This is a genomic window from Bacillus sp. FSL W8-0770 (genome assembly GCF_038008705.1).
Taxonomy (GTDB): domain Bacteria; phylum Bacillota; class Bacilli; order Bacillales; family Bacillaceae_G; genus Bacillus_A; species Bacillus_A cereus.
The window spans coordinates 3,712,637-3,827,979 of the sequence record NZ_JBBOZR010000001.1 but is presented as its reverse complement, the minus strand read 5'-3'; the positions used below and the strand labels follow the sequence as shown (position 1 = coordinate 3,827,979).

The following is a 115,343-nucleotide window of genomic DNA, read 5'->3' as shown; positions in this document are numbered from 1 at the left end:
ATTCAATACCGCTACAACCAGTATTGTGGATTGACGGATCGAAAAAGGAAAACGAATTTCCTCAAGTAGCCGTTACATTACAAATTGGTAGTATGTATACAGAACAGTTTTCGTATGAATTGACCTACGATGTAAACGACATACTTATTATGCGAGTTGAAGTGGAAAATAAAGGAGTAGAAATGATTTCGAGAGTTGTTGTAAGTCATATGATTCGAGATTACTTTGCTTATATTCCTAATTCTTTAAAAGTTGATAAGGGGATAAGTGAGTTTTTATTCCAGCTTGTTAGATGGCGAATTGATGATTTGTTACCGAATGAGAAGGTGGAACTACGTTGTAAAATAAAAGCTAATAAAGATAAAGCTCTTAAACAAACATTCTTTCAGGCTACATATACATTTCAAGATAAAGAGATATCATATGGCCCACTGCAAACAAATGAAGTTGTTGTGCGTCAATGATAAAAAGGAACCTGTACAAAAGGTTCCTTTTTTAGTGAAGGTTGTGTTTTTTGAGTATTTTTTTTTGCTCCATTCCTTTTTTTCCTACATAGTTATTTTTGTAGCCAAAGTATAGAATAAATAAAAATGAAACAACATTAACAATAGCGTCGATTTGATCGTTTGTAATAAAGTGTATGCCGAAAGAGGTAAATAATAATTTTAATGATAATAGAAAACCAGCTAGTAAACGCATAGCATCTGATAGATTCTCTTTTTGTAGCATATAGATTACTCCTTTCTATAAAAGTTATATTATATATATATGAAATAGAGTAGAAAAGGTATACAAGCTTAAGCAGAAATGTACATTGCATATGTACATTTTTTATTTTGTAGAAAAACATTATTGATATAGAAACATATATTGGTATAAAAGGGGGAAAAGTATGAAACATAAAGGGAAAATTAGTGGATTATTGCTTGGCAATACTGTGGCAGTTACAGAATGGATTGCACTTCAGGATGTAATTGCAAAACTGGATTCACGATCATTTTATACCGTCTTTATTATTTATATATTGCAAATGATACTAAGTTATTATTTTGGACATTGGTACGATAAAAGAGCGAACGAGCGTATGGGTATGGAAGTAGGAGGAATGGCAAGCAATGATTTTGTTGTTGATTTTTTTGGGAAAGTAGCTGCTTTATCTGAAAGAGATTCTCGTAATATTACAGTGTACATTCTTTCTGTAAAAGAATGGGAAGGATTAAAAGACACGTTGCAAGAAAAAAAGTTGGGAGTGTTAGTACAAAAATTAGAGAGTACCATTGTAAAGACAATTCGGAAGGGCGATGTTGTTACAAAGTGGGATGAAAATAAGTACGTTATTGTAGCAATTGATAATGGTCATGAAACATCAACAATAACAAAACGATTAATGAAAAATATTGAAAGTGAAATAGAAGGTGATTTACTCAGTGTCACTCTTTTATTTGGAGCAGCTAGCTATCCAGTAGAAGGAAAAACGTTTGAAGAACTGTTGAGAAAGTCGCAAAATCAATTGTACCAGTATAGAAATTTGCAAGAAAATGAGTGAAGCTTTGATTTGAAGATATATGATAGGAAGATGTTTTATTTGTAACATTTTTTTGACTTTTATTACAAAAAAACGCCACGTTTGTAATAAAAGTCTTTAAAAATATATGAAATAAGCATATAATTATGATGGTAGTGTCAATGCAATTTGCACAGTGTGTTTTATTTTAAAAGTGTAGAGGAAAGCAAGCTCTACACTTTTCCTTTTTAGGAAATGAAAAGAATATTTGTAAGTTGTTGCGAGATATCGATTGTACTGTGTAAAATGAACAAAGAGATTAATTGATAGAAAGCTGGAAAGGGAATGATAGACGTGAGAGCGGAGCGATCACCTTTTATCAGGTGAACTATTATAGTCTTATTAAGACTGAGGTGAAATTCCGTGGACATTAAAGTAATACATAGTGTGAACAGGCCTTAAAAAACACGAAGTAGTATACTTAAAGATGGATATGGAATTGCTAAATAATTCAAAAAGAATACTGTAATATCAAGTAATAATTTGTACAAACAATATTAATGATCTTCGTAAAAAAGATGCGAGTGTATAGAACAATTACATATTTTATAACTTTTGTATATTACACGATGGTCGTTTATAAGTAGGAGGAAGAGATGTTGAAATATAGTAAATTAGCAATTGTAACTGCATTATCAATGATTTTATTAGCCGGTTGTTTCGGTCCGAAACCAGAAGAAGAATTATATGTAGCGTTTGAAAACGCTGCTAAACAAGAAAAAACAATGTTTGAAGATGCAAAAAAACTTGAGACTTTAGAGAAAGAAGGACAAGAATTATATAACCAGATTGTTCAAGAAGGAAAAGATAATAATCAAACTGTTAAAGAAAAACTGAATCAAGCAGTGAAAAATACAACTGAACGAGAAAAAGTGCTTGCAAAAGAAAAAGAAGTTTTAAATAAAGCGCAAGAAGAAGTGAAGTCAGCTGAGAAGTATGTGAAGAAAATTGAAGATAAGAAATTGAAAGATCAAGCTGATAAAGTGAAAAGCACGTATGAGAAACGACACGATTCATTTAATAAAATGTATGACAGCTATGACAAATCTTTAAAACAAGAAAAAGAGTTATATACAATGTTACAAGATAAAGGTACTAAATTAAAAGATATTAGTGAAAAAGTAAAAGTAGTAAATCAATCTTATAAGGATATTGAGTCAGAAAAAGATAAATTTAATGAATTCACAAAGTCTTATAATACAGAAAAAGTAGCTTTTTATAAACAAGCAAATATTAAAATTAAAGAAGAGAAAAAATAAAACAGTTTGGCCTACACTTGGCCAAACTGTTTTATTTTTTTGTATAAGTACGACTATACCATGGAACAGGTTCACTTAATTTTTTTTCTTGTTTTAATGCTTCAGGACCAATATAATCTTGAATTGTTTTTTTTGCCACTGTTAAAGATAAGGTTGTTTTCGGATTTCGATAGGAGGATTCAAGATGACCAAGATGCGGTAGAATTCGAAAATCTTCTTTCGTAGGAGGGATGTGGAAAAAATAATCGCCTAAACGTATAAGGACATCAGATTGTTGTTGGCTAAAACGTGGGTTTCTAGAAAAATGTAATCCTTCTTTAATTGCTTTTTTTTCAGCAATCAAACGTTCTAAAGCTGTCTTTTTTAACCAGTATAAATATTTAGGATTAGTAGCTGCTTTAGCATGACGATTCACAACGAAAATAGATTGAGCTAGTCGATTAATAGAATGTTGGTTTTGTAATTGAGATTGTGGTTGTGAAGGTTTCATATTGAATCTCCTTTCAATTTTTCATTATTATACCATAAATAAAATAGGTATTTATTATACGCAAAAAGTGATTGTATATATTTTCAATATTAAAGCAATATTGTTACAAAAAACAACTATTTTGTATAATAGTAATAGAATATGTTTTTGAAATTTGATAATGAAAGAGTGAGAAGTTTGAAAGAAATATTAAAACAACAGTATGCCATTATAGATATTGGATCTAATACAATGCGTTTAGTTATTTATGAAAAGCAAAATGGAGGTTTTTATAAAGAGATTGAAAATACGAAAGTTGTTGCTAGGTTAAGGAATTACTTAATTGATGGTGTGTTGAATGAAGAGGGAATAGAAGTATTATTACAGACATTATTTCAATTTCAAGAAAGTACAAGATTCCATCAGTTGCATCATGTACTTTGTGTTGCAACAGCAACAATTAGACAGTCGGAGAATCAAGAGGAAATTAAAAAGCTTGTTGAAGGACAAACGGACTTTACTCTTAGAGTATTATCAGAGTATGAGGAAGCGCGTTACGGATACTTGGCGGTTATGAATTCTACATCGTTTTCAGAAGGAATAACGGTAGATATCGGCGGGGGAAGTACAGAAGTTACATACTTTAGAAATAGAGAGATTTTAGAGTACCATAGTTTTCCATTTGGGGCACTTTCTTTAAAGCAACAATTTATTAAAGGGGATATTCCTACTAAAGATGAGTTAGAGGGAATGCAACAGTATTTAGAGTTTCAATTTCGAACGTTACCATGGTTAATCAATAAGAAATTGCCTCTTATTGCAATTGGTGGTAGTGCTAGGAACTTAGTGAAAATCCATCAAAATTTAATATGCTATCCTATAGCAGGATTACATTTATACAAGATGAAAGAAGAAGATATTGAAAGTGTAAAAGATGAATTGGAAAAATTGTCGTACATAGAACTTCAGAAATTGGAAGGATTGGCAAAAGATCGAGCAGATACGATTATTCCAGCGGTTGAAGTATTTCATACACTTGTTAATGTTATAGAGGCACCGGCATTTGTATTAAGTAGAAAAGGGTTAAGAGAAGGTGTTTTCTATGAAGAGTTGACAAAAGATTTGGGGATTTCATATTATCCGAACGTAGTTGAAGAAAGTCTGCATTTACTATCACATGAATACGAAATGGACATGGAATTTGTTATTCAGCTTATTAAACATGGAAGACTAATTTGCAAACAACTTGAGGAAATAGGGCTTATTTCTATGTCAGTAAAAGACTGGGAAGTGTTCCATCAAGCAGCGAAAGTATTTAATATAGGCAAATATATAGACGAAGAAGCAAGTCGTTTACATACGTTTTATTTATTAGCGAATAAGACAATTGATGGCATGATGCATAAAGATCGAGTAAGGCTAGCGCTTATTGCATCGTATAAATCAAAAATGTTATTTAAACAACATTTATCTCCATTTGAAGGTTGGTTTGATAAAAGCGAACAAAAAAAAATCCGCCTGTTAGGAGCTGTTTTACAATTTTCAGCTACTTTAAATGTAAGGCAACGATCGCTTATTGATACCATATCTATAACAGAAAACGAAGAAGGATTAACATTTAAAGCTTTATGTGAAAAATCGGCATTAGCGGAAAAAGTGCAGGCTGAAAAACAAAAAAAACAGTTAGAAAGAGTATTAAAAACGAATATTAACTTGTTATTTGAACTAAAACATTAGGTTGTACGGATGTCTTTACAAAAAATTTACACTTTATAATATTGTAATTTGCTAAAATAAAAGTAACTAAATTATAGTGAAAAAGTTTCAAGGGGAAGTGTGAAGAGAATGGAATTATTGAAGGGGAATGCAGTAAATTTAAATGATACAGCTTATTACAATAATCGAGAGTTAAGTTGGTTAGCATTTAATGAACGTGTCTTACAAGAAGCGCAAGATGCAAATAATCCACTTTTGGAAAGATTGAAATTTATTAGTATTTTTAGTTCGAATTTAGATGAATTTTTTATGGTACGTGTAGCGGGATTAAAGGATCAAGTGAGTGCTGGATTTAATCAGCCAGAAAATAAAGCTGGCTTAACACCAAAAAAGCAATTAAATAAAATTGCGATAAAAGCCCATGCACTAATGACAGTACAATATGATACATTTAAAAATTATGTATTACCAGCGCTTGAGTTAGAGGGAATTGAACGTTTAACATTCAATGATTTGACGAAAGAGCAGCGAGAATTTATAGAAGAGTATTTTGATGAGCAAATTTTTCCAGTGTTAACTCCTGTAGCTATTGATGCATATCGCCCATTTCCAATGTTATTAAACAAAAGTTTGAATTTGGCTACTCTTTTATATGATGAGAAGCAAGCGGAAGAAGAAAACAGGACGAGGTTAGGAATTGTGCAAGTTCCTTCATTACTTGAGCGCTTCATAATTTTACCGAGCGAAGGGCAAAAGCATAAATTTATTTTATTAGAAGACGTAATTAGTAGCTTTACTCATAAATTATTTACGGGATATACAGTATCATCTGTTACTCGTTTCCGTATTACACGCAATGCAGATTTAACGATTCATGAAGAAGGTGCGAGAGATTTATTAAAGGTAATTGAAAAAGAATTAAAAAAGCGTAAGTGGGGGGCTGCTGTTCGTTTAGAAGTTGGGAAAGAACACATTGATGAAAGAGTACTAGCGTTATTATATGAGGTTCTGGAAGTAAAAGATGAAGATGTATATATAATGGATGGTCCATTAGATTTAACATGTTTGTTTTCTTTATATAAAAAACTAGCTCCTTTATATGAACATCTTGTATATCCGGCTCTTATTCCGCAACCACCTCAAGATTTAGGTGATGAAGAAGATGTATTTGAAAAAGCAATTGAGCATGATATTTTATTACATCATCCTTTTGAATCATTTCAGCCGGTAGTTGATTTTGTCCGTGATGCGGCGGACGATCCGAATGTACTTGCGATTAAACAAACGTTATATCGTGTAAGTGGTGATTCACCGATTATTCAGGCGTTAAAGATAGCGGCTGAAAAGGGAAAACAAGTGACAGTATTAGTTGAATTAAAGGCAAGATTTGATGAAGAAAACAATGTTCATTGGGCTAAAGAATTGGAACAGGCAGGCTGTCATGTTATTTACGGTGTAAGTCACTTGAAAACACATAGTAAAATTACATTAGTTGTAAGAAGAAAAAACGGAAAAATCGAAAGGTTCGTACATCTCGGAACTGGAAACTATAATGATGCAACAGCGAAGTTATATACTGATTTTGGATATATTACATCAAGAAAAGACTTTGGGGTTGATGCAACCAATTTCTTTAATTATTTAAGTGGTTATACAACAAAGCCACATTTTCATCATTTATCGGTTGCTCCATTTGATATAAGAGAGCAATTTATAGATTTAATAGATGAAGAAATCCGTTATCATAGGCAATATGGAAATGGATATATTATCGCTAAGATGAATTCATTAACAGATAAACCATTAATTAAAAAAATGTACGAAGCATCACAAGCTGGAGTAAAGGTAGAGCTCATTGTTCGAGGGACATGTTGTTTAAGACCTGGCATTCCAAATGTAAGTGAAAATATTCGTGTAGTTAGTGTTGTTGGAAGATACTTAGAGCATAGCCGTATTTATTATTTCCATCATAATGGGGAGGAGAAAATATATTTATCTTCAGCTGATTTGATGACGCGAAATATGGAGAAGCGAGTGGAAATATCTTTCCCGATATTAGATATTGAAATGAAGGCACGAATTAAGGCGATTTTACAGCTTACATTAGCTGATAATGTGAAAACACGTGAACAAAATAAAGATGGTGATTACTATTATGTTATTAATAGTAGTACAGAAGAAATTGATAGCCAAGTGAAGTTGTTTAAGATGGCATATCAAAATACAGACGCTGAATAATGAAAAAAGTAAAAACCTCTTATGTCAATAAGAGGTTTTTACTTTTTTCTACTCATATGCTCCAAAAATGGAAGGATGAGTAGAAACAATAGTTTTATTATAAGCGTGTAATGAGATGGCTCGTTGAGAGAATAATATTTGAAAGAATCGTTATTTTAACTTAGTAATAGTATGGTTGCTGACATGGTCCACCGTAACAAGGATAAGGTGCTGGCGGCGGGAAAGGTGGTGGATAAGGTGGATAAAATGGTCGAGGGCCGAAAGCTAATGCTCCGCCGAGCAATCCACCAGCAATTCCAGCTAGAAAGGGAACGCCAAAAAACGGGAAGAAGCGTGAGTCGCCTACTGGACCAATAGGTGCTGAACGGACTGGAATTGGTTGATAATATGGATACATGAACATACCTCCTTTATTGGACTCACTTTTATCATATGGTAAACAAAACGTGGATGAGCGCGTACAAGAAAGGATATGTAAGAAAATAGGCGAATTATTACGAATGTTGGAGTGTGAAAATTGTGATTTCAGGTTTTGACATAAAACGAAATGGGACACGTGTTCTTCCCAGGCCTCGATTGACATAGAGAGTTAAATCCTGAATTGTATAGAAGCCTTCAATATAGTCTTTGGCGAGTGAAGGTGTAATAATAGCTCCTAAAAAAGGAATTTGTACTTGTCCGCCGTGACTATGACCAGAAAGTTGCAAGTTGATTGGATATCTAGAAACTTTGGGCGCGATATCTGGTTCGTGAACAAGAACAATGTTATAAGTACTTTGCCGTGCATGCTCTAATGTTTTCTCTATTTTTGGTTTGCCTAATAGTATATCATCGAGACCGAAAATAGAAATTTCACTATTATCCATTAAGCGAATTCTTTTTTCACTATTGAGCAATAGCTCAAATCCTGATTCACGCATGATGTGCTCATAGTATTCAGTTCCATATCCACCGTGATCATGGTTACCATAAATAGCGAATTTACCAAAGGGGGCTTGTATATTTTTTAAAATGGATGCAACGAAAGGAGTGTCAGTATACGTTTGATAATTATCAATGAGATCTCCGGTAAAAAGGACAATATCTGGATTTACAGCATTAATTTTAGAAACAACTTTAGATAAATGTTGAAGCGAGAAATAGTATCCGAGATGTAAATCGCTGAATTGAAGAATTTTCATACCATGAAAACTTTTTGGGATGAGTTGTGATTTTAATGTGTGCTGTGTAAAAGAAATGAAATGGGGCTCTATATATTTAGCATAGTAGTATCCGATGCTACTGGTTATAAATGAATAGAGACAAGTGCGCATACCAATTTTCAAAAAATTTCTTCTTGTAATGTGCTTCATAAAAATATGAGTATACCTCAATGTTTTCATTCCATTTATAGGCTACTCAAATCTCCTTTCAGTTTATTTAAAATATACTTTACATAATAAAAAGTAGTATAGATTACGAAAAAAAATGAATAAAAAGAAAGTTCTTTACGCTAAAATATCAGAAAAGTTTAAAAATATAAAGATTTCTATTAAATAAAGTGATAAAATGAATGTGTATTCATTTTTTGGAGGGGATGTATGTGAAAGAAAAGGTAGTTATTATAACAGGTGGATCGAGTGGAATGGGAAAAGGAATGGCGACTCGTTTTGCAAAAGAAGGGGCACGAGTTGTTATTACAGGACGTACAAAGGAAAAACTAGAGGAAACAAAGTTGGAAATTGAACAATTTCCAGGGCAAGTATTACCTGTACAAATGGATGTAAGAAATACGGATGACATTCAGAAAATGATTGAACAGATTGATGAGAAGTTTGGTAGAATTGATGTTTTAATAAATAATGCAGCTGGAAACTTTATTTGTCCAGCAGAAGATTTATCTGTGAATGGCTGGAATTCAGTCATTAATATTGTATTAAACGGTACGTTTTACTGTAGTCATGCTGTCGGAAAATATTGGATTGAAAAAGGTATAAAAGGGAATATCATTAACATGGTAGCAACATATGCATGGGATGCTGGTCCAGGAGTTATTCATTCGGCTGCAGCGAAGGCAGGAGTATTAGCGATGACGAAGACGCTCGCTGTTGAGTGGGGACGTAAATATGGAATACGAGTTAACGCTATCGCGCCAGGACCAATTGAACGTACGGGCGGTGCTGATAAATTATGGATTTCAGAAGAAATGGCTAAACGTACGATACAAAGTGTTCCGCTTGGAAGGCTGGGTACGCCAGAAGAAATCGCTGGTCTAGCTTATTATTTATGTTCAGATGAAGCTGCGTACATAAATGGAACTTGCATGACAATGGATGGAGGACAACATTTACATCAATATCCATTTTAAAAGGGATAAAAAAATGAATATTTGATTCATTTTTTTATGGCTAAATGTGACGGAATTGTGACATATGAAAGAAAAGTGTTTACAAGAGGTCATATATACGTTATATTTAAGACCTCTTTTTTCTTCATAGTAGAATTGCTAATTCCCCTTAGCATTTTACCCCTCTAATCCCTTCAGGAAAACTGAAGGGATTTTTTATTATTTTTCCGTAAATATCATGTTATAATTTTTGAAAAGTAAAGGGAGGGAAGCACGTTGATAGATGCATTAGATGTAATGAGTAACTTGGATAAAGTCCTTCCTTATTATCAAGCTATTTTTAGTGCTGATGAGCATACTGTAATTGGATACGAAGTAGTAGGACGTATTCAAACAGAAGAGGGCATACAAAGTTTAGCTTCTTTCTTTCACGATGATTCGATTCCAAGTGAATTTCAACTGGAAGCGGATAATATTATAGTAGAAAAAGCTTTAAATCGTTATTTAGAAAGCGATCAAAAATTATTATTATTTATACATCGGAATGCTAATGTATTAATGAATGATGATGATGAAAGCCTGCTTCAACTTTTATTGAGGTATGAAGAACAAGGTTTAAATTTAAAACAAATTGTTTTAGAGATTACAGAGCATGAATGTAAAGAAGATATAGAGCAATTTAATCATTTGCTTATGTATTATCGTACATATGGTATTCAAATTTCGATTAATAAAGTCGGAACGGGCACAAGTAATTTAGAGCGTATTAGCGTGTTAGCACCTGATATTTTAAAAGTAGATTTAACGAACTTAAGGCAAACAGCACTTTTACAATCTTATCAAGATATTTTATATTCTTTATCATTACTTGCTAGAAGAATTGGTGCAACTTTGTTATATGAAGAAATAGATGCTTTTTATCAACTGCAATATGCTTGGAAGAACGGCGGAAGATATTATCAAGGTAATTATTTGAAAGAATGTTTACCTGATTTTATTGAAACGAATGTTTTGAAAGAGCGACTAGGTAATGAATGTCATCAGTTTATTCAGCATGAAAAGAAGAAGTTACAAAAAATTTATAATTTAACAGAGATGTTACGCGATCGCATTGGCGATGTTTTATCAAAACAAAAAAAGAATGAAGATATAAATGATTGGTTATTACAATTTAGTCAAAGTGTATCACAGTGTAGTTTTCGTATATTTATTTGTAATGAAGATGGTTTCCAACAATCAGGAAATGTTATGAAAAAAGATGGAGAATGGATTGTGATGCCGGATTATTATATGAAGAACTGGAGTTGGCGCCCGTATTTTCTCGAGAATATCATGAAAATGCGTTTTGAGAATAAGGCGAGGCTTTCAGATTTATATGCAGATATTGAAACGGGAGAAATGGTACGAACATTTTCTTTCCCGATTGATGATGACAACTTTTTATTTATAGATTTATCTTATGAATATTTATATGAAGAAGATGTTTTATTTTAATGCACGAAGAGATTCGTGCATTTTTTGTTTGTTTTTATCATAAATTGGTAATAGTGAAAATGGTGATGAAAATGCTGTCTATCGTTGTAAAGATTTTACGAACGAAATCTGTCCTTTCTTTGCATAATCATTGTTACAATGAATACTACAAAGACAAGTTCTTTTAAAAGGAAGGTGAAAAAATGAGGAAATATGGAATATGGCTTGTTCTATTTGTATGTGTTGCCTTTCTAGTTGGTTATAGTGTTACGACTGTTTTAGGAAAAGAGGAAGTGGAAGTCGATCGGAAAGAAGTATTTACAACGATACAAAAAGGCTATGAAACCCAGTTTTCAATTCGTGGGAAGCATTTGCCGATGAATAAGATGATAGAGACGTTATCACCGTATTTTACAGATAATTTCCTTCAAGTATTTACAGATGAAAATAGCAGAAGTGATAAACAAAGTGGTGAATATTTACTTCCGGCAAAAGAAGCACCGTTTTCTTTTAATTCAGAAACAAAAATGTCGTATGATGAAGAACATAAAAATTTATATGTATATGAGCGGACAAAAAGTGGACAGTATCAAATTGTAACATTGAAAAGGGATCAAGATAAATGGAAGCTAGCAGGATATCATGAAAGTCAGGAACTTTTAACTGAAATAAAAAGGTTGCAACAATTATAAAGTGAAACTTTTAATCAGTGGGAGGGATTACTCTTCCATCTAACTTCTTTGCTGTAGCTAAATTTGGGGTAGGAGTTTTACTACCTACAAATAGCGGGATAAGGATAGGAATAGGTATTTACCTATTCCTATTCTATATTGAGTAGTTGTTGTAACTTTTCAATTTGAAACCCTGCAACTACTTCACCATCAATTACGACTGTTGGAGTTGAATAAGAATCATAGTCGTATAAAAGACGATTGCGAGCAGCAGCGTCTTTTTTTACGTCAAATTCTTCATATGCAACGTTATTATGCTTCAAAAATTCTTTCACAATAACACAGGGCGGACAATCGGGTTGTGTATAAACCTCAATTTTTTTCATTGTTATTCCTCCTTTTTTCTGTTTTTTATTATATTCTTCCAGTATAAAAACCGCAATAAAGAAGGGGAAATATGTTCTTTCTGTTTTTTCCTTCGCATTTCGACAAATTTTTAGTTGAGTTTCTGGCCAATAACCTTTATCCTAGAGTGTGGAACATTTTTTCTGTTATGACGGATAGAATGAGTATAGCTGTAAAACCTATTGGTAGGAAGATCAGAGAAAGGAGAGATTTCATGTCTCTACTCCAAGGAATTTTAACTCGACTTGTTAGTCTACAAGAACAAGCTGAAAGCGGTGAAGTAGCACAACGCTATTTTGAAGTGAACGGTGAGCGCAAATGTAGCGTGAAATTTTTCGATAAAAGTGAAATGTATGAGTTAGAAGTGTATCAACAAGGTGAAAAACCTCAAGTGTATCAATTCGATAATATCGACATGGTTGCAATTGAGATTTACGATATCATTTCTTGATACATATAAAAAAGGTACTGCCATGTGGCAGTACCTTTTTTAGTTCTATTACTTTCTAGTGGAATGTATAGAAGTTTTTTATTTTTCCTACAATGGTATTAAAATGAAATTTTAATCCGTGCAAGTTTGCTTATCCATGTGGAAAATGAGTCCCGTCAACCGGGTGAATATGTGAAGCTAAACTTCTCACAATCGCTGGGTTCTGCAAATAGCGGGAGAAATATAACTAGGAGGTTATCGTATGGAACGTTTACCAGTTGTGATTTGTCCTAATTGTCAAAGTTCTGCTGAGATTATTCATGTATTAACGGCTCAATCTAATCAAAATGTAATTTATACGTGCCAAGTTTGTCACTTTGTAATTCGAAATATTGAAACGAATAAAGGATAGGAAGTTATAATTTTAGTTTTTGTCCCATACAATGAGAATACGAAAAGTCTGTCTAATTGAAAGGACGTGACTCTGTGGACGGTGCACATAAATTTTACAATGTTTCAGAGAGACATTTAAATTTTGATATGGTCTTTAACCGTATTTGTAGTTTCATTGAAAAGGATCCGCGAAATTTATATCGATTATCCATTGGGACAGACTCACAAGCGCATCAAAAGGATACGAGGTTTATTACAGCAATCCATATTCATCGTGTTGGAAAAGGTGCCTGGGGCTGTTTACACCATAGATCAGTAAAAGATAAGCCGGCAACCTTACGTGAGAAAATATATTTAGAAACGCAGTTTAGTCAAGAAATCGCATGTCTATTTACGCCTACTCATATACAAACAATATGGGAGTTATTGCATCCTTATGCTCAAGATGGGGCTGGATTCATAATGGAAATTCATTTAGACATTGGGAATGATGGTTTAACAAAAGAATTTATTTTAGATATGACAGAAAAAATTCGAGCGATGGGATTAACTGCAAAAATTAAGCCAGATGCTTATGCGGCGTTTAGCTATGCAAATCGATATACGAAATGATTTTTTTGTATGTATACGATTGCTACATATCTTTTAATAAAAACTGAATATTACATCTATTAAATAGGTTGAATTTTTTATATAATAAGAGTAACGATGCGAGTGTAAGGAGAGGGGTATATGCAAAGGGAAGTTGTTTTAACGAAGGAAGAAGAAAGTTTACTACTAGATATTTTATTTCAGCAAAATTACGCAAGTGAAATTTTAGCTGTGGAACTTACAGATATTGAGAATGGTTTGAAACAGACAGATGTGATGCAATATAAAAAAATCACAAGGTTATTTTACAGATTAAAAAATAAAGGGTATTAAGCGCTACCGGAATGGTAGTCTTTTTTTTGTGCTGTATGCTAAAATAGCTGTGTGATTGTATTTTTATTGAAATAAATTTAGGACAAAATAATAATATGAAAACGCTGTCATAAAATGTGAATAGAGTTGTGAACATAAGCAGGAAAAAGGGAAAATGGGGGATGTAATATGATTAGTATTCCGAAAGACGAATTTCAACAAATTCTTGTGAAGGATTTAATGATTTCATCGGAAAAAGTAGCTCATGTCCAAATTGGAAATAGTTTAGAACATGCTTTACTCGTTCTTGTGAAATCTGGATATTCGGCGATACCTGTCTTAGATCCAATGTATAAACTACATGGTTTGATTAGTACTGCCATGATATTAGATGGTATGTTAGGATTAGAACGTATTGAGTTTGAAAGACTCGATGATATGAAAGTAGAGCAGGTGATGAAAGAAGATATACCTGTTCTTAAATTAGACGATTCATTTGCAAAAGCTTTAGAAATGACAATTGATCATCCTTTTATTTGCGCTGTTAATGAAGAAGGCTATTTTGAGGGGATTTTAACACGTCGGGCTATTTTAAAATTGTTGAATAAGAAAGTAAGGCAACATAATCGATAACGTAAGAAAAGTGACTTCATAGAAACGAAGAAGTCACTTTTTTTTCGTGCATATCACTTGTGTATGTATTATATTTAAAAAGACATAAAACATAAGGAAAGTTTGCACTGGACAATTGTATTTTCTGAATGAAAGCATTCGGGTAAATTAAGGATGAAAAGCTTATTGAAATAAGGTGTATGGAAGCTAAGGAAAGAGGGAGAAAGTTGCAAATTGATGATTTTCAAATGATGGTTGTGTTAGCTCAGGAATCAAATATGAGAAAAGCGGCGGAACGTTTATTTGTTTCCCAACCTGCGCTGAGTCAACGATTACAATCTATGGAGAAACAATGGGGAATGAAGTTTTTTATTCGCTCACAAAAAGGATTGACAATTACACCTGAAGGGGAAAAAGTTGCAAATTATGCTAAAGAAATGTTGCAAAGGGAAGAAGATATAAAAAGTGAGCTAGCTGTTTTCAGAACGGAAACTCATGGAACGTTAAAAATAGCTGTTGCATCAGTTATTGGTCAATATTGGCTCCCTCCTGTTTTGAAAAAGTTTGTGCATAAATATCCTTCTGTCAAGATATCGCTGTTTACTGGATGGAGTAGTGAAGTGCAAAAGCAGTTTTATGAAGGAGACGTTCATGTTGCTATACTGAGGGGAACACAAGAATATAAAGGTCAGAAGCAACAATTATTTGAAGATGAACTGTATTTAGTTGATAAAGAAATAAAAGATATTTCGATGTTAAAAGAAACAAATAGGCCGTTCATTCAATTTAAAAGTGATTCGACTTATTATGGACAAATACAAAATTGGTGGTATGGTTTATTTTCTAATCCGCCTAAGCGAACGATTGTAGTTGACCAAATTGAAACATGTAAACAACTTGTTTTAAATGGTATAGGTTATGCCCTTTTACCTTCTACTGTTTTAAAGGAAGTACAGGAAAATATGTATAAAACACCTGTTCAACTGACGAGAGAAACATGGTTGTTAACAAGTGACTCGGCAAGGCAGTTGAAGCAAGTACAAGCATTTTTAGAAATTATAGAAGAAATTCAAAGGGAAAAATAAGATTATTATCTTGCTACTCGCTCTTTCGTTTGGTAGAGTAACATTATAAATGGATTTAGGAGGCAACAAGAATGAAAATGATGGACGCTAACGAAATTATTTCGTTTATTCAAAAAAGTGAAAAGAAAACTCCTGTAAAGGTATACATAAAAGGGGATTTAAAAGAAGTAACATTCCCTGAAACAGTACAAGCATTTGTGAATAAAAAGTCAGGTGTATTATTCGGAGAATGGTCTGAAATTAAGACAATTCTTGATGAGAATAATAAGCACATCGTTGACTACGTTGTAGAAAACGATCGTCGTAATTCTGCAATCCCGATGCTTGATTTAAAAGGTATTAAAGCTCGCATCGAGCCAGGTGCTATTATTCGTGACCATGTTGAAATTGGTGACAACGCTGTAATTATGATGAATGCAACAATTAACATTGGTGCTGTAATTGGTGAAGGTTCTATGATCGACATGAACGCAGTACTTGGTGGACGTGCAACAGTCGGTAAAAACTGTCACGTAGGTGCAGGTGCTGTACTTGCAGGTGTTATTGAGCCACCTTCTGCAAAACCAGTTATCGTTGAAGATGATGTAGTAATCGGTGCAAACGTGGTTGTTTTAGAGGGTGTTACAGTAGGGAAAGGTGCAGTCGTAGCAGCAGGAGCTGTTGTAACAGAAGATGTGCCTCCATACACAGTTGTTGCAGGTACTCCAGCACGTGTAATTAAAGAAATTGATGAGAAGACAAAAGCAAAAACAGAAATTAAACAAGAGCTTCGTCAATTAAACCCAGAGAAATAAAAAGTAAAAAAAGCGTAAGAGCGTAAATGGGCTCTTACGCTTTTTATAGATAGAGGTGCAAAAATGACAGTAAGCAAATTTATCCAAATTCGTAGAGATTTACATAGAATTCCAGAAATCGGATTTAAGGAATGGAAAACACAACAGTATATTTTAGATTATATAGGAACACTTTCTCATGAATTTGTGGAAGTGAAGACATGGAAAACGGGTGTAATCGTTAAAGTAAATGGAAAAAATCCCGAAAAAATAATAGGTTATCGTGCAGATATAGACGGTTTACCAATTACAGAGGAAACTGGATACGAGTTTGCTTCTATTCATGAAGGAATGATGCATGCATGTGGCCATGATGTACATACAACAATCGGTTTAGGCCTTCTAACGAAAGCTGTGAGCGAAAGAATAGATGATGACCTTGTATTTCTATTCCAGCCAGCAGAAGAAGGACCAGGCGGTGCTCTTCCTATGTTAGAAAGTGAAGAGTTAAAAGAATGGAAACCAAATATAATTCTTGGTCTTCATATTGCACCAGAATACGCTGTGGGGACAATTGCAACGAAAGAAGGACTGTTATTTGCCAATACTTCAGAATTATATATTGATTTAAAAGGGAAAGGTGGCCATGCTGCCTATCCGCATACTGCAAATGACATGATTGTTGCAGCGAGTCACCTTGTTACACAGCTTCAATCCGTTATTAGTCGCAATGTAAATCCTCTTGATAGTGCAGTAATTACAATCGGGAAAATTACAGGTGGTACGGTTCAAAATATTATTGCAGAAAAATCTCGTTTAGAAGGAACGATTCGAACATTATCAGTGGAATCAATGAAGCGTGTGAAAAGCAGAATTGAGTCAATTGTTGCAGGTATCGAAGCTTCTTTCCAGTGTGAGGCGATTATAGATTACGGAGCAATGTATCATCAAGTATATAACCATGAAGAGTTAACGAGAGAGTTTATGGAATTTGTACATAAACAAACTGATATGAATGTTATTACATGTACTGAGGCAATGACGGGTGAAGATTTTGGTTATATGCTTCGAGAAATCCCTGGATTTATGTTTTGGCTTGGAGTAAATTCAGAATATGGTTTACATCATGCAAAATTAAAACCAGACGAAGAAGTGATTGAAAAGGCAATCACATTTTTAAGCCAATATGTAAAGTGGAAAGGGAATAGAAAATAAAACTTCCGCTCTCTTGAAGGTTCCAAAAAACTTTTTGTTCTGAGGTGTAAGTAACGCTCGTATAGATTGATTTTAGACATTTACATACAAATGGAAGAATTAAAGTTAATTGTACTGTTTTAATAATGAGCAGGGGGTTTAGCCACTGCTCATTATTAATTATTTGACTAACTTATATATGTTTACTTTTAGTATGAAAAGTGTGTAAAATCAATGTGAAACATAGAAAAAAGGGTGGGGAATTACGTGCAAATTAGCAGTGCGATTTTATGTTTCGTCTTATATGCGTATGTTATTATTGCGGCGGTTTATTTTGGGATAAGTTTTTATGCCTATCGTCTAGTAGATAATAATGAATATGACGAAACATACAAATGGGTGAAGAGATATTTATCACCTGTACTAGAAATTATGAATGGGTTTGTGCTCTTTTTATTTATTGGATTAATTGCTTTCTCAACGAGTTTAGTAGGGAATAAAACTACGTTATTTGTATTGGGTATCATTATTTTTATGTTGTTAGGAATAAGGATTGGTAATACGGTCTTTTGGAATGAAAGAAAAGTAGATGGTTGGACGGGAATGTTAATTCCGTGCATGTTAGCTGCAATCGTGACAAATATAGAGCATGAATATTATCAATTACATTTTTGGCTTATTATCGTTTTAACAATTCTTTCTGTTTTGTATATAAGCACAGTAGTACTAACATATATTGCACATGAAAAAGGAGATGTTAAAGGCACTCGTTTCTTTAGAGGACGGGCATTATTTTGGAGTGTGCCGACGATGGCAGTTATCGCGCTTATTGCGATATTAGTAAATGGATATCAATTTTCTAATTGGCAACTATTTTTAGAAAATTGGTGGATCTTTATCTTTTCGTTTATTGCTTTTTTAGGTGCAACGCATTATTTATTCCATCAACATCATTACATATGGGCGTTGTTATTTGCATTCACACAGCTTCTATTTGCCTTTTTTGGTCAAGAAACATTATTATTCGTTTTTGAAACATTTAGTTCTTTTGGAAATATATTTGTATTTGCTATGCTACTTGTTGGTATCGCTTTTTACTTGCAACAATATTTTTATATACAAAAACAAAAATAAGAGCTAATCATAGTTTTTGTGACGCATATAAAGTGTGTTACACTGAAAATAAATAGTACTTGAAGTTATTGGAGGAATTCTTGTGGGTGAGAAAGAAAAAGAATTTGCTGTCATTGGACTTGGTCGCTTTGGTGGAAGTATTTGCCGAGAACTAGCTCAATTAGGTATGGAAGTAATGGCAATCGATTCAGATGAGGATAAAATTAATGAATTTGCAAATATAGCTTCGCATGCTGTAATTGCAGATTCAACAGATGAGATGGTATTAAAAAGCCTTGGTATTCGAAATTTTGATCACGTAGTCGTTGCTATTGGAGATAATTTAAATTCAAGTATTTTAACGACTTTGATTTTGAAAGAGTTGGGTGTAAAAAATATTACTGTAAAAGCTCAAAATGATTATCATGAAAAAGTGTTAAGTAAAATAGGTGCAGATCATATTGTGCATCCAGAACGTGATATGGGAAAAAGGATTGCTAATAATATTGCATCAAGCAATGTGCTAGACTACCTTGAGCTTTCAGATGAGCATAGTATTGTAGAGATTATTGCGAATAAAAAAATTGATGGGCACTCTTTAATTGAATTAGATATTCGTGCGAAGTTTGGATTGAATATTGTAGCAATTAAACGAGGCAAAGAAGTTATTGTATCCCCTCGAGCTACGGAGAATATTCAAGCAGGAGATATATTAATTGTCATTGGTCATGACGATGAAGTGGATCGATTTAAACACTTTTTAAGATAAGAGAAAAGGACAATGCCTTCATGGCATTGTCCTTTTTCTTATATTTCCATAATGATTGGTAAAATCATTGGACGACGTTTCGTTTTCTCATATAGGAATGGGGCTAATGTGTCTGTAATTTCATTTTTAATTTCAGACCATTGTGTTGTTTTACGCTCCATTACTTTTTCTAAATGAGTTGTAATTAATGTTTGTGCATCATTGATTAAATCGCTGCTTTCACGCATGTAAACGAAACCGCGTGAGATGATATCAGGTCCTGCTGCAACTTTAAATTCTTTCATATCAATGCTTACAACTACAATTACAAGTCCTTCTTCAGAAAGGATACGACGATCGCGTAATACGATATTGCCAATATCTCCAATACCGTTTCCATCAATGTAGACCGAACCAGATGGGATTTTTCCAGCTACGCTAGCTTCATCCGAACGTAAAGCAAGAACATCGCCATTATCCATAATGAAGCAATTTTCTTCAGGGATGCCACAATCATTTGCTATGTTCATGTGCATACGCTGCATACGATATTCACCATGAATTGGCATGAAGTACTTCGGTTTAATTAGACGTAACATTAACTTTTGTTCTTCTTGTCCACCGTGTCCACTTGTATGGATATTTGAAAGTTTCCCGTGAATTACATCAGCGCCAGCGCGGTACAACATGTTAATTGTACGACTTACGCTAATTGTATTTCCTGGAATTGGTGAAGAAGAGAAAACAACTGTATCTCCAGGAATAATTTGAATTTGGCGGTGTGTACCATTTGCAATACGTGAAAGTGCTGCCATCGGTTCACCTTGACTACCTGTACATAAAATAACAACTTTATTAGCTGGTAAGCGGTTTAGTTGAGATGCATCTATGAATGTATCTTTCGGGCAACGAATATAACCAAGGTTTTGTCCAATTTCAATCGCTGCTTCCATACTTCGACCAAACACAGCTACTTTACGGTTGTTTTCAACAGCAGCTTCAACAACTTGTTGTAAGCGGTGGATATTTGATGCAAAGGTTGCGAATATAATCCGTCCTTCTACTTTACGGAAAATGTCTTGAATGCTATCACCAACGCGACGCTCAGACATAGTAAAGTTTGGAACTTCACTGTTCGTACTATCAGATAATAGACATAGTACGCCATCTTTACCGATTTCAGCCATTTTTGTTAAATCAGCTGGTTCACCAACTGGTGTGAAGTCAAATTTGAAGTCACCTGTATGAACAACTTGACCTTGAGGTGTTTTCACAACAACGCCGTACGAATCTGGAATACTGTGAGTTGTACGGAAGAAGGATACAGACGTTTTTTTGAATTTAATAACGTCATCTTCTTGAATCTCGTAAAGTTTTGCTTTACGAAGTAAGCCGTGTTCTTCTAATTTGTTTTTGATGAGTGCAATTGCTAATTTTCCGCCGTAAATCGGAATGTTCACTTGACGTAATAGGTAAGGGATTCCGCCGATATGATCTTCGTGACCATGTGTAATGAATAACCCTTTAATTTTATCTTCGTTTCGCACAAAATAAGTGTAGTCTGGTATTACATAATCGATCCCGAGAAGTTCGTCCTCTGGAAATTTAATTCCAGCATCAATTATAATAATTTCATCTTGAAATTGAACAGCGTATGTATTTTTACCGATTTCACCAAGCCCACCGAGAGCAAATACAGCAACTTGGTCGTTTTTTAGAAATTTCATATCGCTATACGATTTCCGCTAATGTTAAATCAGCGTTTTCTTTTTCATATTCAAGATGAGCGCCAGTAACAGACTGAACAAACTCGATATTATATGCGAACTTATTTAACTTTGTACGAACATCCTTTTCAGACGTAGCCTCTAAATATAAAACTTTTGTATTTTCACGTACTGGAACCTCAGTTAATTTTTCTTGATAAAATACTTTAAAAATCATTTGGAAAACCTCTCCTTGTCTATGTTTTGCATTATCTGTTACTTATTATAAAGCAAACAGTCACGATTTTCATGTTTTTTCGAATGAGAATGAAGAAAAAGCCCGAAATGGGCACAATTTAAGCGATTGTCTTTTTACGGACTAGACCGTTTAAATAACGCTTGAGCTTTTTCTTCAGCTTCTTCAGCATGATTACTCCTTCCTTTCCTTATTTTAAACATGCCTATTACTAGTGAAAACTCTATCTCTGATATAAGAGATAGGACAAAAGTGAAGGGTGAATCTTGTCCTTTCCCATACAGTGAAAGTTATTCTATAGTAACGATCAGTAGCCGTTAGTTATAGGTATAGTATGAGGAAGAATGGAAAAGAAAATTCATCCGAACAAGTATCCACATGTTTTACTAATATATATATGCAAAGTTTACAAATAAGGTCAGAAAGGGAACGCTTTCTTCACAGATGTTTAATATGTTATACTTTTTTTTAGAATTTGAAAAGTGATATTCAAAATAGGAATATAGAGTCCCAGAAAGGATTTTGACAAATGAATGATAAAATTGTCTTTTTTGATATTGATGGAACATTATTAGATCATGATAAAAAAATTCCGCAATCTACACGAGATGCAGTAAAACAGTTACAAGAAAAAGGTGTACATGTAGCAATTGCGACAGGGCGCGCGCCATTTATGTTCGAAGATATTCGCAGGGAACTTGATATACATAATTATGTTAGTTTTAATGGACAATATGTTGTCTTTGAAGATGAGGTAATATTTAATAATCCGTTACATCCAGATGCTTTACATAGGTTTACTCAGTTTGCAAAACAAGAAGGATATCCACTTGTATATCTTGACCATCAAGATATGAGAGCATCAGTGGAATATCATGATTATGTGAAAGAAGGCTTTGGAAGCTTAAACTTTGAGCATCCAGCATATGAGCCTAATTTTTATGAGGAACGTAATATTTATCAAACACTACTTTTTTGTGAAGTAAATGAAGAAGAAAAGTTTATTAATCATTATCCAGATTTTCATTTTATTCGTTGGCATGCATATTCAATGGATATCATTCCGAATGGTGGTTCTAAGGCAAAAGGAATTGAGAAATACATTGAAAAGTTAGGTTTTAATCGTGATCAAGTGTATGCATTTGGAGATGGCTTAAATGATTTAGAAATGATCGAAGCCGTTGGCACAGGTATTGTGATGGGAAATGGCCATGAAGACTTGAAAAAACTTGCAAATCATGTGACAAAGGATGTTAATGAAGACGGTATATATCATGGACTAAAGTGGGCTGGATTGCTATAAGTGAATATGGAACCCATTTCATAATAAAAAGGCGGAAGATTAACTTCCGCCTTTTTATTATTATCGCTCTAGAGGTTTGGAATCATCAGGAGCGGCAAAAGGATTTTCTTTATTGATATGGTCATAGAACATAACGCCATTTAAATGATCAATCTCGTGTTGGAATACGATTGCTGGTAAACCTTTTAAACGCAATTTTATTTCTTCTCCGTTAATAGAAGTTGCTTTTACTGTAATTCTTGTATAACGAGGAACATAACCAGGTACTTCGCGGTCTACAGATAGACAGCCTTCACCACCCTGTAAATATGTACGTTCAACAGAATGGCTAATGATTTTTGGATTGAATAATGCATGGCTATATAATGTACCATCCGCATCGGTTACATGAACTGCAATCATTTTTTTTGAAACACCGATTTGCGGAGCCGCTAATCCGATTCCAGGGCGTAAACTATATTTTTCAGCCATTTCAGGATCTTGGCTATTTATTACGAATTCAATCATTTCTTTTAAGGTAGTTGTATCTTCTTCGCTTGCCGGTAATGACACCTCTTCTGCAACGTTGCGCAAAATAGGATTTCCTTCGCGAATAACATCTTTCATTGTAAGCATATGTAATCTCTCCTTTCCTCTTTAGTCTACCAAAGGAGATGGAAAAAGTCATCGGCAAGAAAGGGAAGGCATTTTGGAAATTGTTCTATTATAGAGTAGTTATGTATGTGATAAACAGAAAAAGACGGCAAAGCCGTCTTTTTCTTTCCATAGTTGTTTCGTTTTACATTAGCGAATGCAAGCAGCACCAACGATAATTAAAAGAATAAACAACACAACGATTAAGGCGAAGCCGCGTCCAGACCCGCCACAAGAACCGCCATAACCGTAGGAAGGATATGAACAAGTTGGATAGCAATATGAGTATCCGTACATGAGATGACCTCCTTTATTATTTCCCGCTAATACTGCGGTTACTATAATGTATGGAAGAGAGGGTAGAAATGTATAGGTATTTACCTAAAAAAGGAAGAGTAGTTTGTATATTTTTGTTACGAAGAGAGAAAAACTAAAGAGAATTAAATCGTTTACATATTATTCTAAGAGAAAAAATAAGTGAAAAAGGGAATAATATAACAGTAGGTCAATGCTTACTAATACAGATGTAAAAAATAAAAACACGTTTGTGTAGTAGAAACCTGCATATTATTTATAAAAAAACGTATTCAAAGTAATTGACATCGTAATTAGAATAGTTGTAAACTAAAAAACGTGATCAAGATTGTATTAATATGTTTCTGAAAAAACATTAGTACAGATTGTTAGGTACACAAAATTATTCTCAACCGACATACAAACATGTTGGTTTACATCGTTGCGCTTTTTAAACTGGAAAATAGCCAGTGAAAGCGTTTCAGAATATGGTTCAAGAGAGGAAGAGGTGAACGGAATGGGTACTAAAACAAAAAAGACCCTATTTAATGTTGATGAGCAAATGAAAGCTATCGCAGCTCAATTTGAAACATTACAAATTTTAAATGAAAACGGTGAAGTTGTGAATGAAGCAGCTATGCCTGAATTATCTGATGATCAATTAAAAGAATTAATGCGTCGTATGGTGTATACTCGCGTATTAGATCAACGTTCTATTTCTTTAAACCGTCAAGGACGTTTAGGTTTCTACGCACCTACAGCTGGACAAGAAGCTTCTCAATTAGCAAGTCATTTCGCACTTGAAGCAGAAGACTTCATCTTACCAGGATACCGTGATGTACCACAATTAGTATGGCACGGATTACCATTATACCAAGCATTCCTATTCTCTCGTGGACACTTCATGGGTAACCAAATGCCTGAGAATGTAAATGCATTAGCTCCACAAATCATTATCGGTGCGCAAATCATCCAAACTGCTGGTGTTGCGTTAGGTATGAAACTACGTGGTAAAAAATCTGTTGCAATTACTTACACTGGTGACGGTGGTGCTTCACAAGGTGACTTCTACGAAGGTATGAACTTTGCAGGTGCATTCAAAGCTCCAGCAATCTTCGTTGTTCAAAACAACCGTTATGCAATCTCTACTCCAGTAGAAAAGCAATCTGCAGCTAAAACTGTAGCACAAAAAGCAGTAGCAGCAGGTATTTACGGAATTCAAGTAGACGGTATGGATCCATTAGCTGTATACGCAGCAACTGCTTTTGCTCGTGAGCGCGCAGTAAATGGCGAAGGCCCTACTTTAATCGAGACTTTAACATTCCGTTACGGTCCACATACAATGGCTGGTGATGACCCAACTCGTTACCGTACAAAAGATATCGAAAACGAATGGGAACAAAAAGACCCAATCGTACGCTTCCGTAAGTTCTTAGAAGCTAAAGGCCTATGGTCTCAAGAAGTTGAAGAGACAGTAATCGAAGAAGCAAAAGAAGATATCAAACAAGCAATTGCTAAGGCTGACCAAGCTCCAAAACAAAAAGTAACTGATTTAATGGAAATCATGTACGAAAAAATGCCTTACAACTTAGCTGAACAATATGAAATCTACAAAGAAAAGGAGTCGAAGTAAGCCATGGCTCAAATGACAATGATTCAAGCAATCACTGATGCTTTACGCGTTGAAATGAAAAATGACCCTAACGTACTTGTATTTGGTGAAGACGTTGGTGTAAACGGCGGTGTATTCCGTGCTACTGAAGGTTTACAAGCTGAATTTGGTGAAGATCGTGTAATGGATACTCCACTTGCAGAGTCTGGTATTGGTGGACTTGCAGTTGGTCTTGCACTTGAAGGATTCCGTCCAGTTCCAGAAATCCAATTCTTCGGTTTCGTTTATGAAGTAATGGATTCAATTTCTGGTCAATTAGCTCGTATGCGTTACCGTTCTGGTGGACGTTGGACTGCTCCAGTAACAGTTCGTTCTCCATTCGGTGGTGGTGTTCATACTCCTGAACTACATGCTGATAGCTTAGAAGGATTAGTGGCTCAACAACCGGGTCTAAAAGTTGTTATTCCATCTACTCCATACGATGCTAAAGGTCTTTTAATCTCTGCGATTCGTGACAACGATCCAGTTATCTACTTAGAGCATATGAAATTGTACCGTTCATTCCGTCAAGAGGTACCAGAAGGTGATTACACAATTGATTTAGGTAAAGCTGATATCAAACGTGAAGGTACAGATGTATCTGTTATCGCTTACGGTGCTATGGTTCACGCTGCATTAAAAGCTGCTGAAGAACTTGAAAAAGAAGGTATCTCTTTAGAGGTTGTTGACTTACGTACAGTTCAACCATTAGATATCGAAACAATCATCGCTTCTGTTGAAAAAACAGGTCGCGTAGTTGTAGTTCAAGAAGCTCAAAAACAAGCTGGTATTGCAGCTAACGTTGTAGCGGAAATTAACGACCGTGCAATCTTAAACTTAGAAGCTCCAGTTGTACGTGTTGCAGCTGCTGATACAGTATTCCCATTCTCTCAAGCAGAGAGCGTATGGTTACCAAACCACAAAGATATTGTTGAAGCTGTAAACAAAGTAATGAACTTCTAATTTTTAGCTTTTCATGTGCAAAAGAAATCAGCACATGCTGGTTTCTTTTGTACATATTCCATAATAATGAAATGAATCAGGGGGCTGAATTCCGTGGCATTTGAATTTAAACTACCAGATATCGGTGAAGGTATCCACGAAGGTGAAATCGTAAAATGGTTTATTAAACCAGGCGATGAAGTAAACGAAGACGATGTACTTCTTGAAGTACAAAATGATAAAGCAGTAGTAGAAATCCCTTCTCCTGTTAAAGGTAAAGTACTTGAAGTACTTGTAGAAGAAGGAACAGTTGCAATCGTAGGAGATACATTAATTAAATTTGATGCTCCTGGATACGAAAACCTTAAATTTAAAGGTGACGATCATGATGAAGCTCCAAAAGCTGAAGAAGCAGCAGTAGAAGCTCCAGCAGCGGAAGCTACTCCAGCAGCAACTGCAGAAGTAGTAAATGAGCGCGTAATTGCTATGCCATCTGTTCGTAAATACGCTCGTGAAAAAGGTGTAGACATTCATAAAGTAGCTGGTACTGGTAAGAATGGCCGTATCGTAAAAGCTGACATCGATGCATTTGCAAATGGTGGACAAACTGTAGCAGCAACTGAGGCTCCAGCAGCAGTAGAAGCTACTCCAGCAGCAGCGAAAGAAGAAGCACCAAAAGCACAACCAATCCCAGCTGGTGAATATCCAGAAACTCGTGAGAAAATGAGTGGTATCCGTAAAGCGATTGCGAAAGCAATGGTTAACTCTAAACACACAGCTCCTCACGTAACATTAATGGACGAAGTAGATGTAACAGAACTTGTTGCTCACCGTAAGAAGTTCAAAGCAGTAGCAGCTGACAAAGGTATTAAATTAACTTACCTTCCGTACGTTGTTAAAGCTTTAACATCTGCATTACGTGAATACCCAATGTTAAACACTTCTTTAGACGATGCATCTCAAGAAGTAGTTCATAAACATTACTTCAACATCGGTATCGCAGCTGATACAGACAAAGGTCTATTAGTACCAGTTGTTAAAGATACAGATCGTAAGTCTATCTTCACAATCTCTAACGAGATCAATGATCTTGCTGGTAAAGCACGTGAAGGTCGTCTAGCTCCAGCTGAAATGAAAGGTGCTTCTTGCACAATTACAAACATTGGTTCTGCAGGTGGACAATGGTTCACTCCAGTTATCAACCACCCAGAAGTAGCAATCCTTGGTATCGGCCGTATCGCTGAAAAACCAGTTGTGAAAAACGGTGAGATCGTTGCAGCTCCAGTATTAGCATTATCTCTAAGCTTTGACCATCGTTTAATTGACGGTGCAACTGCTCAAAAAGCGTTAAACCAAATTAAACGTCTATTGAATGACCCACAATTATTAGTAATGGAGGCGTAATAACAATGGTAGTAGGAGATTTCCCAATTGAATTAGATACAGTCGTTGTTGGTGCAGGTCCTGGTGGATACGTTGCGGCAATTCGTGCAGCACAATTAGGTCAAAAGGTAGCAATCATTGAAAAAGCTAACCTTGGTGGCGTATGCTTAAACGTTGGATGTATTCCTTCAAAAGCGTTAATCAATGCAGGTCATCGTTATGAGAATGCAATGCATTCTGATGACATGGGTATTACTGCAGAAAACGTAAAAGTTGACTTTACAAAAGTTCAAGAATGGAAAAACGGCGTAGTTAAGAAATTAACTGGCGGTGTTGAAGGCCTTCTTAAAGGTAACAAAGTTGAAATCATTCGCGGTGAAGCTTACTTCGTAGATGCTAATACATTACGCGTTATGACTGAAGATGCAGCTCAAACTTATACGTTTAAAAATGCTGTTCTTGCAACTGGTTCTACACCAATCGAAATTCCAGGATTCAAATACTCTAAACGTGTTATCAACTCTACAGGTGCTTTAAGCTTACCTGAAATTCCTAAAAAACTTGTTGTAATCGGCGGCGGTTACATCGGTATGGAATTAGGTACTGCATATGCTAACTTCGGTACAGAAGTTACTGTAGTAGAAGCTGGCGACGAAATCTTAGCTGGTTTCGAAAAAGCTATGAGCTCTGTTGTTAAACGTGCTCTACAGAAAAAAGGTAACGTAAATATCCATACAAAAGCTATGGCTAAAGGCGTTGAAGAAACAGAAACTGGCGTAAAAGTTAGCTTTGAAGTTAAAGGTGAAATCCAAACTGTAGAAGCAGATTACGTATTAGTAACTGTAGGTCGTCGTCCAAACACTCAAGAAATCGGTCTTGAGCAAGTTGGAGTTAAAATGACTGACCGCGGCATCATCGAAATCGATGAGCAATGTCGTACAAATGTACCAAACATCTATGCAATCGGTGATATCGTTCCTGGACCACCATTAGCTCACAAAGCTTCTTACGAAGGTAAAGTAGCTGTAGAAGCAATTAGTGGCCATGCATCAGCTATCGATTACATCGGAATTCCTGCAGTATGCTTCACTGATCCAGAACTAGCATCTGTTGGTTACACTAAAAAACAAGCTGAAGAAGCTGGAATGACTGTAACTGTATCTAAGTTCCCATTCGCTGCTAACGGTCGTGCATTATCATTAAACAGCACTGACGGTTTCCTACAACTTGTAACACGTAAAGAAGATGGTCTTCTTGTAGGTGCTCAAGTTGCAGGTGCAGGTGCTTCTGATATTATTTCTGAGATTGGTTTAGCTATCGAAGCTGGAATGACAGCTGAAGATATCGCTCAAACAATCCATGCTCACCCAACATTAGGTGAAATCACAATGGAAGCAGCTGAAGTTGCTCTTGGAATGCCAATTCACATTGTAAAATAATTTAAGTAATGTAAATAGCCCTTCTCTTATTGTAAGAGAGGGGCTATTTTTATTTTCATCAAATGACTTGCAAGGTCTTTAAACGTACTTGTCGAATGAATATATAATACTTTAACAAATGATTCAGGCTTAACTTACTTCAAAGGTAATATATATATCATCCTATAATATGTAATTGATTCAAACTTAACCCCATATATTAATAAAATAGAGCATGTCAAAGGAGAAGGTTCCATGAAAATATTACATGTTATATTTTATCATTTACTACTATGGAGTGGCTTTTCCACTGTATTAACATTATCGAATGGTGATAAGTTTCATTATAAAGTTATTCTTTTTTTCGTATTTCTATATTTAGCCTATGTAATAGCATATTTTGTATTGCACGTAAGAAAGCAAGCTTTATTTCTTACATGTTCGAATTGTATATTATTTTTAATCATATTATCTATTTTTTAAATTAGCGTTTATAAAAATACATTGTTCTTCCATTAAATAATTGTAACTCTCCTTCTAATTTCTTCGCTAAAAAACGGCAAAATTCATTTGCTTTCCCTTTGTCACCAAATGTTGCATTAGGTGGTAAAGAAACTTGGATGAAAGATTGTTCATTTTCTATACCAACACCAATATAAATTGAGTCATACCGGTCGTGAGTGGATTGAAGTTTTAATGTTGTTGTAGATGTATCTAAAATTTCATAAGGAAAAGCGGTATTTGTATACGTGTAATTAATTTGGGCACCAGTTTTAGAAGTAACTGTTTTATAATAATGAAAAAGTTGTTTTATATCATCTATTGAAACTGATTGTTGGTTGGATTTCGGTACAAGCGTAATAAAGGCGTGTTGCATATAAGTTCCCCCTAGCTTAGTAGAATACTATCATTCTACATCCTACTGAATTTTTTGACAATTAAAAGGAGTATTACATGTTTTGTTTAATATACTATTAATGAAACGTGATGTAGAAAGGTGGAAACCAATGTTTGAAAAATTGTATGATGAGCATGAAAGTGTGAAGGTACGATTTTTAGGGTTTATGACACATGATACACGTTATGATTTTGGTGTTATTTATACAAATATGTTTTTTGGAAAGCCACTCATTGTTTGTATGCAAACAGGAAGGTCTACTTTACTCGGACGAGATGATGTAGAGAATATTCAATATATACAGGAGATTTTTAAATTAGGATCAGAAGAGGAAGCAAAGGAGTTAGCTCAGTTTTTCAAATTTCTAGTTCCGTCAACTTCTTTACATGCGGAATATGAAGAATAATTAATGTGAAACAGTCGTACTTATAAATATGGCTGTTTTTTATTTTAATATCGCATACTAATTTAAATTAAAAATATTTAATGTGTTATACTAAAAACCTATTGACGTAAAAAGTATAACATATTAAAATGAAGACAGAAAGTTAAGCGGTTACAAAAAGTTTTTGGGATTATAAACTTAGGGGGAAATGAAAAATGGGAACAATCGTATGTCAAGATTGTGAAGGTACAATTGCACACTTCGAAGATGAGAAAGTAACGGTACTTTACGGGAAATGTGGATCTTGCGGATGTGATCACACAGAGCATACAAAAGCCCAATAATTGATAGGAAATGGACAGCTAAAAGTTTTTAGGACCATAAACTTAGGGGGAAATGAAAAATGGGAACAATCGTATGCCAAGTATGTGAAGGAACAATCGGACATTTTGAAGATGAGAAAACGACGGTACTTTACGGAAAATGTGGAACAAATTGTGACTGTGCTAGAAAAGATAATGCGAAAGCTTAATGATAAATAAATAGATTACTATTAAAACTCAGGGGGAAATGAAAATGGGAACAATCGTATGCCAAGTATGTGAAGGAACAATTGGACATTTTGAAGATGAAAAATCAACAGTACTATACGGGAAATGTGGATCTCATTGCGAATGTGACCATAAAGAACATACAAAAGCTTAATAATAAGAAAAAGCGCCTACATGTGTAGGCGCTTTTTTAATAAATTGTAGTTGTATGACCAACTGTTGCAACGATTGCATCATCTCTAATTGGAATAAAGCTTATGGATGTATGTGGTGTACTAGAAGAAGCATATTGGCTCATTATACGGCTATCGATACGGGTAATAGTATCAGTCAAGAAAGCTGAAATAAAAGCGTAAGGGACTCTTCGTTCATTTAATGAATAAATAATTTCTTCTTTTGTTTTTACACCCACGCCATGTCCGTAAAAAAAGAAATTTCCTAAATAGATTGTGTTTTCTCCTTGCCACTCAATCGTAGCTGGATTCACTTGTGGGTTTTTAAAGTAAACGAGGTCACCTGGAACAAGATCGCCACCGTTTTTTGTTATGAGCCTTAGATCTTGATCGTAGTCCCATGTATAAAGTAAAAGATTTGCAAATAGACGATTGAAAGTTTCTTCCTCATACAATGATAGTAAAGCTTTATAAAAAATAATGATCATAGCGGTTGCGCATTCAGTTCCATATAGTTTTCCATTTTTAAAAATATCTTGTATGGCAATAGAAGATGGTATGTTTGGAAGAAGCTCGAATCCTCCAAGGGATGTTCTTTTCCAATACTGGGGGTTGCAAAAGGATTGTTGAAATGTGCGAAACTGAAATCCACTTTGAAAAAGCTCTAGTGCAGAGATAATAATATTAACTCGTAAATTGAGATCAAAGCTGAGTTCATCAGCTGTTCGGAAGGAATAAACTTCTTGATTTCCTGCCATTATTGATAAAATTTGTTGTTTCTCTGCTGCAAATGGCTCATATTCATTTGTAATATAAGGATGTACAATAGAACGGCCTATTACAATCATAATAGTATCCCCACCTATACGTTACATTCTTAAGTATCGTATGAAGAAAAGGAAAAAAGGTGAAAAAAAAGCCTATCAACTGATAGGCTTGTACTCTTTAATAACACGTAATGTTTGTAAGGTCATATCTTCAGGACCTTGTACAGGTAAACCTGCTTCTAAGTTTTTCCGAATATACTCTAAGTTTTCTTGTGTAATAATTTCCCCCGGAGTAAAGATTGGAATCCCTGGCGGATAAACCATAACAAAATCAGCTATAATACGACCCGCTGCATTTTCAAATGGAATGACTTCTGTTTCCGAATAAAAAGCATCTCGAGGAGAAAGTGCTAGCACTGGAATTTCTGGAATCTCTACTTGTATTTGAACACCTTTATCTGCCCTATTTCTAAATGTTGCTGCTAAATCGTGTAAAGCTGCAATAAGTGTATTTGTATCACTTTCTGTATCTCCCAAAGTGATAAGACATAGTATGTTGTATAGATCTGAGAGTTCTACTTCAATGTTATATTGCTCTCTAAGCCATACTTCAGCTTGGTGGCCGGTAATACCTAAATCTTTTACAGATACAATTATCTTTGTTGGATCATAGTTAAAGGTAGCATCTGTACCTAACATTTCTTTTCCAGGACAGTAAAGATGCTCAATAGAATTTATAGCATCACGAACATGTTCAGCTAATTGTATTGTTTGTTCTATGAGTGCTGTTCCTTCTGTAGCAAGACGCTTTCTCGCAACATCAAGGGATGCTAACAAGATGTAAGAAGTTGATGTAGTCGTAAGCATGCTAATAATAGATTGGACATGCTTTACATTCACTAAGCCTTCTTTCACATTAAGAATAGAACTTTGAGTTAAAGAGCCTCCTAATTTGTGAACACTTGTTGCTGCCATATCTGCACCAGCTTGCATCGCTGACATGGGTAATTCATCGTGAAAATGAATATGAACACCATGAGCCTCGTCGACTAGTACAGGGATGTCATAAGAATGTGCTAATTGTACAATCTGTTCTAAGTCTGCAGCAAACCCAAAGTACGTTGGGTTAATAACAAGTAAGCCCTTTGCATCTGAGTGCTCTTCAAGTGCTTTTTTGACAGATTGAATTGTGATTCCATGAGAAATACCGAGCTTCGGATCGATTTCAGGATGCATGAAAATCGGTTTTGCGCCTGAGAAAATAATAGCTGACATTACTGACTTATGCACGTTTCGTGGTACTAGGATTTTGTCACCAGGACCGCAAACGCTCATCACCATTGTCATAATAGCACCACTTGTACCTTGAATAGAAAAGAAAGTATGATCTGCACCGAATGCAGCGGCTGCTAAATCCTGTGCTTCTTTAATCATACCTTTTGGATGATGTAAATCATCGAGTGGCGCAATATTAATTAAATCAATTGCTAATGCATTATGCCCAATAAATTCGCGAAATGTAGGATCCATGCCCTGTCCTTTTTTATGACCAGGAATATGGAATTGAATTGGATTTCGCTTACTGTGCTCAACTAAAGCGGTAAACAATGGTGTTTCGTATTGGGACAATCTATACACCCCTTCTTCTTCATAATATTTAGTGTAATTTGTTTTATATAATCCTGCTCTAAAAAGTTTAGTCTTTTTAGAATAAGGCTTGTTTTTCTGCCATTCAAAAAATCGTTTTTGAGATGGTAGCTTCACTTTACTTTCTATAAAACAAAAGCATTATATCACCAATAATTATAGATGTATAGAAAAAAATGTTTTTAAGGTGAGTATGTTTAATAGTTAGCCTCAATTAATGAATAGAGGAAGACAATTCCATTAAAATGAATAAATAGTGTATAATGCAGAGTGGCTATAATGAAGAATAAAATATTCTCTTTAAGATAGCATAATGAAACAAGAAGAAATGATAAATGAGGTGCGAAATGGAATATCAATATCCGTTAGATTATGATTGGTCAAATGAGGAAATGGTTACAATTGTTAAGTTTTATGAAGCGATTGAGAAAGCTTATGAAAAAGGGATTATAAGAGAAGAATTAATGGGTTTATATCGTCGTTTTAAAGAGATTGTTCCATCGAAAGCAGAAGAAAAGAAAATTGATAAAGAATTTGAAGAAGTAAGTGGATACTCTATATATCGTGCTATTCAAAGGGCAAAAGAAGTCGAAGAACAAAAGCTTGTAAAAATGTAAAAAATATTTTGAAAAATAAAAACTGAAGTGATATAATGTGATAACAACTAAAAACGGACAATATAAATTGTCCGTTTTCTACTATCGATTACAAAGTGCATATAAAGGAAGGAGTGATTGCATCGTAGATTCAATCTTAGCAAGGAATTGTTCGTTGGTCATTGCTGAAAACTCCTCTGGTGATATATGAATACCAACTAATAATTCTGCTTTTTTTACAGTAGCTAATCGTTCAATCATCTTTTGTAAGTCTTCGGTTTCAAGTGTTTTATGTAATTTCACACTTGGTTTAGTATGGTCAATGGACCAAACGAAGTCATTTGGAATATTTGTTTTTAAATCATTTAAATGTTCTAAGAAGGCATGAGCCGTCTCAACTTTTTGTGGACACTCATAGATTAAACCAAAGTATATGAAGGCATGAGTACCCCATAAGCCGATTTGGAAATGCGGTAGCATTTTATATCCTCGTTTATTTGTTGAAAAAGCAACCCAAGTATCGTTTGGTGGATTGACTTTGCGGCGTGCGTGTTTTGCAACATGATAAAAAAAGTTCTCATCAGTTTGTTTGGATAAGTATTCTGCAAATTGTTCCCCTAAAGCTTCTAGCTTAGGATGAATGTTCGTTTTAATTGCACTCATTCGTTCTTCGAGACCATCAACTGTAAAGACATCAAAATCAGTTGACTTGAATGTTTGTATTGTCATGATTGTTCCTCCAACTCCTATTTTGCTTTTATTTTAGCATAGCTTGTACTATTCATAAAAAAAACAGCACAAAAAAATTTAAATAAAAAAATATAATTTTGTTGCATAGATGATTTATCCAACATAGTATAGTATAAAACAAAAAATCAGAAAATTTAATTAATTCTAGTCCGAGGGCAGACGAATATTGGGAGGAGGCAAATAATATGAGACAGGTGATTAATGCGTTAAAGAGAACAGATGCTGAAAAGAGAATACCGGTGCTACGTTTGGAGCTAGATTATGAATTAGCAACTTTATATGATGCGATGATGGAAGATGATAAACAGAAAAAAGAAGAGTGTGTACAAAAGTTAGAAGTGTTAAGACTTGAAATGATTCGTTTAGAAGCGTAATAATAGTATATGTATAAAAAATTAGTTGGTGCGAACCTTATAAAGGGTTCGTTTTTTCTGTGAACAGTATAGATCGGAGTGTTTAAACATGCAAGAAGTATGGAAAGACATTGATGCACACGCCAAACGGTGGATTCGGGATGCAGGAGAGCATTTAATGGCATCAATGAAAAAAGCACTTATTATAGAAACAAAATCAAATGCAGCTGACTTAGTTACAAATATGGACCGAGAGATAGAACAGTTTTTAATTGGGAAAATTAAAGAAACATTCCCGAATCATAATATTTTAGGAGAAGAGGGTTATGGAGACGAGATAACGTCTTCTGACGGGGTTGTTTGGTTAATTGATCCAATTGACGGCACGATGAACTTTGTTCATCAAAAAAGAAATTTTGCGATTTCAATTGGGATTTATGAGAACGGTATCGGAAAGATTGGACTTATATATGATCCAGTGCATGATGAACTATATCATGCAGTCAAGGGATCTGGAGCTTTTTGTAATGATATATCAATTCCTCCACTGAAAAAAGGAACTGTAGAGCAAGGTATTGTAGCTTTAAATGCGATATGGCTTACAGATAATCCATTGCTTAATATGGAAAGTATGATGGCACTTGTTAAGAAAGCAAGAGGCACAAGATCATATGGCTGTGCAGCGTTAGAGATGGTATACGTTGCAACAGGAAGAATAGATGCATATGTAACGCCGAGATTATCACCATGGGATTTTGGCGGAGGACAGATAATTGTAGAAGAAGTTGGAGGTAAGGTGACGACATTCTCTGGAGCGCCACTTTCTATCATAGAGAAGAGCAGTGTGTTAGTTGCAAAACCAGGAGTGTATGAAGAAGTGTTATCGTTTATATGAGAGCAACAAAAAAGTAAGAGGCTGTGTATAAGCTTCTTACTTTTTAGCGTTATTGTGATTTGCGCATTTTTCTTTTTGTTACAAAACCGTATCCAACTGTAACAAATGTGCCGATAATGCAAATAATAATACCGATTGGACTATTTTCAGCAATCATAATGCCGATACCGATTAAGAAAATAACACCGATAATTGCAGTTAATAAAAAGCGATATTGAATGTGTTCCATTTCTTCACCCTCCAATCTCATTTTACTTTCACAAAAGTAAGAATACAACTATATTTTCATTCTTGCTTTTATTTTAATTGCTATTGTATCCCCTTCGCTCTTATAATAGAGAAGGATTAAAAAGACATTAGGAGTTGGACATGTTGAAAAAACGACAAGATTTACGTAATATAGCAATTATTGCCCACGTTGACCATGGTAAAACAACACTTGTTGACCAGTTATTACGTCAAGCGGGGACTTTCCGTGCGAACGAACACGTTGAAGAACGCGCAATGGATTCAAATGATCTAGAAAGAGAACGCGGTATTACAATTTTAGCGAAAAATACAGCGATTCACTATGAAGATAAAAGAATTAACATTTTAGATACACCTGGTCACGCTGACTTCGGTGGAGAAGTAGAACGTATCATGAAAATGGTTGATGGTGTTTTACTTGTTGTTGATGCATATGAAGGTTGTATGCCACAAACACGATTTGTTTTAAAGAAAGCTCTTGAGCAAAACTTAACTCCAATCGTAGTTGTAAACAAAATTGACCGTGACTTCGCTCGTCCAGATGAAGTAGTTGATGAAGTAATCGACTTATTCATTGAGCTTGGTGCAAACGAAGATCAATTAGAGTTCCCAGTTGTATTTGCATCAGCAATGAACGGAACAGCAAGCTTAGATTCAAACCCAGCAAATCAAGAAGAGAATATGAAATCATTATTCGATACAATTATCGAACATATTCCAGCACCAATTGATAACAGCGAAGAGCCACTTCAATTCCAAGTAGCACTTCTTGATTACAACGACTACGTTGGACGTATTGGAGTTGGTCGCGTATTCCGCGGTACAATGAAGGTTGGACAACAAGTTGCTTTAATGAAAGTAGACGGAAGCGTGAAGCAATTCCGCGTAACGAAATTATTCGGTTACATGGGATTAAAACGTCAAGAAATTGAAGAAGCAAAAGCAGGGGACTTAGTAGCCGTTTCTGGTATGGAAGACATTAACGTAGGTGAAACAGTATGTCCAGTTGAACATCAAGATGCGTTACCATTATTACGTATTGATGAGCCAACACTACAAATGACGTTCCTTGTAAATAACAGCCCATTTGCAGGTCGTGAAGGTAAATACATTACATCTCGTAAAATTGAAGAGCGTCTTCGTTCACAATTAGAAACAGATGTAAGTTTACGTGTAGATAATACAGATTCTCCTGATGCGTGGATCGTATCTGGACGTGGGGAACTACATTTATCTATCTTAATTGAAAACATGCGTCGTGAAGGTTATGAATTACAAGTATCTAAGCCAGAAGTAATCATTAAAGAAGTTGATGGCGTAAGATGTGAGCCTGTAGAGCGTGTACAAATCGATGTACCTGAAGAATACACTGGTTCTATTATGGAATCTATGGGTGCACGTAAAGGTGAAATGTTAGATATGGTGAATAACGGAAACGGTCAAGTTCGCCTTACTTTCATGGTTCCAGCACGTGGTTTAATTGGTTACACAACAGAATTCTTAACATTAACTCGTGGTTACGGTATTTTAAACCATACATTCGATTGCTACCAACCAGTACACGCTGGACAAGTTGGTGGACGTCGTCAAGGTGTTCTAGTTTCACTTGAAACAGGAAAAGCATCACAATACGGTATTATGCAAGTTGAAGACCGTGGTGTAATCTTCGTTGAACCAGGTACAGAAGTATATGCTGGTATGATTGTAGGAGAACACACTCGTGAGAACGACTTAACAGTTAACGTTGTGAAAATGAAACAACAAACTAACATTCGTTCTGCGACGAAAGATCAAACTTCAACAATGAAGAAACCACGCCTAATGACTTTAGAAGAATCATTAGAGTACTTAAACGATGACGAGTTCTGTGAAGTAACTCCAGAATCAATTCGTCTACGTAAAAAGATTCTTGATAAGAGTGAGCGCGAAAGAGCTGCTAAGAAAAAGAAATCTGTTGAAGCGTAAAAATAAAAAAACAACGCCCTTTATAAAGGGCGTTGTTTTTTTATTTTGTTTATTTTTTAGAATATTTACTTATTTTTGTGGACAGTATTTTTTTTGCGAGTTACTCTTGTATTAAGTGTATAAAGAAAATTGCATTTTACTGCTAGGGGGGAAGAGTGTGTTAGAAAGGATGTCTTTTTTTGCAAAATTGTGTAAGGTAGATGAAAATCCAGAGTTAGGAATGTGGTTACTTTATGGGACGATTATTATATTAAGTGCTCTCGTTTATAATTTAGGGTTTGCTAGAAAGTTGTCTGTACTAAAAAATATTGTGATATACATATCATTAGCAATTGGATGCACAGTATTAACCTTTTTTGCTGTGTTTTTACCTGTTGGAGAAGGACTTGTTGTAGCGGCAATTGTACTTGGAATTTATAGACTGCGTTTGCGTCAAGCGAAACAACAAAAAGCAGGATAAGAAAGGGGAGTTTTCATGCGTTCAGTACAAGATGCACTATATAATTGGTTAACAATTAAAACAGTTGCGGAAGCACGTCCAGATGATAGTGCTGCAAAAGAAACATATTTGTTATTTCAAAATATGGTATATGAAGAACATAAATTAAGAAATGTGGAAGTCGAAAAGAACGAGGAAATGTATTTAATTACATATGAAATAAATGGAGAACGGAAATCTGCAAGGTTTCCGTTAGAAGCCATTGATTGTTTTTTGGATCAGATGAATCGTGAACCAGAAAAATATAAATAAGTCCTTATCTATATGAGTAAGGACTTATTTACATTTTACCAATCATCTTCGATTTTTTTATCACGATATAATCGGAAATTACCACTTGCATGACGTTCCATTGTACGCTCTGCAATTCGTTCCGAACATTCCATGCACATATATGTATGAATAGGGCGATTACGCAGTTTTTTTGCCATAGGATTTTCATCATCTAACATATCTTTTTTATCACAAATCATACATTTGACTCTCATTTCGTCACCTCAATACGAATTCTATCAGTATAAGTATATCATGGAAGTATAATGTTTTTGAATAATAGTGGGAAAAAATAATATTTTCGCAATTCAAAAAATAAGTTATGATAAGGATATACCAAGTATGTTTGGAGGTGAAAATATGGCGAATGTAGTAGAGCCTACCTTAACAGAGGATTTAGTACAAACGTTGCGTAAAGAGTGTATTGTTATGATAGCAACGACAGATTTCGAAAAGCAAGTTCCTAACGTAAGTGCTATTTCTTGGGTGTATGCAGTGAGTAAAACTAGTATTCGATTTGCAGTAGATCAACGTTCACGTATTGTGGAAAATATACGGCATAATACAGGTGTGGTATTGACTATAATGGCGAATGAATCCGTATTTTCTATAAGTGGTGCAGGTGAAATTTTGACAGATAGAATGGAAGGTATTTCTCTAAAATTAACTGTAATAGAAGTAAATGTGCAAGAAGTGCGTGATGTTATGTTTTATGGAGCGAAACTTGCAATTGAACCAACATATGAAAAAACATATGATCTTCGGGCAGCGAAAAAGCTGGATAATGAAGTGTTAGTAGGGATAAGAGAATTATAAAGATGCTAAATAGGAAATTCGTTTATTCACTTTTGTAATCGGTTATTGTGATTTAACGTTAATAATTATAATAAAAAGTAATATATTGAATAGAAATGAATAAAGAATAAATAAAAGGTTTAATGACTATGATTTTCGATTCTACCTCGTTTACACGGTACATATAATTATAACAATGGTTCGTCCATATTGTATGGATGAAACCCTTGTTCTACAAATTTAAAAGTGGAGTCAGGGGGTAACAGGTTGGATAAAATTTATGTGTTAGATACGAATGTACTTTTGCAGGATCCTTTATCTATTTTTTCATTTGAAACCAATGAAGTAGTGATTCCAGCAGTTGTATTAGAAGAGGTTGATTCGAAAAAACGTTATATGGATGAAGTAGGACGAAACGCTCGTTATGTATCTAAGTTAATAGATAAATTTCGTGAAATAGGAAAGCTGCATGAAAGTATCCCGCTAGAAAACGGCGGAACATTTCGTATTGAATTGAACCATCGTTCATTTGTGCAACTACAAGATATTTTTGTAGAAAAAACAAATGATAATCGAATTTTAGCTGTAGCAAAAAATCTATCTTTAGAAGAACAGGAAAAAGAGGACGGGAAGTCTGTTATTTTAGTAAGTAAAGATGTACTAGTAAGAGTAAAAGCTGATGCAATTGGTTTGAAGGCTGAAGATTATTTAAGTGATCGCGTAATTGAAGTAGAAAATATATATTCTGGTTTTTTAGAAGGATATATATCAAAAGAACAATTGGATTATTTTTATGAGAAAGGTGAATTGCCTCTATCTGAAATTGCGAATCATCCTTTTTATCCAAATCAATTTGTAGTGATGAAAGATGCATTAGGGGGCTCTAGTTCTGCTCTTGGCATTGTGGATCACTTAGGTAAGAAGGTAAAGAAACTTATTTTTCACAATGAACAAGTGTGGGGGATACGACCACGAAACGTGCAGCAAATTATGGGATTAGAATTGTTGCTTCGTGAAGATATTCCGCTTGTAACGTTAACGGGGAAAGCCGGCACAGGAAAAACGTTACTTGCGTTAGCTTCGGGACTTATGCAAACAGAAGACTTAGGGTTATATAAAAAATTACTTGTGGCAAGACCAATTGTTCCAGTCGGAAAAGATATCGGTTATTTACCAGGAGAAAAAGAAGAAAAGTTAAGACCATGGATGCAGCCAATTTTTGATAACCTAGAGTATTTATTTAATACGAAAAAGCCAGGAGAGTTAGATGCTATTTTAGCTGGAATGGGTTCGATTGAAGTAGAGGCCCTTACTTATATACGCGGGAGAAGTATTCCAGATCAGTTCATTATCATTGACGAAGCACAAAATTTAACAAAGCATGAAGTGAAGACGATATTAACTAGGGTAGGGGAAAAGAGTAAGATTGTATTGATGGGAGATCCTCAGCAAATTGATCACCCATATTTAGATGAATATAATAATGGCTTAACGTATGTTGTAGAGAAGTTTAAAGAACAGCGTATTAGTGGTCATGTGAAGTTTGTTAAAGGGGAGCGATCTAATTTAGCTCAACTAGCAGCAGATTTATTGTAAAAAGGAGTGAGCTTAAGCTCACTCCTTTTCTTTAAATAATTGTAAATTTACGGATGTTACGGATTGGATTTTGTTGATTAGATCCATCATTGAAATAGAGATGAACAGGCCCGTCTTCTTTTAATGGTTTTCCTTCTTTTGAAAAGCCTAGTATAGCATTTTTGACAGTTTCTAATGGAAGTGTCATTGTATGATCTACCGTTTCAATTTCAACTTGCGTAGCGTCTTCTAAAATTTCAGCGTTAACAAGGAATGGATGAAATGGTATACCAAATGTTCCAGTAATCAGCTGTTCTTTTTTATATTTCTTCACACTTTGTTGTATTGGAGGAAAAGCGGCACCATCACGGATTTCGCGATCCCAATGTTCTGAAGTGTTTTTTAAATAAGTTTCTAGTTCAGACGTGTTTTCTCTAGCTTCATCAAAGTAAGTTGTCAAATCTACTTTTCGATCATCAAAGATCCAAACAGTTGGATCAATAGTGATTGGAAAACGTACTTTTCCGTTAATAAATAAAATTTCGCTCATTGTTGTTCCCCCATTTGTGTTATACTCCCACTTTTCAGTATAATAGTATTAGACACTGTTGTCACAAAAAATGTTTCTATTGCAATTTATTAAAACTATCGCTAATATTAATAGATAGGATAGAGGAGAGTAGGACGGAAACGGAGGGAATCAATTTGGCGTCTGAGACAGTAGCAAATCATCAGGAAAAGGCACTAGCCCTTCTACAAGCGGATGCAGAGAAGATTTTAAGACTTATTAAGGTGCAAATGGACCATCTTACAATGCCGCAATGTCCATTATATGAAGAAGTGTTAGACACACAAATGTTTGGACTATCCCGCGAGGTCGATTTTGCGGTTCGCCTTGGTCTTATTGCAGAAGAACAAGGGAAAGCAATGTTAGGTGAGCTCGAACGTGAGTTATCTGCACTTCATGAAGCATTTACAAACAAACAACAATAACGGGTTCAAATAAGGGGGCTCAAACTAAATTAGTTTGAGCTTTTTATTTGTATAATAAAGCAGGAAGAATCAATGTACATATGGAATACAACAATAATTAAATTGAAACAGAAAGAGGAAATGAAATGAAAAAAGTATGGAAATCAATGGATTATTCATTGTTACTTCCTCTTGTTATTTTATGTGTGCTGGGGGTAATAATGGTATATAGTTCGAGTTCCATTGTTGCGATTTCGAGATTTGATAAACCAGCAAATTTCTTTTTTAAAAGACAATTAATTACTTTAGTTGTTGGGACAATGGTATTAATAATTATTGCTACTATCCCATATAAAGTTTGGAGAAAACGAATTTTTTTGTTGGGGAGTTACGGTGCTAGTGTTGCCTTATTAGCTGCAGCTGCCTTTTTCACTAAGAAAGTAAACGGTGCAAACGGGTGGATATTTGGAATACAGCCTGCAGAATTTGTTAAGATAACAGTTATTCTCGTCTTAGCTCATTTTTTTGCGAAAAGACAAGAAACGAATACACCTGTTTTCAAAGGGTCAGGTCCAGTACTTATTGGTGTTGGAATAATCATGTTTTTAATATTAAAGCAAAATGATTTAGGTACTGATTTGTTAATTGCAGGAACAGTAGGAATTATGTTTCTTTGTTCGGGAGTACAGGTTAACTTATGGATTAAACGAATTGCTTTAACTTCTATAGTATGGATTCCGGCACTATATCTTCTTGGTAATTATGCATTAAATCCATATCAAAAGGCACGTTTTTCTGTTTTCCTTGATCCGTTTAATGATCCTCAAAAGGATGGGTTTCAATTAGTGAATTCATTTATTGGAATCGCTTCTGGAGGGCTTAATGGTAGAGGATTAGGGAATAGTGTACAAAAATATGGTTATTTACCAGAACCGCAAACGGATTTTATAATGGCAATTATATCTGAAGAACTTGGTTTTATAGGTGTAGCTATCATTTTAATCTGTTTATTACTTATTATTATTCGGTCATTTAGAGTTGCGCAAAAGTGTACAGATCCATTTGGAAGTTTAATAGCTATCGGAATTGCAAGCTTGTTTGGAGTTCAAACGTTTATCAATGTCGGTGGTATGTCTGGAGTAATACCACTTACAGGAGTACCATTACCGTTTGTTAGTTACGGCGGAAGTTCTTTATTAGCTAATCTACTTGCAATGGGAATACTACTCAATATTGCTAGTCACGTGAAACGACAAGAGAAACAACAGAATGGTGTAATGAAAGAAAGAGAACAAAATGGACCACATCTTGTAGTTGTAAAATAAAAACACATTGTGCTTTAGAGCATGATGTGTTTTTTATTTTTAAGTAGTTTTAAATATGATGTACTAATTTCTCTTTCAGTCAAAAGATATATCACATTAAGTTAAATGTGATATACAATTAAGTTGTTAGAAAAGGAAGAGGTATGCTATACTATTTTTGTGAAACAAATTGCACAGAAAACTTATCATTTGTTAGAAAATAAGGTATGATGGATAAAAATAAAGTGAAGCTTTCTAAGTATAATATAATGTGGAAAGTGAAGAACTTCACGCTTTTTAAGGTGTGTATATATTTTATCTCTAGAGTGGTAGGAAAGTAGAGGGGGAAAATCATGACAAAGCTGCAACGTATTCAAAAAGTATTGGTAGCTAACCGTGGAGAGATTGCAATTCGTGTGTTTCGAGCTTGTTCGGAACTTGGATTAAAAACAGTTGCAATCTATTCTAAAGAGGATAGTGGTTCTTATCATCGCTATAAAGCCGATGAGTCCTATTTAGTTGGGGAAGGAAAAAAACCAATTGATGCTTATCTAGATATTGAAGGCATTATTGAGATTGCAAAAAGTAATCATGTAGATGCAATCCACCCTGGATATGGTTTCTTGTCAGAAAATATTCAATTCGCTAAACGTTGTGAAGAAGAAGGAATTATCTTTATCGGTCCGAAAAGTAAGCATTTAGATATGTTTGGAGATAAAGTGAAAGCAAGAACACAAGCGCAGCTAGCACAAATTCCAGTTATACCTGGTAGTGATGGTCCAGTAAATTCATTAGAAGAAGTCAAAAAATTTGCTGAAAAGTATGATTACCCGATTATTATTAAAGCATCCCTTGGGGGTGGCGGTCGTGGTATGCGTATTGTGCGTACTAGTGAGGAATTAGGAGAATCATATAATCGAGCGAAATCAGAAGCGAAAGCAGCTTTTGGTAATGATGAAGTTTACGTCGAAAAATTCGTTGAAAAACCTAAACATATAGAAGTACAAATTTTAGCAGATGAAGAAGGCAATGTTGTTCATTTATACGAGCGTGACTGTTCTGTACAACGTCGTCATCAAAAAGTTGTAGAAATTGCACCGAGTGTATCACTTTCAGATGATCTGCGTCAGCGTATTTGTGATGCTGCTGTGAAGTTAACGAAAAATGTAAACTATTTAAATGCAGGAACAGTAGAATTCCTTGTAAAAGATGATGAGTTTTACTTTATTGAAGTAAATCCACGTGTTCAAGTAGAACATACGATTACAGAAATGATTACGGGAGTAGATATTGTTCAATCACAAATTTTAATAGCTGATGGACATTCATTACATAGCAAAATGGTAGGTGTTCCGAAGCAAGAGGAAGTAGTTGTACATGGATTTGCAATTCAATCTCGTGTAACAACTGAAGATCCGCTAAATAATTTTATGCCGGATACAGGAAAAATTATGGCGTATCGATCAGGCGGTGGTTTTGGTGTACGTCTTGATACAGGAAATAGCTTCCAAGGTGCAGTTATTACACCGTACTACGATTCTTTACTTGTAAAAGTTACAACTTGGGCACTTACTTTTGAGCAAGCTGCTGCAAAAATGGAACGTAACTTAAAAGAATTCCGTATTCGTGGTATTAAAACAAATATTCCATTTCTAGAGAATGTAGTAAAGCATAAAAACTTCTTATCAGGAGAATATGATACTTCATTTATCGATGCGTCACCTGAATTGTTCTTGTTCCCGAAACGTAAAGACCGTGGAACGAAAATGTTAAATTACATTGGTACAGTAACAGTAAATGGTTTCCCAGGAGTAGGGAAAAAAGAAAAACCAATATTCCCAGATGCTCGTATTCCATGTTTAAAACATTCAGAGCCAATCCAAAATGGAACGAAACAAATTTTGGACGAGCGTGGAGCGGACGGATTAGTAAAATGGGTACAGGATCAAAAACGTGTACTTTTAACGGATACAACATTCCGTGATGCACACCAGTCATTACTTGCAACTCGTATTCGTACAAAAGATTTACATCAAATTGCGGAGCCAACAGCGAGAATGTTACCGAACCTATTCTCAGCGGAAATGTGGGGCGGTGCAACGTTTGATGTTGCGTATCGTTTCTTAAAAGAAGATCCATGGGAACGATTACTAGATCTTCGTGAAAAAATGCCGAACGTGTTATTCCAAATGTTACTTCGTTCTTCAAACGCAGTTGGATACAAAAACTATCCAGATAATTTAATTCAAAAATTTGTGGAATGTTCTGCTCAAGCAGGCATTGATGTATTCCGTATTTTTGATAGCTTAAACTGGGTGGAAGGCATGAGAGTTGCAATTGACGCTGTACGAGATACTGGTAAAATTGCAGAAGCAACAATGTGCTACACAGGGGATATTCATGATCCACTGCGTAGTAAATATGATTTAAATTACTATAAAAATTTAGCAAAAGAGTTAGAAGCATCAGGAGCTCACATTTTAGGTATTAAAGATATGGCGGGCTTACTAAAACCAAATGCAGCATATGATTTAGTTTCTGCATTAAAAGAGACAGTGTCGATTCCAATTCATCTGCACACGCACGATACGAGTGGAAATGGTATATTAACGTATACGAAGGCAATTGAAGCGGGTGTTGATATCGTCGATGTAGCAGTGAGTTCTATGGCTGGTCAAACGTCACAACCAAGTGCGAACACGCTATACTATGCGTTAGGCGGAAACGAAAGACAACCAGATGTTAATATAGATTCTTTAGAAAAACTATCTCATTATTGGGAAGATGTACGCAAATACTATGCACCGTTTGAAAGTGGTATGAATGCGCCTCATACAGAGGTGTATATGCATGAAATGCCGGGTGGGCAGTATAGTAATCTTCAGCAACAAGCGAAGGCGGTTGGTTTAGGAGATCGATTCGATGAAGTGAAAGTAATGTACCGCCGTGTGAATGACATGTTTGGAGATATTGTAAAAGTAACGCCATCATCAAAAGTTGTTGGTGATATGGCATTATTTATGGTTCAAAACCATCTGACAGAACAAGATGTTTTAGAGCGTGGACATGCCATGGACTTCCCAGGGTCTGTTGTTGAAATGTTCTCTGGTGATTTAGGTCAACCGTACGGTGGTTTCCCGAAAGAATTACAAAAGATTATTTTAAAAGGGAAAGAGCCATTAACAGTAAGACCAGGTGAATTACTAGAGCCAGTAGATTTCGAAGCGTTAAAAGAAGAATTATTCCATAAACTTGGACGCGAAGTAACGATTTTTGATGTAGTGGCATATGCTTTATATCCAAAAGTATTTATGGATTATGAAAAAGTTGCTGAGCTTTATGGAAATGTATCTGTACTTGATACACCGACGTTCTTCTATGGTATGAGACTAGGTGAAGAAATTGATGTAGAAATTGAACAGGGTAAAACATTGATGGTTAAACTAGTATCAATTGGAGAACCTCAGCCGGATGGAAACCGCGTTCTTTACTTGGAATTTAACGGTCAACCACGTGAAATTATCGTGAAAGACGAGAGTGTAAAAGCAACAGTTGCACAACGTGTGAAAGGAAACCGTGAGAATCCAAATCATATTAGTGCAACGATGCCAGGAACGGTAATTAAAGTAGTTGTAAAAGAAGGCGACGAAGTGAAAAAAGGCGATTCTATGGCAATTACAGAAGCGATGAAAATGGAAACGACAGTTCAAGCGCCGTTCAATGGTAAAGTGAAGAAAGTATATGTTAACGATGGTGATGCAATTCAAACGGGTGATTTACTTATTGAATTAGATCACTAAAATAAGAAAAGAGCTGTGTAAATACAGCTCTTTTTTATTGCAAAAAATCCCTTGCCGAATTGGCAAGGGATTTTAGTTTTAAATTATTTTGTTTGTTTAGAAGTTGATTCGGCTTCTTTGGCATTCACTTTACTTCTTGTTCCTAACATAACTAAATAGCATAGTACGGCAAACAAGCAAGAAATGAATAGAGAATGTAACAATGCCATCGCTAAACTAGCGTTTGTAAATACAACTAAAACTCCTACTACAGCTTGAAGTGTAACGAGGATAAATGAAATGATCCATCCCCAATATACTACAGGTTGCTGCTTGTAATGGCGAATAGCGAGAATCATGGCGTATAGTATCCAAGCGAAAATTAACATCGCTGCAACTCTATGGCCCATTTGAACCCATTCATGTAGTTGAGTTGGCATAGGTCTGTTTTTGCTACATAAAGGAAAGTCTGGACAGGCTAAGCTAGCTCGTTCGTGACGTACTAAAGCACCTGTGTAGACGACGATATAACTGTAAATTGTTACACCATAAATATGAAATTTCATTTTTTTGTCCATAATAAGTGAACGTGCATCAAATTTTTGGTCAATTTCAAAGATAAGACACGTTAATAAAATGACAGAAGCAAATGAAATTAAGGAAATACCGAAATGGATAGCAAGTACAGCTGGCATTTGTCCCCAAACAACTGCTGCTGCTCCCATTAATGCTTGTGCAACTAAAAATACGAAGGATAAAATTGCTAACGTTTTTGTTTCACGCACATGTTTATAATATTTCCAGGACAAAATACAAAGGAGAGTGACAAGAATTCCAGCTGATCCTGATGTTAATCGGTGGCTAAGTTCAATAATAGTTTCCATTGATAAATTAGATGGAACAAATTCACCGTTACAAAGTGGCCATGATTTACCACAACCTTGACCAGAACCTGTTTTTGTAACTAAAGCGCCTCCTAATAAAACTATTAATAAATCAAGGCTTGTAATGACTGCTAACCATTTAATAAAGCGTTGCAATCTCTTTCACCATCTTTCTGCTATGAAGTTATTGCGAAATATTTTCATTCCATTATGTATAGAATAAAACGCGCTAGTTCCTATGATATATAAAAAATAATAAAATAGCAAAGAAATGGAGGGGGAAGGAAAGGGAGAGAAAATAGGTGTAAAAACAGGGTTTGAAAGGAAAAAATTAGGTGAAAAATAGGCTGTTTTGAAAAGAAATGGGGAGAATACGTGTTAAATAGGACAAAATAGTTTATTATAGAAGGTAACATCATGTTATGATAAGGACAAGTCAGAATGAAGTTTTTTATATCCGACACAAAAAGTTCATGTTTTCTTCACAAAATGTTCGGGAAATATGATTTAATATATTGGAGTATGGGCGTAGATTAGTAGTAGAATGGGTTAACAATGTTTCTACTGTAATAATATTGCTATATAGAAGCGAATTATTTCATTTGAAATAAGCGCAAAAAGAAAGATGAAAGTTTTAAGAGGGGGTTAGAGTGATGAACCATGCAACAAGTGAGCTGCATGATGAGTCCGCTGTTACAAGTGTACCGGAAACAACTCGGTTACAAGATTTATCAGCACTCGTTAAAATGGGGATTGTAAACTCAAATACACTTACTGTATTTACAGGATTTTGGTTGGCGTTACACTTTAATGGATTAAGTGTGATGGACAATCTGGATAAGCTATTTTTTACAATCGTTGGTTCAGGATTAATTATGGCGGGGGTATGTTGTTTAAATAACTACATCGATAGAGACATCGATCCGTTAATGGAAAGAACAAAGACTCGTCCAACGGTTACTGGAAAGTATAAACCAGGATTTGCACTTACATTTGGCCTAGTTATATTACTTCTTGGATTTGTATTCTTATTATTAACAACACCAATGGCAGTTTTAATGGGATTTATTGGTGCTTTCACATATGTTGTCCTATATACTTTATGGACAAAGAGAAAGTATACACTAAATACTGTTGTAGGTAGTATATCTGGAGCAGTTCCACCTTTAATTGGATGGGCAGCAATCGATCCATCTTTAGGTCATCCAATTGCTTGGATGTTATTTTTAATTATGTTTATTTGGCAAATCCCACATTTCCTTGCATTAGCGATGAAACGTGTTGATGAATATCGAAATGCAGGAATTCCAATGCTTCCTGTAGTTCATGGATTTGAAATTACGAAACGCCAAATTATGATTTGGACAGTATGTTTATTACCACTCCCATTTTATATGAGTGGACTAGGGATAACATTTATGGTAATTGCAACACTGCTTAACATCGGATGGATCGTTTTAGGATTTTATGGCTTCCGTAAGAAAGATGACATCAAATGGTCCGTGCAAATGTTTGTTTATTCCCTAAATTATTTAACAATCTTATTTGTATCAATGATTGTAGTTACATTCTTCTAAGACAACGACATAATTGGATTTCTTTACGTTGAGATTTACTTTACTTAACTATAAAGTACAATCTAATTCACAAGGAAAGTGGGGGTTGTTTGTATGAAGAAACAGTGGCGACTGCTTTCGTTCGTTTCACTGCTGGCTTTACTGTTAGGGGGATGCGGTAAAGCCTTTCAATCTACTTTAATTCCGCAAGGAGAAGTAGCAAAAATGCAATATGATTTACTTCTACTGGCTAGTGCAATCATGGTAGGAGTAGTACTAGTAGTTACTATTATTTTCTTGTATGTAATTGTGCGTTTCCGACAAAAGAAAGGTCAGGAAGATTATATTCCAGAGCAAGTTGAAGGGAATCACAAGCTAGAAATTATATGGACAGTTATTCCGATTATTCTTTTACTAATCTTAGCTGTTCCAACGGTTACATATACATTCAAACTTGCTGATGTAAGTGCGATGGAGAAAAAGAATATTGATAAAGATACTATCGTTGTTGATGTAACAGCGAATCTTTATTGGTGGGAATTTTCTTATAAATCAGAAAAGATAGTAACTTCGCAAGATTTGGTCATCCCCACAGGTAAGAAAGTGTATTTAAATTTGAAGGGTGCCGATATTAAACACTCATTTTGGGTTCCATCTTTAGCAGGGAAAATGGATACAAATACAGACAATGTGAACAAAATGTGGTTAAAGGCAGATAAATCGGGCACTTATAATGGTTTTTGTACAGAATTTTGCGGTCCATCACATTCTTTAATGCAATTTAAAGTGAAAGCTTTAGATGAAAGCGAGTACAAAAAATGGCTTGCTGATATGAAGAAAATTGATGGAAAGAAAGAAGTAGCTTCAACAAAGGCGCAAGAGGGCCAAGAAATATTTAATAAAAGCTGTATTGGTTGTCACGCAGTTGGATCTAATGATAGTAGACCACCTTCCGCTCGTATCGCACCAAACTTAGCAAACTTTGCGGATCGCGATATGGTTGCCGGTATTGCCGAAAACAATGAAGAAAACTTAAAAAAATGGCTGAAAGATCCTGAAAATATGAAGCCAGGAAACAAAATGACTGGCAAATATGGCAACTTAACGGATGATCAAATTGATGCATTAAATGCATACTTACAAACGTTAAAAGTTGAAAAGTAAAGAGGGACTATTCGCGAAGGGGAGGTTGAAAACGTGAGTTCTGTAGCAAAAAAACAGGGGATGGGTGCTGTCATATGGGATTATTTAACGACAGTAGACCATAAAAAGATTGCCATTCTCTATTTAATTGCAGGTGGATTGTTTTTTGTAATAGGCGGAATAGAAGCTCTATTTATTCGCCTTCAATTAGCGATTCCTAACAACGCTTTTCTTGTTGGGGATGCTTATAATCAAGTATTAACGATGCACGGTACAACAATGATTTTCCTCGCAGCTATGCCACTCGTGTTTGCATTTATGAACGCCGCTGTACCACTTCAAATTGGTGCACGTGATGTAGCGTTCCCGTTTTTGAATTCACTCGGATTTTGGTTATTTTTCTTTGGTGGAGTATTTTTAAATTTAAGTTGGTTTTTAGGTGGAGCACCTGATGCAGGATGGACATCTTATGCATCTTTAGCTTTAGCCTCTAAAGGTCATGGTGTTGATTTCTATGTACTCGGCTTGCAAATCTCAGGTATTGGTACATTAATTGGAGGAATTAACTTCCTTGTAACCATTATTAATATGCGCGCTCCAGGAATGACGTATATGCGTATGCCGATGTTTACATGGACAACATTTGTAACATCTTCGCTTATATTATTCGCTTTTCCGCCGTTAACTGTAGGATTAGGACTTTTAATGTTAGATCGTTTATTTGGAACAAGTTTCTTTAATCCGGCATTGGGCGGGAATACAATTATATGGGAGCATTTATTCTGGATTTTCGGTCATCCAGAAGTATACATTCTTATACTCCCAGCTTTCGGAATATTCTCAGAAATCTTCGCAACATTTTCGAAAAAACGATTGTTTGGTTATTCATCGATGGTGTTTGCGACTGTATTAATTGGATTTTTAGGATTTATGGTATGGGCGCACCATATGTTTACTGTTGGACTTGGTCCAGTTGCTAATGCTATTTTCTCAGTTGCAACAATGGCGATTGCGGTTCCGACTGGTATCAAAATATTCAACTGGCTCTTTACAATGTGGGGTGGAAGTATTCGTTTTACGACACCAATGATGTGGGCAGTAGCTTTCATTCCATCATTCGTAATGGGTGGAGTTACAGGGGTTATGCTAGCATCTGCACCAGCTGATTATCAATTTCATGATAACTATTTCGTAGTAGCGCATTTTCATTATGTAATCGTTGGCGGTGTTGTATTTGGTTTACTTGCAGGAGCTCATTATTATTGGCCACTGATGTTTAATAAAGTATTAAATGAAACATTAGGAAAGATAACGTTTTGGCTATTCTTTATCGGCTTCCATTTAACGTTCTTTATTCAGCATTTCCTTGGCTTGATTGGTATGCCACGCCGTTACTACACATATCTTGAAGGGCAAGGGTTGGAAATGGGGAATATGATTAGTTCTATCGGAGCGGTGTTTATGGCTCTTGGAACGATTGTTCTTCTATTCAATGTAATTAAAACGACAGTATCAAAAGAAAAAGCTGGTCGTGATCCGTGGGATGCACGTACATTAGAATGGACAATGCCAGCACCGACACCAGAATATAACTTTAAACAATTACCATTTGTTCGCGGATTAGATCCGTTTTGGATTGAAAAACGTGAAGGTAATAAAGAGATGACAGCAGCGGAACCAGTTGGTGATATTCATATGCCAAATCCTTCGTTTTCACCATTTGTTATTTCTTTCGGATTGTTTATAGCGGCATTTGGTGCGATGTATATGCAGGGCGGAAAAGATAAGTTCTGGTTATTAGTAGCAATTATTGGTTTAATCATTACATTTGGCGCAATGTTCCTACGTTCAGTAATTGATGATCATGGGTATCATATTCATAAAGAAGATTTAGAGGATAAGGGGGGCAAGGCATAATGCATGTAGATGAAAAGTTAACGAATGAAACATTTCCAGCAGAGCCTGAAAAAGCAACCCTTGAAGGGAAAAATAAGTTTGTCGGTTTTTGGTTATTTCTTGGAGGCGAAACAGTGTTGTTCGCTTCCTTATTCGGCACATATTTAGCGTTAAAGAATTCTACAAATGGTGGACCAACATCTCAAGAGATGTTCCAAATGCCACTCGTTTTCATTATGACGATGCTTTTATTAACGAGTAGCTTAACGAGTGTATATGCGATGTATCACATGAAAAACTTTAACTTTAAGAAAATGCAGCTTTGGTTACTAGTAACAGTATTGCTAGGTTTAGGGTTTTTAGGATTTGAGATATATGAGTTTTATCATTATACACATGAATTTAAGCATACTATGAGAAGTAGTGCGTTTGGCTCTGCGTTTTATGCTCTTGTTGGTACACATGGACTCCACGTATTGTTTGGGTTATGTTGGATTTTAACATTAATCTTTAGAAATGCGAAGAGAGGTCTAAATTTATACAATGCACCGAAGTTTTATGTTGCATCGATTTATTGGCACTTTATTGACGTAGTTTGGGTGTTTATTTTCACTGTAGTATATTTAATGGGAATGGTGGGATAAACAATGGCGATAAAGCAAACGAATAATCCTAAAGTTGATCTTGTTTATCGGAAGAGAAAAAGTGCGGAGGAAATGAGGCATCAAGTTATTACGTTTGCATTAATGATTTTTTTAACATTAGTTGCATTTGTAGCAGTGGCGTATCCAAAAACTTTTAGTCCGATTTTCTCTGTACCGTTTATTTTACTATTAGCAGTGGTACAAGTAATTTTTCAATTGTATTATTTTATGCATATGAGTCATAAAGGACATGAAGCAGCAAGTTTCTTTCTTTACTCAGGTCTGCTAATAGGGTTAATTACAATTTTAGCTTTTATGACAATCGTGTGGATTTGAAAAGTGAAAAATAAGGGAGCTTGTGTTGTCACAGCTCCCTCTTCATATTATGAGATAACCTTACGAAGGTAGGTGTGAAAATGAGTAACTTGTGGATATTTGGTTTTCAGGCTTTATGGAGTCCTATCTTTTTATTATTTATGCTTTCGATTCTTATTGGGTACTTCTTAATTATTGGGCCATATAGAATGCGATTTGAAAATGCGACGAAGGTAAGTAAGAAGCAAATTTTTTATTTTACGACTGGTATTGTTCTTTTGTATTTTGTAAAGGGAGGGCCTATTGATTTAATTGGCCATATTATATTTAGTGCTCATATGTTTGAAATGGCAGTCATGTATATTGCAGTTCCGCCGTTACTGTTGCTTGGTATACCAATTTGGTTATATCGTTACATTACTTCTTTTAAGTTCGTTCAAATTATATTAAATGCATTTGCTAAACCACTTATTGCGTTGTTTGTATTTAACGGCCTGTTTTCTTTTTATCATTTACCAGTTGTTTTTGATACAGTAAAACAAAGTCAAATAGCTCATCCTATTTGTCTCGCTATATTGTTTTTTACAGCAATCATGATGTGGTGGCCGATGTTAAATCCATTACCAGAATATCAAACGTTAAGTGATATAAAGAAACTTGGTTATATGTTTGCTAACGGTATATTATTAACGCCTGCTTGTGCGTTAATCATTTTTGCGACAGCGCCGTTATTTGCAACGTATACGGATCCGGCTGCTTGGATGAAAGCGATGGAACTATGTGTACCAGCGGGCACTTTATCGGATTTAAATATAACGGGACCAGAATTTTTGCACTGGATGCCAGTCGTACAAGACCAGCAAACTGGTGGTATCATAATGAAAATTGTCCAGGAAATAGTGTACGGTACAATTATAGGCTATGTATTCTTTAGATGGGCACGTAGAGAACGTGAAAAGGATAAGGAGCAGTTGCAACAATTGCCGCCGTATTTACAGACTAAGTAAAAAAGTGTATGGGATTCCATGCGCTTTTTCTTTTTAGTTTTAGTTACCTTAAAAAGATTGAATTTTCTAACTTTTTATGTTAAGTTAGTGTAGGCGTGTACTAAAAGTGGAGATAAAATTTACTACTAGCTTTCATGCGTAATAATTCCATATGTAGTGCAAGTTTTTTAGAGAGTTACAAATATATATTGTTATCTTTAATAAACACGAACTATTTTAAGGGGGAGTTTAAATGGGTAGTAGTGGAAGTATGGTAAAGCCGATTAGTGGTTTTTTGACAGCACTAATTCAATATCCAGTACCAGTAGTAGAATCGCGTACAGACATTGATAAACAAATTCAACAAATCATAAAAACAATTCATTCGACCAAATCAGGTTACCCTGGTTTAGAATTGATAGTATTTCCTGAATATAGTACACAAGGGCTCAATACAAAAAAATGGACTACAGAAGAATTTTTATGCACAGTGCCTGGGCCAGAAACAGACTTATTTGCTGAGGCATGTAAAGAATCTAAAGTATATGGTGTTTTTTCAATAATGGAGAAAAATCCTGATGGTGGAGAGCCGTATAATACAGCAGTTATTATTGATCCACAAGGTGAAATGATTTTGAAGTATCGTAAGCTAAATCCTTGGGTGCCAGTCGAGCCTTGGAAAGCTGGAGATTTAGGCTTACCTGTTTGTGATGGACCTGGAGGAAGTAAATTAGCTGTTTGTATTTGTCATGATGGCATGTTCCCTGAAGTAGCTCGTGAAGCGGCCTATAAAGGTGCAAATGTCTTAATTCGTATTTCTGGATATAGTACACAAGTTAGTGAACAATGGATGCTAACGAATCGTTCAAATGCATGGCAAAATTTAATGTATACATTGTCGGTAAACTTAGCGGGTTATGATGGTGTATTTTATTACTTTGGTGAAGGACAAGTATGTAATTTTGATGGGACTACTTTAGTACAGGGTCATCGAAATCCTTGGGAGATTGTTACTGCTGAAGTATATCCAGAACTAGCAGATCAGGCTAGATTAGGATGGGGATTGGAAAATAATATATATAATCTAGGTTCAAGAGGATATGTAGCAACTCCTGGTGGGGTGAAAGAAAATCCATATACGTTTGTAAAAGATTTAGCTGAAGGTAAATATAAGGTCCCTTGGGAAGATGAGATTAAAGTAAAAGATGGATCTATTTATGGATATCCAGTAAAAAAAACGATTCATTCTTAGGGAAGGGAAATGAAACAAGCGCATCATATTGATGCGCTTGTTTTTGTTAATCAATAATTTGAAATTCTTTTAACTCTTTTTCGACATTTTGTAGGAGTTGTTCGCTTTTTTGAAGTACATTCGTTGGGAAAGTCTCATCATCACCATATTCAACGCCGTGAGGATAATAATGTTTTCCTAATAAGGGGGGGAGTAGTTTTACTTCAGCGTGTCTACTGCCAATGTCACCTTCAACAGCAACTCCTTGCACTCGTAAATAATAAACATCCTTTAATATTTCAAATTTATAATCGTATGTAACTCGTTCATAATCCCACTGTCCGGCAAGTACGAAGTGGTTGTTTTCCATGATTTCAGTTAAAAGAGTTAATTCAACGACGGCTCCATTAAATTTCGTATTTGTAAATTGCATATAATACCTCCTTTTTTAATGTTACACCATTATTTTTATAATAGTATGAATAATAAGAAAGTGCAATTCATATTGAGAGAAAAGGGATAATCCAGACTTTTTTCACAAAAATATGATATAGTGAAAAGAGTACGGTACACACAAAAAGAAAGAAAAGGATTTGTGTATATCTCAATTTTATGTTTTGTTCAGGAGGTATATCGTTTGAAGAAATTATTGCGTATCGTAATGATTACATTTTTAATTTTAGCTGTTGATTTATACGGGAAATTACTCGTTTCACAATATATATTAACCCCATCTCAATCAAAGCAAGAAAATAAAATTGTGAAAAAGAAAAAGCAAATTAAGGAAGACTCCTCAGACACTGTTTTAAATATGATTGGTGAAGACTCTGAAAACCTATTAGCAAAGTGGGGAGAACCCTCTCGAATAGAGCCATCTGCATACGGATATGAATGGTGGGTATACAACCAGGATTTAACTCAGTATGTTCAATTTGGAGTTTCTGAACGTAAAGTTGTAACGGCATACGCAGCTGGTGAACAAGTTAAGGTTCCACCTTATTATATAAATGAAAAATATGAAGAAGTATATAAAAAAAGTCCGCTTTCGCATGAAATTTCATTAAAAAGAGGGAAAAATAGTTATCAATTTGAGCTATCTGATACCGAAGTCATGGAACAACCGTTAATACCTGTAGAAGATGGATGGGCGCAATTGTATTTTGATCAATTTACACATGAGCTTGTTGGTGTTCGTTATATGGATGATGAAACTTTATTACGCCAAAGACCGTATCAGCTCGTTTATTCAGGTGAATTAATAGCAGAACAACCATTGACTCCAGAAAAAATAAAACAAGTAGAAAATGGGAATATGCAACAAATTTTTGATTTAACAAATATCATTCGAAGTCGTCATAAATTACCATTATTAACATGGGATCAGGAAACAGCAGATGTTGCTGTTGGTCACAGTAAAGATATGAAAGACAATAATTATTTTTCTCATGACTCACCTACATTAGGTACGCTAGGAGATCGTTTGCAGCGCGGGAAAGTAGGATTTCAACTTGCTGGTGAGAACATAGCGGCGCAACATAGTGATGGAATTGCGGCAGTGCAAGGTTGGTTAAATAGTGAGGGGCATAGAAAGAATTTATTAAATGAACAATTTACAGGATTAGGTGTTGGTGTATACGATAAATTTTATACACAAAACTTTATTCGAAAATAAAGCGAAACTGTAAGCGGTGGGGTGTTACATCACCTAATTAGTTACTTCGTATTCACTGAATTGTAGGTGGGAATCTGACCGTATGCAAATAGCAGAAAAAAAGGTGCATGAATCGTCTAAAAATAGGCGAACCATGCGCCTTTTTTTTCTTACTATATAGTAGATATACATGGAGAGGTGAGGATTATGCCAACAACAAAAGGACCGTTACATCCATCGGTTCAACAGTTTAAAGAATTTGTAAACCATCACCCTAAAATGGTTCATGAGGTTAGAAGTGGTCATAAAACATGGCAACAATTTTATGAAGAATGGTACTTACTTGGTGAAGAAGATCCAATATGGGCAACTTATAGACCGGATGGAGCGCCTGCTTTTTCTTCGGTAAAAGAAAATAAAAAAGAAAAAGATAATCGAACTGAAGAGGAAAAAACTGCTGATGTGATGGGGCAAATGCTTTCTTTTTTTAAAAAGTTGGACGTGGAACAAATGCAGAACCATTTAGCCAATGTGACGAGTGCAATTGGGAGCGTGCAACAAGTTATTCAGCAATTTCAAGGTAACCGTACGCAGCAAGAGCAAAGTACTTCAGAAAATAACCCGTTTTTCTTTCAAAAGGATTAGGGGGAAAGATGATGAGAGCAGAAATTATGGAGTTTATAAAGGCTGATGAGGATTTATCTCGTTATATTAGAGAGCAACCGTACTGGTATAGAAAATTAACACGAAATCCTGAAGAAAAAGAGGCTTTTGAGTTAGCGGCGATGCAACATTTCAAAAAAACGATACCAGATAAAGTGGAAAAGTTTCAAAATCAATTGGCCGTTGCTTCGATTATGATTGATATGTTTCAGTATATGAAGCAACAAAACGCAACCTAATTGGAAGTGAAAAATATGTCCGTCATGCAGAACTTTTGTTACAATAGAAGTTGATTATTTAAAAAGGAGTTGCAGCATGACGGAAATTTGTTTAGTACGACATGGACAAACTGATTGGAATTTTCAAGAAATTATTCAGGGGCGAGAAGATATTCCGCTTAATGAAGTTGGTAAGAAGCAAGCGAGTCAAAGTGCAGCTGCTTTACAAGAAGAAACGTGGGATATCATTATAAGTAGCCCGTTAATTAGAGCGCAAGAAACGGCTAATGAAATCGCAACGGCAGTTGGATTACAATCGATTTTATTAGATGAGCGATTTGTTGAACGGAATTTTGGAGAAGCTTCAGGGAAGCCGGTTGCGGCTGTTAGAGAGTTGATTGCTGAGGGTAAAGTAGAAGGTATGGAGCGCGATGAAGAGATTGTAGCTCGTTGCTTTGCTGCTTTAGAAGATGTTGCGACAACTCATTTTGGCAAACGTATTATTATTGTTGCTCACTCACACGCGATAAAAGCGATTTTACATGCCATTGAACCAGATGAAATTACATTTAAGACACCATTAAAAAATGCGTGTATTAGTTATGTGAAACAAAATAGTGGAAAATGGGATGTTCTTAAATATAATATAGCGGAACATATTAATGTATAAGTGTGTACGGATATAGTGTAAAAATAGTTACGTTATATCTTTCTTTTGAGTAAGTCACTTCAATTAGTAGTTCTAATCTAAATGTGGTATGATGGATACTCGGAGGTGTCTCTCATGATTGTAGCGACGCTAGAAAGCGTATTAATATTAGATAAGGCAGAGCAGCTTGCAAAAGCGATTATCTGTTCAGATATAGCAGAAGATTATCGTAAGTATTATAGAGAATTACATGAAGATATGGAACTTCAGACGCTAATTCAGCAATTTACAGCGATGAAAGAACGGTATGAGGAAGTACAGCGTTTTGGAAAATACCATCCTGACTATACTACCGTGTCGATGGAAATGAGAGAATTAAAGCGTTCTGTGGACTTACATGATAAGGTTGCAGCTTTTAAAAGAGCAGAAACTGCTTTGCAGAAGTTATTAGACGAAGTTAGTGTAGCAATCGGTTCGGAAGTGTCTTCTTCCATTAAAGTGCCAACAGGAAATCCATTCTTTGATGCTGGTGGCTGTGGTGGAGGTTGTGGTACTGGCGGAGGTTGTGGTTGTAAAAAAACGGGGTGATGTACCCCGTTTTTTAGAAGTTGGAAGAAAACGTATACAGAGTTTGTCCTGTAATGTTATAAATTTCTGATTGGTTTTCATAGAATATAAAATATATGTTTTTAAAAGGAGAAGATGGAGAAGATTATGTTCGGGCAACGACAAAGTATGATTGTTTATTTACATTCATTGAAACATGCCAAGATTTTAAGGAAATATGGTAACATACATTACATATCAAAACGATTAAAATATGCTGTAGTATATTGTGATATGGAACAAATTGAGCATATGATGCATAAGTTGAACAAACTTCCTTTTGTGAAAAAGATAGAACAGTCGTATCGCCCGTATTTAAAAACGGAATTTGAAAATTCCCGTCCTGATCGAGCAAAAGAATACGATTATAGCTAATAGAAAAAATCCCCTGCTAAATTTAGCGGGGGATTTTTCACTTGAAATAACGTGTTATTTCATCGGAGGAATGAAATTGTTCATTCGTAAAATACCAGTTAAATGATTAAAAAATAGTTCTTTTTCTGGGAAAGTTGTAGATGGTTTTACAGTAAAGGTAGCCACTTTTTTCCCGAGTTGTTCTGCCGTTTCTTCAAATAAAATGACACGTTTACTTTTTTTATTTTCAAATACAGGAATGCCTTCACGACATATGTATAATGGTTGGAAATCACCAGTAGTAGTTGGTTTTAATATTACAACAAGCGAACACACTTTTTTATCGTTTTTTATCGTTTCAAATTGTAACATATGTGCTATACGTTCTTGATTTGTTTTGGCAATTTCAAGTAATTCATATAAATCAGAGTAGCCTTCTCCAAGTTCTATAAAGCGTTGAATCATATCTTTTCCTCCTCTTTCTTTTACTGTACCATTTCACTTTTTAAATGAAAAGCACACAAAGAAAAAAAACCCTGCATAGCAGGGCCCTTCTTATACTAGCATGTACTAGTAAGAAGGCAAAGGGAGAGGAGAAACCGGAGGAAGAACTTATGGGGAAACGTAAGTCTTCTCCGCGGTTGGCAACAACATCGAAGGTGATGTTGTTATAATTATTTATGTCCAATCTAAATGAAGATATACATAATGAAATTAAATTTTATGTTGGGCTTTTTATTTTTCTTTTTTTTATTTTGTGATAGGATAAAAAAGATAAAGTGGAACTAATATACATATTGGGTTCATATTAGTGAATGATGAGATGAATACATAAAAATAACGAGAGGTTATTTGAGGCCGAGTTTTTCTATAGTTAGGTGAATGTGGTTTGTTAACGGTTACCGAAGTGGGAATGGCTTTCTATAATCGCTCGATAGATTGAAATAAAGGTAGTGACAACAGATGAGAGTAGTTTCAGGAAAATGTAAAGGACACCCACTTAAAGCGGTTCCTGGTAATACAACACGTCCAACGACAGATAAAGTAAAAGAATCTATTTTTAATATGATAGGTCCTTATTTTGATGGTGGTATCGCCCTTGATTTATTTGGTGGTAGTGGTGGTCTTGGAATTGAGGCTTTGAGCAGGGGGATCGATAAAGTAATTTTTGTTGATCGGGATAGTAAAGCAATAAAAGTAATTCATCAAAATTTAGAAAGTTGTAGAGTACAGGAACAAGCTGAAGTATATCGAAATGATGCTGAACGTGCAGTAAAGGCGTTAATAAAACGTGAAATGTCATTCGATCTTATATTAATAGATCCTCCATATAAAGAGCAAAAAATTGTATCTTTAATTAGTGTAATGGATCAATATGGATTGCTACATAGTGATGGATTAATTATGGCAGAGCATGGTAATGATGTAGTTTTACCTAATTCAATAGGAAGGCTTGTAAAAGTACGAGCTGAGAATTATGGGATTACTGCAATATCGATTTATAAGTATGAAGGTGAGGGGACAGAATGACAAGTATAGCTATTTCTTCAGGAAGTTTTGATCCAATTACCCTTGGGCATCTGGATATTATTAAAAGGGGAGCAAAAGTATTTGATGAGGTGTACGTAGTCGTTTTAAACAATTCATCAAAAAAACCATTCTTTTCAGTTGAAGAGCGATTAGAACTAATTCGAGAAGCGACAAAGGATATCCCGAATGTAAAGGTAGATTCGCATAGTGGGCTATTAGTAGAGTATGCAAAAATGCGTAATGCAAATGCAATATTACGTGGTTTACGAGCAGTTTCTGATTTTGAATATGAGATGCAAATTACTTCTATGAATCGAAAATTAGATGAAAATATTGAAACATTTTTTATTATGACAAACAACCAATATTCATTTTTAAGCTCGAGTATTGTAAAAGAAGTTGCGAGGTATGGAGGAAGTGTAGTGGATCTTGTACCCCCTATTGTAGAGCGTGCTTTAAAAGAAAAGTTTCAAACCCCGTTAAAGTGAACGGGGTTTTTCTTTATACGTGCGCAAAAATAATAAAATAACATATAAGTATAGACAAAATAATGTAAAAATTGGTCCATAATGTATAAAAGATGTCCAAATTTCATGTAGTATAGAAGGATGCTCGGATAAAAATACAGGAATATCTTTTGGCATAGGTGAGAAAGAACTCACTTTCTCATAAAATGGTGTCCAAAATACAAATGTAAAAATAGGGGCAAGAATACTTTGAATAATTCGTGCGAAAAAATAGGGTTTAAATCGGATATCTGTTTCAGCTAATATGCTAGCAACTTGTGCCTGAATAGAAAGACCGCTAAATGCTAAAATGAAGCTTGTTACCATAGCTTGTTGTAAGAGCGGTGTTTCATTTATTTGACTAATCATTTGGCTTCCGAGTGTCATTTCGAAAATACCTGATAATATAGGTATACTAAAATCTGTACTTAGTTGGAAGAATGATAAAATATGTTGCATAATAAAAGAAAGAGCTGCTGTAATGTGGAATACAGTAATCATTTTATTTAACACAGAGAATAAAATAATAAATCCGCCAATCATAAGTAATGTTTGAATAGAAGAAACAATGGCATCCCCAAGTAATTTACCAATTGGTCTTTTTTCTTGTAAGCGTGTCTCGTGAAGAATTAAAAAAGGGTTTTGAAAGCGACGTTTTTTTGTAGTGTGTGTATTATTTTTGTAAGCGGTATTATCGCCGTAAAAACGCATAATTAATCCGACAGCAAAGTTACTGAAATAATGGGCAGCGGCTAATATAATTCCTAATTTCGGATTATTAAAAAAACCGATAGACACAGCACCGAAAATAAAAAGTGGATTAGAAGAATTTGTGAAAGAAACGAGGCGCTCCGCTTCAATCTGAGTTAAAAGATTGCTTTTTCGTAGTCTAGCGCTTAATTTGGCGCCTGCAGGGAAACCAGAAGCCATTCCCATCGCCCAAACAAATCCGCCTATCCCTGGAACGCGAAAAAGTGGGCGCATGAGTGGTTCTAATATAACGCCAATAAATTTTACAACACCGATACTAATTAGAAGTTCCGCAATGATGAAAAACGGTAGTAGTGAAGGGAATACAACTTCCCACCATATATTTAACCCGCGAATAGAAGCTTGCAAAGCGGCTTGGGGGTGGAGTACAAGAGAAAAGGTTAAAAATAGCGTTGATATGGTAAGGAAAGCGGTTTTCCATTTTTCATACATGTAAGTAAATCCCCCTTTGTCCCAAAAAACGTTCATTTCAGTATACGTGGATACGTAGTGAATTTAGACCATAAGTATGAAAAAGGAATGAAAAAAATTAAAGGGTGAGAAAAATGAAAGAACCAAAGATTGGTTTAGCACTTGGGTCTGGAGGAGCGAAAGGGTTTGCTCATATTGGTGTAATAAAGGTTTTAAGGGAAGCTGGTATCCCTATTCACATGATTGCAGGAAGTAGTATGGGGGCGCTAATAGGTACGTTTTATGCGGCAAGTAGTAACGTTGAAAGATTGTATAAATTGGCATCTGTTTTTAAGCGGAAGTATTATTTAGATTTCACGGTACCGAAAATGGGATTTATTGCTGGAAAACGTGTCAAAGATATGATTAAAATGTTTACATATAATAAAAATTTAGAAGAGTTAGATATCCCGACGGCTGTTGTGGCTACTGACATATTGAAGGGGGAAAAAGTGGTTTTTACAAGTGGGCCAGTTGCAGATGCGGTGAGGGCTAGCATATCTGTTCCTGGAGTGTTTGTACCAGAAAAAATAGATGGAAGATTATTAGTGGATGGTGGAGTCATTGATCGCATCCCAGTATCGGTTGTGAAAGAGTTAGGGGCCGATATTGTTATCGCTGTTGATGTATCTCCAATTAAGGTGAATGGCGATGTTACGTCCATTTATGACGTAATCATGCAAAGTATTGAAATTATGCAGCATGAGCTTGTAATGAATCGGCAAATTGCATCGGATTTAATGATGCGACCAGCTGTAGAGCAATTTAGTTCACGTGCTTTTACAAACATTGAAGACATTATTCGAGTTGGAGAAGTAGAAGCAGAAAAACATGTTTCAAATATTTATTTATTAATTGAGCAGTGGAAGGAGAAACATAATGTTTAAGCGTTTTCGGTTTATATATGCAATCTTAATAGGGGTTATATTGGCGATGTTACTTGTTTACGTACGTTTACCGTATTATATAACAAAACCAGGAATGGCTGCCAAATTAGAGCCTTATGTTCAAGTTGAGGGTGGAACGAAAGAATCTGGTGATTTTATGCTTGTTACGGTTTCAATGGGACCAGCAAATGTGGTGAATTTAATAGCGGCACAGTTTAATAAATATACACATATTTCGAAAGCGGAAGAAATATTGCAAAAAGGTGAGAGTGATGAAGAATATCAATTTCGCCAAAATTATGCGATGAAAGATTCGCAAAATGCAGCAATTTATAATGCATATAAACGTGCAAATCGCTCAGTATCTTTTGAAAATAAAGGTGTATTAGTTGCTGGTGTGGCAAAAGGAATGCCGTCAGAAGGAAAGCTTAAGCTTGGTGATGTTATTATAGCTGTTGACGGAAAAACATTTGAAAAGACGGAGCAATTTATTGAATATATGACAGGGAAAAAAGAAAACGATGCTGTAAGTATTGAGTATATGAGAAATGGAAAACAATTGAAAGAGAATTTAAATGTAAAGACGATTCCTAATGGGAATGGACGTGTCGGTATAGGTGTTTCTATCGTTACGGAAAGAGAATTAGTGGTCGATCCGAAAGTGAAAATTAATTCTCATGAAATTGGTGGACCGTCCGCAGGTTTAATGTTCACATTAGAAATATATAATCAACTTGTGGAAGAAGACTTAACGAAAGGACATGAAATAGCTGGAACAGGTACAATTAATGAAAAAGGAGAAGTGGGCCCAATTGGTGGTATAAATCAAAAAGTGGTGGCTGCTAGCGATGCGGGGGCTGAAGTGTTCTTTGCGCCAAATGAAAAAGGTGCGGAGAAATCGAACTATAAAGATGCACTTGAGACTGCAAAGGATATTAAAACAAAAATGAAAATTGTACCAGTAGATACGCTGGATGATGCGTTAACATATTTAGAAAAGATGGATAAGGAAAAAACCTCTCTGAAATAGAGAGGTTTTTTATAGGAATTTTGTAGTTGTTTCATCATAGCGAATAGGATGGTGTGTTATATCCTGTTTTAATAGTTGTGTGCGTAACGGTTCGTGCATGATGGAGAAATATACAGAGTTTGCTTTTTTCTCTATATCTAAAGCGGCATGGTCGAATGTTTTTGTATGAGTAAGGATTGGAAGTTCGATTTTTTTCTTGTTTTTTGAAAGGTAAGTTTGTCCTTTTTGTGACATGCCTAGCAGGCGAATATATGGTGCGTGTTGTTCTATATTTGCGCTACGTATTTCTTCTTTTGTTGTGTTTGTTAAAATGTGTGTACAAGCTCTTTGTAATCTAGTCCATGTATAACGTTTTGTTTTTAATGCTTCCATGAATGAATAGAAGGAGGAACTGTTTTGTATTTTTGATAAAATACGATGCTCTAAACCTTCTTCTATTTCATATATATGTCGTAAGTCCCCTGGAGACATCGTCATGAGTCTATATTTAAAAAATGAAAAGTATTGTTCCCAATTATGTAATATCCCGTAGTTTTGTTTGTAATTTGCTAAAAGCGAAGTGGTTGCCTGTGGGAGAAAAGGTTTAATTGTTGTAAATGACCCTTCTTCGCTAAAGAGTTGTTTTCGGATGCTTGTTGCGCTTGCAATATGTTGGTCATTAAATGTTTCATCATGATAATGAGAGGCAAATCTTTTTATAGTTTGAGCTTGTATAGAGCTATTTTGTGACAGAATTGCTTTCATATATTGGAAGCCTAAAATATTATTTGGTTGTGACATATCTATGTTTTTTTCAGATGTTAAAATGTGTGAGAAAGCATCCGATGTTGCTTTTGCATAACTATTACCAGCGTCCATGAATTGTTTTACAAGGTAGTTAAAAGTCTCTTCTTCGTTTTTTTGTACGGAGATGGTATTATAAAAATTTTCGATTTGTCCATCCTCACTACCGAAACAAATTTCAGAAACACGTAGGGCATTTAAAATGGAAATAGCACCATTTGCGAAGGTTTCAGCCTTTTGTGTTGCAAAGACGTATGGAAGTTCTACAACAAGGTCTACGCCGTTTGCTAAGGCCATTTTAGTGCGATACCATTTGGAAATGAGTGCGGGCTCACCACGCTGTAAAAAAGGACCACTCATAACGGCAATTATTATATCAGATTGTGTTAACTTTTTTGTCTGTTGCACATGATAAAGATGACCGTTATGAAAAGGGTTATATTCAACAACAATACCACCAGCTTTTATGGTAATCTCTCCTTTCGATGTAGCATCTTTTTGAAAAACGTGATACTCTATATATTATTTACTATGATGACTTCATTATAGTGTAAAGAAAAAACATTGACAAATATAAAATGGCTAGCTATAATTTTGTTTGTTGCCTTGAGGTGATATGATATGAAATGGTCCATCCATCAATTGAATAAATTGAGAAATAAAGGATTGACATTGGATGAGATGGTAGATGTAAGTGAGCTAAAAGAGGTCGAGAAAGATATTCGTGAAATTAATCCTGTTCATGTAACGGGAAGAGTTGATTTTGGCTCCGGTAAGTTTACGTTTCATCTACATATAACTGGAAGCATGGTTTTACCATGTTCTCGCTCTTTAGTAGATGTGACATTACCATTTGACATTAAAACAACTGAGGTGTTCCAAACTTCACAAGAAGAATTTGAAACTGAAGCTGAAATTCATTCTTTAGAAGGAGAAGTACTTGACTTACTGCCCGTAATCAAGGAAAATATACTTTTGGAGATTCCAATGCAAATTTTCAGTGATGATGTTTCTGGTGGAGCACCGACGCAAGGTCAAGACTGGCAAGTGATTTCGGAAGAAGACAAAGAAAAGACTGTTGATCCAAGATTGGCAGGACTTGCAAAGTTTTTTGACAAATAATCGGAAGACTGGTTCAGGCCTTCATATGAAAATAACTATTTCTTTTAAGGAGGTGGGAAGAATGGCTGTACCTTTTAGAAGAACTTCTAAAACAGTAAAAAGAAAGCGTCGTACGCATTTCAAATTATCAGTACCTGGTATGGTAGAGTGCCCAAGCTGTGGTGAAGCGAAATTAGCTCACCGTGTATGTAAAGCATGCGGTACTTACAAAGGTAAAGAAGTAATCAGCAAGTAATTGCGGGAAAATAAACGCAGAAGATATCTTCTGCGTTTATTTTTTTTGTCTTAATCTTTAGTTGTTGTATTCTATCTTTTCTAGTAACTGCATATGCTTAATAAAAAATGCATAGGGAGGACTAGAGAGATGGCGACAACAAGACAAGATGCTTGGACTGATGATGAAGATTTGCTTCTGGCAGAAGTAGTACTCCGGCATATTCGAGAAGGTGGAACACAACTTTCTGCCTTTAAGGAAGTGGGGAAAAATTTATCTCGTACACCAGCAGCATGTGGGTTTAGATGGAATTCTTACGTAAGAAAGCAATATAAAGAACGTATTGAGGAAGCAAAGCAACTTCGTAAAGTAGAAAATTATGAAGTGAAAGAGACAAAGGTGTTAGAACCTACGTCAATTACGTTGAATGATGTTATTGATTTCTTGCAAAATTATAAAGATGAAAACTCTTTAACGGTGTTGCAACAACAAGTTGAATCATTACAAACAGAAAGAGAGCGTCTTCTAGAGCGATTATCAGTATATGAAGAAGAGTATAGAACACTACTTGATTATATCGATCAAAAAAGAAGTGTAATGGTAGCGGAAAGAAACAATGCTCGCTCGAATGAGAAGTTAGAGAAGCTTAAGAAATAAAAAACAGCTGTTATACAGCTGTTTTTTTATTTCTTAAGCCGATTCTTCGTTTGTAACCGCATTCAAATTTGCTTCTGGCTGCCAAATATAAAAATCTCCATCAGTTACTGATACGGGGTTGAAATTTAATTTATCCCAAAAACCAGCTGAATGAATACGTGCTATCGTTTTAATAGGAAATTGCATTTGTTTCGCATGATTTACAAGCATTTGCCCGAATCCTTGTTTTTGAAAAGTTGGTAATACTTCAAGTTTATAAAGTTCTAGGTAGGGACCTGTAATTTCGAATGGTTCTCCACCGTTTCTTTTCATATATAGACTCATACGTGCGATTAGTGATCCGCCATAATAAATACCGTAAAATGGAGATTCACTGTCGTTTTCAATAATGTTTGCTTGTAATTCTTCCAGCATAGATAGTTCCTGGGCTCCGCACCCTTTAAATTTTTTGAATTCATCTAACGTTTTATAATTGATGAGCAAGCGCTCAACTTTTGGGAATCCCATTACATCACATCCTTTTCTTGTCTCGTTGAATGCAGAAAAGTAAAAATATTTATAATAATAGTATAACTCATTTTTTTATTTTTATGAAGAAGATAGTATATTTCTTTTTTTATTTTTTTGAGGATTTGCTAAACTAAGAGTAGAAGCGTATTAATAGGTGGTACATACATAGTGAAAAATGAGAGTATATTTGTTGGGCAGAGGACAGCGGAATTATAGGGCGTACTCAGGTGCTTTAAAAAGATATAAAAGGGGGGAAGGCAAGGGCACTTAGTGTGAATTCCTTGTGTGAAAATGAAAATTGGAATTGTCGGACCAGGTGCTATTGGTCTATTGTATACATTTTATTTACAAAAAAATAACCAAGATGTTACGTTGTTTACAAGAACAGCTAAGCAAGCTGAAGAATTAAATGAAACAGGTGTAACTTGTATTAGAGATGGAAGATGTGAAACAGTATATCCATCTGTTTTACCGATAGAAAGTATGGTAGCGCAAAATTTAGATTATATATTTATTGCTGTGAAGCAATATCATATAGATGACGTACTACCGTTTGTGGAAGGGGCATCATCATTAATCTTTTTGCAAAACGGAATGTCGCATCTTCAAAAGATGCTGAACATAGGGAGTAAAAATATAGCTGTTGGTATTGTAGAACATGGTGCGAAAAAAGAGGGAGGGCATATCGTTCATCATACTGGGATAGGGATAACAAAATTTGGAGTGGTTTGTGGTCAATCTATACATTTGAAAAAAATATTCAATTATTTTCCTTTTGCTTATTTTCCAGTTCAAATAGAAACGGATTGGGAAGAGATTATGCATAAAAAATTAGTAGTAAATGTATGTATCAATCCGTTGACAGCACTATTGGGAGTTAAGAATGGTGAATTAATCACGAATCGTTTTTTTTATCAAATGATGGAGCAAGTGTTTCAGGAGGCAGCATTTCTTATTAGAGGAGAAAAAGAAATGGTATGGCAAATGGTACGAAATGTGTGTGAAGGAACGTCTCGTAATACATCTTCTATGCTAGCGGATGTAAGAGCGAGTAGACAGACGGAAATTAATGCGATTGTTGGATACGTATTAGAAGAAGCTAAGAAACAGCAACGACCAGTTCCGACACTTCAATTTTTGTTCGATGCAATAAAAGGTTTAGAAACAAGAGTATAAGTGTTATTCTTTGCTTTTACGTGAAACATTGACTACAATGTGGATTGGTGAGAGAACTGGATACGAAAGGAAGAATTATATGGAGATAAAAGAAATCTCTGTTCCGCAACAAGGTATTGTAGCGGACTATATGAACGGTAAAAAAGAGATACAGTCATGTTTTGATTATATGTTAACAGAAGATGCTTTTAAACAACGTTTACATGATTTGCGTGAAAGGGAGTTTTTCCGCCAAGATTTAGTAGCGCATTTATTAGAATATAATACAAAATTACAAGCGGGAGAATCTACACTTCAAAATGTAAAAGCGCTTGGAGATGAAAATACATATGTTGTTATAGCTGGACAACAAGCGGGGTTATTAACTGGACCGCTTTATACAATTCATAAAGTTATTTCAATTTTACAGCTTGCAAAGGAAAAGGAAGAAAGTTTAGGAGTTAAAGTTGTCCCTGTCTTCTGGATTGCGGGTGAAGACCATGATATGGATGAGATTAATCATACTTTTGTAGCGAAAAATAAAAAGATGAAAAAAACTATTTTTTATGACCGTAATCCGAAAAAGGCAAGTGCTTCTGAGTCTGAACTTTCTGTTGAAGATTGTAGAAATTGGATTGAAGAGATTTTTAAAACATACCCAGAAACAAATTTTACAAAAGATGTATTAAAATTTGTTGATGATGCTTTGAAAAAATCGAATACGTATGTAGATTTCTTTGCTCATCTTATTACGAAAATCTTTGCTAATTCTGGTTTAATCCTTGTTGATTCACATCATCCTGAATTAAGAAAGTTAGAAATTCCATTTTTCAAGCGAATTATAAGTAAGTATAAAGAGGTACAAGAGGGCCTTCGTAATCAGCAGGAAGTAATTAAAGAACTAGGATACAAACCGATTATTGAAACGAAGTCTCATGCAGTGCATATATTCATGGAAATAGATAATGAACGAGTATTGCTTGAAGAGCATCAAGGTAAGTTTGTTGGAAAGGATGGGGCGCATTCCTTTTCATACGAAGAGTTGATTGAAGAGATGGAGAGAAATCCGGCACGTTTTAGTAATAATGTTGTAACACGTCCTCTTATGCAAGAGTATGTATTTCCTACGCTCGCATTTATTGGAGGTCCAGGGGAATTAGCTTATTGGAGTGAATTACAACAAGTATTCCATACTGTCGGTTTTCAAATGCCACCTGTCGTTCCTCGTCTTACAATTACTTATGTGGAGAGAGATATAGCGACAGATTTATTCGATCTGCAATTGAGAGAAATTGATCCGTTTTTAAATGATGTCGATAAACTGCGTGAAAACTGGTTGTCTAATCAAATAGAGGAACCGATTGATGATCATTTTGAAAAGGCGAAAAAAGAAATTGCCGATATTCATACATCTTTACAGCAATTTGTAAAGAAAATAGAGCCAGGGTTAGGTGCGTTTGCAGGGAAAAACGAATTGAAAATTAATGAACAAATTGAACTGTTGGAAAGAATGTTGAAAAGAAATGTTGAGAAAAAGTATGAGGTTCAGCTAAATAAATTCCGCCGTATACAATTCGCGCTTCGTCCATTAGGTGCACCGCAAGAACGTGTGTGGAATGTATGTTATTATTTAAATCAGTTTGGTTTGGATTTCGTTGATCGTGTAATGGAAAACCCTTTTTCTTGGGACGGAAAACATCATGTTATAAAACTATAAAATCTTGCTCTTTGGAGCAGGATTTTATTTTTATTCCGTTGAATTTACTGTGAAGTGATTTTTTTCTGAATTATCAATCAAAAAATGTTAGATATGGCAATTGTGTTGGATACTTAAATATATGACAAAATAGCACAAAATGTAAACGTATTATTCGCTTTTTCGACAGTTTTTTATTTAAATTCCCGCAAAAGATGATAAAATTTAGTATATAATAAAAGAAAATAGCGATTTGTATAGTATGTTGCCTTTGTTGGTAAGTTAAATGAGTCGTTCTTTCGTATTATTTCATTCTCTAAGCTTGAAATATGTGTTTAGAGGAAGGGATACATTCAACATAATTAATTGGAAAAAGAGTAGGTGCAACAATGTTTAAACACGTAACAGTGCTTTTAAAGGAAACAGTAGACGGCTTAGATATAAAGCCAGATGGTACATATGTAGATTGTACACTGGGGGGAGGAGGACATAGTTCTTATTTATTATCCCAATTAACTGAAGGTGGAAAATTAATAGCGTTTGATCAAGATGAGATAGCGATTCAAAACGCGAAAGAAAAGTTCTCTTCATACGGTGAACAGTTTATAACAGTAAAGAGTAACTTCCGTTATTTAGCTGAAAAACTGCAGGAAATAGGTATAACAGAAGTAGATGGTATTTTATTTGATTTAGGTGTTTCATCCCCACAATTAGATACACCAGAACGAGGCTTTAGTTATCATCATGATGCACCGCTAGATATGCGGATGGATCAAGATGCCCCATTAACAGCGTATGATGTTGTAAATAGCTGGTCATATGAACAACTTGTAAGGATTTTCTTCCAATACGGTGAAGAGAAATTTTCAAAACAAATTGCAAGAAAAATTGAAGCTTATCGTGAGAATAAAGCTATTGAAACGACAGGAGAATTAGTAGAGCTAATTAAAGAAGGTATTCCGGCTCCAGCTCGTAGAACGGGTGGGCATCCTGCTAAGCGAGTGTTTCAGGCAATTCGTATAGCTGTAAATGATGAATTAAAAGTATTTGAAGAAGCATTGGAATCTGCTATTGAGATGGTTAAGCCAGGTGGAAGGGTTAGTGTTATAACATTCCATTCATTAGAAGATCGTATTTGTAAAACAACGTTTAAGCGAAATAGTACAACGCCACAATTGCCGCCAGGATTACCGATTATTCCTGATGAATTTAAGCCGAAATTAAAGCTTATTACAAGAAAACCGATTTTACCTTCTGATATAGAGCTAGAAGAAAATAATCGTGCGCGTTCTGCGAAGTTGAGAATCGCTGAAAAACGATAAAAGGGAGAGAGAGGTATGACTAATTTAGCTGTAAAGTACAAACAACAAGCGCAAGAAGAGGTGCAAATTCAAACGCCCCCACAGCAGATGGCTAAGCCGAAGGTTAAAGCGAAAATTACAAGAATCGAAAAACTGTTGTATGTAGCGTTTATTGGCTTTTTATTGTATGCCTGTGTCGCGTTTATTGGAAATAAAGCAGGCCTTTATCAAGTTAATGTAGAAGCAGCGACGATAGAAGAAAAAATTGTACAGCAGCAAAAAGAAAATCAAGAATTACAAGCTGAAGTAGAGAAGTTAAGTCGCTATGAACGAATCGCTGAAGTTGCAAAAAAACACGGGCTAGAAATTAATGCGAATAATGTGAAAGGCCTCAAATAAGGCAATAGGTGTGAAGGAACGATGAAGAAGAATATGACTAAATTTCATACCAATAAGGGAGCAGGTTATTTTATGATATTTTTCCTCCTGCTCTTTTTGCTGTTATTAGCCCGATTTTTTTACATACAATCAACAGGAACAGTTCATAATCAGGATTTAGATGCACTTGCTAAACAAAAGCATAGTAAAAAAGGAGTTCTTGAAGCGAACCGAGGAACCATTTATGATCAAAACGGTCATGTGTTAGCGCAAGACGCAAACTCTTACAAAATGGTAGCTGCACTAAAAGGTGCTAACTCAGTTGAGAATAAAGAAGATACTGCAAAGAAAATTGCAGGAGTACTTGGAAAAGGCGAAGAGGATATTTTAGCTTCTTTAAATAAGGAAGGTAGAAGTCAAGTCGAATTTGGAACGTTAGGCAAGGATTTGACGAAAGAAAAGAAGGAACAAATAGAAGCGTTGAAGTTGCCGGGGATATCTTTTATTACAGAAAATGCAAGGGTGTATCCAAACGGTGATTTTGCATCTTACGTTATAGGTCATGCAAAACCAAATGAGAATGGAACCTCGGTAGGTCAATTTGGCATAGAGAAAAGCTTGGATAAATACTTAAGTGCCTCGAACGGAGAAGTAGCATATACAGGTGATCGTAAAGGTGTGTCCCTTGATGGGGGGAAAGTTAATGTAAAGGCACCTAAAAATGGAGATAACGCTTATTTAACAATCGATCAACGTGTCCAAAGTTATTTAGAAGACGCGATGAAAGCAGCAAGTAAGCAATATGAGCCAGAAAGTTTAATAGGGATTGTTGCAGATCCGAAAACTGGGAAAATATTAGCGATGTCTACTAAACCTAGTTATGACCCTAATGATCGTCAAATTAAATATTTCTTCAATGACGCGATTGCCAATGCATTTGAACCTGGATCAACAATGAAAATTTTCACGTTAGCGGCAGCTATTAATGAAGGTGTGTACAAAGGCCAAGATTATTATCAGTCCGGGACATATCAAGTCGGAAATAGGAAAATAAAAGATCATAACGGTGGTGCTGGTTGGGGCTCTATCACGTTTGATGAAGGGGTAGAGCGTTCTTCAAACGTAGCGTTTGCAATTTTAGGAGATCAAAAACTTGGTCCAGAACGTTTCCGAAAATATATTCATAGTTTTGGATTAGATGAAAAAACGAACATTGATTTATCAGGTGAAGGATCGAATACAATTTTATTTGATCAGCAAATACAACAAGTGACAACAGCTTTTGGACAAGGTTCCACTGTAACACCAATTCAGCTTGTACAAGCTGCAACGGCCATTGCAAATGATGGGAAAATGATGAAACCTTATGCAATTGATAAAATTGTAGATCCGATAACAGACAAAGTAAAATTAGAACATAAGCCAGAAGAAGTAGGAAAACCTGTTACAAAGGAAACAGCAGCGCAAGTAAGACAATTATTAGAACGTGTTGTTACATCTCCGAAAGGTACAGGGACAGCTTATAAAATTGATGGATATTCAGTTGGTGGTAAAACAGGTACAGCGCAAATTCCGGATGGAAAAGGCGGCTATATGACAGGGAGACAGAATTATATATTCTCATTCTTAGGTATGGCACCAATGGACGATCCACAACTTGTTGTGTATGTAGCTGTTAAACAGCCTAAATTAAAAGATGATGAGAACGGTGCACAACCGTTAGCTGATATTTTTAAATATGTAACAAAAAATAGTTTAGAGTATTTAAAGATTAAGCCAAATGAAGTGAAAGATCCGAAAAAACATCTGAAAGAACAACAAACTACTGTTCCGGATGTAAATGGTAAAACGATGGCTGAAGCGGGGAAAGCGATTGATAAAGCAAAACTTCGTCCAATCGTACTAGGTGAAGGGAAAGTACAGCAACAAGTACCAAAAGCGACTGAACAAACATTAAAAGGCGACCGAGTCTTCTTGGTAGGAGATAAGCCTACAATGCCAAATATACAAGGATGGGCACTGCGTGATGTTATGAATTTAGCGAAGACATTACAGCTTAACTTGAAACCTTCTGGTACAGGATACGTAACAGAACAAAGTGTGGCGGAAGGAACATTATTACAACCTGGTACAGAATTAGGTGTCACACTCGTACCGCCACTCGAACCACAGCAAGAAGCAGAAAAGCCGTAATGGTAAAAGAGAATAAGTTCTAATTAAATAAGTACAAGCATATATTGGAACAAGCTAGGCGTAAGGGAGGCTTGTTCCGATATGCGTGTATCAAATGTAACAGTTAGAAAACGACTTATTTTTATACTTATATCAGGTATACTTATTTTCACGATTATCGATATTCGTCTTGGATATGTGCAATTTTTTCTTGGGAATATGTTAACGGATCGTGCGAAAGATTCATGGAGTCGTAATATTACTTTTGAACCCGAACGTGGGAAAATTTTAGACCGAAATGGTGTGGAACTTGCCACGAATAAAAGTGCTCCAACTGTCTTTGTTGTACCGAGGCAAATTGAAAAACCAGCGGAGACTGCAGAGAAGTTAGCTGCAGTATTAGGTGTGGAAAAAGATGAGATTTATAAAAGGATTACAAAAAAAGAATCGATTGTAAGGTTAGATAAAGGCGGAAGGAAAATATCACATGACAAAGCGAAAGAAGTACGAGGATTAAGTCTGAAGGGCGTGTATATCGCAGAGGATTCTATCCGGTACTATCCATTTGGAAACTTTTTATCACATGTATTAGGTTTTGCAGGTAGCGATAACCAAGGTCTTATGGGACTAGAAAAATATTATGATAAAGAGCTAAATGGGGACAAAGGTCATGTGCGTTTTTTTGCAGATGCGAAAGGACAAAGGATGCCTAATGTTGGTGATGATTTCAAAAAGCCAGAAGCCGGTTTAAATTTAGGATTAACAATCGATGCGCGTATTACAAGGATTATGGAAAGAGAAATGAATATTGCGGAGTCAACTTATAATCCTGACGGTATGATTGCGATTGCAATGAACCCTAAAAATGGTGAAGTTTTAGGGATGTCTAGTCGACCGAGTTTTGACCCAGCGGATTTTCAAAGTGTCTCTCCAGAAGTGTATAACAGAAATCTACCTGTATGGAGTACGTATGAGCCTGGTTCAACATTTAAGATCATTACATTAGCTGCAGCATTGAATGAAAATTTAGTAGACTTAGAGAAGGATACGTTTTATGATGATGGAGCAGCTGAAGTAGGTGGAGCTAGATTGAAATGCTGGAAAGCAGGAGGTCATGGCAGTCAAACGTTTTTAGAAGTCGTTCAAAACTCATGTAACCCGGGATTTATTGAACTTGGTGATCGCCTTGGTAAAGACCGATTATTTAAATACATTCGTAATTTTGGTTTTGGGCAGAAGACTGGAATTGACTTGCAAGGTGAAGGCAGTGGGATTTTATTTAATTTAGATAAAGTTGGTCCAGTAGAGCAAGCAACAACTTCATTCGGCCAAGGAGTTTCTGTTACGCCGATTCAACAAGTAGCAGCTGTAGCGGCGGCTGTAAATGGTGGAACATTGTATCAGCCGTATATAGCTAAGGAGTTTATTGATCCGAAAAATAATCAAGTTGTTAGTAAAAAGACACCTGTTGAGAAAAGAAAAGTTATTTCCAAGGAAACTTCAGAAAAAGTTCGTTATGCATTAGAGAATGTTGTAGCGAAAGGTTCTGGTAAAGGTGCTTATATTGATGGATATCGCGTAGGTGGAAAAACGGGTACTGCTCAAAAGGTGAAGGATGGTAAATATTTAGAGAATAATTATATAGTATCTTTTATCGGATTTGCTCCAGCGGATGATCCAGAGATTGTTGTGTATGTAGCTGTTGATAATCCAAAAGGGGTTACACAGTTTGGTGGAGTGGTAGCAGCTCCGATTGTCGGGAATATCCTTCGAGATGCGCTTCCTGTTATGGGAGTGAAACCGAGAAAAGAACAAGTTGAGAAAGAATATAAATGGGGCGATACACCAACTGTGGAAGTTCCGAATTTAATTGGAATGAAAAAGAAAGACTTACAAACACAACTCGTCGATTTGAAGCTTGATATAAGTGGAGATGGAGAGAAAGTAATTAAACAATCACCAGAAGCGGGAGCTAAAGTAAAAGAAGGCTCAAAAATTAGAATTTACTTCGGGAATTAAAGGTAACATAGTACGTTTTATGGTACAATTGGTGGAAGTGAGTTCTTTATAGAACAGTTACTTAATTTGAGACAGTAAGTGTCTCATTCATAAATAGGTCAGTAGCACTTACCTCCTTATATAGGAGGTAATGTGTTGCTTACTGAAAAAAGATAAATAAACAATGTAGAGAGGGTTTAGTGAAATGAAGTTGCATACACTTGTATCATGTTTGCATGATTTTCCAGTTGTTCCAAAAGAAAATCCAGAAATCACATCTATAGAAGCTGATTCACGTAAAGTGAAAGAGGGAAGCTTATTTGTATGTATGAAAGGATATACGGTTGATAGCCATGATTTTGCTAAGCAAGCAGCGGCACAAGGAGCGGCTGCTATTGTTGCGGAAAGACCAATTGATGTTGACGTTCCAGTTGTACTTGTGAAAAATACTTTTCGTTCGTTAGCGGTTTTAGCTGATTATTTTTATGGTCAACCGACACACAAGTTACATTTAATCGGAATTACAGGTACAAATGGAAAGACAACAACATCGCATATTATGGATGAGATTATGCGAGCACATGGTCATAAAACAGGGCTAATTGGAACGATTAATATGAAAATCGGTGATGAAACATTTGAGGTGAAAAATACAACACCAGATGCACTAACACTTCAACAGACGTTTTCAAAAATGGTTGAACAAGGTGTGGACAGCACGGTAATGGAAGTTTCGTCACATGCGTTAGATCTTGGTCGTGTACACGGATGTGATTACGATGTAGCGGTGTTTACGAATTTAACACAAGATCATTTAGACTATCATAAAACGATGGAAGAATATAAACATGCAAAAGGGTTACTATTTGCACAGCTTGGCAATAGTTATAATCATAATCGTGAAAAGTACGCTGTGCTGAATAGCGATGATAATGTAACAGAAGAGTATATGAGAAGTACTGCAGCAACAGTTGTAACATATGGTATTGATACAACAAGTGACATTATGGCAAAAAATATCGTTATGACGAGTGGCGGGACTACATTTACGCTTGTCACACCATATGAAAGTGTAAATGTTACGATGAAATTAATAGGTAAATTTAATGTATATAACGTACTTGCAGCAACAGCAGCAGGACTTGTTTCGGGTGTGAAATTAGAAACAATCATTGCTGTTATAAAAGAACTAGCTGGGGTTCCAGGGCGTTTTGAAGTTGTTGATGGAGGACAAAATTATACAGTTATTGTTGATTACGCACATACGCCGGATAGTTTAGAAAATGTATTAAAAACTGCAAAACAATTTGCAAAAGGTGATGTGTATTGTATCGTTGGTTGTGGCGGCGATAGGGACCGAACGAAGAGACCGATAATGGCAAGTGTTGCAACAAAATATGCAACTCATGCAATTTACACATCAGATAATCCAAGAAGTGAAGATCCAGCGGCTATTTTAGATGATATGGTACATGGTGCAAGTGGGAAAAATTATGAAGTGATTATTGATAGAAAAGAAGCGATACACCATGCAATCACTAAAGCGAAAGCAGATGATATCATTATTATTGCTGGTAAGGGTCATGAAACGTATCAAATTATTGGTAAAGAAGTTCATCATTTTGATGATCGTGAAGTTGCTAAAGAAGCAATTAAAGGGCGTTTAAGCAACGAAGAGTAACAACGTGAGAGGAGGACTACATGTGCTTGAGCAAGGTTTATTAGTAACGGCTGGGGTAGCATTCTTAATTTCTGTTGCCCTTTCGCCATTGTTTATTCCATTTTTAAGAAAATTAAAGTTCGGACAGAGTATTCGTGATGAGGGACCAAAGTCACATCAAAAAAAATCAGGGACACCGACAATGGGTGGTATCGTCATATACGTATCTATGATGGTAACTTCACTTATTATGGCCATTAAGTTTAATTATTTAGGTGCAGAGGTTTCGTTATTACTATTAGTGACGTTTGGTTACGGCTTGATTGGATTTTTAGATGACTACATAAAGGTAGTTAAGAAGAGAAATCTTGGTTTAACATCAAAACAAAAATTAGTAGGTCAGCTTGTTATTGCTATTGCATTCTTTTTAATTGGAAAAGGGCAAGCGTTCCACACATACATCATGATTCCGGGAACGGATGTTAAGTTTGAATTAGGTTGGGCGTATTTCGTACTTGTACTATTTATGCTTATTGGTGGATCAAATGCAGTTAACTTAACTGACGGTTTAGATGGTTTATTATCAGGAACAGCTGCTATTGCATTTGGAGCATTTAGTATTATTGCTGTGGCACAAGAGCAATTTGGAGTGGCGATATTCTGTATGGCAGTTGTAGGAGCTGTACTTGGATTTTTAGTATTCAATGCGAATCCAGCAAAAGTGTTTATGGGAGATACAGGTTCATTAGCTTTAGGTGGAGCCATTGCAGCTGTAGCGATTTTATTAAAACAAGAATTGCTACTTGTAATTATCGGCGGAGTATTCGTAATGGAAACTTTATCGGTTATCATTCAGGTCATTTCATTTAAAACAACAGGAAAACGTGTCTTTAAAATGAGTCCATTACACCATCATTATGAATTATGTGGTTGGTCAGAGTGGCGTGTTGTTGTGACGTTTTGGTCTGCAGGATTTTTATTAGCTGTGTTAGGAATTTATATCGGGGTGTGGGTGTAATTGAAAACTGTAACTGAATTTCAAAATAAGAATATTCTTGTATTAGGCATTGCAAAAAGTGGTTATGCAGCAGCTACATTGTTACAAAAGTTAGGGGCAAATGTTATTGTAAATGACGGAAAGCCTTTAGCAGAGAATGTACTTGCTGCAGAATTACAAGCAAAAGGAATGGACGTTGTATGCGGTGGTCATCCTTTAGAATTATTAGAGAGAAATATTTCTCTTGTAGTAAAAAATCCAGGAATCCCGTATTCTAATCCAATATTAGTTGCTGCGAAAGAAAAGCAAATTCCGATTGTTACGGAAGTTGAATTAGCATATCGTATTTCAGAAGCACCATTTGTTGGGATTACGGGGTCTAACGGTAAAACGACGACGACAATGCTGACATTTGAAATGCTAAAAGAAGGACAAAAGCATCCTGTAATTGCAGGGAACATTGGCACTGTAGCGTGTGAAGTAGCACAGGATGCAAAAGAAAATGAAGTTGTAGTTACAGAACTTTCATCATTTCAATTGATGGGAGTAGAATTGTTCCAACCTAAAATTGCTGCGTTTTTAAATTTATTTGAGGCCCACTTAGATTATCATGGGACGAAGAAAGAATATGGTTTAGCGAAAGCAAATATTTTTAAAAACCAAACAGAAAATGATTATAGTGTAATAAATGCGGATGATGCAGATGTGATGGCTTTGTCTGCGTATTCTAAAGGTCAAAAAATCCTGTTTTCGACAACGAAAGAAATTGAAGATGGCGCGTGTATAAAAGATAACGCTCTTTATTTCAAAGGTGAAAAAGTTGTTGAAGTAAGCGATATCGTTTTACCTGGTCAACATAATTTAGAAAATATTTTAGCTGCGATGAGTATTGCGAAATTATTAGGTACTTCTAATGAAGCAATTACGGTCGTGTTAAAACGTTTTACGGGTGTAAAACATCGTTTAGAATATGTAACAACGATTAACAACCGTAAGTTTTATAATGATTCAAAAGCAACGAATATGTTAGCGACTGAGAAAGCACTATCTGCGTTTACACAACCGATTGTGTTACTAGCAGGTGGGCTTGATCGCGGAAATGAATTCGATGATTTAATTCCGTATTTCAAAAATGTAAAAGCGATTGTAACATTTGGACAAACAGCTCCTAAACTAGTAAGAGCGGCAGAAAAAGCGGGATTAGATATAATTGAAAGTGTCGATACTTTAGATGAAGCAGTGGTGAAGGCTTATGCTCATTCTAAAGATGGCGATGTTGTTCTTCTTTCTCCAGCGTGTGCAAGCTGGGATCAATTTAAAACATTTGAAGAAAGAGGAGACATTTTTATACAAGCTGTGCATAAACTTATATAAAGTAAATCAAAACATCAGTAGGCTAACACCTACTGATGTTTTGTTACATAGGGCAAAAGTTTCTGCCTAAAGAGGTGGTGTTTGTGGGTAATGAAGAAAACGCCTGATTTTATTCTCATCATCGTAACACTTTCATTGTTGACAATCGGAATGATTATGGTTTATAGTGCGAGTGCAGTTTGGGCCTCTTATAAAATGGGGGACTCATTCTTTTTTGCAAAAAGACAATTACTGTTTGCGGGTCTTGGTGTAGTAGCTATGTTTTTTATTATGAAAATTGATTATTGGGTGTGGCGTACGTATTCAAAAGTGATTTTGCTAGTTTGCTTCATTCTTCTTATTCTCGTTCTTATTCCTGGAGTAGGTCTTGTTCGAGGAGGAGCACGAAGTTGGATTGGAATCGGAGCATTTTCGATTCAACCGTCAGAATTTATGAAGTTTGCGATGATTATTTTCTTGGCAAAGTTTTTAGCAGAACGGCAAAAATTGATTACATCTTTTAAACGTGGTTTATTACCGGCCCTTAGTTTTGTGTTTCTTGCTTTTGGGATGATTATGTTACAGCCAGACCTTGGGACAGGAACGGTAATGGTTGGGACATGTATCATTATGATATTCATTTCGGGAGCGAGGGTCTTTCACTTTGCAATGTTTGGTTTGATTGGTGTAGCAGGATTTGTAGGGTTAATTGCATCAGCACCGTATCGAATGAAACGCATTACATCATATTTAGATCCGTGGTCAGATCCGCTCGGGAGTGGATTTCAAATTATCCAATCATTACTTGCAATTGGACCTGGTGGATTATTTGGGCTTGGACTTGGACAAAGTAGACAAAAATTTCTTTATTTACCTGAACCACAAACTGACTTTATATTTGCGATCTTATCCGAGGAATTAGGTTTTATTGGTGGTTCATTTGTGTTATTATTATTTAGTCTATTATTATGGCGCGGGATTCGTATCGCATTAGGAGCGCCAGATTTATATGGTACGTTTTTAGCAGTAGGTATTGTGGCGATGATTGCGATTCAAGTAATGATTAATGTTGGTGTTGTAACAGGACTGATGCCTGTTACGGGTATTACCTTGCCGTTTTTAAGTTATGGTGGATCAAGTTTGACATTAATGTTAATGGCAGTAGGTGTATTATTAAATATAAGTCGCCATTCTCGCTACTAAACCCTGTTTATAAGACAGGGTTTTTCGTATGTGTGTAAAAATGCAATATGTATATAGAAATAAGTATAATGGAAATAAGAAAAGAGAAGCGGAGGAGTTAGTAGTGCGTGTATTAGTGAGTGGTGGGGGTACTGGTGGTCATATTTATCCAGCTCTTGCTTTAATTAGAGAAATAAAAAAGTTAAATCCAGAAGCGAGATTTTTATATATTGGTACGGAAAATGGACTAGAGAGTACAATCGTTCCAAAAGCAGGTATACCATTTCAATCTATTGTTATAAGTGGATTTAAACGAAAAATATCATTAGATAATGTGAAAACAGTAATGCGTTTTCTAAAAGGTGTACAGGATAGTAAACGATACATTCGTCGTTTTAATCCGGATATCGTAATTGGAACGGGTGGATATGTATGTGGACCAGTTGTATACGCTGCAGCCAAATTAGGTATTCCAACTATTGTACATGAACAAAATAGTGTACCAGGTGTAACGAACAAGTTTTTAAGCCGTTATGTTGATAAAGTTGCTGTTTGTTTTGAAGCAGCTATAGAGCATTTTCCAGAGTCAAAAGTGGTAATGACAGGTAATCCACGAGCATCAGAGGTAATGGATCAAAATGGAATGAAGGGGAAACGTTCAGTTGGGCTTTCTCTTCCTAAAAAGTCTGTACTTATATTTGGTGGAAGTCGTGGGGCTAGACCGATTAACGATGCCTTCGTTGAAGCAATTGAACAGTTTGGGAACAAAAGCTACGAAATACTATATGTAACGGGTGAAGTACATTATGATAAAGTGATGGAAGCCGTGAAGCAAAAAGGGAACCCAAGCAATGTTATTATTAAGCCGTTCATTCATAATATGCCAGAGGTACTAACTGGTGTAGACCTTGTTGTTTCAAGGGCTGGGGCAACAACACTTGCAGAATTAACAGCGTTAGGAAAACCAAGTGTGTTAATACCGAGTCCGTATGTAACAAATAATCATCAGGAAAAGAATGCACGTTCAGTTGTTGATAAAGGAGCGGCAAAAATGTTACTTGAAAAAGATTTAACAGCTGAAACGCTTATTCGTGATATTGATGAGATTTTATTGAATGCACAAACATTACAAAATATGAAGCTAGCGGCTAAGCAACTAGGTATTCCAGATGCAGCAAATAAGCTGTATGAAGTAATGAATAAGCTTGTAAAAAAATAAAGTGAGGCTTTAATCAGTGGGGAGTGATTCTCTCTCGTTGATTATTATCTTTCACTAATCGGATGTTTACTGACATCCTGATTCCGCCTAATTTCTTTGTTATCGCCGAATTTTGATTTAGGAGCTGTACTGCCCGTAAATAGAGGGATAACGTTAGGTGAACGCCCTGCATATTATTGTCATAAGGAGACTTAATATGGGGGAGATTGTCTATGGAACAATTAGTAAATGAGCTTATAGAAGCAGACGTTGGTCGTGTTTTAGTTAACGAGCCGTTAGCACGTTATACAACTATGAAAATAGGTGGACCAGCGGATATTTTAATTGTGCCAAAGCATGTAGCCGGTATTGAAAAAACATTACAGTTAGTAAAGCAATACAAAACGAAGTGGACTGTAATTGGTCGGGGTTCAAACCTTCTTGTATCTGATCAAGGCATAGAAGGTGTTGTTATTCGTTTAGGAGAAGGATTAGATCACTTAGAGGTCGAAAAACATAAGGTAAGAGTTGGTAGTGGATATCCTCTTATTAAATTGTCAACTTTACTTAGTCGTCAAGGGTTAGCTGGATTGGAGTTTGCGAGCGGTATTCCAGGAAGTGTCGGTGGTGCAGTATATATGAATGCAGGTGCACATAAATCGGATATATCGAGTGTATTATCGAAGGCTCTCATTCTGTTTGAAGACGGTACAATTGACTGGTTAACGAATAAAGAACTGGAGTTTTCTTATCGGTCATCTGTATTGCAAACGAAACGTCCTGGTATTGTTTTAGAGGCGGAGTTTCAATTACAGGCGGGAAAACGTGAAGAAATTGTACGTAGCATGCAAAATAATAAAGACTACCGCCGTGAAACGCAACCATGGAATCATCCGTGTGCAGGAAGTATATTTCGGAATCCAATCCCACATTTTGCAGGAGATTTAGTAGAAAAAGCAGGGCTTCGTGGTTATAGGATTGGTGGAGCTCAAATTTCTGAAATGCATGGCAATTTTATTGTTAATACCGGGGGAGCTTCAGCGCAAGATGTATTGTCTTTAATTGAATTAATAAAACATACAATTAAGGATAAATTTGATGTAGATATGCACACAGAAGTAGAAATCATTGGAAGATAACGGTTATTCGTTCCGCTCATTATCATTTATGTTATAATAAGAAGATAAGAACGGCATGAGGAACATGCCGTTCTTTATGTTACATAGGGGGATCGTACATGAATAATAGTAAAGTGATTAAACTACAAGATCGTGTACCAAAATTGAAAAATCAAAAGAAAAAAAACAAAAAAAATGTTAATCATCGATTGATTTTATACATATCAATTTTATTTTTATTAGTGCTCTTTTTAATTTATTTTCGGTCTCCGCTTAGTAATATAAAAAAGATTAGTGTGTTTGGAAATCACTATATGACGGATGAGCAAGTAATGAAGGATTCAGGCGTGACATATGATACAAGTTATTTCCGAGTGACAGCACATAAAGCTGAAGAAAACTTAACGAAGCGAAAAGAAATTAAAGCAGTAAATGTAAAAAAACGTTTTCCAAACAAGATTGATATTCATATCGAAGAATATTTAACGATTGGTTATATAAATAAAGAGGGAAAATTACAACCGTTATTAGAAAATGGAAAAACGCTTGATGTACTACCTAATGGAAAACTTCCTGTTGCAGCACCGATTTTCGAACCTTTTAAAGAAGAGAAAATGAAGGAGTTAATCGCTGAACTAGAAAAATTAACACCAGCTATTTTAAAATCTATTTCGGAGATTCGCTATTCACCAACGAATGCGAATGAAGATCATCTTACTTTATATATGAATGAAGGTTATGAAGTGAGCACTACGATTCAAAATTTCGCAAAACGTATGGAAGCCTATCCACTTATTTTAAAAACAATTGAGCCAGGTAAGAAGGTATTAATTGACTTAGAAGTAGGTGCATATACGAAAGAATTAGGTGCGGAAGAAAAAAAAGAATAGAATGGTAGTTTTCGTTGCTCATAGCAGAAAAAACGAAACGAATGTTCTATTATATGTATACGAATTTAGAAGAATGGTTCATTTGATGAAAAATATGTAAAAATTCTTAGATTCATACTAGTATTGGTACAAGTTTCACTTTTCTATGAGTACATCTTAGTGTAGACTTATACTTGGCGGTAAACTTTACACTCGAAATAGAATTATTTCAAGATAAGCAGTTATTCATAGTTTACTGCGATATTCTTAATTGAATGCTAAATAAAAATAAGAAAAATATAGGGTTAAAAAAGGGAAACGTATAAAGACGTTGAATATTTTTCTTATAAATAGTAAAGTTGCGATTGTTGTTCCATATATTGAGTTGTATGGTATAAATAAAGAAGGAGGTGCCAAAGAATGAACAGCAATGAAATATATGTTAGTCTTGACATCGGTACATCCAATGTTAAAGTCATCATTGGTGAAATGGTTAATGACAGCTTAAACATTATTGGTGTTGGAAATGTAAAATCAAATGGTTTAAAGAAGGGATCGATAGTTGATATAGACGAGACTGTTCGATCAATTAAAAAAGCAATTGAACAAGCTGAGCGCATGGTGGGAATCCACATTGAGCAAGTTGTAGTAGGTGTCAATGCAAACCAGGTACAGCTACTTCCTTGTCACGGAGTAGTCGCTGTTTCAAATGAAGATCGTGAAATCGGGAATGAAGATGTCTTACGCGTTCTAGATGCAGCACAAGTTGTGTCAATTGCTCCAGAACGTGAGTTTATTGATGTGGTACCTCGACAGTTCATCGTAGACGGTCTTGACGAGATTAACGATCCACGCGGGATGATCGGTGTAAGATTAGAAATGGAAGGTACACTTATTACAGGCTCGAGAACTTTACTACATAACCTACTTCGTTGTGTAGAAAAAGCAGGTCTTGAAATTGTTGATATTTGTCTTCAACCTTTAGCGGCTGCAACAGTTGCTATATCTTCAGATGAAAAAAATAGAGGAGTAGCCCTTGTTGATATGGGGGGAGGATCTACAACTTTATCTATTTTTAAAGATGGAGAGTTACAAGCGACGAGCGTATTACCATTAGGTGGAGACCATATAACGAAAGATATTGCGATTGGGTTGAAAACTTCAACAGAAAATGCAGATCAAATTAAGTTGAAATATGGACATGCTTTTTATGATACAGCATCTGAAGAAGAGATGTTTACGGTTCCTATTATGGGAAGTGATCAAACAGAACAATATTCTCAGTTGGAATTATCGGATATAATAGAGGCTCGTGTAGAGGAAATTTTAATGTTTGTTCAAGATGAAGTGCGTAAGTTAGGAGTAAAGCAAGTGGCTTCTGGTTATGTACTAACTGGCGGAATTGCTTCTATGCCAGGTGTTCTTGATCTTGCATATGATATTTTACATGAAAATGTTCGTGTAGCAACTCCTGATTATATTGGTGTGCGTGAGCCTCAATATACAAGTGGAGTTGGATTAATTAAACATTCTTATCAAAAAGCTAAATTACGTGGGAAAAATGTGCAGGAAAAGCAAGAGCATTTTGAACCAGTACCAGCACCAGCACCAACGCCGGTACAACAGCAACCCACGAAACAAAAAACTCGTAATCAAAACAATAATAATCAAAATGATGACCGCATGATGTCAAAAGTAAAACGTGTATTCCGTTATTTATGGGATTAAAATTGGACACGAAAAATGAGGTTCTAGGGGGATTTCGACATGTTAGAGTTTGATACTACTCAAGATCAATTAGCGAATATAAAAGTTATCGGTGTCGGCGGTGGCGGAAACAATGCTGTAAACCGTATGATTGAACACGGTGTACAAGGTGTAGACTTTATCGCTGTGAACACTGATGCACAAGCATTAAATCTATCAAAAGCTGAAACAAAAATGCAAATTGGTGGAAAATTAACGCGTGGACTTGGTGCAGGCGCAAACCCTGAAGTAGGGAAAAAAGCTGCAGAAGAAAGTAAAGAACAGATCCAAGAAGCACTTCGTGGTGCGGATATGGTCTTCGTAACTGCCGGTATGGGCGGTGGAACTGGAACTGGTGCAGCTCCAGTTGTTGCTCAAGTTGCAAAAGAATTAGGTGCTTTAACAGTTGGTGTTGTAACACGTCCATTTACTTTTGAAGGACGTAAGCGTGCGACGCAAGCAGCATCTGGTATTGCAGCATTTAAAGAAAATGTAGATACTCTTATTGTAATTCCAAACGATCGCTTATTAGAGATTGTTGATAAAAATACGCCAATGTTAGAAGCATTCCGTGAAGCTGATAACGTATTACGTCAAGGTGTTCAAGGTATTTCGGATTTAATTGCAACGCCAGGTTTAATTAACTTAGACTTTGCAGACGTAAAGACAATTATGTCTAATAGAGGTTCTGCTTTAATGGGTATTGGTTCTGGTAACGGGGAAAATCGTGCTGCAGAAGCTGCGAAAAAAGCGATTTCTAGTCCATTACTAGAAACATCTATTGATGGAGCTCAAGGTGTTATCATGAACATTACGGGTGGCGCTAACTTAAGCTTATATGAAGTACAAGAAGCGGCAGATATCGTAGCTTCAGCTTCAGATCCAGAAGTAAATATGATCTTCGGTTCTGTTATTAACGAAGGATTAAAAGATGATATCGTTGTAACTGTAATTGCAACTGGTTTTGATGATAGCATTGCAACTCAACCACCAAAACCAATTATTCGCCCGAATGCGAACCACACGCAACAACAGCAACAACCAGTAGCTCAACCTTCAAAACAACGTGAAGTAAAACGTGAAATGAAGCGTGAAGAGCCAGTTGTACATGAGCGTCATTCAGATTCAGATGATATCGATATTCCAGCATTTTTACGTAACCGTCGTAGACGATAAAAAAAGGAGCTTTCATGCTCCTTTTTTGTTTTTTAAATGGAAAAGACCTGCTAAGCAGGTCTTTTTTTTATTTGGTATATTTTGTTGGTGAAAATAAGAGTATATCATTCTATGAATTTGTACTTTTATTTTTTACCGACAGATTATGTCTAGAAATCACAAAATAACAAAAAAACACCTCCGCAAATTGACACACTTTCCTATTGGATATGCATTATACTAGTCTCAACTTGAAAAAAGAGGTGAATTGTTTGGTTGTTTACGCCGACGTTGTTTGGTTGTTAAACGCCTGCATTGATTTTCTTTTGCTTTTATTAACAGCTACCGTGTTAAAAAAGAAAATCAAAAAATGGAGGCTTGTGTTAGGGGCATTTATAGGTTCAACTATTGTTATTTTTGCCTTTACTCCTTTTGCTTCTATGATGACACATCCAATTATGAAACTACTGTACTCGTTACTTATTGTGTATACAGCATTTGGGTTTACAACATTTAGAAATTATGCACAAACTGTTTTTACTTTTTACTTTGTAACCTTTATGGTTGGCGGAGGATTAATTGGAACTCATTTCTTTTTGCAAACGAATGAAATGGTAAATGGATTGGTTCAATCTCAGTCAATTTCTTACGGTGATCCAATTAGTTGGTTATTTGTTATTTTTGGTTTTCCAGTAATTTATTATTTTTCTAAAAAGCGTATTGAAAGCGTAGAGGTCACGAAAATACACTATGATCAAATTGTGAAAGTAAAAATTCAATTAGCAGAAGAAGAACTAGAACTGGCAGGTCTTATTGACAGTGGGAACCAACTTTATGACCCATTAACAAAAACACCCGTTATGATTATGCATGTTTCATCATTAGAACATTGCTTACCATCTTGGTTAACAGAACAAATTTATTCCAAAACAGAAATTCCTCAAATACCAGAAAATGATTCTGGTTGGGCGACAAAATTACGCTTAATTCCTTTCCGTGCAGTAGGGGTAGAGAGTCAATTTTTGTGGGCAATTAAGCCTGACAGTGTGCAAGTTGACCATGAAGGTAGTTCTATTGTTGTAAACAAAGTATTAATTGGATTAAATACACAACAGCTTTCTACTAATGGGGAGTATCAATGTATTGTGCATCCAAAAATGTTGATTTCACAAAAAATGGTAATTGCTTAATAATGAGAGGCGGGATAATATGATGAAATTAAAATTTTATTTAGTATACCTTTGGTATAAAGTATTGCTGAAATTAGGAATTAAGACCGATGAAATTTATTATATTGGTGGAAGTGAAGCGTTGCCACCACCGTTAACAAAAGAAGAAGAGGAAGTTCTTTTGAATAAATTGCCAAAAGGAGATCAGGCAGCAAGGTCATTACTTATTGAACGTAACTTAAGGCTCGTTGTATATATAGCAAGAAAGTTTGAAAATACAGGGATAAATATTGAAGATTTGATTAGTATAGGAACAATCGGCCTTATTAAAGCGGTAAATACATTTAATCCAGAAAAGAAAATAAAATTAGCAACATATGCATCGCGTTGTATAGAAAATGAAATTTTAATGCATTTACGTCGAAATAACAAAAATCGTTCGGAAGTTTCTTTTGATGAACCACTAAACATTGATTGGGATGGGAATGAACTGTTATTGTCTGACGTGTTAGGTACAGATGATGATATTATTACAAAAGATTTAGAAGCTACTGTAGATCGTCACCTTTTAATGAAAGCATTACACCAATTAAATGATCGTGAAAAACAAATTATGGAACTTCGGTTTGGGCTTGCTGGAGGAGAGGAAAAGACGCAAAAAGATGTGGCTGATATGCTTGGGATTTCACAGTCATACATTTCGCGTTTAGAAAAAAGAATTATAAAAAGATTACGAAAAGAATTTAATAAAATGGTGTAAAGAATAAGACCAGCCGTTATGTAGGCTGGTCTTATTCTATTTAGTTGTATTAGGAAAGATAATTTAAATAACAAATCGTGAAAAAACCACATGCATAAAATCCCCTTCAAAGGAAATACTTTACACTGTACAGCAACTCCCGATAGGAGGGAACACTTTGACGAGAAACAAAGTAGAAATTTGCGGTGTTGATACAGCTAAACTTCCAGTATTAAAAAATGAAGAGATGCGTAAATTATTTCGTGAAATGCAAAGTGGAGAGATAAGCGCAAGAGAAAAATTAGTGAATGGAAACTTACGTCTTGTACTGAGCGTCATCCAAAGATTTAATAACAGAGGAGAATATGTTGACGATTTATTTCAAGTTGGTTGCATCGGACTTATGAAATCAATTGATAATTTTGATTTAGGCCAAAATGTAAAATTTTCAACGTATGCTGTGCCGATGATTATTGGGGAAATACGCAGATATTTGCGTGATAATAATCCGATTCGCGTATCGCGCTCATTGCGAGATATTGCGTATAAAGCTTTGCAAGTAAGAGAAAAGTTGATTGCAGAAAATTCAAAAGAACCAACAGCAATGGATATTGCAAAAGTGCTAGAAGTAACTCATGAAGAGATAGTATTTGCTTTAGATGCAATTCAAGATCCAGTTTCATTATTTGAACCGATTTATAATGATGGGGGAGATCCTATCTTTGTTATGGATCAGTTAAGTGATGAAAAACAAAAGGACGAGCAGTGGGTTGAAGAATTAGCATTGAAAGAAGGAATGAAGCGTTTAAATGATAGAGAGAAAATGATTATTAGAAAACGTTTCTTCCAAGGAAAGACACAGATGGAAGTTGCAGAAGAAATTGGGATTTCCCAAGCGCAAGTATCACGTTTAGAGAAGTCAGCCATTAAACAAATGAATAAAACGATTCAAGGATAAGGTCTCACCAATTATGGTGAGACCTTTTTATATGTAATATGGTTTGTGCTCATAGTAGGGGATTAGTGTTCATATAATGAAACTAGCATCGTGTTTCGTATAGGTGGCTTCCTGTAAATATGAGAAACAGTTTCCAATTTGTCATATAAGGGAGAGGATAAAAATGGTGATACGAATTTCAGAGTTACAGATGAAGGATGTTATAAATATTTCAGATGGAAAAAGGATTGGGAATATTGGAGATATTGAAATTGATATGAACACAGGGAAAGTTTGTTCTGTTATTATTTCCAAACAGACACGTATGCTAGGTATTTTTGGAAAAGATGTTGAGATTGTAATTCCTTGGAAGGAAATTGTGAAAATTGGGGAAGATGTCATACTTGTAAGAGTAAATCCTGTTAATTCTGTAACAGAATCAATACAAACACCGACAATTTCATAAAGAATATTACAAATTCCTCTTTTTTTTCTGTTAGGATTATGAAAAAATAAAAGTATGGTAAAATAGACAGGAAGTACCATGCTTTTTTCTGTTATTTTAATTAAAAGGAGCCGCTTTATTATGAGAGAACCATTTAAATATGTGGACGGTATACTGTATTTACAAGCGTGGAAAGAACTTGGAAACATTACTGCTGGATTTACGACAAAAGATGGTGGGATAAGTACGGGCTCCTTTCATGCGATGAATTTAGGATTACATGTGAATGATATCGTGGAGAACGTTCATGAAAACAGACGCATTTTAGCAAATAAGTTACAAAAACCATTAGAAAACTGGATTTGCTCTGAACAAGTTCATGCTCATCATGTTGAAAAAGTAGGGCAACAGGAAAAGGGAAGTGGTGTCTATTCATATGAGGACGGCATTTCAAAAACAGATGGCATTTATACGAGTAATGAAGATGTTCTGTTAACGTCTTGTTACGCGGATTGTGTTCCGCTCTATTTTTATGCACCATCACATGGTATGATAGGACTTGCGCATGCTGGATGGAAAGGCACTGTACAAGAGATTGCAAAGGAAATGATTCAAAAGTGGAATGCAGAAGGTATTTCAAGTGATGAAATTCATGTTGCAATTGGGCCGTCGATCGGATCTTGTTGTTATGTTGTGGATGATCGTGTATTAACAGCAGCACAGGAAGTAGTTAGCGGTGCTGTTCCTCATCAAAAAATTTCTGACGGGCAGTACGCAATTAATTTAAAAGAAATTAATCGTATATTATGTGTACAAGCAGGCATAAAAGAAGAGCATATTGTAATGTCATCTCTTTGTACAAGCTGTGAAGAGCAACTATTTTTCTCTCATCGTCGTGATCAAGGTAAGACAGGAAGAATGTTGAGTTTCATAGGTTTTAAGGAGGAAGGAAGCAAGTGACAGTACAAGAAAATTTAGTAATTGTAAACGAAGCTATTAAAGAATCTTGCGCTCGAGCTGGACGCTCGTTGCAAGATATTAAACTTGTTGCAGTTACAAAAACTGTAGGGATTGAAAAAACAAACGAAGTAATTGAAGCTGGAATTATCGATTTAGGTGAAAATAGAAATGAAGGTTTCTTACAGAAATACGAGCATTTCGGTTCAAAAGTTAATTGGCACTTTATTGGCTCATTACAAACGAGAAAAGTAAAAGAAATCATTAATGAAATTGATTATTTACATTCGTTAGATCGTCTTTCGCTGGCGAAAGAAATTCAGAAACGTGCTGATAAGAAAGTGAAATGCTTTATTCAAGTGAAAACCTCATCTGAAGAATCGAAGCAAGGATTGGCAATAGAAGAGGTTGTTTCTTTTATTCAAAGTTTGCAAGAATTCGATAAAATTGAAGTGGTTGGACTAATGACGATGGCTCCATTTACAGAAGAAGAGGAAGAAATCAGACGCTGTTTTAAGGAATTACGTATGCTGCAAACAGAGGTGCAGGAGCTAGAGTTATTACATGCGCCATGTAAAGAATTATCAATGGGAATGTCCAACGATTACAAGATTGCAATTGAAGAAGGGGCTACATATATTCGTTTGGGAACGATTTTAGTAGGAAAAGCGTAAAAGGAAGGAGAATCTTATTATGAGTTGGTCAAAAGTAAAATACTTCTTTTTTGATACACCGGAAGAAAAAGAAGCAGCTCAATATGGTTATGAAAAGGAGCAAACAGACATGAAAAAGCAGCAAGATCCACCAGAACAACAAGACGTTACGTTTCCGAAAGCGCAACCGAAGCAAAATGTTGTGAGTATTGAAACAGCAAAACAATCTTCAAAAGTTGTTTTATTAGAACCACGCACATATTCGGAAGCACAAGGGATTGCGGACCACTTAAAAGGTAGACGAGCTGTTGTAATTAATTTGCAGAGAATGTCTACTGATCAAGCGGTACGTATCGTTGACTTTTTAAGTGGTACTGTATACGCTATAGGCGGGGACATTCAAAAAATAGGGCCGAAAACATTTATGTGTACACCTGAAAATGTAGATATTGTTGGTGCGATTTCAGAGTTATTCGGTGAAGAAGAAGAAACAAATATAAAGAGGTGGTAATACGCCATGACAACAGTTTTTATAGTGTTAAGTTATGCTATCGAGATTTACTCGTGGGCACTTATTATTTACATTCTCCTATCATGGTTTCCTGGTGCAAAGGAATCATCTTTTGGAGAGTTCCTGGCACGTATTTGTGAACCGTATTTAGAACCATTCCGCCGCTTTATTCCGCCGCTTGGAATGATTGATATTTCTCCAATCGTTGCGATCTTTGCGTTGAAACTTGCTAAAACTGGTTTGTTCAGTTTATTAAGCTATTTCTTATAGTAAGAAGGTAAATACATGAGCATCTACGAACATTTTAGGCCTGATGAGGAGGTCTTTGTGGATAAAGTGCTAGAGTGGAAGCGAGCGGCGGAGTACCATCAAGTGAAGTTAACGGATTTTCTTGATCCTAGGCAACAACAAATTGTTTCTATGGTAATAGGACAAGGTGATGTTGCTGTACAATTTGGTGGTGCAACGCCTAATGCAGAGCGTAAAAGAGCACTTATTTATCCAGACTATCTAGAATTAAATGAAGAAGAATTTCAAGTAGAAGTATTAGAAATTGACTATCCTTCCAAGTTTTATACGCTAGAACATAGGCAAATATTAGGTACATTTATGTCTCTTGGTTTAACAAGAGAAAAATGTGGTGATATTTTGCTGCAAGAAAATCGTGCCCAAATTGTAGTTGCGAAAGAAATTGTATCGTATATTGAGATGAACTTACAATCAATAGGGAAAGTAAAAGTCTCTTTAGCGTCAGTGCAAGGAGAACAAATTCTACAGATAGATGAAACGTGGGGAGAGAAATCTGGAACGGTTTCTTCACTTCGTTTAGATGTTATGTTAGCTGAAATGTTACATTTATCTAGACAGAAAGTACAACCTTTCATAAAAAATGGTTTAGTAAAAGTCAATTGGAAAACAGTGGAGCAAACTTCTTATGAATGCTATCCAGGAGATGTTTTTTCTGTTAGAGGATATGGCCGAAGTAAATTATTTTCTGTAGAAGGTAGAACAAAACGCGACAAATGGAGAATTTTGTATGGTATACTAAAATGATTGGTTTTTTAGAAGGAAATCCTCCTATTTTGTCGAAGAAAAGATATAATTGAAAGAGGAAATTTAGATAACTACTTGGAGGTGGCGTTGTGCCGTTAACACCATTAGATATTCATAACAAAGAATTTGGTCGCGGATTCCGTGGCTATGATGAAGATCAAGTAAATGAGTTTCTTGATCAAATTATCAAAGATTATGAATTGGTCATTCGTGAGAAAAAAGCTTTAGAAGAAAAAGTTGCGCAGTTAGAAGGGAAGTTAGATCATTTTTCTAATATTGAAGATACGTTAAACAAATCTATCGTCGTTGCACAAGAAGCAGCGGAAGAAGTAAAACGTAATGCGCAAAAAGAAGCGAAATTAATTGTGCGTGAAGCTGAAAAGAATGCTGATCGTATTATTAACGAAGCATTAGTAAAATCAAGAAAAGTTGCTTTTGATATTGAAGAGCTAAAGAAACAAGCGAAAGTATTCCGAACTCGTTTCCGTATGTTATTAGAAACACAGCTTGAGATGTTAAACAACGATGATTGGGATAAACTAATTGAATTAGAAGACGAAGTAGATGAACTGTTGAAAAAAGAAGAAACAGTGTAAGCTTGACGTTTTTCTCATTATTACATATAATTTTAAACAACATATTTATTAAGAAAAACGAAGATAGGGATAAGTACCTTTTCAAACCTTATATAGCGAACTGAGGATGGTGTAAGCTCAGGATAAGGAGATAGTGGGAATATCACCCTGGAGTTCCGCGCTGAACAAATAGAGTAAGCGTAGGCGTGTATTCGCGTTAAGAATATAAAGAGGATTCTATACATATGTATATGATCTACTAGGGTGGTACCGCGGGAGACTTTCTCGTCCCTTTTTGGGATGAGAAGGTCTCTTTTTTATTCCGTTTTTTAAGTGTTTCTTTTATACATGTAAGGAGGAATTGAGCATGGAGTACAAAAATACATTACTGATGCCAAAAACAGAGTTCCCAATGCGTGGGAATTTACCAAAACGTGAGCCTGCAATGCAAGAAAAATGGGCTGAAATGAATATTTACGAAAAAGTACAAGAACATACAAAAGGACGTCCTTTATTTGTATTGCATGATGGACCTCCATATGCGAATGGTGACATTCATATGGGACATGCATTAAATAAAGTATTAAAAGACTTTATTGTTCGTTATAAATCAATGACTGGTTTTAGTGCGCCATATGTTCCAGGATGGGATACGCACGGTTTACCAATTGAACAAGCTTTAACAAATAAAGGTGTAAAACGTAAAGAAATGACAGTTGCTGAGTTCCGTAAGTTATGTGCAGAGTATGCATATGAACAAGTAGAACGTCAACGTGAACAATTTAAGCGTCTAGGTGTACGTGCAGATTGGGATAATCCATATATTACTTTAGAGCCAGCTTATGAAGCACAACAAATTAAAGTGTTTGGTGACATGGCGAAAAAAGGTTATATCTATAAAGGTCAAAAACCAGTTTACTGGTCTCCAACGAGTGAATCTGCTTTAGCGGAAGCTGAAATTGAATATCAAGATAAAAAATCAGCATCTATTTACGTAGCATTCCCTGTAAAAGATGGAAAGAACGTATTAGAAGGTGATGAAAAGTACATCATTTGGACAACGACACCTTGGACATTACCTGCAAACTTAGGTATTTCTGTTCACCCAGAGCTTGAATATAGCATTGTAAAAGTAAACGATGAGAAATATATCATTGCTTCTGAGCTGTTTGAGACAGTTGCAAAAACGTTAGAGTGGGAAAATGCTGAAGTTGTGAAAACAGTAAAAGGTAGCGAACTTGAGTACACAGTTGCAAAACATCCATTCTACGATCGTGATTCATTAGTTATGCTAGGAGACCACGTAACAACAGATGCAGGTACAGGTTGTGTTCATACAGCACCAGGACACGGGGAAGATGACTTCGTTGTTGGTAAAAAGTATGGATTAGAAGTACTTTGCCCAGTCGATGATAAAGGTGTATTAACAAATGAGGCACCTGGATTTGAAGGCTTATTCTATGATAAAGCTAATAAACCAATTACAGAAAAATTAGAAGAAGTAGGCGCGTTACTGAAACTAACATTCATTACACATTCATACCCACATGATTGGAGAACGAAAAAACCAATTATTTTCCGTGCGACAGCACAGTGGTTTGCATCTATTGAAGCATTCCGTAAAGAATTAATAGAAGCTGTAGCAGAAACAAAATGGGTACCAGCATGGGGAGAAACTCGTCTTCATAATATGGTTCGTGACCGTGGTGACTGGTGTATTTCTCGTCAGCGTGCATGGGGTGTGCCAATTCCGGTATTCTATGCTGAGAATGGTGATCCAATTATTACGGATGAAACAATTAACCATGTAGCAGATTTATTCCGTGAACACGGTTCTAACGTATGGTTCGAGCGTGAAGCGAAAGATCTATTACCAGAAGGATTTACACATCCAGGTAGCCCAAATGGCGAATTCCGTAAAGAAACAGACATCATGGATGTATGGTTCGATTCAGGTTCTTCTCACCAAGCGGTATTAGAAGAGCGCGAAGATTTACAGCGTCCAGCTGATTTATATTTAGAAGGATCTGACCAGTATCGTGGTTGGTTTAACTCTTCATTATCAACAGCAGTTGCTGTAACAGGTAAAGCTCCATATAAAGGCGTACTAAGTCACGGTTTCGTACTAGATGGTGAAGGACGTAAGATGAGTAAGTCGATTGGAAACATTGTCGTACCGAAGAAAATTATGGATCAATTAGGCGGAGACATTTTACGCTTATGGGTATCTTCTGTTGACTATCAATCTGACGTACGTATTTCAGATGATATTTTAAAACAAGTAGCAGAAGTGTATCGTAAAATCCGTAACACATTCCGTTTCTTATTAGGAAACTTAGACGACTTTAAGCCAAGTGAAAATGCAGTAGCTGTAGCTGAACTTCGTGAAGTAGATCGTTACATGTTAGTGAAATTAAATGACTTAATTACAAAAGTTAAAGAAGCATATGAGACATACGACTTCGCTGCTGTGTATCATGCAATTCATAACTTCTGTACAATTGATTTAAGTTCATTCTATTTAGACTTTGCAAAAGACATTTTATATATTGAAGGTGCAAACCACGAAGATCGTCGTGCGATTCAAACTGTATTATATGATGTTCTTGTTGCGTTAACGAAACTTGTAACACCAATCTTACCGCATACAGCTGATGAAGTATGGCCATACATTCCAGGCGTAACAGAAGAAAGTGTACAATTAACTGATATGCCAGAAGCTGTACAATTAGATGACGCGGAAGCGTTAAAAACAAAATGGGATGCATTTATGACATTACGTGATGACGTGTTAAAAGCACTAGAAGTAGCTCGTAATGAAAAAGTAATTGGTAAGTCATTAAATGCAAGCATTACGCTATATCCAACTGCAGAAATGAAAGCTATGTTAGAGTCTATTAGCGAAGACTTAAAGCAATTATTCATCGTTTCTGAGTATAAACTTGGTGGTATGATGGATGAAGCGCCAGCAGATGCACCGAAGTATGAACATACAGCGGTTGTTGTTGCTCAAGCAACTGGTGAAACATGTGAACGTTGTTGGGTAGTTTCAGAAACAATTGGTAAAGATGCTGAACATGAAACATTATGTGAGCGTTGTGCAACAGTTGTTAAAGAAAACTATGTAAAATAATAAAAAAAGCTGACTGCTATTGATGCAGTCAGTTTTTTTGTTGATGGCATATCAAAATCACTTTCAGACTCTTTCCTGTGAAGGAAAAATGTGTGTGAGGTAAGCAAATAAATTTCGGACACACTAACTGTACATTACAGCTAGGAGGAATGTACACGTGAATGAAATTTACATGGAAATAAAAGAAGAATTGCAATTGATGAGAAAAGAGTTGCAAGAGAGACTAGCTAAAGAAGTAATGCACAAATATGATGTCGAGTTCAGCCAAGAGCTTGGATATGAAATTAAGGAAGAGATAAAGAAAAAATTGCTATTACATGATATAAAAGAGGATTTAAAGGATGTAGAACGCGCATTATTTAAAATGGAAATAGACATGTATGGTATTTGTGAAGAGACGGGGAGATTAATTTCGACAAAGCAAATGAAGACAATGCCGACTGCCCGTACGATTCATGAATTCTTTTATGAAAAGGTAAATGTATGAATACGCACAACGATATTATATTACCTTTTTTTAATTTATTTTATTCTTCTATAAAGGTTCATTGTGAAAAGGTAGCAGCTATGCTAAAATTTTGAGGTACACTGTCTTTGTGGGGGAAATGAAAATGATATATTATGTAATAGCGTTATTCGTCATTGCTATCGATCAAATATCGAAGTGGTTAATTGTAAAGAACATGGAATTGGGTACGAGTATTCCGATTATCGACAATGTATTATACATAACATCACATCGAAATAGAGGCGCTGCTTGGGGTATTTTAGAAAATAAAATGTGGTTCTTCTACATTATTACAGTTGTTTTTGTAGTGTTTATTGTATTTTATATGAAAAAGTATGCGAAAACAGACAAGCTTCTAGGTATTTCGTTAAGCCTAATTTTGGGCGGGGCAATTGGTAACTTTATTGATCGTGTATTTAGACAAGAAGTAGTGGATTTCATTCACGTGTATATTTTCTCGTACAACTATCCAGTATTCAATATAGCTGATTCAGCATTATGTATTGGTGTTGTATTAATTATTATTCAAACATTATTAGAAGGCAAGAAAGCGAAGGAGTAATTGAATGAGTGAAGTAGTACAAGTAACAGTTGCAGCAGAGCAAAAAAACGAGCGAATTGATAAATTCGTTGCAGGGATAAATAATGAATGGTCACGTACGCAAGTGCAGCAATGGATTAAAGATGACGTTGTGACAGTAAACGGAAAAGCGGTAAAAGGGAATTATAAAGTAAAAGAAGAAGATGAAATTACAGTAACAATTCCTGAACCAGAAGAGTTAGATATTCAACCAGAGGATTTAAATTTAGAAATTTATTATGAAGATGCAGATGTGCTTGTTGTAAATAAGCCACGTGGTATGGTTGTACATCCAGCACCAGGGCATACAAGTGGTACACTTGTAAACGGCCTTATGCACCATTGTACAGACTTATCAGGCATTAACGGTGTAATGCGTCCAGGTATCGTGCATCGTATTGATAAAGATACATCTGGACTATTAATGGTTGCTAAAAATGATATGGCACATGAATCGCTTGTAAATCAGCTTGTAGCAAAAACAGTAACGAGACGTTACAAAGCGATTGTACACGGTGTGATTCCGCATGATAAGGGAACGATTGATGCTCCGATTGCTCGTGATAAGAAAGAACGTCAAAGTATGACAGTTGATGAAAATGGTAAGAACGCTGTTACGCACTTCCAAGTGTTAGAACGCTTTAAAGACTTTACGCTTGTAGAATGTCGCTTAGAAACGGGACGTACGCACCAAATTCGTGTTCATATGAAATATATTGGCTATCCACTTGCAGGAGATCCGAAGTATGGTCCGAAGAAAACGTTAGATATGAATGGACAAGCACTTCATGCGGGTATTTTAGGCTTTGATCATCCTCGTACTGGTGAATATATTCAGTTTGAGGCACCGATTCCAGAAGTGTTTGAAGACGTATTAAATATTTTACGAAAATAGTATTGACAAATCATAAGAAAACTGAGATACTGACAACAGTTAAATAATGATCCTTTAACACAGCCCCGTGAGGTTGAGAAGGTAACGGTTTGAAATACTTAGGGTATGTTGTACCCTTTTTTCAAAAGTCCTCTCGCACACGCTGAGAGGACTTTTTTTATACCATTACTCTCACGCAAGAAAAAAGCTTGGAGGTGTAGAGCATGCAAGAGAAAGCTGTCGTTTTAGATGACCAAATGATTCGCCGCGCTTTAACACGAATTAGTCATGAAATCGTGGAACGAAATAAAGGTGTCGATAATTGTGTTCTTGTCGGAATTAAAACTCGTGGAATTTTTATTGCACAACGTTTGGCAGAACGAATTGGTCAAATTGAAGGAAAAGAAATGGAAGTTGGAGAGTTAGACATTACGTTATATCGTGATGATTTAACACTACAATCGAAAGATAAAGAACCACTTGTAAAAGGTTCTGATATCCCTGTAGATATTACGAAGAAGAAAGTTATCCTTGTGGATGACGTATTATATACAGGAAGAACAGTTCGAGCAGCAATGGATGCTCTTATGGATTTAGGTAGACCATCTCAAATCCAATTGGCGGTTCTTGTTGATAGAGGTCATCGCGAATTACCAATTCGCGCTGATTATGTAGGGAAGAACATTCCAACATCAAGTGAAGAGCGTATCGAAGTTGATTTGCAAGAGACAGATCAACAAGATCGAGTAAGCATATACGATAAGTAAAGCCCTTTTAAATGTAGTCCTGTGAGGCTGCCAAAGGGTCTTGGCTTTCATATGTCAAATTTGGCATACGAAAGTGTAGGACTCTTTGTGCACAGGCACAAAGAGTTTTTTTATTGCAAAGATTTAAACTGAAGGAGGATGTAACAATGGAACAAAAGCCAGTGTTAGACGTTAATGAAGTACCGAAACCGGGAAAATGGTTATTTTTAAGTATACAACATTTGTTCGCGATGTTTGGATCAACAGTGCTTGTTCCGTTTTTAACAGGATTGAATCCATCAGTAGCATTAATATCAAGTGGATTAGGAACGTTAGCGTTCCTTCTTATAACGAAAGGTCAAGTACCTGCCTATCTAGGATCATCATTCGCCTTTATCGCACCGATTATAACAGCGAAAACGGCAGGTGGACCGGGAGCAGCAATGCTTGGTGGTTTGCTAGCAGGACTTGTGTACATCTTAATCTCACTCGGAATTAAGAAATCAGGATCAGAGTGGATTATGAAATTACTACCACCAATCGTAGTTGGTCCAGTAGTAATGGTAATCGGTCTAGCTTTAGCACATACAGCAGTTAACATGGCGATGAACGGTGCGGATGGCAAATATAGCTTTACACACTTTTCAGTAGCGTTAGTAACATTAGCAATTACAATTATATGCTCGATATTTGGAAGAGGATTTTTCAGTATAATACCAGTGTTACTTGGCATTATCGGCGGATATATCTTCGCTTACTTCCAAGGGCTAGTAGACTTAAAGCCGGTAGCTGAGGCAAAATGGTTTGTTGTACCAGATTTCACAGTACCATTTGTAACATATACACCAGAGTTTTCATGGAAGATTGTACTCTTGATGGTACCAGTTGCACTAGTAACAATATCAGAACATATCGGACATCAAATTGTTCTTGGAAATGTTATTAAAAGAGATTTAATTGAAAAACCAGGTTTACACCGTTCAATCTTCGGTGACGGAGTAGCAACATTAATTGCGTCACTAATCGGTGGGCCACCGAATACAACGTATGGTGAAAACATCGGTGTGCTAGCAATTACGAGAGCATACAGTGTATACTTATTCATCGGTTCAGCAGTATTCGCAATCATGTTCGGGTTTATCGGTAAGATTTCTGCACTGATTCATTCGATCCCAACACCAGTTATGGGTGGTGTATCAATCTTACTATTCGGTGTAATCGCATCAAGCGGATTACGCATGATGGTAGATGATAAAACAGATTTAAGTGACAAACGAAACTTAATGATTGCATCAGTAATATTAGTAATCGGTATTGGTGGAGCGGTACTTCACGTAGGAGAATCATTCCAAGTAGAAGGAATGGCACTAGCAGCAATTGTAGGTGTACTGTTAAATCTACTACTACCGGAAACGAAACAAATAAAACAATCTAAGCAGATTGCTTCATAATAATAACCTTTTAATTCAGTCCTGTGAGACCGGAAAGGGTGGCTTCTTTCTTGCACCCTAGTCTCACATGACTAGGGTATTTTTATGCAAAGGTTGTTATAAAAATTCAAAAGTGGTAACATAAAAATCAGAAAGATGAGGGATGACGATGAGCCATTTGTTAACGATGAGTGAATTATCGGAAGTAGAAATTTCAGAAATCCTAAAAGATGCAGAAGATTTTGCGAATGGAAAAGAGAGCAAAACGACAGAGCAAACTTTTGTTGCGAACTTGTTCTTTGAGAATAGTACGAGAACGAGATTTAGCTTTGAAGTTGCTGAGAAGAGATTAGGACTTGATGTTTTAAACTTTTCAGCTGATGCATCTAGCGTACAAAAAGGAGAAACTTTATACGATACGATAAGAACACTAGAATCAATCGGAACAAAAGCAGTGGTCATCCGCCACGAGCAAGATCGCTACTTCGATGAACTAAAAGATCAGGTGAATATTCCAATCTTAAACGCTGGAGATGGATGCGGAAACCACCCAACGCAGTGCCTACTGGACCTTCTTACAATTAAACAAGAGTTTGGAAGATTTGAAGGTTTGAAGATTGCAATAGTAGGAGATGTTCGTCATAGCCGAGTAGCACGTTCTAATGCAGAAGCATTAACGAAGCTTGGTGCAACAATTTACTTTGCAAGTCCAGAAGAGTGGAAAGATGAAGACAACACATTTGGAACATACAAACCATTAGATGAACTTGTTCCAGAAGTTGATGTAATGATGTTACTCCGTGTACAACATGAGCGTCATGATCATTATGAAACAGACATTATGAAAGAATATCATGAGAAACACGGATTAACAGTAGAAAGAGAAAAGCGTATGAAAGAAGGAAGCATTATTATGCATCCAGCTCCTGTAAACCGTGATGTTGAAATTGCAAGTGAACTTGTTGAGTGTGAGCGTTCACGCATATTTAAACAAATGGAAAATGGAGTTTACGTAAGAATGGCTGTACTAAAACGCGCCTTACCAAATGTATTAGGAGGAATGAAACATGAATTATTTGTTTAAAAATGGTCGTTATATGAATGAAGAAGGAAAAATCGTAGCAACGGATCTTCTCGTACAAGACGGTAAAATCGCTAAGGTAGCAGAAAATATTACGGCAGATAATGCTGAAGTAATCGATGTGAACGGAAAGTTAATCGCACCTGGATTAGTAGATGTACACGTACATCTTCGTGAACCAGGTGGTGAACATAAAGAAACAATTGAAACAGGTACACTAGCAGCGGCAAAAGGTGGATTCACTACAATTTGCGCAATGCCAAATACACGCCCGGTACCAGATTGCAGAGAACATATGGAAGACTTGCAAAATCGTATTAAAGAGAAAGCGCATGTTAACGTACTACCATACGGAGCAATTACAGTACGCCAAGCGGGTTCTGAAATGACAGATTTCGAAACATTAAAAGAGCTTGGAGCATTTGCTTTCACTGATGACGGTGTAGGCGTACAAGATGCTAGCATGATGTTAGCAGCTATGAAGCGTGCAGCGAAATTAAATATGGCAGTAGTTGCGCACTGTGAAGAGAATACGCTTATTAATAAAGGTTGTGTACATGAAGGGAAGTTTTCTGAGAAACACGGATTAAACGGTATCCCATCAGTATGTGAATCTGTACATATTGCAAGGGATATACTGCTTGCTGAAGCAGCAGATTGCCACTATCACGTATGTCATGTAAGTACGAAAGGTTCTGTACGTGTAATCCGTGATGCGAAACGCGCTGGAATTAAAGTAACAGCAGAAGTAACACCGCATCACCTAGTGTTATGTGAAGATGATATCCCATCAGCTGATCCTAACTTTAAAATGAACCCACCGCTTCGTGGAAAAGAAGACCATGCAGCATTAATTGAAGGTTTATTAGATGGAACGATCGATATGATTGCAACTGACCATGCACCGCATACAGCGGAAGAGAAAGCACAAGGAATTGAAAGAGCACCGTTTGGAATTACTGGTTTTGAAACAGCATTCCCGCTTCTATACACAAACCTTGTGAAAAAGGGAGTTATTACGCTAGAACAGTTAATTCAATTCTTAACAGAAAAGCCAGCTGATACATTCGGCTTAGAAGCAGGTCGCCTAAAAGAAGGTAGAGCAGCTGATATTACAATCATTGATTTAGAACAAGAAGAAGAGATTGACCCAACAACATTCTTATCAAAAGGAAAAAATACACCATTCGCAGGTTGGAAATGCCAAGGATGGCCGGTAATGACAATCGTTGGTGGTAAGATCGCATGGCAAAAGGAGAGTGCATTAGTATGAAAAGACAACTTATCTTAGAAGATGGAACAGTATTAATTGGAACAGGTTTCGGAGGCGAAATCGAAAAGTCAGGTGAGGTTGTATTTACAACAGGAATGACTGGATATCAAGAAACATTATCTGATCCATCATATTGCGGTCAAATCGTAACATTCACGTACCCATTAATCGGAAACTACGGCATTAACCGTGACGATTTTGAATCCATTCACCCATCTGTAAATGGTTTAATCGTAAACGAAATTTGTGATCATCCATCAAACTTCCGTAATGAAATTTCGTTAAATGATTACTTGAAAGAAAGAAATATCCCAGGATTAGCAGGGATTGATACGAGAAAATTAACGAGAAAAATTCGTCAATACGGTACATTACGCGGACGCCTTTGTAATATGGATGCAGATGTAGAGTACATTGTAAGTCAATTAAAAGCGACAGTATTTACAGATCATGTAAAACGCGTATCAACGAAAGATCCATACCCAAGCCCAGGTCGTGGTCACCGAGTTGTACTAGTAGACTTCGGTATGAAACATGGTATTTTACGAGAATTAAATAAGCGTGACTGTGATGTAATTGTAGTTCCTTACAACACAACAGCAGAAGAAATTTTACGCCTTAGCCCAGATGGAATTATGTTAAGTAACGGACCTGGGGATCCAAAAGATGTACCAGAAGCAATTGAAATGTTAAAAGACATTATCGGTAAAGTTCCTTTATTCGGAATTTGCCTAGGACATCAATTGTTCGCGCTAGCATCTGGTGCGAATACAAGTAAATTGAAATTCGGTCACCGTGGTTTAAACCATCCAGTAAAACATCTTGCAACTGGAAAAGTAGCAATTACATCTCAAAACCATGGTTACGCAGTAGAAGAAGAGTCAGTTAAAAATACAGAACTTGAAATTACACATGTCGCTTTAAATGATGGAACAGTAGAAGGTCTTCGTCATACGAAGTTCCCAGCATTTACAGTACAATATCATCCAGAAGCTTCAGCAGGACCAGAAGATGCAAACGATTTATTCGAAGATTTCTTAGCAATGATTGAAAACTTCAAGAAAGAAGGGGAAGAGTTATGCCAAAACGCCTAGACATTAACACAATTTTAGTAATCGGATCAGGACCAATTGTAATTGGGCAAGCAGCAGAGTTTGACTACTCTGGTACACAAGCTTGTCAATCTCTTAGAGAAGAAGGTTACAAAGTAATCCTTGTTAACTCTAACCCAGCAACAATTATGACAGATACTGCAACAGCAGATAAAGTATATATCGAACCATTAACACTAGAATTCGTAAGCCGTATTATTCGTAAAGAACGTCCAGATGCAATCTTACCAACATTAGGTGGTCAAACAGGTTTAAACATGGCTGTTGAACTTGCGAAATCAGGCATACTTGAAGAGTGCGGAGTTGAAATTTTAGGAACAAAATTATCAGCAATTGAGCAAGCAGAAGATCGTGATTTATTCCGTTCATTAATGCAGGAATTAAATGAACCAATTCCATCTAGTACAATTATTCATACGCTAGAAGAAGCACATGAATTTGTAAAAGAAATTGGATATCCAGTTATTGTTCGCCCTGCATTTACAATGGGTGGAACAGGTGGCGGAATCTGTAGTAATGAAGAAGAACTAATTGAAATCGTATCAGGTGGATTAAAACATAGTCCGGTAACACAATGTTTATTAGAGAAAAGTATTGCTGGTTGTAAGGAAATTGAATATGAAGTAATGCGTGATTCAAATGATAACGCGATTGTAGTATGTAACATGGAAAATATCGATCCAGTTGGAGTTCACACAGGTGATTCTATCGTTGTAGCACCAAGCCAAACATTAAGTGACCGTGAATACCAAATGTTACGTAACACTTCATTACGAATTATTCGTGCATTAGGAATTGAAGGTGGATGTAACGTTCAGCTTGCACTTGATCCATATAGCTTCCAATACTATGTAATCGAAGTAAACCCACGTGTAAGTCGTTCATCTGCACTAGCATCTAAAGCAACTGGATATCCAATTGCGAAGCTAGCGGCAAAAATTGCAGTCGGTTTAACATTAGATGAAATCGTAAACCCAGTAACACAAAAAACATACGCTTGTTTCGAACCAGCATTAGACTATGTTGTTTCAAAAATTCCACGCTGGCCATTTGATAAGTTTGAATCAGCAAACAGAACGCTTGGAACGCAAATGAAAGCAACTGGTGAAGTTATGTCAATCGGACGTAACTTAGAAGAATCATTATTAAAAGCGGTTCGTTCTTTAGAGCTTGGTATTTATCACCTAGAATTAGACCACTTAAAAGAACTTGATAAAGAAACAATGAAAAAACGTATCATTAAAGCGGATGATGAACGACTGTTTATTGTAGCAGAAGCAATTCGCCAAGGTGTAACGAAAGAAGAAATCAATGAATGGTGTGAAATGGACTTCTTCTTCTTACAAAAAGTTGAAAACATCGTAAACATGGAACGCGAAGTAAAAGTGAATGTAGGAAATATGGAAGTACTACAAACTGCGAAAGAAATGGGATTCAGTGACCATTACATCGCTAATGCTTGGAACAAAACAGAGCGTGAAATTTACGATATGCGTAAAGAAAGCAATATAACTCCGGTTTATAAAATGGTAGATACGTGTGCGGCAGAATTTGAATCTGCAACACCATACTACTACAGCACATATGGTGACGAGAATGAATCGGTTAGAACAGATCGTAAGAGTGTAGTAGTTCTAGGGTCTGGTCCGATCCGTATCGGTCAAGGTGTTGAGTTTGACTATGCAACAGTTCACTCAGTATGGGCAATCAAAGAAGCTGGATATGAGGCAATCATTGTTAATAACAACCCAGAAACAGTTTCAACAGACTTCAGTATTTCTGACAAATTATACTTTGAACCATTAACGATTGAAGATGTAATGCACATTATCGATTTAGAAAAACCAGAAGGTGTTATCGTTCAGTTCGGTGGACAAACGGCAATTAACTTAGCTGCTAAATTAGAGGCTCACGGTGTGAAAATTTTAGGAACATCACTTGAAGATTTAGACCGTGCAGAAGATCGTGATAAGTTTGAAGCAGCGCTAACACAGCTTGGTATCCCACAACCAGTTGGTAAAACAGCAACGACTGTAGAGCAAGCAGTAGCAATCGCGGACAAAATTGGTTACCCAGTATTAGTAAGACCATCTTACGTACTAGGTGGACGCGCGATGGAAATCGTATATCGTCAAGAAGAACTGTTGCACTACATGAAAAATGCAGTTAAAGTTCACGCTGATCACCCAGTATTAATCGACCGTTACATGGTTGGTAAAGAAATTGAAGTAGATGCAATTTCAGACGGTGAGAATGTATTCATTCCAGGTATTATGGAACATATTGAACGTGCTGGAGTTCACTCTGGTGACTCAATTGGAGTATATCCACCACAAAGCTTATCTGACAAATTAAAAGAACAAATTATTGAACATACAATTGCACTTGGAAAAGGATTAAACATTGTTGGATTACTAAATATCCAGTTTGTAGTATTCGAAGATCAAGTGTATGTAATCGAAGTAAACCCACGTGCGAGCCGTACAGTACCGTTCTTAAGTAAAATTACAGGTGTACCAATGGCGAACGTTGCAACGAAAGTTATTTTAGGGCAAGATCTAGTAGCGCAAGGATACGGAACTGGGTATCACCCAGAAGAAAAAGAAGTATATGTAAAAGCTCCGGTATTCTCATTCGCGAAACTACGCTCAGTTGATACAACATTAGGACCTGAAATGAAATCAACAGGGGAAGTAATGGGTAAAGACTTAACGCTTGAAAAAGCATTATACAAAGGATTAGTTGCTTCTGGAATTAACATCCCAACGCACGGATCAGTAATCATTACTGTAGCGGATAAAGATAAAGAAGAGGCAATGGAAATTGCAAAACGTTTCCACGAAATCGGTTATAACTTATTAGCAACAGCTGGGACAGCACAATCGTTAGCAGAGCAAAATATCCCAGTACAAGTTGTAAACAAAATTGATTCTGAAGACTACAACTTACTAGATATTATCCGTCAAGGAAAAGCACAGTTTGTAATCAATACGCTAACAAAAGGTAAACAACCAGCGCGTGATGGTTTCCGCATTCGCCGTGAATCAGTAGAAAATGGTGTAGCTTGCTTAACATCACTTGATACAACGAGAGCAATCTTACGAGTATTAGAATCTATGACATTCTCAGCTCATTCAATGAAAGAAATTACGCAAACAAAGCGTCACGAGGTGGTACATGCATGATGCAAAAGCAAAATATGATCGTCGTTAATCAAAAAGAAATCGCAAAAAACATTTACGAATTAGTGCTTCAAGGAACGTTAGTACAGCAAATGAACGAACCAGGGCAGTTTGTACACATTAAGGTAGCGGAGGGCATTGCGCCCCTTCTGCGCCGCCCGATTAGTATTTGTAATGTAGATCAAGAGAAGAACGAATTTACAATGCTATACCGTGCAGAAGGACAAGGGACAAAAACATTAGCAACTAGAAAACAAGGTGAATTGGTAGACGTACTAGGACCACTAGGACACGGTTTTCCTGTAGAAGAAGCAGAAGCTGGTCAAACAGCTTTACTAGTGGGCGGGGGAATTGGTGTACCACCACTTTATGAATTATCACAGCGCCTCGTTGCAAAAGGTGTACGTGTAATCCACATCTTAGGTTTTCAAACGAAAGATGTCGTTTTCTATGAAGAGAAATTTGCAGAACTTGGTGATACGTACGTTGCGACAGTAGACGGTACACACGGCACAAAAGGATTTGTCACAGATGTAATTGATAATTACGGAATTGACTTTGATATTCTTTATTCATGTGGTCCGCTAGCGATGCTTCGTGCATTAGAAGGACGTTACAAAGAGAAAAAAGCTTATATTTCTTTAGAAGAACGTATGGGCTGTGGTATTGGAGCTTGTTTCGCATGTGTATGCCACTTACAAGAAGATCCAAGTGGACATTCTTACAAGAAGGTGTGTAGCGACGGACCAGTATTTCCAATCGGGGAGGTTGTACTATGAACAGATTGCAAGTTGAATTACCGGGATTATCATTAAAAAATCCGATTATACCGGCATCTGGATGCTTTGGATTTGGTCGTGAATATGCACAGTTTTACGATTTAAGTGTACTAGGATCAATCATGATTAAAGCGACGACAGAACAACCACGTTATGGAAATCCGACGCCTCGTGTTGCTGAAACACCGGGCGGTATGTTAAATGCAATCGGACTTCAAAACCCAGGGTTAGAAAAAGTAATGAATTCTGAATTACCATGGTTAGACCAATTTGATCTTCCAATCATTGCGAACGTTGCAGGCTCACAAGCTGAGGATTACGTAGCGGTTGCAAAAGAAATTTCTAAAGCGCCTAATGTCCATGCACTAGAATTAAATATTTCTTGTCCGAACGTAAAAACAGGTGGTATCGCCTTTGGTACAAATCCTGAAATTGCTGCTGATTTAACGAAGCGAGTAAAAGAGGTTTCTGAAGTACCTGTATACGTGAAGTTGTCACCGAACGTGGCAAACATTGTGGAAATTGCAAAAGCGATTGAAAATGCAGGTGCAGACGGTTTAACGATGATTAATACATTGCTTGGTATGCGTCTAGATTTAAAAACAGCTAAACCAATTTTAGCAAACCGTACAGGCGGATTATCAGGTCCTGCGATTAAGCCAGTAGCGATTCGTATGGTACATGAAGTAAGCCAAGCGGTTAACATTCCAATTATCGGAATGGGTGGTATTGAAACAGCAGAAGATGTAATTGAATTCTTCTATGCTGGCGCAAGCGCAGTTGCAGTAGGTACAGCGAACTTTATCGATCCGTTCGTATGTCCGACAATTATTGAAGAGTTACCAGCACTATTAGATGAATTAGGATTTGATCACATTTCGGAATGTCAAGGAAGGAGCTGGAAGCAAACATGTCACAGTCGTTAATCGTTGCATTAGATTTTCCAGGGAAACAAGATGTAGAACAATTCTTGCGCCACTTTGAAGGGGAAGAGTTATTTGTCAAAGTTGGTATGGAGTTATTTTACAAAGAAGGCCCTGCGATTATTACGTACTTAAAAGAAAAAGGACATAAGATTTTTCTAGATTTAAAACTTCATGATATTCCGAATACAGTAAAAAGCGCTATGCGTAGCCTAGCTAGTCTAGATGTTGATATGGTAAATGTTCATGCTGCTGGGGGAAGCAGTATGATGAAAGCTGCGATTGAGGGATTAGAGGAAGGTAAGCAAGAAGGAAAAGAGAGACCGATTTGTATTGCAGTTACACAACTAACAAGCACTTCGGAAGCTATGATGAAAAAAGAGATCGGCATTGAGAAAACGTTAGAAGAAGCGGTTGCTCATTATGCAAAACTAACAAAGGAAAGTGGACTTGATGGCGTTGTTTGTTCAACACTTGAAGTTCCGAAATTACGTGAAGTATGCGGAAATGAATTTGTAACAGTAACACCGGGGATTCGTCTTACAAGCGATGATGTAAATGACCAGGTGCGCGTAGCAACACCGAAACGTGCGAGGGAACTTGGCTCAAGCTACATCGTAGTTGGACGTAGTATTACAAAAGCAGAAAATCCGCTTGAAGCGTATAAAACAGTAAAACAACAGTGGGAAGGTGTAACAGTATGAAAAAAGAAATCGCATCGCATTTATTAGAAATTGGAGCAGTATTTTTACAACCGAATGATCCATTTACATGGTCTTCAGGTATGAAATCACCAATTTATTGTGATAACCGTTTAACTTTATCTTATCCAAAAGTACGTCAAGCGATTGCAGCTGGATTAGAAGAGTTAATTAAAGAGCACTTCCCAACTGTAGAAGTTATTGCAGGAACAGCAACTGCTGGTATTGCGCACGCTGCATGGGTAAGCGATCGTATGGATTTACCAATGTGCTACGTACGTAGTAAAGCAAAAGGTCACGGTAAAGGGAACCAAATCGAAGGAAAAGCTGAAAAAGGTCAAAAGGTAGTAGTAGTAGAGGACCTAATTTCAACTGGCGGTAGTGCAATTACATGTGTAGAAGCACTTCGCGAAGCTGGCTGTGAAGTATTAGGAATCGTATCAATCTTCACATACGAGCTTGAAGCAGGAAAAGAAAAACTAGAAGCAGCTAACGTAGCATCATATTCTTTAAGTGATTACAGTGCATTAACTGAAGTTGCAGCAGAAAAAGGTATGATTGGACAAGCTGAAACGAAGAAATTACAAGAGTGGCGTAAAAATCCAGCTAACGAAGCTTGGATCACAGCGTAACACGAAAAAAGACGACCGCGGGGGAACGCGGTCGTTTTTTTATATCATTGTTATAATTTCATGTAACGAACAGATAGTAGGAATATCGTACTTGAGTTGTGAGTTATCCCGATTCAACCATATCCCTTGCATCCCAGCTGCTGTACTACTAATCGCATCAGTCTCTAATCGATCGCCAATATAATAGCAATCTTTCATTTCAAGATTCGATTGTAATACACTTCTGTGAAAAATTTCAGGATCTGGTTTCGATATCCCAAGTTCACTAGAAGTAAATATATATTTGAAATATTGTAGAATGTTTAGAGTAGTTAACTTTTCGACTTGTTGCTCATATTCACCATTACTAATGATACCTAATGAGTACCCTTTTTCCTGCAAGGTCTGTAATGTATAGTTTACATCTTCAAATGCGGTCCAGTTGTTCTTATATAGTTCTATATATTGATTGAATTTATGCTGAGATTCCTCGGGGGATAAGTTTACTCCATATGCTTTAAATAAATGATACATTCGCATCCTTTGTTGTTCCTGAAAAGATAATTCTTTGGACAAAAATTTGTTGAAATATTCTTCTGATAATTCATGCCAGACTTTCGTTGCTTCTAATTCATTGCCTGAAAAAATAGTATTATATATTTGAAAAAAATCTATAATACCATTTCTTTCTGCAGCCTCATAATCAAGTAAAGTTCCATCAATATCAAAGAAAATCATATTACAATCTCCTTAACTACTTAGCGCTTTCTGCAAGCTCATATCCTCTTACAAACAATAAAGTCATATAAGAAACAATAAATGAGAAGATGCTGTACATGCCAACCCAAAAGAAAAATTTTGGAGTAAAGGCCATAACACCTATTATTAAAAAACTAGCAAACGTTACAATCGGCATTACGTAATACGTTTTCGTCTTGCGCGTTCCAATAACAGAAACGATAAAGATAAGTAATGGACAAATTAATAAGACGAAAATCAATTCATTCATAGGTATGTCCCCTTTTCTAATTGCAGTAATCTGTTTCTCGTAAACGTTTTGAAATAATTACTCTCCTAATATAATTTCGCTAAGTAATAACGAATCCCTCTTGAAAACTGATAATTCATGATGAATTTTACAAGCAAAAAACGTAAGCAAGAGAACACTTGCTTACGTTATAGGGTAAACATCGCAACGATCGTGGTGACAATTAAACCGATAACAACCGGTAAAAAGTTTCGGCGTGCAAGTTCAAATGGATCGACTTTACAAATCGCAGCAGCAGGAATAAGTGCCCAAGGAATTAACGTCCCGCCCCCGGTCCATATAGCTGCAATTTGCCCGAGTGCTGTTAATGTAGCTGTTCCATGGCCAAGTGCTGTTCCAAAAAGATTGGCAATGGAACCAGCAAGTGATATACCTGAAAAACCTGATCCATCTAAGCCGGTAATGACACCAACGATGGTTAATGTCCCTGCCGATACATATTGATTTAAAGGAACAGTTTGAGATAAAGCGATGCCTAAGTCGTTAATGATTCCGTGTGAACCTTTCGGTAAATAGTCCCCGATAATTTTTACAAATCCACTATCTCCTAAATAAAAGAGTGCAGCGATAGGAATAACTGGTCCGAAAATTTTAAAGCCAAATTGGAGCCCTTCTATAAAATAATCGGTCGTTTTATTCAGTCCATTTCTTTTGTAGGCGATGAGAGAAATGATGATAATCATAATAACAGTCGTTCCGCCGATAAGTGCAGTTGCGTCGCTTCCTTGTAATTTAAATTGAATCATGCAAAGGATATCAATGATATATATGATAGGGATACAAATAGCGAGCCATTTTTTTATGCGAGGAGATAATGAAGTGAGCGTTTTAGAAAACTCAGTTGATGGAATAGCTTCTTGTATAGATAAGCCTGTATGAAACTCTTTTCGTAAGAAGAAAAAAGCGACAGAAGTTGTCACAATGCCCATAACGATAACGAGTGGAACACTTGCAGATACGACGCTGGAAACAGGGAGACCAGCCGCGTCTGCAGTTAATTTCGGTGCACCTTGAATAACGAAGTCTCCAGATAAGGCGATGCCGTGTCCAAATAAGTTCATAGCAATTGCAACCCCAATTGGAGGAAGGCCGACACGTACAGCAACCGGTAATAAAATAGCTCCCATTAAGGCGACAGCTGGAGAAGGCCAAAAGAAGAAAGAAATGGTCATCATTAAAAGGCCGATAATCCAGTAGGCGAGTGTAGGTGTACGAATCATTTTTGTAAATGGTGAAATCATCGTATCATTTATGCCAGTATGAACGAGTAAATTGCTCATTGATACGATAATGGAGATGATTAATATAGTTGGTAATAGCTCAGTAATGGCGTAAATGAAACTTTGAAAAATTCCGCTAATGGCAAGAGGGATAGAACTTGTTGCAGTTAATGCTAATAAAGAGATAAAAACAATACAAATGATAGTCGTATCTTTTCGGAGAATAAAAAAGGTAATAATAGTGAGTAAACAAATAATGTAGAGAGCGTGTAATAGCGTTAATTCAACTCCCATAACATTCACATCCTTTAGGCATTCGTGTAGTTTATTGTATGAAAGCAATGAAAGTATGTGAGTATAGGAAAAAGGAAAAAATTTCATGTACTGTAATGGTGAGAACGATAAATGGATGTTACAATACAGTTAATCCTAAAAAATGAATAAAAGAAAGTGCCACCTTATATGGTGGCACTTTCTTATTTTAC

124 protein-coding genes, 1 pseudogene and 1 other annotated feature (2 of these 126 running past the window's edge) are annotated in these 115,343 nt (G+C 35.9%); of the genes and pseudogenes, 99 read left to right on the top strand and 26 right to left on the bottom strand.

Translation table 11 applies throughout. The features are described 5' to 3' along the window. Positions 1-464, top strand: the 3' portion of a protein-coding gene (locus NST27_RS19550; protein ID WP_047386733.1) for a hypothetical protein. The gene continues 37 nt to the left of window position 1, outside the view; only the last 464 of its 501 coding nucleotides appear in the window; the start codon falls outside the window, past its left edge; the stop codon is at positions 462-464. Between the two features lie 31 nt (positions 465-495). On the opposite strand, the gene NST27_RS19545 is transcribed toward NST27_RS19550, so the two are convergent. Then, positions 496-729: an SPP1 phage holin family protein gene (locus NST27_RS19545; protein ID WP_000939448.1), complete on the bottom strand. Its 234-nt coding sequence runs from the start codon at positions 727-729 to the stop codon at positions 496-498. Positions 730-892: 163 nt separating this feature from the next. On the opposite strand from NST27_RS19545, the gene NST27_RS19540 reads away from it, so the two are divergent. Next, positions 893-1,546, top strand: a complete 654-nt coding sequence (locus tag NST27_RS19540; protein ID WP_000680811.1) for a diguanylate cyclase domain-containing protein — start codon at positions 893-895, stop codon at positions 1,544-1,546. Positions 1,547-2,160: 614 nt separating this feature from the next. Beyond that, positions 2,161-2,823: a YkyA family protein gene (locus NST27_RS19535; RefSeq protein ID WP_000922484.1), complete on the top strand. Its 663-nt coding sequence runs from the start codon at positions 2,161-2,163 to the stop codon at positions 2,821-2,823. A 31-nt stretch (positions 2,824-2,854) separates the two neighbouring features. Here NST27_RS19535 and NST27_RS19530 read toward each other — a convergent pair whose 3' ends face one another. After that, complete coding sequence (locus NST27_RS19530; protein ID WP_000804862.1) at positions 2,855-3,313, bottom strand: YkyB family protein; 459 nt, start codon at positions 3,311-3,313, stop codon at positions 2,855-2,857. Between the two features lie 141 nt (positions 3,314-3,454). On the opposite strand from NST27_RS19530, the gene NST27_RS19525 reads away from it, so the two are divergent. Continuing rightward, positions 3,455-5,029: a Ppx/GppA family phosphatase gene (locus NST27_RS19525; RefSeq protein ID WP_002005581.1), complete on the top strand. Its 1,575-nt coding sequence runs from the start codon at positions 3,455-3,457 to the stop codon at positions 5,027-5,029. Positions 5,030-5,137: 108 nt separating this feature from the next. Beyond that, positions 5,138-7,246 (top strand): polyphosphate kinase, encoded by a 2,109-nt coding sequence (locus tag NST27_RS19520; protein ID WP_341035169.1) that lies wholly within the window; start codon positions 5,138-5,140, stop codon positions 7,244-7,246. A 160-nt stretch (positions 7,247-7,406) separates the two neighbouring features. On the opposite strand, the gene NST27_RS19515 is transcribed toward NST27_RS19520, so the two are convergent. Continuing rightward, positions 7,407-7,643: a hypothetical protein gene (locus NST27_RS19515; RefSeq protein ID WP_000283738.1), complete on the bottom strand. Its 237-nt coding sequence runs from the start codon at positions 7,641-7,643 to the stop codon at positions 7,407-7,409. 97 nt (positions 7,644-7,740) lie between these two features. Beyond that, positions 7,741-8,598: a metallophosphoesterase gene (locus NST27_RS19510; RefSeq protein WP_030027732.1), complete on the bottom strand. Its 858-nt coding sequence runs from the start codon at positions 8,596-8,598 to the stop codon at positions 7,741-7,743. A 230-nt stretch (positions 8,599-8,828) separates the two neighbouring features. On the opposite strand from NST27_RS19510, the gene fadH reads away from it, so the two are divergent. The 3 genes from fadH to NST27_RS19495 all read left to right on the top strand — a co-directional run bounded on the left by fadH (position 8,829) and on the right by NST27_RS19495 (position 11,737). Continuing rightward, on the top strand, positions 8,829-9,593 hold the full coding sequence (fadH, locus tag NST27_RS19505; protein ID WP_000660913.1) for a 2,4-dienoyl-CoA reductase: 765 nt from the start codon (positions 8,829-8,831) through the stop codon (positions 9,591-9,593). 255 nt (positions 9,594-9,848) lie between these two features. Further along, complete coding sequence (locus NST27_RS19500; protein ID WP_000564306.1) at positions 9,849-11,066, top strand: EAL domain-containing protein; 1,218 nt, start codon at positions 9,849-9,851, stop codon at positions 11,064-11,066. A 182-nt stretch (positions 11,067-11,248) separates the two neighbouring features. Beyond that, positions 11,249-11,737 carry a DUF3993 domain-containing protein gene (locus NST27_RS19495; RefSeq protein WP_001233804.1) on the top strand — a complete coding sequence of 163 codons (489 nt, stop codon included), beginning with the start codon at positions 11,249-11,251 and terminating at the stop codon, positions 11,735-11,737. Positions 11,738-11,865: 128 nt separating this feature from the next. Here the strand turns inward: NST27_RS19495 and NST27_RS19490 are convergent, their stop codons facing one another. Then, positions 11,866-12,102: a glutaredoxin family protein gene (locus NST27_RS19490; RefSeq protein ID WP_000717875.1), complete on the bottom strand. Its 237-nt coding sequence runs from the start codon at positions 12,100-12,102 to the stop codon at positions 11,866-11,868. Between the two features lie 233 nt (positions 12,103-12,335). Here NST27_RS19490 and NST27_RS19485 point away from each other — a divergent pair, with 233 nt between their 5' ends. From NST27_RS19485 to NST27_RS19440, 10 genes are all read left to right on the top strand, one after another. After that, entirely contained in the window at positions 12,336-12,572 is a 237-nt protein-coding gene (locus NST27_RS19485) for a YkuJ family protein (protein ID WP_000055151.1), read from the top strand. A 241-nt stretch (positions 12,573-12,813) separates the two neighbouring features. Further along, positions 12,814-12,963, top strand: coding sequence for a hypothetical protein (locus NST27_RS19480; RefSeq protein ID WP_000440540.1), 150 nt, complete (start codon positions 12,814-12,816; stop codon positions 12,961-12,963). A 74-nt stretch (positions 12,964-13,037) separates the two neighbouring features. Continuing rightward, entirely contained in the window at positions 13,038-13,556 is a 519-nt protein-coding gene (locus tag NST27_RS19475; protein ID WP_000348489.1) for a ribonuclease H-like YkuK family protein, read from the top strand. Positions 13,557-13,676: 120 nt separating this feature from the next. After that, positions 13,677-13,868 (top strand): antirepressor AbbA, encoded by a 192-nt coding sequence (gene abbA / locus NST27_RS19470; RefSeq protein ID WP_001188692.1) that lies wholly within the window; start codon positions 13,677-13,679, stop codon positions 13,866-13,868. A 168-nt stretch (positions 13,869-14,036) separates the two neighbouring features. Then, on the top strand, positions 14,037-14,480 hold the full coding sequence (gene cbpB, locus NST27_RS19465; protein ID WP_000623579.1) for a cyclic-di-AMP-binding protein CbpB: 444 nt from the start codon (positions 14,037-14,039) through the stop codon (positions 14,478-14,480). Between the two features lie 179 nt (positions 14,481-14,659). After that, positions 14,660-15,544, top strand: coding sequence for a LysR family transcriptional regulator (locus NST27_RS19460; protein WP_001987174.1), 885 nt, complete (start codon positions 14,660-14,662; stop codon positions 15,542-15,544). 71 nt (positions 15,545-15,615) lie between these two features. Then, a complete protein-coding gene (gene dapD, locus NST27_RS19455; RefSeq protein WP_000783241.1) occupies positions 15,616-16,338 on the top strand; it encodes a 2,3,4,5-tetrahydropyridine-2,6-dicarboxylate N-acetyltransferase in 723 nt (240 codons plus the stop codon). Between the two features lie 63 nt (positions 16,339-16,401). Continuing rightward, positions 16,402-17,532 (top strand): N-acetyldiaminopimelate deacetylase, encoded by a 1,131-nt coding sequence (locus NST27_RS19450; protein ID WP_000218663.1) that lies wholly within the window; start codon positions 16,402-16,404, stop codon positions 17,530-17,532. A 246-nt stretch (positions 17,533-17,778) separates the two neighbouring features. Further along, on the top strand, positions 17,779-18,645 hold the full coding sequence (locus NST27_RS19445; RefSeq protein ID WP_001167321.1) for a cytochrome c oxidase assembly protein: 867 nt from the start codon (positions 17,779-17,781) through the stop codon (positions 18,643-18,645). A gap of 82 nt (positions 18,646-18,727) precedes the next feature. Further along, a complete protein-coding gene (locus NST27_RS19440) occupies positions 18,728-19,393 on the top strand; it encodes a potassium channel family protein (RefSeq protein ID WP_000504032.1) in 666 nt (221 codons plus the stop codon). Positions 19,394-19,431: 38 nt separating this feature from the next. Here NST27_RS19440 and rnjA read toward each other — a convergent pair whose 3' ends face one another. Further along, complete coding sequence (gene rnjA / locus NST27_RS19435; protein WP_000670377.1) at positions 19,432-21,099, bottom strand: ribonuclease J1; 1,668 nt, start codon at positions 21,097-21,099, stop codon at positions 19,432-19,434. A gap of 4 nt (positions 21,100-21,103) precedes the next feature. Continuing rightward, positions 21,104-21,316 (bottom strand): DNA-dependent RNA polymerase subunit epsilon, encoded by a 213-nt coding sequence (locus tag NST27_RS19430; protein ID WP_000576435.1) that lies wholly within the window; start codon positions 21,314-21,316, stop codon positions 21,104-21,106. Between the two features lie 547 nt (positions 21,317-21,863). On the opposite strand from NST27_RS19430, the gene NST27_RS19425 reads away from it, so the two are divergent. Further along, positions 21,864-22,637 (top strand): Cof-type HAD-IIB family hydrolase, encoded by a 774-nt coding sequence (locus NST27_RS19425; protein WP_000998278.1) that lies wholly within the window; start codon positions 21,864-21,866, stop codon positions 22,635-22,637. 60 nt (positions 22,638-22,697) lie between these two features. Here the strand turns inward: NST27_RS19425 and def are convergent, their stop codons facing one another. Together def and NST27_RS19415 are read right to left on the bottom strand one after the other, a co-directional pair. Further along, positions 22,698-23,252 carry a peptide deformylase gene (gene def / locus NST27_RS19420; protein ID WP_000957061.1) on the bottom strand — a complete coding sequence of 185 codons (555 nt, stop codon included), beginning with the start codon at positions 23,250-23,252 and terminating at the stop codon, positions 22,698-22,700. A 168-nt stretch (positions 23,253-23,420) separates the two neighbouring features. Continuing rightward, positions 23,421-23,567, bottom strand: coding sequence for a YjcZ family sporulation protein (locus NST27_RS19415; RefSeq protein WP_000274562.1), 147 nt, complete (start codon positions 23,565-23,567; stop codon positions 23,421-23,423). A gap of 514 nt (positions 23,568-24,081) precedes the next feature. Between NST27_RS19415 and pdhA the strand changes: the two genes are divergently transcribed. From pdhA to NST27_RS19390, 5 genes are all read left to right on the top strand, one after another. Continuing rightward, positions 24,082-25,197: a pyruvate dehydrogenase E1 component subunit alpha gene (gene pdhA / locus NST27_RS19410; RefSeq protein WP_000536895.1), complete on the top strand. Its 1,116-nt coding sequence runs from the start codon at positions 24,082-24,084 to the stop codon at positions 25,195-25,197. A gap of 3 nt (positions 25,198-25,200) precedes the next feature. After that, the gene (pdhB, locus tag NST27_RS19405) at positions 25,201-26,178 is read left to right on the top strand and encodes a pyruvate dehydrogenase complex E1 component subunit beta (RefSeq protein WP_000068168.1); all 978 of its coding nucleotides are present in this window, start codon (positions 25,201-25,203) and stop codon (positions 26,176-26,178) included. Positions 26,179-26,271: 93 nt separating this feature from the next. Then, positions 26,272-27,561, top strand: a complete 1,290-nt coding sequence (pdhC, locus tag NST27_RS19400) for a pyruvate dehydrogenase complex dihydrolipoyllysine-residue acetyltransferase (RefSeq protein ID WP_000863419.1) — start codon at positions 26,272-26,274, stop codon at positions 27,559-27,561. A 5-nt stretch (positions 27,562-27,566) separates the two neighbouring features. Next, on the top strand, positions 27,567-28,979 hold the full coding sequence (gene lpdA, locus NST27_RS19395; protein WP_000260104.1) for a dihydrolipoyl dehydrogenase: 1,413 nt from the start codon (positions 27,567-27,569) through the stop codon (positions 28,977-28,979). A 234-nt stretch (positions 28,980-29,213) separates the two neighbouring features. Next, positions 29,214-29,441, top strand: coding sequence for a hypothetical protein (locus NST27_RS19390; RefSeq protein WP_000697469.1), 228 nt, complete (start codon positions 29,214-29,216; stop codon positions 29,439-29,441). 1 nt (position 29,442) lies between these two features. Here NST27_RS19390 and NST27_RS19385 read toward each other — a convergent pair whose 3' ends face one another. Further along, positions 29,443-29,835, bottom strand: coding sequence for a DUF1885 family protein (locus NST27_RS19385; RefSeq protein ID WP_001163302.1), 393 nt, complete (start codon positions 29,833-29,835; stop codon positions 29,443-29,445). A 130-nt stretch (positions 29,836-29,965) separates the two neighbouring features. Between NST27_RS19385 and NST27_RS19380 the strand changes: the two genes are divergently transcribed. From NST27_RS19380 to NST27_RS19365, 4 genes are all read left to right on the top strand, one after another. Further along, the gene (locus NST27_RS19380) at positions 29,966-30,262 is read left to right on the top strand and encodes a DUF3055 domain-containing protein (RefSeq protein ID WP_033683945.1); all 297 of its coding nucleotides are present in this window, start codon (positions 29,966-29,968) and stop codon (positions 30,260-30,262) included. Positions 30,263-30,456: 194 nt separating this feature from the next. Continuing rightward, positions 30,457-30,585 (top strand): GapA-binding peptide SR1P, encoded by a 129-nt coding sequence (locus NST27_RS19375; RefSeq protein WP_000536778.1) that lies wholly within the window; start codon positions 30,457-30,459, stop codon positions 30,583-30,585. A gap of 59 nt (positions 30,586-30,644) precedes the next feature. After that, entirely contained in the window at positions 30,645-30,773 is a 129-nt protein-coding gene (locus tag NST27_RS19370) for a GapA-binding peptide SR1P (RefSeq protein ID WP_000536803.1), read from the top strand. A 44-nt stretch (positions 30,774-30,817) separates the two neighbouring features. After that, the gene (locus tag NST27_RS19365) at positions 30,818-30,946 is read left to right on the top strand and encodes a GapA-binding peptide SR1P (RefSeq protein WP_000536796.1); all 129 of its coding nucleotides are present in this window, start codon (positions 30,818-30,820) and stop codon (positions 30,944-30,946) included. A gap of 36 nt (positions 30,947-30,982) precedes the next feature. On the opposite strand, the gene NST27_RS19360 is transcribed toward NST27_RS19365, so the two are convergent. Together NST27_RS19360 and speA are read right to left on the bottom strand one after the other, a co-directional pair. Continuing rightward, entirely contained in the window at positions 30,983-31,813 is an 831-nt protein-coding gene (locus NST27_RS19360) for a protein-glutamine gamma-glutamyltransferase (RefSeq protein ID WP_000635340.1), read from the bottom strand. A 75-nt stretch (positions 31,814-31,888) separates the two neighbouring features. Beyond that, a complete protein-coding gene (speA, locus tag NST27_RS19355; RefSeq protein ID WP_000084897.1) occupies positions 31,889-33,361 on the bottom strand; it encodes an arginine decarboxylase in 1,473 nt (490 codons plus the stop codon). Positions 33,362-33,726: 365 nt separating this feature from the next. Here speA and NST27_RS19350 point away from each other — a divergent pair, with 365 nt between their 5' ends. Continuing rightward, positions 33,727-33,996, top strand: coding sequence for a UPF0223 family protein (locus NST27_RS19350; RefSeq protein ID WP_000456549.1), 270 nt, complete (start codon positions 33,727-33,729; stop codon positions 33,994-33,996). Positions 33,997-34,077: 81 nt separating this feature from the next. Here the strand turns inward: NST27_RS19350 and NST27_RS19345 are convergent, their stop codons facing one another. Then, on the bottom strand, positions 34,078-34,704 hold the full coding sequence (locus NST27_RS19345; RefSeq protein ID WP_000155317.1) for a YktB family protein: 627 nt from the start codon (positions 34,702-34,704) through the stop codon (positions 34,078-34,080). A gap of 206 nt (positions 34,705-34,910) precedes the next feature. On the opposite strand from NST27_RS19345, the gene NST27_RS19340 reads away from it, so the two are divergent. Further along, on the top strand, positions 34,911-35,099 hold the full coding sequence (locus tag NST27_RS19340; RefSeq protein WP_001250164.1) for a hypothetical protein: 189 nt from the start codon (positions 34,911-34,913) through the stop codon (positions 35,097-35,099). 88 nt (positions 35,100-35,187) lie between these two features. Continuing rightward, the gene (locus NST27_RS19335) at positions 35,188-35,973 is read left to right on the top strand and encodes an inositol monophosphatase family protein (RefSeq protein ID WP_001158703.1); all 786 of its coding nucleotides are present in this window, start codon (positions 35,188-35,190) and stop codon (positions 35,971-35,973) included. Positions 35,974-36,022: 49 nt separating this feature from the next. Here NST27_RS19335 and NST27_RS19330 read toward each other — a convergent pair whose 3' ends face one another. Continuing rightward, positions 36,023-36,202, bottom strand: a complete 180-nt coding sequence (locus NST27_RS19330; protein WP_000400127.1) for a DUF5325 family protein — start codon at positions 36,200-36,202, stop codon at positions 36,023-36,025. Positions 36,203-36,342: 140 nt separating this feature from the next. On the opposite strand from NST27_RS19330, the gene typA reads away from it, so the two are divergent. The 3 genes from typA to NST27_RS19315 all read left to right on the top strand — a co-directional run bounded on the left by typA (position 36,343) and on the right by NST27_RS19315 (position 38,938). After that, complete coding sequence (typA, locus tag NST27_RS19325) at positions 36,343-38,187, top strand: translational GTPase TypA (RefSeq protein WP_000914762.1); 1,845 nt, start codon at positions 36,343-36,345, stop codon at positions 38,185-38,187. 157 nt (positions 38,188-38,344) lie between these two features. Continuing rightward, positions 38,345-38,647, top strand: coding sequence for a YlaH-like family protein (locus NST27_RS19320; protein WP_000893662.1), 303 nt, complete (start codon positions 38,345-38,347; stop codon positions 38,645-38,647). A gap of 15 nt (positions 38,648-38,662) precedes the next feature. Continuing rightward, positions 38,663-38,938, top strand: coding sequence for a hypothetical protein (locus NST27_RS19315; RefSeq protein WP_001258151.1), 276 nt, complete (start codon positions 38,663-38,665; stop codon positions 38,936-38,938). 35 nt (positions 38,939-38,973) lie between these two features. Here the strand turns inward: NST27_RS19315 and NST27_RS19310 are convergent, their stop codons facing one another. Further along, positions 38,974-39,174: a YlaI family protein gene (locus NST27_RS19310; protein ID WP_002082250.1), complete on the bottom strand. Its 201-nt coding sequence runs from the start codon at positions 39,172-39,174 to the stop codon at positions 38,974-38,976. Between the two features lie 145 nt (positions 39,175-39,319). Here NST27_RS19310 and NST27_RS19305 point away from each other — a divergent pair, with 145 nt between their 5' ends. Continuing rightward, positions 39,320-39,775: a pyridoxamine 5'-phosphate oxidase family protein gene (locus NST27_RS19305; protein ID WP_000024597.1), complete on the top strand. Its 456-nt coding sequence runs from the start codon at positions 39,320-39,322 to the stop codon at positions 39,773-39,775. A gap of 246 nt (positions 39,776-40,021) precedes the next feature. Continuing rightward, complete coding sequence (locus NST27_RS19300) at positions 40,022-41,350, top strand: PhoH family protein (protein WP_000358083.1); 1,329 nt, start codon at positions 40,022-40,024, stop codon at positions 41,348-41,350. A 31-nt stretch (positions 41,351-41,381) separates the two neighbouring features. Here NST27_RS19300 and NST27_RS19295 read toward each other — a convergent pair whose 3' ends face one another. After that, positions 41,382-41,879 (bottom strand): hypothetical protein, encoded by a 498-nt coding sequence (locus NST27_RS19295; RefSeq protein ID WP_001289784.1) that lies wholly within the window; start codon positions 41,877-41,879, stop codon positions 41,382-41,384. 155 nt (positions 41,880-42,034) lie between these two features. Here NST27_RS19295 and NST27_RS19290 point away from each other — a divergent pair, with 155 nt between their 5' ends. From NST27_RS19290 to pyc, 3 genes are all read left to right on the top strand, one after another. Continuing rightward, the gene (locus NST27_RS19290) at positions 42,035-42,322 is read left to right on the top strand and encodes a YlaN family protein (RefSeq protein ID WP_000135694.1); all 288 of its coding nucleotides are present in this window, start codon (positions 42,035-42,037) and stop codon (positions 42,320-42,322) included. Positions 42,323-42,447: 125 nt separating this feature from the next. Further along, positions 42,448-43,626: an FtsW/RodA/SpoVE family cell cycle protein gene (locus tag NST27_RS19285; RefSeq protein ID WP_000758404.1), complete on the top strand. Its 1,179-nt coding sequence runs from the start codon at positions 42,448-42,450 to the stop codon at positions 43,624-43,626. Between the two features lie 332 nt (positions 43,627-43,958). Then, complete coding sequence (pyc, locus tag NST27_RS19280) at positions 43,959-47,405, top strand: pyruvate carboxylase (protein WP_000164093.1); 3,447 nt, start codon at positions 43,959-43,961, stop codon at positions 47,403-47,405. An 83-nt stretch (positions 47,406-47,488) separates the two neighbouring features. Here the strand turns inward: pyc and ctaA are convergent, their stop codons facing one another. Continuing rightward, on the bottom strand, positions 47,489-48,424 hold the full coding sequence (gene ctaA, locus NST27_RS19275) for a heme A synthase (RefSeq protein WP_001188744.1): 936 nt from the start codon (positions 48,422-48,424) through the stop codon (positions 47,489-47,491). Between the two features lie 497 nt (positions 48,425-48,921). Here ctaA and ctaB point away from each other — a divergent pair, with 497 nt between their 5' ends. The 7 genes from ctaB (at position 48,922) to NST27_RS19240 (ending at position 56,060) form a co-directional block, all read left to right on the top strand. After that, the gene (gene ctaB / locus NST27_RS19270) at positions 48,922-49,845 is read left to right on the top strand and encodes a protoheme IX farnesyltransferase (protein ID WP_001015061.1); all 924 of its coding nucleotides are present in this window, start codon (positions 48,922-48,924) and stop codon (positions 49,843-49,845) included. 93 nt (positions 49,846-49,938) lie between these two features. Continuing rightward, the gene (coxB, locus tag NST27_RS19265) at positions 49,939-50,988 is read left to right on the top strand and encodes a cytochrome c oxidase subunit II (protein ID WP_000745268.1); all 1,050 of its coding nucleotides are present in this window, start codon (positions 49,939-49,941) and stop codon (positions 50,986-50,988) included. Positions 50,989-51,048: 60 nt separating this feature from the next. Further along, positions 51,049-52,884, top strand: coding sequence for a cytochrome c oxidase subunit I (ctaD, locus tag NST27_RS19260; RefSeq protein ID WP_153579316.1), 1,836 nt, complete (start codon positions 51,049-51,051; stop codon positions 52,882-52,884). Beyond that, positions 52,884-53,507, top strand: coding sequence for a cytochrome c oxidase subunit III (gene ctaE, locus NST27_RS19255; RefSeq protein WP_000557861.1), 624 nt, complete (start codon positions 52,884-52,886; stop codon positions 53,505-53,507). Before ctaD ends, ctaE begins: the two co-directional genes overlap by 1 nt. A 3-nt stretch (positions 53,508-53,510) precedes the next feature. Further along, positions 53,511-53,843: a cytochrome c oxidase subunit IVB gene (gene ctaF / locus NST27_RS19250; RefSeq protein WP_000985706.1), complete on the top strand. Its 333-nt coding sequence runs from the start codon at positions 53,511-53,513 to the stop codon at positions 53,841-53,843. An 80-nt stretch (positions 53,844-53,923) separates the two neighbouring features. Then, positions 53,924-54,829 carry a cytochrome c oxidase assembly factor CtaG gene (ctaG, locus tag NST27_RS19245; RefSeq protein WP_000069028.1) on the top strand — a complete coding sequence of 302 codons (906 nt, stop codon included), beginning with the start codon at positions 53,924-53,926 and terminating at the stop codon, positions 54,827-54,829. A 232-nt stretch (positions 54,830-55,061) separates the two neighbouring features. After that, on the top strand, positions 55,062-56,060 hold the full coding sequence (locus tag NST27_RS19240; RefSeq protein ID WP_000535813.1) for a formamidase: 999 nt from the start codon (positions 55,062-55,064) through the stop codon (positions 56,058-56,060). A 46-nt stretch (positions 56,061-56,106) separates the two neighbouring features. Here NST27_RS19240 and NST27_RS19235 read toward each other — a convergent pair whose 3' ends face one another. Further along, complete coding sequence (locus tag NST27_RS19235) at positions 56,107-56,472, bottom strand: YugN family protein (protein ID WP_001160947.1); 366 nt, start codon at positions 56,470-56,472, stop codon at positions 56,107-56,109. A 204-nt stretch (positions 56,473-56,676) separates the two neighbouring features. On the opposite strand from NST27_RS19235, the gene NST27_RS19230 reads away from it, so the two are divergent. The 6 genes from NST27_RS19230 (at position 56,677) to NST27_RS19205 (ending at position 60,201) form a co-directional block, all read left to right on the top strand. Further along, positions 56,677-57,711 (top strand): CAP domain-containing protein, encoded by a 1,035-nt coding sequence (locus NST27_RS19230; protein ID WP_000735378.1) that lies wholly within the window; start codon positions 56,677-56,679, stop codon positions 57,709-57,711. Positions 57,712-57,897: 186 nt separating this feature from the next. Further along, positions 57,898-58,335, top strand: coding sequence for a YlbD family protein (locus tag NST27_RS19225; RefSeq protein WP_001143346.1), 438 nt, complete (start codon positions 57,898-57,900; stop codon positions 58,333-58,335). An 11-nt stretch (positions 58,336-58,346) separates the two neighbouring features. Beyond that, positions 58,347-58,592 carry a YlbE-like family protein gene (locus NST27_RS19220; protein WP_001200990.1) on the top strand — a complete coding sequence of 82 codons (246 nt, stop codon included), beginning with the start codon at positions 58,347-58,349 and terminating at the stop codon, positions 58,590-58,592. Between the two features lie 76 nt (positions 58,593-58,668). Continuing rightward, a complete protein-coding gene (locus NST27_RS19215) occupies positions 58,669-59,241 on the top strand; it encodes a histidine phosphatase family protein (RefSeq protein WP_000134947.1) in 573 nt (190 codons plus the stop codon). Positions 59,242-59,355: 114 nt separating this feature from the next. Beyond that, positions 59,356-59,808 carry a YlbF family regulator gene (locus tag NST27_RS19210; protein WP_000634364.1) on the top strand — a complete coding sequence of 151 codons (453 nt, stop codon included), beginning with the start codon at positions 59,356-59,358 and terminating at the stop codon, positions 59,806-59,808. Positions 59,809-59,934: 126 nt separating this feature from the next. Then, positions 59,935-60,201 carry a YlbG family protein gene (locus NST27_RS19205; RefSeq protein WP_002082261.1) on the top strand — a complete coding sequence of 89 codons (267 nt, stop codon included), beginning with the start codon at positions 59,935-59,937 and terminating at the stop codon, positions 60,199-60,201. 54 nt (positions 60,202-60,255) lie between these two features. On the opposite strand, the gene NST27_RS19200 is transcribed toward NST27_RS19205, so the two are convergent. Beyond that, positions 60,256-60,645, bottom strand: coding sequence for a DUF7147 family protein (locus NST27_RS19200; protein WP_000616018.1), 390 nt, complete (start codon positions 60,643-60,645; stop codon positions 60,256-60,258). A 498-nt stretch (positions 60,646-61,143) separates the two neighbouring features. Between NST27_RS19200 and rsmD the strand changes: the two genes are divergently transcribed. Continuing rightward, positions 61,144-61,710: a 16S rRNA (guanine(966)-N(2))-methyltransferase RsmD gene (rsmD, locus tag NST27_RS19195; RefSeq protein WP_047386722.1), complete on the top strand. Its 567-nt coding sequence runs from the start codon at positions 61,144-61,146 to the stop codon at positions 61,708-61,710. Further along, positions 61,707-62,198 carry a pantetheine-phosphate adenylyltransferase gene (gene coaD / locus NST27_RS19190; protein WP_000200601.1) on the top strand — a complete coding sequence of 164 codons (492 nt, stop codon included), beginning with the start codon at positions 61,707-61,709 and terminating at the stop codon, positions 62,196-62,198. The genes rsmD and coaD overlap by 4 nt, the downstream gene beginning before the upstream one ends. Here coaD and ylbJ read toward each other — a convergent pair. Continuing rightward, positions 62,190-63,419 carry a sporulation integral membrane protein YlbJ gene (ylbJ, locus tag NST27_RS19185; RefSeq protein WP_000273083.1) on the bottom strand — a complete coding sequence of 410 codons (1,230 nt, stop codon included), beginning with the start codon at positions 63,417-63,419 and terminating at the stop codon, positions 62,190-62,192. The genes coaD and ylbJ overlap by 9 nt on opposite strands. 113 nt (positions 63,420-63,532) lie before the next feature. Here ylbJ and NST27_RS19180 point away from each other — a divergent pair, with 113 nt between their 5' ends. Beyond that, complete coding sequence (locus NST27_RS19180) at positions 63,533-64,324, top strand: patatin-like phospholipase family protein (RefSeq protein WP_000662590.1); 792 nt, start codon at positions 63,533-63,535, stop codon at positions 64,322-64,324. Beyond that, positions 64,317-65,354 carry a SepM family pheromone-processing serine protease gene (locus NST27_RS19175; RefSeq protein ID WP_000476280.1) on the top strand — a complete coding sequence of 346 codons (1,038 nt, stop codon included), beginning with the start codon at positions 64,317-64,319 and terminating at the stop codon, positions 65,352-65,354. The genes NST27_RS19180 and NST27_RS19175 overlap by 8 nt, the downstream gene beginning before the upstream one ends. 9 nt (positions 65,355-65,363) lie before the next feature. Here NST27_RS19175 and NST27_RS19170 read toward each other — a convergent pair whose 3' ends face one another. Next, on the bottom strand, positions 65,364-66,545 hold the full coding sequence (locus NST27_RS19170) for a nucleotidyltransferase (protein ID WP_002000715.1): 1,182 nt from the start codon (positions 66,543-66,545) through the stop codon (positions 65,364-65,366). Between the two features lie 213 nt (positions 66,546-66,758). Between NST27_RS19170 and NST27_RS19165 the strand changes: the two genes are divergently transcribed. From NST27_RS19165 to NST27_RS19155, 3 genes are all read left to right on the top strand, one after another. Then, positions 66,759-67,259: a YceD family protein gene (locus tag NST27_RS19165; protein ID WP_000872149.1), complete on the top strand. Its 501-nt coding sequence runs from the start codon at positions 66,759-66,761 to the stop codon at positions 67,257-67,259. Positions 67,260-67,320: 61 nt separating this feature from the next. Continuing rightward, positions 67,321-67,494, top strand: a complete 174-nt coding sequence (rpmF, locus tag NST27_RS19160; protein ID WP_001984764.1) for a 50S ribosomal protein L32 — start codon at positions 67,321-67,323, stop codon at positions 67,492-67,494. A gap of 129 nt (positions 67,495-67,623) precedes the next feature. Continuing rightward, positions 67,624-68,130, top strand: a complete 507-nt coding sequence (locus tag NST27_RS19155) for an RsfA family transcriptional regulator (protein ID WP_000246468.1) — start codon at positions 67,624-67,626, stop codon at positions 68,128-68,130. Positions 68,131-68,163: 33 nt separating this feature from the next. Here NST27_RS19155 and NST27_RS19150 read toward each other — a convergent pair whose 3' ends face one another. Next, complete coding sequence (locus tag NST27_RS19150) at positions 68,164-68,637, bottom strand: N-acetyltransferase (RefSeq protein WP_000506695.1); 474 nt, start codon at positions 68,635-68,637, stop codon at positions 68,164-68,166. A gap of 294 nt (positions 68,638-68,931) precedes the next feature. Between NST27_RS19150 and panE the strand changes: the two genes are divergently transcribed. The 39 genes from panE to pyrE all read left to right on the top strand — a co-directional run bounded on the left by panE (position 68,932) and on the right by pyrE (position 112,611). After that, complete coding sequence (panE, locus tag NST27_RS19145; protein ID WP_000690047.1) at positions 68,932-69,816, top strand: 2-dehydropantoate 2-reductase; 885 nt, start codon at positions 68,932-68,934, stop codon at positions 69,814-69,816. Positions 69,817-69,895: 79 nt separating this feature from the next. Beyond that, positions 69,896-71,512 (top strand): bacillithiol biosynthesis cysteine-adding enzyme BshC, encoded by a 1,617-nt coding sequence (gene bshC / locus NST27_RS19140; RefSeq protein WP_000403027.1) that lies wholly within the window; start codon positions 69,896-69,898, stop codon positions 71,510-71,512. Between the two features lie 368 nt (positions 71,513-71,880). After that, positions 71,881-72,813 (top strand): 16S rRNA (cytosine(1402)-N(4))-methyltransferase RsmH, encoded by a 933-nt coding sequence (gene rsmH, locus NST27_RS19135; protein WP_000472508.1) that lies wholly within the window; start codon positions 71,881-71,883, stop codon positions 72,811-72,813. Positions 72,814-72,828: 15 nt separating this feature from the next. Beyond that, the gene (ftsL, locus tag NST27_RS19130; RefSeq protein WP_000182804.1) at positions 72,829-73,191 is read left to right on the top strand and encodes a cell division protein FtsL; all 363 of its coding nucleotides are present in this window, start codon (positions 72,829-72,831) and stop codon (positions 73,189-73,191) included. Between the two features lie 21 nt (positions 73,192-73,212). After that, a complete protein-coding gene (locus NST27_RS19125; protein ID WP_000739958.1) occupies positions 73,213-75,363 on the top strand; it encodes a penicillin-binding protein in 2,151 nt (716 codons plus the stop codon). An 81-nt stretch (positions 75,364-75,444) separates the two neighbouring features. Continuing rightward, the gene (locus NST27_RS19120) at positions 75,445-77,361 is read left to right on the top strand and encodes a stage V sporulation protein D (protein WP_001266237.1); all 1,917 of its coding nucleotides are present in this window, start codon (positions 75,445-75,447) and stop codon (positions 77,359-77,361) included. Positions 77,362-77,545: 184 nt separating this feature from the next. Further along, entirely contained in the window at positions 77,546-79,021 is a 1,476-nt protein-coding gene (murE, locus tag NST27_RS19115) for a UDP-N-acetylmuramoyl-L-alanyl-D-glutamate--2,6-diaminopimelate ligase (RefSeq protein WP_000766316.1), read from the top strand. 22 nt (positions 79,022-79,043) lie between these two features. Next, the gene (mraY, locus tag NST27_RS19110; protein ID WP_000893061.1) at positions 79,044-80,018 is read left to right on the top strand and encodes a phospho-N-acetylmuramoyl-pentapeptide-transferase; all 975 of its coding nucleotides are present in this window, start codon (positions 79,044-79,046) and stop codon (positions 80,016-80,018) included. Then, entirely contained in the window at positions 80,019-81,371 is a 1,353-nt protein-coding gene (gene murD / locus NST27_RS19105) for a UDP-N-acetylmuramoyl-L-alanine--D-glutamate ligase (protein ID WP_000860116.1), read from the top strand. 90 nt (positions 81,372-81,461) lie between these two features. After that, positions 81,462-82,553 (top strand): stage V sporulation protein E, encoded by a 1,092-nt coding sequence (gene spoVE, locus NST27_RS19100; RefSeq protein ID WP_000753520.1) that lies wholly within the window; start codon positions 81,462-81,464, stop codon positions 82,551-82,553. 103 nt (positions 82,554-82,656) lie between these two features. Then, positions 82,657-83,751: an undecaprenyldiphospho-muramoylpentapeptide beta-N-acetylglucosaminyltransferase gene (gene murG / locus NST27_RS19095; RefSeq protein WP_021728036.1), complete on the top strand. Its 1,095-nt coding sequence runs from the start codon at positions 82,657-82,659 to the stop codon at positions 83,749-83,751. Between the two features lie 212 nt (positions 83,752-83,963). Next, a complete protein-coding gene (murB, locus tag NST27_RS19090; RefSeq protein ID WP_000437025.1) occupies positions 83,964-84,869 on the top strand; it encodes a UDP-N-acetylmuramate dehydrogenase in 906 nt (301 codons plus the stop codon). A gap of 98 nt (positions 84,870-84,967) precedes the next feature. After that, a complete protein-coding gene (gene divIB, locus NST27_RS19085; RefSeq protein ID WP_001065789.1) occupies positions 84,968-85,738 on the top strand; it encodes a cell division protein DivIB in 771 nt (256 codons plus the stop codon). Positions 85,739-86,137: 399 nt separating this feature from the next. After that, positions 86,138-87,445, top strand: coding sequence for a cell division protein FtsA (ftsA, locus tag NST27_RS19080; RefSeq protein ID WP_001087558.1), 1,308 nt, complete (start codon positions 86,138-86,140; stop codon positions 87,443-87,445). A gap of 39 nt (positions 87,446-87,484) precedes the next feature. Then, complete coding sequence (gene ftsZ / locus NST27_RS19075; protein WP_000888984.1) at positions 87,485-88,639, top strand: cell division protein FtsZ; 1,155 nt, start codon at positions 87,485-87,487, stop codon at positions 88,637-88,639. 251 nt (positions 88,640-88,890) lie between these two features. Further along, positions 88,891-89,808: a sigma-E processing peptidase SpoIIGA gene (gene spoIIGA / locus NST27_RS19070; protein ID WP_000261970.1), complete on the top strand. Its 918-nt coding sequence runs from the start codon at positions 88,891-88,893 to the stop codon at positions 89,806-89,808. A 19-nt stretch (positions 89,809-89,827) separates the two neighbouring features. Further along, positions 89,828-90,547, top strand: a complete 720-nt coding sequence (sigE, locus tag NST27_RS19065; RefSeq protein WP_000976948.1) for an RNA polymerase sporulation sigma factor SigE — start codon at positions 89,828-89,830, stop codon at positions 90,545-90,547. A gap of 157 nt (positions 90,548-90,704) precedes the next feature. Continuing rightward, positions 90,705-91,484 (top strand): RNA polymerase sporulation sigma factor SigG, encoded by a 780-nt coding sequence (gene sigG / locus NST27_RS19060; RefSeq protein WP_000197755.1) that lies wholly within the window; start codon positions 90,705-90,707, stop codon positions 91,482-91,484. A 163-nt stretch (positions 91,485-91,647) separates the two neighbouring features. After that, entirely contained in the window at positions 91,648-91,929 is a 282-nt protein-coding gene (locus NST27_RS19055) for a YlmC/YmxH family sporulation protein (RefSeq protein WP_000236747.1), read from the top strand. Positions 91,930-92,049: 120 nt separating this feature from the next. Beyond that, on the top strand, positions 92,050-92,868 hold the full coding sequence (pgeF, locus tag NST27_RS19050; RefSeq protein WP_001209008.1) for a peptidoglycan editing factor PgeF: 819 nt from the start codon (positions 92,050-92,052) through the stop codon (positions 92,866-92,868). Beyond that, positions 92,865-93,539 (top strand): YggS family pyridoxal phosphate-dependent enzyme, encoded by a 675-nt coding sequence (locus NST27_RS19045; protein ID WP_000218004.1) that lies wholly within the window; start codon positions 92,865-92,867, stop codon positions 93,537-93,539. The genes pgeF and NST27_RS19045 overlap by 4 nt, the downstream gene beginning before the upstream one ends. Positions 93,540-93,558: 19 nt before the next feature. Next, positions 93,559-94,029: a cell division protein SepF gene (locus tag NST27_RS19040; protein WP_000119129.1), complete on the top strand. Its 471-nt coding sequence runs from the start codon at positions 93,559-93,561 to the stop codon at positions 94,027-94,029. 6 nt (positions 94,030-94,035) lie between these two features. Continuing rightward, positions 94,036-94,299, top strand: coding sequence for a YggT family protein (locus tag NST27_RS19035; RefSeq protein ID WP_000214233.1), 264 nt, complete (start codon positions 94,036-94,038; stop codon positions 94,297-94,299). A gap of 15 nt (positions 94,300-94,314) precedes the next feature. After that, entirely contained in the window at positions 94,315-95,082 is a 768-nt protein-coding gene (locus NST27_RS19030; protein WP_002164454.1) for a YlmH family RNA-binding protein, read from the top strand. An 89-nt stretch (positions 95,083-95,171) separates the two neighbouring features. Continuing rightward, on the top strand, positions 95,172-95,678 hold the full coding sequence (divIVA, locus tag NST27_RS19025) for a septum site-determining protein DivIVA (protein WP_001131611.1): 507 nt from the start codon (positions 95,172-95,174) through the stop codon (positions 95,676-95,678). Positions 95,679-95,729: 51 nt separating this feature from the next. Further along, positions 95,730-95,953, top strand: a binding site (T-box leader). A 71-nt stretch (positions 95,954-96,024) separates the two neighbouring features. Beyond that, positions 96,025-98,790, top strand: coding sequence for an isoleucine--tRNA ligase (ileS2, locus tag NST27_RS19020; protein ID WP_000455951.1), 2,766 nt, complete (start codon positions 96,025-96,027; stop codon positions 98,788-98,790). A 157-nt stretch (positions 98,791-98,947) separates the two neighbouring features. Then, the gene (locus tag NST27_RS19015) at positions 98,948-99,277 is read left to right on the top strand and encodes a molecular chaperone DnaK (RefSeq protein ID WP_001002956.1); all 330 of its coding nucleotides are present in this window, start codon (positions 98,948-98,950) and stop codon (positions 99,275-99,277) included. A 124-nt stretch (positions 99,278-99,401) separates the two neighbouring features. Beyond that, positions 99,402-99,860 (top strand): lipoprotein signal peptidase LspA, encoded by a 459-nt coding sequence (gene lspA / locus NST27_RS19010; RefSeq protein ID WP_000642184.1) that lies wholly within the window; start codon positions 99,402-99,404, stop codon positions 99,858-99,860. Positions 99,861-99,864: 4 nt separating this feature from the next. Beyond that, positions 99,865-100,773, top strand: a complete 909-nt coding sequence (locus NST27_RS19005; RefSeq protein ID WP_000005830.1) for an RluA family pseudouridine synthase — start codon at positions 99,865-99,867, stop codon at positions 100,771-100,773. A gap of 203 nt (positions 100,774-100,976) precedes the next feature. Next, a complete protein-coding gene (gene pyrR / locus NST27_RS19000; protein ID WP_001156488.1) occupies positions 100,977-101,519 on the top strand; it encodes a bifunctional pyrimidine operon transcriptional regulator/uracil phosphoribosyltransferase in 543 nt (180 codons plus the stop codon). Positions 101,520-101,665: 146 nt separating this feature from the next. Next, positions 101,666-102,949, top strand: coding sequence for a uracil permease (gene uraA / locus NST27_RS18995; RefSeq protein WP_000435928.1), 1,284 nt, complete (start codon positions 101,666-101,668; stop codon positions 102,947-102,949). A gap of 148 nt (positions 102,950-103,097) precedes the next feature. Beyond that, a complete protein-coding gene (gene pyrB, locus NST27_RS18990; RefSeq protein ID WP_000018849.1) occupies positions 103,098-104,012 on the top strand; it encodes an aspartate carbamoyltransferase in 915 nt (304 codons plus the stop codon). Next, complete coding sequence (gene pyrC, locus NST27_RS18985) at positions 103,996-105,282, top strand: dihydroorotase (RefSeq protein WP_001108377.1); 1,287 nt, start codon at positions 103,996-103,998, stop codon at positions 105,280-105,282. Before pyrB ends, pyrC begins: the two co-directional genes overlap by 17 nt. Next, positions 105,279-106,376, top strand: coding sequence for a carbamoyl phosphate synthase small subunit (locus tag NST27_RS18980; protein ID WP_000828678.1), 1,098 nt, complete (start codon positions 105,279-105,281; stop codon positions 106,374-106,376). The genes pyrC and NST27_RS18980 overlap by 4 nt, the downstream gene beginning before the upstream one ends. Then, positions 106,361-109,579 (top strand): carbamoyl-phosphate synthase large subunit, encoded by a 3,219-nt coding sequence (gene carB / locus NST27_RS18975; RefSeq protein WP_001126126.1) that lies wholly within the window; start codon positions 106,361-106,363, stop codon positions 109,577-109,579. The genes NST27_RS18980 and carB overlap by 16 nt, the downstream gene beginning before the upstream one ends. After that, on the top strand, positions 109,576-110,355 hold the full coding sequence (pyrK, locus tag NST27_RS18970) for a dihydroorotate oxidase B electron transfer subunit (RefSeq protein ID WP_000983353.1): 780 nt from the start codon (positions 109,576-109,578) through the stop codon (positions 110,353-110,355). Before carB ends, pyrK begins: the two co-directional genes overlap by 4 nt. Then, positions 110,352-111,281 (top strand): dihydroorotate oxidase B catalytic subunit, encoded by a 930-nt coding sequence (pyrD, locus tag NST27_RS18965; protein WP_001081055.1) that lies wholly within the window; start codon positions 110,352-110,354, stop codon positions 111,279-111,281. The genes pyrK and pyrD overlap by 4 nt, the downstream gene beginning before the upstream one ends. Further along, positions 111,266-111,982: an orotidine-5'-phosphate decarboxylase gene (pyrF, locus tag NST27_RS18960; protein ID WP_000083498.1), complete on the top strand. Its 717-nt coding sequence runs from the start codon at positions 111,266-111,268 to the stop codon at positions 111,980-111,982. The genes pyrD and pyrF overlap by 16 nt, the downstream gene beginning before the upstream one ends. Then, positions 111,979-112,611, top strand: a complete 633-nt coding sequence (gene pyrE, locus NST27_RS18955) for an orotate phosphoribosyltransferase (protein WP_000711449.1) — start codon at positions 111,979-111,981, stop codon at positions 112,609-112,611. Before pyrF ends, pyrE begins: the two co-directional genes overlap by 4 nt. Before the next feature lie 39 nt (positions 112,612-112,650). Here the strand turns inward: pyrE and NST27_RS18950 are convergent, their stop codons facing one another. The 3 genes from NST27_RS18950 to NST27_RS18940 form a co-directional block, all read right to left on the bottom strand. Continuing rightward, positions 112,651-113,328: an HAD family hydrolase gene (locus NST27_RS18950; protein WP_000575796.1), complete on the bottom strand. Its 678-nt coding sequence runs from the start codon at positions 113,326-113,328 to the stop codon at positions 112,651-112,653. 16 nt (positions 113,329-113,344) lie between these two features. After that, complete coding sequence (locus tag NST27_RS18945; protein ID WP_001003938.1) at positions 113,345-113,599, bottom strand: YbeF family protein; 255 nt, start codon at positions 113,597-113,599, stop codon at positions 113,345-113,347. A gap of 167 nt (positions 113,600-113,766) precedes the next feature. Further along, positions 113,767-115,152 (bottom strand): membrane protein, encoded by a 1,386-nt coding sequence (locus NST27_RS18940; RefSeq protein ID WP_047386710.1) that lies wholly within the window; start codon positions 115,150-115,152, stop codon positions 113,767-113,769. Positions 115,153-115,190: 38 nt separating this feature from the next. Between NST27_RS18940 and NST27_RS29635 the strand changes: the two are divergent. Continuing rightward, positions 115,191-115,292, top strand: a pseudogene (locus tag NST27_RS29635) (YoqO family protein); the annotation flags it as partial. 42 nt (positions 115,293-115,334) lie between these two features. Here the strand turns inward: NST27_RS29635 and NST27_RS18935 are convergent. Further along, a protein-coding gene (locus NST27_RS18935; protein WP_001012043.1) for a DinB family protein crosses the window boundary here: on the bottom strand, positions 115,335-115,343 show its 3' portion. The gene runs 516 nt beyond the window's last position; only the last 9 of its 525 coding nucleotides appear in the window; its start codon lies off the right edge, out of view; the stop codon is at positions 115,335-115,337.

Coding starts and splice junctions, on each gene's coding strand:
- bshC (WP_000403027.1), top strand. CDS start 69,896: ATGGAGATAAAAGAAATCTCTGTTCCGCAACAAGGTATTGTAGCGGAC.
- ctaE (WP_000557861.1), top strand. CDS start 52,884: ATGCATGTAGATGAAAAGTTAACGAATGAAACATTTCCAGCAGAGCCT.
- NST27_RS19415 (WP_000274562.1), bottom strand. CDS start 23,567: ATGTACGGATACTCATATTGCTATCCAACTTGTTCATATCCTTCCTAC.
- NST27_RS19155 (WP_000246468.1), top strand. CDS start 67,624: ATGGCGACAACAAGACAAGATGCTTGGACTGATGATGAAGATTTGCTT.
- carB (WP_001126126.1), top strand. CDS start 106,361: ATGCCAAAACGCCTAGACATTAACACAATTTTAGTAATCGGATCAGGA.
- pdhA (WP_000536895.1), top strand. CDS start 24,082: ATGGGTACTAAAACAAAAAAGACCCTATTTAATGTTGATGAGCAAATG.
- NST27_RS19295 (WP_001289784.1), bottom strand. CDS start 41,879: ATGAGCGAAATTTTATTTATTAACGGAAAAGTACGTTTTCCAATCACT.
- pyrC (WP_001108377.1), top strand. CDS start 103,996: ATGAATTATTTGTTTAAAAATGGTCGTTATATGAATGAAGAAGGAAAA.
- NST27_RS19005 (WP_000005830.1), top strand. CDS start 99,865: ATGAGTGAAGTAGTACAAGTAACAGTTGCAGCAGAGCAAAAAAACGAG.
- ftsA (WP_001087558.1), top strand. CDS start 86,138: ATGAACAGCAATGAAATATATGTTAGTCTTGACATCGGTACATCCAAT.
- ileS2 (WP_000455951.1), top strand. CDS start 96,025: ATGGAGTACAAAAATACATTACTGATGCCAAAAACAGAGTTCCCAATG.
- uraA (WP_000435928.1), top strand. CDS start 101,666: ATGGAACAAAAGCCAGTGTTAGACGTTAATGAAGTACCGAAACCGGGA.
- NST27_RS19340 (WP_001250164.1), top strand. CDS start 34,911: ATGAGACAGGTGATTAATGCGTTAAAGAGAACAGATGCTGAAAAGAGA.
- NST27_RS19330 (WP_000400127.1), bottom strand. CDS start 36,202: ATGGAACACATTCAATATCGCTTTTTATTAACTGCAATTATCGGTGTT.
- NST27_RS19430 (WP_000576435.1), bottom strand. CDS start 21,316: ATGATTTTTAAAGTATTTTATCAAGAAAAATTAACTGAGGTTCCAGTA.
- rnjA (WP_000670377.1), bottom strand. CDS start 21,099: ATGAAATTTCTAAAAAACGACCAAGTTGCTGTATTTGCTCTCGGTGGG.
- NST27_RS19545 (WP_000939448.1), bottom strand. CDS start 729: ATGCTACAAAAAGAGAATCTATCAGATGCTATGCGTTTACTAGCTGGT.
- pyrK (WP_000983353.1), top strand. CDS start 109,576: ATGATGCAAAAGCAAAATATGATCGTCGTTAATCAAAAAGAAATCGCA.
- spoVE (WP_000753520.1), top strand. CDS start 81,462: ATGAAGAAAACGCCTGATTTTATTCTCATCATCGTAACACTTTCATTG.
- divIB (WP_001065789.1), top strand. CDS start 84,968: ATGAATAATAGTAAAGTGATTAAACTACAAGATCGTGTACCAAAATTG.
- def (WP_000957061.1), bottom strand. CDS start 23,252: ATGCTTACAATGAAAGATGTTATTCGCGAAGGAAATCCTATTTTGCGC.
- NST27_RS19180 (WP_000662590.1), top strand. CDS start 63,533: ATGAAAGAACCAAAGATTGGTTTAGCACTTGGGTCTGGAGGAGCGAAA.
- NST27_RS19030 (WP_002164454.1), top strand. CDS start 94,315: ATGAGCATCTACGAACATTTTAGGCCTGATGAGGAGGTCTTTGTGGAT.
- NST27_RS19150 (WP_000506695.1), bottom strand. CDS start 68,637: ATGGGATTCCCAAAAGTTGAGCGCTTGCTCATCAATTATAAAACGTTA.
- pdhB (WP_000068168.1), top strand. CDS start 25,201: ATGGCTCAAATGACAATGATTCAAGCAATCACTGATGCTTTACGCGTT.
- murB (WP_000437025.1), top strand. CDS start 83,964: ATGGAACAATTAGTAAATGAGCTTATAGAAGCAGACGTTGGTCGTGTT.
- NST27_RS19175 (WP_000476280.1), top strand. CDS start 64,317: ATGTTTAAGCGTTTTCGGTTTATATATGCAATCTTAATAGGGGTTATA.
- NST27_RS19310 (WP_002082250.1), bottom strand. CDS start 39,174: ATGAGAGTCAAATGTATGATTTGTGATAAAAAAGATATGTTAGATGAT.
- NST27_RS19385 (WP_001163302.1), bottom strand. CDS start 29,835: ATGCAACACGCCTTTATTACGCTTGTACCGAAATCCAACCAACAATCA.
- NST27_RS18980 (WP_000828678.1), top strand. CDS start 105,279: ATGAAAAGACAACTTATCTTAGAAGATGGAACAGTATTAATTGGAACA.
- murE (WP_000766316.1), top strand. CDS start 77,546: ATGAAGTTGCATACACTTGTATCATGTTTGCATGATTTTCCAGTTGTT.
- NST27_RS19120 (WP_001266237.1), top strand. CDS start 75,445: ATGCGTGTATCAAATGTAACAGTTAGAAAACGACTTATTTTTATACTT.
- NST27_RS19210 (WP_000634364.1), top strand. CDS start 59,356: ATGATTGTAGCGACGCTAGAAAGCGTATTAATATTAGATAAGGCAGAG.
- NST27_RS19285 (WP_000758404.1), top strand. CDS start 42,448: ATGAAAAAAGTATGGAAATCAATGGATTATTCATTGTTACTTCCTCTT.
- NST27_RS19370 (WP_000536803.1), top strand. CDS start 30,645: ATGGGAACAATCGTATGCCAAGTATGTGAAGGAACAATCGGACATTTT.
- NST27_RS19375 (WP_000536778.1), top strand. CDS start 30,457: ATGGGAACAATCGTATGTCAAGATTGTGAAGGTACAATTGCACACTTC.
- NST27_RS19350 (WP_000456549.1), top strand. CDS start 33,727: ATGGAATATCAATATCCGTTAGATTATGATTGGTCAAATGAGGAAATG.
- NST27_RS19205 (WP_002082261.1), top strand. CDS start 59,935: ATGTTCGGGCAACGACAAAGTATGATTGTTTATTTACATTCATTGAAA.
- NST27_RS19520 (WP_341035169.1), top strand. CDS start 5,138: ATGGAATTATTGAAGGGGAATGCAGTAAATTTAAATGATACAGCTTAT.
- NST27_RS19460 (WP_001987174.1), top strand. CDS start 14,660: ATGGAAGCTAAGGAAAGAGGGAGAAAGTTGCAAATTGATGATTTTCAA.
- NST27_RS19335 (WP_001158703.1), top strand. CDS start 35,188: ATGCAAGAAGTATGGAAAGACATTGATGCACACGCCAAACGGTGGATT.
- NST27_RS19215 (WP_000134947.1), top strand. CDS start 58,669: ATGACGGAAATTTGTTTAGTACGACATGGACAAACTGATTGGAATTTT.
- ftsL (WP_000182804.1), top strand. CDS start 72,829: ATGACTAATTTAGCTGTAAAGTACAAACAACAAGCGCAAGAAGAGGTG.
- NST27_RS19360 (WP_000635340.1), bottom strand. CDS start 31,813: ATGATTGTAATAGGCCGTTCTATTGTACATCCTTATATTACAAATGAA.
- pyrR (WP_001156488.1), top strand. CDS start 100,977: ATGCAAGAGAAAGCTGTCGTTTTAGATGACCAAATGATTCGCCGCGCT.
- NST27_RS19425 (WP_000998278.1), top strand. CDS start 21,864: ATGAATGATAAAATTGTCTTTTTTGATATTGATGGAACATTATTAGAT.
- NST27_RS19485 (WP_000055151.1), top strand. CDS start 12,336: ATGTCTCTACTCCAAGGAATTTTAACTCGACTTGTTAGTCTACAAGAA.
- ylbJ (WP_000273083.1), bottom strand. CDS start 63,419: ATGTATGAAAAATGGAAAACCGCTTTCCTTACCATATCAACGCTATTT.
- ctaB (WP_001015061.1), top strand. CDS start 48,922: ATGAACCATGCAACAAGTGAGCTGCATGATGAGTCCGCTGTTACAAGT.
- pyc (WP_000164093.1), top strand. CDS start 43,959: ATGACAAAGCTGCAACGTATTCAAAAAGTATTGGTAGCTAACCGTGGA.
- NST27_RS19220 (WP_001200990.1), top strand. CDS start 58,347: ATGAGAGCAGAAATTATGGAGTTTATAAAGGCTGATGAGGATTTATCT.
- rsmD (WP_047386722.1), top strand. CDS start 61,144: ATGAGAGTAGTTTCAGGAAAATGTAAAGGACACCCACTTAAAGCGGTT.
- NST27_RS19495 (WP_001233804.1), top strand. CDS start 11,249: ATGAGGAAATATGGAATATGGCTTGTTCTATTTGTATGTGTTGCCTTT.
- typA (WP_000914762.1), top strand. CDS start 36,343: ATGTTGAAAAAACGACAAGATTTACGTAATATAGCAATTATTGCCCAC.
- NST27_RS19480 (WP_000440540.1), top strand. CDS start 12,814: ATGGAACGTTTACCAGTTGTGATTTGTCCTAATTGTCAAAGTTCTGCT.
- sigE (WP_000976948.1), top strand. CDS start 89,828: ATGATGAAATTAAAATTTTATTTAGTATACCTTTGGTATAAAGTATTG.
- abbA (WP_001188692.1), top strand. CDS start 13,677: ATGCAAAGGGAAGTTGTTTTAACGAAGGAAGAAGAAAGTTTACTACTA.
- NST27_RS19125 (WP_000739958.1), top strand. CDS start 73,213: ATGAAGAAGAATATGACTAAATTTCATACCAATAAGGGAGCAGGTTAT.
- NST27_RS19515 (WP_000283738.1), bottom strand. CDS start 7,643: ATGTATCCATATTATCAACCAATTCCAGTCCGTTCAGCACCTATTGGT.
- NST27_RS19035 (WP_000214233.1), top strand. CDS start 94,036: ATGACAACAGTTTTTATAGTGTTAAGTTATGCTATCGAGATTTACTCG.
- NST27_RS19525 (WP_002005581.1), top strand. CDS start 3,455: ATGTTTTTGAAATTTGATAATGAAAGAGTGAGAAGTTTGAAAGAAATA.
- pgeF (WP_001209008.1), top strand. CDS start 92,050: ATGAGAGAACCATTTAAATATGTGGACGGTATACTGTATTTACAAGCG.
- pyrE (WP_000711449.1), top strand. CDS start 111,979: ATGAAAAAAGAAATCGCATCGCATTTATTAGAAATTGGAGCAGTATTT.
- NST27_RS19040 (WP_000119129.1), top strand. CDS start 93,559: ATGAGTTGGTCAAAAGTAAAATACTTCTTTTTTGATACACCGGAAGAA.
- NST27_RS19315 (WP_001258151.1), top strand. CDS start 38,663: ATGCGTTCAGTACAAGATGCACTATATAATTGGTTAACAATTAAAACA.
- rpmF (WP_001984764.1), top strand. CDS start 67,321: ATGGCTGTACCTTTTAGAAGAACTTCTAAAACAGTAAAAAGAAAGCGT.
- NST27_RS19240 (WP_000535813.1), top strand. CDS start 55,062: ATGGGTAGTAGTGGAAGTATGGTAAAGCCGATTAGTGGTTTTTTGACA.
- pyrF (WP_000083498.1), top strand. CDS start 111,266: ATGTCACAGTCGTTAATCGTTGCATTAGATTTTCCAGGGAAACAAGAT.
- dapD (WP_000783241.1), top strand. CDS start 15,616: ATGAAAATGATGGACGCTAACGAAATTATTTCGTTTATTCAAAAAAGT.
- ctaD (WP_153579316.1), top strand. CDS start 51,049: ATGGGTGCTGTCATATGGGATTATTTAACGACAGTAGACCATAAAAAG.
- NST27_RS19345 (WP_000155317.1), bottom strand. CDS start 34,704: ATGACAATACAAACATTCAAGTCAACTGATTTTGATGTCTTTACAGTT.
- ftsZ (WP_000888984.1), top strand. CDS start 87,485: ATGTTAGAGTTTGATACTACTCAAGATCAATTAGCGAATATAAAAGTT.
- panE (WP_000690047.1), top strand. CDS start 68,932: ATGAAAATTGGAATTGTCGGACCAGGTGCTATTGGTCTATTGTATACA.
- NST27_RS19235 (WP_001160947.1), bottom strand. CDS start 56,472: ATGCAATTTACAAATACGAAATTTAATGGAGCCGTCGTTGAATTAACT.
- NST27_RS19530 (WP_000804862.1), bottom strand. CDS start 3,313: ATGAAACCTTCACAACCACAATCTCAATTACAAAACCAACATTCTATT.
- NST27_RS18940 (WP_047386710.1), bottom strand. CDS start 115,152: ATGGGAGTTGAATTAACGCTATTACACGCTCTCTACATTATTTGTTTA.
- NST27_RS19200 (WP_000616018.1), bottom strand. CDS start 60,645: ATGATTCAACGCTTTATAGAACTTGGAGAAGGCTACTCTGATTTATAT.
- NST27_RS19305 (WP_000024597.1), top strand. CDS start 39,320: ATGGCGAATGTAGTAGAGCCTACCTTAACAGAGGATTTAGTACAAACG.
- NST27_RS19540 (WP_000680811.1), top strand. CDS start 893: ATGAAACATAAAGGGAAAATTAGTGGATTATTGCTTGGCAATACTGTG.
- NST27_RS19450 (WP_000218663.1), top strand. CDS start 16,402: ATGACAGTAAGCAAATTTATCCAAATTCGTAGAGATTTACATAGAATT.
- ctaG (WP_000069028.1), top strand. CDS start 53,924: ATGAGTAACTTGTGGATATTTGGTTTTCAGGCTTTATGGAGTCCTATC.
- coaD (WP_000200601.1), top strand. CDS start 61,707: ATGACAAGTATAGCTATTTCTTCAGGAAGTTTTGATCCAATTACCCTT.
- lspA (WP_000642184.1), top strand. CDS start 99,402: ATGATATATTATGTAATAGCGTTATTCGTCATTGCTATCGATCAAATA.
- ctaF (WP_000985706.1), top strand. CDS start 53,511: ATGGCGATAAAGCAAACGAATAATCCTAAAGTTGATCTTGTTTATCGG.
- NST27_RS19055 (WP_000236747.1), top strand. CDS start 91,648: ATGGTGATACGAATTTCAGAGTTACAGATGAAGGATGTTATAAATATT.
- NST27_RS19165 (WP_000872149.1), top strand. CDS start 66,759: ATGAAATGGTCCATCCATCAATTGAATAAATTGAGAAATAAAGGATTG.
- NST27_RS18950 (WP_000575796.1), bottom strand. CDS start 113,328: ATGATTTTCTTTGATATTGATGGAACTTTACTTGATTATGAGGCTGCA.
- NST27_RS19365 (WP_000536796.1), top strand. CDS start 30,818: ATGGGAACAATCGTATGCCAAGTATGTGAAGGAACAATTGGACATTTT.
- cbpB (WP_000623579.1), top strand. CDS start 14,037: ATGATTAGTATTCCGAAAGACGAATTTCAACAAATTCTTGTGAAGGAT.
- NST27_RS19390 (WP_000697469.1), top strand. CDS start 29,214: ATGAAAATATTACATGTTATATTTTATCATTTACTACTATGGAGTGGC.
- NST27_RS19490 (WP_000717875.1), bottom strand. CDS start 12,102: ATGAAAAAAATTGAGGTTTATACACAACCCGATTGTCCGCCCTGTGTT.
- NST27_RS19510 (WP_030027732.1), bottom strand. CDS start 8,598: ATGAAGCACATTACAAGAAGAAATTTTTTGAAAATTGGTATGCGCACT.
- NST27_RS19535 (WP_000922484.1), top strand. CDS start 2,161: ATGTTGAAATATAGTAAATTAGCAATTGTAACTGCATTATCAATGATT.
- pyrD (WP_001081055.1), top strand. CDS start 110,352: ATGAACAGATTGCAAGTTGAATTACCGGGATTATCATTAAAAAATCCG.
- rsmH (WP_000472508.1), top strand. CDS start 71,881: ATGTTTAAACACGTAACAGTGCTTTTAAAGGAAACAGTAGACGGCTTA.
- coxB (WP_000745268.1), top strand. CDS start 49,939: ATGAAGAAACAGTGGCGACTGCTTTCGTTCGTTTCACTGCTGGCTTTA.
- NST27_RS19380 (WP_033683945.1), top strand. CDS start 29,966: ATGTTTGAAAAATTGTATGATGAGCATGAAAGTGTGAAGGTACGATTT.
- NST27_RS19225 (WP_001143346.1), top strand. CDS start 57,898: ATGCCAACAACAAAAGGACCGTTACATCCATCGGTTCAACAGTTTAAA.
- lpdA (WP_000260104.1), top strand. CDS start 27,567: ATGGTAGTAGGAGATTTCCCAATTGAATTAGATACAGTCGTTGTTGGT.
- pyrB (WP_000018849.1), top strand. CDS start 103,098: ATGAGCCATTTGTTAACGATGAGTGAATTATCGGAAGTAGAAATTTCA.
- NST27_RS18945 (WP_001003938.1), bottom strand. CDS start 113,599: ATGAATGAATTGATTTTCGTCTTATTAATTTGTCCATTACTTATCTTT.